At 43.1% G+C, this 101,207-nt stretch carries 90 protein-coding genes and 1 tRNA gene (1 of these 91 only partly in view); 38 read left to right on the top strand and 53 right to left on the bottom strand.

The window, feature by feature from the left end; all coding sequences use genetic code 11:
• The 5 genes from AC19MV_RS10415 to hemC all read right to left on the bottom strand — a co-directional run.
• A partial coding sequence (locus tag AC19MV_RS10415) for a beta strand repeat-containing protein (RefSeq protein ID WP_498307445.1) occupies positions 1–4,429 on the bottom strand: 4,429 nt, incomplete at its 3' end.
• 345 nt (positions 4,430–4,774) lie between these two features.
• Positions 4,775–5,944 (bottom strand): heme biosynthesis HemY N-terminal domain-containing protein, encoded by a 1,170-nt coding sequence (locus AC19MV_RS10410; protein ID WP_498307444.1) that lies wholly within the window; start codon positions 5,942–5,944, stop codon positions 4,775–4,777.
• Complete coding sequence (locus AC19MV_RS10405; protein ID WP_498307442.1) at positions 5,941–7,182, bottom strand: uroporphyrinogen-III C-methyltransferase; 1,242 nt, start codon at positions 7,180–7,182, stop codon at positions 5,941–5,943. Before AC19MV_RS10405 ends, AC19MV_RS10410 begins: the two co-directional genes overlap by 4 nt.
• 75 nt (positions 7,183–7,257) lie before the next feature.
• Positions 7,258–7,986: a uroporphyrinogen-III synthase gene (locus AC19MV_RS10400; protein ID WP_498307440.1), complete on the bottom strand. Its 729-nt coding sequence runs from the start codon at positions 7,984–7,986 to the stop codon at positions 7,258–7,260.
• A gap of 25 nt (positions 7,987–8,011) precedes the next feature.
• Positions 8,012–8,941, bottom strand: a complete 930-nt coding sequence (gene hemC, locus AC19MV_RS10395) for a hydroxymethylbilane synthase (RefSeq protein WP_432404502.1) — start codon at positions 8,939–8,941, stop codon at positions 8,012–8,014.
• 283 nt (positions 8,942–9,224) lie between these two features.
• Here hemC and AC19MV_RS10390 point away from each other — a divergent pair, with 283 nt between their 5' ends.
• A complete protein-coding gene (locus AC19MV_RS10390) occupies positions 9,225–11,687 on the top strand; it encodes a class I adenylate cyclase (protein WP_498307438.1) in 2,463 nt (820 codons plus the stop codon).
• A 74-nt stretch (positions 11,688–11,761) separates the two neighbouring features.
• Here AC19MV_RS10390 and cyaY read toward each other — a convergent pair whose 3' ends face one another.
• Positions 11,762–12,097, bottom strand: a complete 336-nt coding sequence (gene cyaY / locus AC19MV_RS10385; protein ID WP_432404508.1) for an iron donor protein CyaY — start codon at positions 12,095–12,097, stop codon at positions 11,762–11,764.
• Between the two features lie 79 nt (positions 12,098–12,176).
• Between cyaY and lptM the strand changes: the two genes are divergently transcribed.
• From lptM to AC19MV_RS10355, 6 genes are all read left to right on the top strand, one after another.
• On the top strand, positions 12,177–12,359 hold the full coding sequence (lptM, locus tag AC19MV_RS10380; protein ID WP_498307436.1) for an LPS translocon maturation chaperone LptM: 183 nt from the start codon (positions 12,177–12,179) through the stop codon (positions 12,357–12,359).
• A gap of 20 nt (positions 12,360–12,379) precedes the next feature.
• Positions 12,380–13,624 carry a diaminopimelate decarboxylase gene (lysA, locus tag AC19MV_RS10375; protein WP_498297815.1) on the top strand — a complete coding sequence of 415 codons (1,245 nt, stop codon included), beginning with the start codon at positions 12,380–12,382 and terminating at the stop codon, positions 13,622–13,624.
• Positions 13,625–13,665: 41 nt separating this feature from the next.
• Positions 13,666–14,493, top strand: a complete 828-nt coding sequence (gene dapF, locus AC19MV_RS10370; protein WP_432404518.1) for a diaminopimelate epimerase — start codon at positions 13,666–13,668, stop codon at positions 14,491–14,493.
• A 107-nt stretch (positions 14,494–14,600) separates the two neighbouring features.
• Positions 14,601–15,230 carry a DUF484 family protein gene (locus AC19MV_RS10365; protein WP_498307449.1) on the top strand — a complete coding sequence of 210 codons (630 nt, stop codon included), beginning with the start codon at positions 14,601–14,603 and terminating at the stop codon, positions 15,228–15,230.
• A 15-nt stretch (positions 15,231–15,245) separates the two neighbouring features.
• Positions 15,246–16,145 (top strand): tyrosine recombinase XerC, encoded by a 900-nt coding sequence (gene xerC / locus AC19MV_RS10360; protein WP_498307434.1) that lies wholly within the window; start codon positions 15,246–15,248, stop codon positions 16,143–16,145.
• Complete coding sequence (locus AC19MV_RS10355) at positions 16,145–16,885, top strand: HAD-IA family hydrolase (protein WP_498307432.1); 741 nt, start codon at positions 16,145–16,147, stop codon at positions 16,883–16,885. The genes xerC and AC19MV_RS10355 overlap by 1 nt, the downstream gene beginning before the upstream one ends.
• 83 nt (positions 16,886–16,968) lie before the next feature.
• On the opposite strand, the gene AC19MV_RS10350 is transcribed toward AC19MV_RS10355, so the two are convergent.
• From AC19MV_RS10350 to AC19MV_RS10325, 6 genes are all read right to left on the bottom strand, one after another.
• The gene (locus AC19MV_RS10350; protein ID WP_498307431.1) at positions 16,969–17,502 is read right to left on the bottom strand and encodes an AlbA family DNA-binding domain-containing protein; all 534 of its coding nucleotides are present in this window, start codon (positions 17,500–17,502) and stop codon (positions 16,969–16,971) included.
• 219 nt (positions 17,503–17,721) lie between these two features.
• Positions 17,722–18,234 carry a hemerythrin domain-containing protein gene (locus tag AC19MV_RS10345; RefSeq protein ID WP_498307430.1) on the bottom strand — a complete coding sequence of 171 codons (513 nt, stop codon included), beginning with the start codon at positions 18,232–18,234 and terminating at the stop codon, positions 17,722–17,724.
• Between the two features lie 104 nt (positions 18,235–18,338).
• Entirely contained in the window at positions 18,339–19,427 is a 1,089-nt protein-coding gene (locus AC19MV_RS10340; RefSeq protein ID WP_498307448.1) for a Kelch repeat-containing protein, read from the bottom strand.
• 172 nt (positions 19,428–19,599) lie between these two features.
• On the bottom strand, positions 19,600–19,938 hold the full coding sequence (locus tag AC19MV_RS10335) for a CC0125/CC1285 family lipoprotein (protein WP_498307428.1): 339 nt from the start codon (positions 19,936–19,938) through the stop codon (positions 19,600–19,602).
• An 8-nt stretch (positions 19,939–19,946) separates the two neighbouring features.
• Entirely contained in the window at positions 19,947–20,726 is a 780-nt protein-coding gene (locus tag AC19MV_RS10330) for an anti-sigma factor family protein (RefSeq protein ID WP_498307426.1), read from the bottom strand.
• A complete protein-coding gene (locus AC19MV_RS10325; protein WP_498307424.1) occupies positions 20,723–21,211 on the bottom strand; it encodes an RNA polymerase sigma factor in 489 nt (162 codons plus the stop codon). The genes AC19MV_RS10330 and AC19MV_RS10325 overlap by 4 nt, the downstream gene beginning before the upstream one ends.
• 142 nt (positions 21,212–21,353) lie before the next feature.
• Between AC19MV_RS10325 and AC19MV_RS10320 the strand changes: the two genes are divergently transcribed.
• Complete coding sequence (locus tag AC19MV_RS10320) at positions 21,354–22,754, top strand: S8 family serine peptidase (protein WP_498307422.1); 1,401 nt, start codon at positions 21,354–21,356, stop codon at positions 22,752–22,754.
• On the opposite strand, the gene AC19MV_RS10315 is transcribed toward AC19MV_RS10320, so the two are convergent.
• The 5 genes from AC19MV_RS10315 to prmA form a co-directional block, all read right to left on the bottom strand.
• Positions 22,737–23,669, bottom strand: coding sequence for a surface lipoprotein assembly modifier (locus AC19MV_RS10315; RefSeq protein WP_498307420.1), 933 nt, complete (start codon positions 23,667–23,669; stop codon positions 22,737–22,739). The genes AC19MV_RS10320 and AC19MV_RS10315 overlap by 18 nt on opposite strands.
• Positions 23,670–23,743: 74 nt before the next feature.
• Positions 23,744–24,721, bottom strand: coding sequence for a hypothetical protein (locus tag AC19MV_RS10310; protein ID WP_498307418.1), 978 nt, complete (start codon positions 24,719–24,721; stop codon positions 23,744–23,746).
• A 233-nt stretch (positions 24,722–24,954) separates the two neighbouring features.
• The gene (fis, locus tag AC19MV_RS10305) at positions 24,955–25,260 is read right to left on the bottom strand and encodes a DNA-binding transcriptional regulator Fis (protein ID WP_011494902.1); all 306 of its coding nucleotides are present in this window, start codon (positions 25,258–25,260) and stop codon (positions 24,955–24,957) included.
• A 23-nt stretch (positions 25,261–25,283) separates the two neighbouring features.
• Positions 25,284–26,246 carry a tRNA dihydrouridine synthase DusB gene (gene dusB, locus AC19MV_RS10300; protein ID WP_432404719.1) on the bottom strand — a complete coding sequence of 321 codons (963 nt, stop codon included), beginning with the start codon at positions 26,244–26,246 and terminating at the stop codon, positions 25,284–25,286.
• Positions 26,247–26,543: 297 nt separating this feature from the next.
• Positions 26,544–27,425, bottom strand: coding sequence for a 50S ribosomal protein L11 methyltransferase (gene prmA, locus AC19MV_RS10295; protein WP_432404565.1), 882 nt, complete (start codon positions 27,423–27,425; stop codon positions 26,544–26,546).
• Between the two features lie 389 nt (positions 27,426–27,814).
• Here prmA and AC19MV_RS10290 point away from each other — a divergent pair, with 389 nt between their 5' ends.
• The 4 genes from AC19MV_RS10290 (at position 27,815) to AC19MV_RS10275 (ending at position 32,181) form a co-directional block, all read left to right on the top strand.
• On the top strand, positions 27,815–28,558 hold the full coding sequence (locus AC19MV_RS10290; protein WP_498307416.1) for a fumarate reductase cytochrome b subunit: 744 nt from the start codon (positions 27,815–27,817) through the stop codon (positions 28,556–28,558).
• A 12-nt stretch (positions 28,559–28,570) separates the two neighbouring features.
• Positions 28,571–30,565, top strand: coding sequence for a fumarate reductase flavoprotein subunit (locus AC19MV_RS10285; RefSeq protein WP_498307414.1), 1,995 nt, complete (start codon positions 28,571–28,573; stop codon positions 30,563–30,565).
• Positions 30,562–31,302: a fumarate reductase iron-sulfur subunit gene (locus AC19MV_RS10280; RefSeq protein ID WP_498307412.1), complete on the top strand. Its 741-nt coding sequence runs from the start codon at positions 30,562–30,564 to the stop codon at positions 31,300–31,302. Before AC19MV_RS10285 ends, AC19MV_RS10280 begins: the two co-directional genes overlap by 4 nt.
• A gap of 177 nt (positions 31,303–31,479) precedes the next feature.
• Positions 31,480–32,181, top strand: coding sequence for a hypothetical protein (locus tag AC19MV_RS10275; protein ID WP_432404576.1), 702 nt, complete (start codon positions 31,480–31,482; stop codon positions 32,179–32,181).
• A 187-nt stretch (positions 32,182–32,368) separates the two neighbouring features.
• Here AC19MV_RS10275 and rho read toward each other — a convergent pair whose 3' ends face one another.
• Together rho and trxA are read right to left on the bottom strand one after the other, a co-directional pair.
• Entirely contained in the window at positions 32,369–33,631 is a 1,263-nt protein-coding gene (gene rho / locus AC19MV_RS10270; protein ID WP_432404579.1) for a transcription termination factor Rho, read from the bottom strand.
• 224 nt (positions 33,632–33,855) lie between these two features.
• The gene (gene trxA, locus AC19MV_RS10265) at positions 33,856–34,182 is read right to left on the bottom strand and encodes a thioredoxin TrxA (RefSeq protein WP_432404582.1); all 327 of its coding nucleotides are present in this window, start codon (positions 34,180–34,182) and stop codon (positions 33,856–33,858) included.
• A gap of 153 nt (positions 34,183–34,335) precedes the next feature.
• Here trxA and rhlB point away from each other — a divergent pair, with 153 nt between their 5' ends.
• Complete coding sequence (rhlB, locus tag AC19MV_RS10260; protein ID WP_498297847.1) at positions 34,336–35,640, top strand: ATP-dependent RNA helicase RhlB; 1,305 nt, start codon at positions 34,336–34,338, stop codon at positions 35,638–35,640.
• A 3-nt stretch (positions 35,641–35,643) separates the two neighbouring features.
• Positions 35,644–36,576, top strand: coding sequence for a Ppx/GppA phosphatase family protein (locus AC19MV_RS10255; RefSeq protein WP_498297849.1), 933 nt, complete (start codon positions 35,644–35,646; stop codon positions 36,574–36,576).
• Positions 36,577–36,696: 120 nt separating this feature from the next.
• On the opposite strand, the gene AC19MV_RS10250 is transcribed toward AC19MV_RS10255, so the two are convergent.
• The 13 genes from AC19MV_RS10250 to rraA all read right to left on the bottom strand — a co-directional run bounded on the left by AC19MV_RS10250 (position 36,697) and on the right by rraA (position 48,258).
• Complete coding sequence (locus tag AC19MV_RS10250; protein ID WP_498307410.1) at positions 36,697–37,248, bottom strand: thioredoxin family protein; 552 nt, start codon at positions 37,246–37,248, stop codon at positions 36,697–36,699.
• A 180-nt stretch (positions 37,249–37,428) separates the two neighbouring features.
• Complete coding sequence (hemB, locus tag AC19MV_RS10245; protein ID WP_432404594.1) at positions 37,429–38,439, bottom strand: porphobilinogen synthase; 1,011 nt, start codon at positions 38,437–38,439, stop codon at positions 37,429–37,431.
• A gap of 14 nt (positions 38,440–38,453) precedes the next feature.
• The gene (locus tag AC19MV_RS10240) at positions 38,454–40,379 is read right to left on the bottom strand and encodes a sensor domain-containing diguanylate cyclase (protein WP_498307408.1); all 1,926 of its coding nucleotides are present in this window, start codon (positions 40,377–40,379) and stop codon (positions 38,454–38,456) included.
• The gene (locus tag AC19MV_RS10235) at positions 40,379–41,194 is read right to left on the bottom strand and encodes a TatD family hydrolase (RefSeq protein ID WP_498307406.1); all 816 of its coding nucleotides are present in this window, start codon (positions 41,192–41,194) and stop codon (positions 40,379–40,381) included. The genes AC19MV_RS10240 and AC19MV_RS10235 overlap by 1 nt, the downstream gene beginning before the upstream one ends.
• 19 nt (positions 41,195–41,213) lie before the next feature.
• Positions 41,214–41,753, bottom strand: a complete 540-nt coding sequence (locus tag AC19MV_RS10230) for a hypothetical protein (RefSeq protein WP_498307404.1) — start codon at positions 41,751–41,753, stop codon at positions 41,214–41,216.
• A gap of 56 nt (positions 41,754–41,809) precedes the next feature.
• The gene (gene tatC, locus AC19MV_RS10225) at positions 41,810–42,562 is read right to left on the bottom strand and encodes a twin-arginine translocase subunit TatC (RefSeq protein ID WP_432404603.1); all 753 of its coding nucleotides are present in this window, start codon (positions 42,560–42,562) and stop codon (positions 41,810–41,812) included.
• 3 nt (positions 42,563–42,565) lie between these two features.
• Positions 42,566–42,979, bottom strand: a complete 414-nt coding sequence (gene tatB, locus AC19MV_RS10220; RefSeq protein ID WP_498307402.1) for a Sec-independent protein translocase protein TatB — start codon at positions 42,977–42,979, stop codon at positions 42,566–42,568.
• 6 nt (positions 42,980–42,985) lie between these two features.
• The gene (tatA, locus tag AC19MV_RS10215) at positions 42,986–43,231 is read right to left on the bottom strand and encodes a Sec-independent protein translocase subunit TatA (RefSeq protein ID WP_432404611.1); all 246 of its coding nucleotides are present in this window, start codon (positions 43,229–43,231) and stop codon (positions 42,986–42,988) included.
• A gap of 110 nt (positions 43,232–43,341) precedes the next feature.
• Complete coding sequence (ubiB, locus tag AC19MV_RS10210) at positions 43,342–44,991, bottom strand: ubiquinone biosynthesis regulatory protein kinase UbiB (RefSeq protein ID WP_432404615.1); 1,650 nt, start codon at positions 44,989–44,991, stop codon at positions 43,342–43,344.
• Entirely contained in the window at positions 44,988–45,608 is a 621-nt protein-coding gene (locus tag AC19MV_RS10205; protein ID WP_498307400.1) for a ubiquinone biosynthesis accessory factor UbiJ, read from the bottom strand. The genes ubiB and AC19MV_RS10205 overlap by 4 nt, the downstream gene beginning before the upstream one ends.
• Positions 45,608–46,363, bottom strand: coding sequence for a bifunctional demethylmenaquinone methyltransferase/2-methoxy-6-polyprenyl-1,4-benzoquinol methylase UbiE (gene ubiE / locus AC19MV_RS10200; RefSeq protein WP_498307398.1), 756 nt, complete (start codon positions 46,361–46,363; stop codon positions 45,608–45,610). The genes AC19MV_RS10205 and ubiE overlap by 1 nt, the downstream gene beginning before the upstream one ends.
• A 269-nt stretch (positions 46,364–46,632) precedes the next feature.
• Positions 46,633–47,661 carry a formimidoylglutamase gene (locus AC19MV_RS10195; RefSeq protein WP_498307396.1) on the bottom strand — a complete coding sequence of 343 codons (1,029 nt, stop codon included), beginning with the start codon at positions 47,659–47,661 and terminating at the stop codon, positions 46,633–46,635.
• A gap of 111 nt (positions 47,662–47,772) precedes the next feature.
• Entirely contained in the window at positions 47,773–48,258 is a 486-nt protein-coding gene (gene rraA, locus AC19MV_RS10190; RefSeq protein WP_188957327.1) for a ribonuclease E activity regulator RraA, read from the bottom strand.
• A gap of 383 nt (positions 48,259–48,641) precedes the next feature.
• Between rraA and AC19MV_RS10185 the strand changes: the two genes are divergently transcribed.
• The 3 genes from AC19MV_RS10185 to AC19MV_RS10175 all read left to right on the top strand — a co-directional run bounded on the left by AC19MV_RS10185 (position 48,642) and on the right by AC19MV_RS10175 (position 50,828).
• Positions 48,642–48,890, top strand: a complete 249-nt coding sequence (locus AC19MV_RS10185) for a YgjV family protein (protein ID WP_498307394.1) — start codon at positions 48,642–48,644, stop codon at positions 48,888–48,890.
• A 304-nt stretch (positions 48,891–49,194) separates the two neighbouring features.
• A complete protein-coding gene (locus tag AC19MV_RS10180; RefSeq protein WP_498307393.1) occupies positions 49,195–49,710 on the top strand; it encodes a phosphatase PAP2 family protein in 516 nt (171 codons plus the stop codon).
• 68 nt (positions 49,711–49,778) lie between these two features.
• Positions 49,779–50,828, top strand: coding sequence for an MJ1255/VC2487 family glycosyltransferase (locus AC19MV_RS10175; protein ID WP_498307391.1), 1,050 nt, complete (start codon positions 49,779–49,781; stop codon positions 50,826–50,828).
• A gap of 80 nt (positions 50,829–50,908) precedes the next feature.
• Here AC19MV_RS10175 and rsd read toward each other — a convergent pair whose 3' ends face one another.
• Complete coding sequence (gene rsd / locus AC19MV_RS10170) at positions 50,909–51,376, bottom strand: sigma D regulator (RefSeq protein ID WP_432404639.1); 468 nt, start codon at positions 51,374–51,376, stop codon at positions 50,909–50,911.
• A gap of 453 nt (positions 51,377–51,829) precedes the next feature.
• On the opposite strand from rsd, the gene hemE reads away from it, so the two are divergent.
• Positions 51,830–52,894 (top strand): uroporphyrinogen decarboxylase, encoded by a 1,065-nt coding sequence (hemE, locus tag AC19MV_RS10165; protein WP_432404642.1) that lies wholly within the window; start codon positions 51,830–51,832, stop codon positions 52,892–52,894.
• Positions 52,895–53,658: 764 nt separating this feature from the next.
• Positions 53,659–54,579 (top strand): hypothetical protein, encoded by a 921-nt coding sequence (locus AC19MV_RS10160; protein ID WP_498307389.1) that lies wholly within the window; start codon positions 53,659–53,661, stop codon positions 54,577–54,579.
• A gap of 441 nt (positions 54,580–55,020) precedes the next feature.
• On the opposite strand, the gene AC19MV_RS10155 is transcribed toward AC19MV_RS10160, so the two are convergent.
• From AC19MV_RS10155 to AC19MV_RS10140, 4 genes are all read right to left on the bottom strand, one after another.
• A complete protein-coding gene (locus tag AC19MV_RS10155; RefSeq protein ID WP_498307388.1) occupies positions 55,021–56,478 on the bottom strand; it encodes a sensor histidine kinase in 1,458 nt (485 codons plus the stop codon).
• The gene (locus AC19MV_RS10150; protein ID WP_432404655.1) at positions 56,478–57,212 is read right to left on the bottom strand and encodes a response regulator transcription factor; all 735 of its coding nucleotides are present in this window, start codon (positions 57,210–57,212) and stop codon (positions 56,478–56,480) included. Before AC19MV_RS10150 ends, AC19MV_RS10155 begins: the two co-directional genes overlap by 1 nt.
• Positions 57,213–57,322: 110 nt before the next feature.
• On the bottom strand, positions 57,323–58,042 hold the full coding sequence (locus tag AC19MV_RS10145) for a spondin domain-containing protein (RefSeq protein ID WP_498307386.1): 720 nt from the start codon (positions 58,040–58,042) through the stop codon (positions 57,323–57,325).
• Between the two features lie 11 nt (positions 58,043–58,053).
• Positions 58,054–58,755: a spondin domain-containing protein gene (locus tag AC19MV_RS10140; protein WP_432404662.1), complete on the bottom strand. Its 702-nt coding sequence runs from the start codon at positions 58,753–58,755 to the stop codon at positions 58,054–58,056.
• A 144-nt stretch (positions 58,756–58,899) separates the two neighbouring features.
• Here AC19MV_RS10140 and AC19MV_RS10135 point away from each other — a divergent pair, with 144 nt between their 5' ends.
• Together AC19MV_RS10135 and AC19MV_RS10130 are read left to right on the top strand one after the other, a co-directional pair.
• Positions 58,900–59,451 carry a GNAT family N-acetyltransferase gene (locus AC19MV_RS10135; RefSeq protein ID WP_498307385.1) on the top strand — a complete coding sequence of 184 codons (552 nt, stop codon included), beginning with the start codon at positions 58,900–58,902 and terminating at the stop codon, positions 59,449–59,451.
• A gap of 40 nt (positions 59,452–59,491) precedes the next feature.
• Positions 59,492–60,832: an NAD(P)/FAD-dependent oxidoreductase gene (locus AC19MV_RS10130; protein ID WP_498307383.1), complete on the top strand. Its 1,341-nt coding sequence runs from the start codon at positions 59,492–59,494 to the stop codon at positions 60,830–60,832.
• Between the two features lie 34 nt (positions 60,833–60,866).
• Here AC19MV_RS10130 and nhaC read toward each other — a convergent pair whose 3' ends face one another.
• From nhaC to purH, 4 genes are all read right to left on the bottom strand, one after another.
• Positions 60,867–62,366: a Na+/H+ antiporter NhaC gene (nhaC, locus tag AC19MV_RS10125; protein WP_498307381.1), complete on the bottom strand. Its 1,500-nt coding sequence runs from the start codon at positions 62,364–62,366 to the stop codon at positions 60,867–60,869.
• Positions 62,367–62,738: 372 nt separating this feature from the next.
• Positions 62,739–62,963: a hypothetical protein gene (locus tag AC19MV_RS10120; protein ID WP_498307379.1), complete on the bottom strand. Its 225-nt coding sequence runs from the start codon at positions 62,961–62,963 to the stop codon at positions 62,739–62,741.
• A 351-nt stretch (positions 62,964–63,314) separates the two neighbouring features.
• Complete coding sequence (gene purD / locus AC19MV_RS10115) at positions 63,315–64,616, bottom strand: phosphoribosylamine--glycine ligase (RefSeq protein ID WP_498307378.1); 1,302 nt, start codon at positions 64,614–64,616, stop codon at positions 63,315–63,317.
• A gap of 84 nt (positions 64,617–64,700) precedes the next feature.
• Entirely contained in the window at positions 64,701–66,290 is a 1,590-nt protein-coding gene (gene purH, locus AC19MV_RS10110) for a bifunctional phosphoribosylaminoimidazolecarboxamide formyltransferase/IMP cyclohydrolase (RefSeq protein WP_498307376.1), read from the bottom strand.
• A gap of 318 nt (positions 66,291–66,608) precedes the next feature.
• Here purH and zntR point away from each other — a divergent pair, with 318 nt between their 5' ends.
• The 3 genes from zntR (at position 66,609) to AC19MV_RS10095 (ending at position 71,100) form a co-directional block, all read left to right on the top strand.
• Positions 66,609–67,070, top strand: coding sequence for a Zn(2+)-responsive transcriptional regulator (gene zntR, locus AC19MV_RS10105; RefSeq protein ID WP_432404685.1), 462 nt, complete (start codon positions 66,609–66,611; stop codon positions 67,068–67,070).
• A gap of 2 nt (positions 67,071–67,072) precedes the next feature.
• Positions 67,073–68,653, top strand: coding sequence for an SO_0444 family Cu/Zn efflux transporter (locus tag AC19MV_RS10100; protein ID WP_498307375.1), 1,581 nt, complete (start codon positions 67,073–67,075; stop codon positions 68,651–68,653).
• Positions 68,654–69,078: 425 nt separating this feature from the next.
• On the top strand, positions 69,079–71,100 hold the full coding sequence (locus tag AC19MV_RS10095; RefSeq protein ID WP_498307373.1) for a multiheme c-type cytochrome: 2,022 nt from the start codon (positions 69,079–69,081) through the stop codon (positions 71,098–71,100).
• A gap of 274 nt (positions 71,101–71,374) precedes the next feature.
• On the opposite strand, the gene AC19MV_RS10090 is transcribed toward AC19MV_RS10095, so the two are convergent.
• Positions 71,375–71,497 (bottom strand): hypothetical protein, encoded by a 123-nt coding sequence (locus tag AC19MV_RS10090; RefSeq protein ID WP_432404692.1) that lies wholly within the window; start codon positions 71,495–71,497, stop codon positions 71,375–71,377.
• A 242-nt stretch (positions 71,498–71,739) separates the two neighbouring features.
• Entirely contained in the window at positions 71,740–72,675 is a 936-nt protein-coding gene (locus AC19MV_RS10085) for a LysR family transcriptional regulator (RefSeq protein ID WP_432404695.1), read from the bottom strand.
• A gap of 96 nt (positions 72,676–72,771) precedes the next feature.
• Between AC19MV_RS10085 and AC19MV_RS10080 the strand changes: the two genes are divergently transcribed.
• The 4 genes from AC19MV_RS10080 (at position 72,772) to AC19MV_RS10065 (ending at position 76,416) form a co-directional block, all read left to right on the top strand.
• Positions 72,772–73,866 (top strand): HlyD family secretion protein, encoded by a 1,095-nt coding sequence (locus AC19MV_RS10080; RefSeq protein ID WP_498307371.1) that lies wholly within the window; start codon positions 72,772–72,774, stop codon positions 73,864–73,866.
• A 1-nt stretch (position 73,867) separates the two neighbouring features.
• On the top strand, positions 73,868–75,484 hold the full coding sequence (locus AC19MV_RS10075) for a DHA2 family efflux MFS transporter permease subunit (protein ID WP_498307369.1): 1,617 nt from the start codon (positions 73,868–73,870) through the stop codon (positions 75,482–75,484).
• A gap of 136 nt (positions 75,485–75,620) precedes the next feature.
• Positions 75,621–76,082, top strand: coding sequence for a GNAT family N-acetyltransferase (locus AC19MV_RS10070; RefSeq protein WP_498307367.1), 462 nt, complete (start codon positions 75,621–75,623; stop codon positions 76,080–76,082).
• A gap of 16 nt (positions 76,083–76,098) precedes the next feature.
• The gene (locus AC19MV_RS10065; protein ID WP_432404707.1) at positions 76,099–76,416 is read left to right on the top strand and encodes a putative quinol monooxygenase; all 318 of its coding nucleotides are present in this window, start codon (positions 76,099–76,101) and stop codon (positions 76,414–76,416) included.
• A 131-nt stretch (positions 76,417–76,547) separates the two neighbouring features.
• On the opposite strand, the gene AC19MV_RS10060 is transcribed toward AC19MV_RS10065, so the two are convergent.
• Positions 76,548–77,588: a porin gene (locus AC19MV_RS10060; RefSeq protein ID WP_498307365.1), complete on the bottom strand. Its 1,041-nt coding sequence runs from the start codon at positions 77,586–77,588 to the stop codon at positions 76,548–76,550.
• A 526-nt stretch (positions 77,589–78,114) separates the two neighbouring features.
• Between AC19MV_RS10060 and tcdA the strand changes: the two genes are divergently transcribed.
• Positions 78,115–78,912, top strand: a complete 798-nt coding sequence (gene tcdA / locus AC19MV_RS10055) for a tRNA cyclic N6-threonylcarbamoyladenosine(37) synthase TcdA (RefSeq protein WP_498307363.1) — start codon at positions 78,115–78,117, stop codon at positions 78,910–78,912.
• A 556-nt stretch (positions 78,913–79,468) separates the two neighbouring features.
• Positions 79,469–80,080 carry a superinfection exclusion B family protein gene (locus AC19MV_RS10050; RefSeq protein WP_432402846.1) on the top strand — a complete coding sequence of 204 codons (612 nt, stop codon included), beginning with the start codon at positions 79,469–79,471 and terminating at the stop codon, positions 80,078–80,080.
• A 119-nt stretch (positions 80,081–80,199) separates the two neighbouring features.
• Here AC19MV_RS10050 and AC19MV_RS10045 read toward each other — a convergent pair whose 3' ends face one another.
• Entirely contained in the window at positions 80,200–80,331 is a 132-nt protein-coding gene (locus AC19MV_RS10045; RefSeq protein ID WP_188957269.1) for a DUF3149 domain-containing protein, read from the bottom strand.
• Between the two features lie 351 nt (positions 80,332–80,682).
• Here AC19MV_RS10045 and AC19MV_RS10040 point away from each other — a divergent pair.
• Positions 80,683–80,767: transfer RNA gene (locus tag AC19MV_RS10040), tRNA-Leu, on the top strand.
• Positions 80,768–80,916: 149 nt separating this feature from the next.
• Here the strand turns inward: AC19MV_RS10040 and AC19MV_RS10035 are convergent.
• From AC19MV_RS10035 to AC19MV_RS10005, 7 genes are all read right to left on the bottom strand, one after another.
• Complete coding sequence (locus AC19MV_RS10035; RefSeq protein WP_498307362.1) at positions 80,917–82,209, bottom strand: OsmC family protein; 1,293 nt, start codon at positions 82,207–82,209, stop codon at positions 80,917–80,919.
• A 93-nt stretch (positions 82,210–82,302) separates the two neighbouring features.
• Entirely contained in the window at positions 82,303–83,277 is a 975-nt protein-coding gene (locus AC19MV_RS10030; protein WP_498307360.1) for a helix-turn-helix domain-containing protein, read from the bottom strand.
• 426 nt (positions 83,278–83,703) lie between these two features.
• Positions 83,704–87,327: a S8 family serine peptidase gene (locus AC19MV_RS10025; protein ID WP_498307358.1), complete on the bottom strand. Its 3,624-nt coding sequence runs from the start codon at positions 87,325–87,327 to the stop codon at positions 83,704–83,706.
• 230 nt (positions 87,328–87,557) lie between these two features.
• Positions 87,558–88,019, bottom strand: coding sequence for a transcriptional regulator AsnC (asnC, locus tag AC19MV_RS10020; protein WP_160056051.1), 462 nt, complete (start codon positions 88,017–88,019; stop codon positions 87,558–87,560).
• 111 nt (positions 88,020–88,130) lie between these two features.
• Positions 88,131–88,808 (bottom strand): bifunctional tRNA pseudouridine(32) synthase/23S rRNA pseudouridine(746) synthase RluA, encoded by a 678-nt coding sequence (gene rluA, locus AC19MV_RS10015; protein WP_498307356.1) that lies wholly within the window; start codon positions 88,806–88,808, stop codon positions 88,131–88,133.
• 131 nt (positions 88,809–88,939) lie between these two features.
• Positions 88,940–89,230 carry a hypothetical protein gene (locus AC19MV_RS10010; RefSeq protein ID WP_432402856.1) on the bottom strand — a complete coding sequence of 97 codons (291 nt, stop codon included), beginning with the start codon at positions 89,228–89,230 and terminating at the stop codon, positions 88,940–88,942.
• Between the two features lie 14 nt (positions 89,231–89,244).
• Positions 89,245–89,664: a hypothetical protein gene (locus tag AC19MV_RS10005; protein WP_432402858.1), complete on the bottom strand. Its 420-nt coding sequence runs from the start codon at positions 89,662–89,664 to the stop codon at positions 89,245–89,247.
• Between the two features lie 319 nt (positions 89,665–89,983).
• Here AC19MV_RS10005 and AC19MV_RS10000 point away from each other — a divergent pair, with 319 nt between their 5' ends.
• Positions 89,984–90,973, top strand: coding sequence for a 2-hydroxyacid dehydrogenase (locus AC19MV_RS10000; protein ID WP_498307355.1), 990 nt, complete (start codon positions 89,984–89,986; stop codon positions 90,971–90,973).
• A gap of 54 nt (positions 90,974–91,027) precedes the next feature.
• Positions 91,028–91,765 carry a dienelactone hydrolase family protein gene (locus AC19MV_RS09995; RefSeq protein ID WP_498307353.1) on the top strand — a complete coding sequence of 246 codons (738 nt, stop codon included), beginning with the start codon at positions 91,028–91,030 and terminating at the stop codon, positions 91,763–91,765.
• Positions 91,766–91,839: 74 nt separating this feature from the next.
• Here the strand turns inward: AC19MV_RS09995 and AC19MV_RS09990 are convergent, their stop codons facing one another.
• On the bottom strand, positions 91,840–92,379 hold the full coding sequence (locus AC19MV_RS09990) for a mechanosensitive ion channel domain-containing protein (protein ID WP_498297938.1): 540 nt from the start codon (positions 92,377–92,379) through the stop codon (positions 91,840–91,842).
• 151 nt (positions 92,380–92,530) lie between these two features.
• Here AC19MV_RS09990 and AC19MV_RS09985 point away from each other — a divergent pair, with 151 nt between their 5' ends.
• The 5 genes from AC19MV_RS09985 to AC19MV_RS09965 all read left to right on the top strand — a co-directional run.
• Positions 92,531–93,274: a spermidine synthase gene (locus AC19MV_RS09985; protein ID WP_498307351.1), complete on the top strand. Its 744-nt coding sequence runs from the start codon at positions 92,531–92,533 to the stop codon at positions 93,272–93,274.
• A 240-nt stretch (positions 93,275–93,514) separates the two neighbouring features.
• The gene (gene ahpC, locus AC19MV_RS09980) at positions 93,515–94,084 is read left to right on the top strand and encodes an alkyl hydroperoxide reductase subunit C (protein WP_432402868.1); all 570 of its coding nucleotides are present in this window, start codon (positions 93,515–93,517) and stop codon (positions 94,082–94,084) included.
• 111 nt (positions 94,085–94,195) lie between these two features.
• A complete protein-coding gene (gene ahpF, locus AC19MV_RS09975) occupies positions 94,196–95,761 on the top strand; it encodes an alkyl hydroperoxide reductase subunit F (protein WP_498307349.1) in 1,566 nt (521 codons plus the stop codon).
• Positions 95,762–96,190: 429 nt separating this feature from the next.
• The gene (locus AC19MV_RS09970; RefSeq protein ID WP_498307348.1) at positions 96,191–97,792 is read left to right on the top strand and encodes a methyl-accepting chemotaxis protein; all 1,602 of its coding nucleotides are present in this window, start codon (positions 96,191–96,193) and stop codon (positions 97,790–97,792) included.
• Positions 97,793–98,098: 306 nt separating this feature from the next.
• Positions 98,099–101,207 carry the 5' portion of an ATP-binding protein gene (locus tag AC19MV_RS09965; protein WP_498307346.1) on the top strand. 605 nt of this gene lie beyond the right edge of the window, so only the first 3,109 of its 3,714 coding nucleotides appear in the window; the start codon lies at positions 98,099–98,101; its stop codon lies off the right edge, out of view.

Here is a 101,207-nt window from a genome sequence, read left to right as displayed (position 1 = left end):
CGGTTGCGCCTGCCGTGACAGGGACTTCAACATCAAAGCCATTATCCAGCATGTCCTGGGTAACAGGGCCGTTAAACAATTCAGTGCCGTTGCCGTCGGTGACAATCAAGGTGTCGCCCACTTGGGTACCCGTCGCTAAGGTCACGGTTGCGGTGACGGTGCCGTCAGTACCAATTTCATCGCTGTTAAAGATACCGTCAGTGCCCATGCCGCTAAATTCTACAGTCGGTGCAGGCGCCATGGTGGCATCAACAGGTTGTGTGTCGGTTGCGGTTGCAGATGGGTTACCGGCGATATCAATCACCTGTGCGGTGACATCAACATCGGTTGCGCCTGCGGTCACAGGGACTTCAACATCAAAGCCATTATCCAGCATGTCTTGAGTGACAGGGCCATTAAACAATTCAGTGCCATTGCCGTCGGTGACAATCAAGGTGTCGCCCACTTGGGTACCGGTCGCTAAGGTGACGGTTGCGGTGACGGTGCCGTCGCTGCCGATCTCATCGCTGTTAAAGATACCGTCAGTGCCCATGCCGCTAAATTCTACAAGCGGTGCAGGAGCCATGGTGGCATCAACAGGTTGTGTGTCGGTTGCGGTTGCAGATGGGTTACCGGCGATATCAATCACCTGTGCGGTGACATCAACATCGGTTGCGCCTGCAGTCACAGGGACTTCAACATCAAAGCCATTATCCAGCATGTCTTGAGTGACAGGGCCATTAAACAATTCAGTGCCATTGCCGTCGGTGACAATCAAGGTGTCGCCCACTTGCGTACCGGTCGCTAAGGTGACGGTTGCGGTGACGGTGCCGTCGCTGCCGATCTCATCGCTGTTAAAGATACCGTCAGTGCCCATGCCGCTAAATTCTACAAGCGGTGCAGGAGCCATGGTGGCATCAACAGGTTGTGTGTCGGTTGCGGTTGCAGATGGGTTACCGGCGATATCAATCACCTGTGCGGTGACATCAACATCGGTTGCGCCTGCGGTCACAGGGACTTCAACATCAAAGCCATTATCCAGCATGTCCTGAGTAACAGGGCCGTTAAACAATTCAGTGCCGTTGCCGTCGGTGACAATCAAGGTGTCGCCCACTTGCGTGCCGGTCGCTAAGGTCACGGTTGCGGTGACGGTGCCATCGCTACCAATTTCGCTGGCGTTATAAATCCCGTCGCTGCCCATGCCGCTGAACTCAACGCTAGGTGCAGGTGCGGCAACATTATCAACAGGTTGTGTGTCGGTTGCGGTTGCAGACGGGTTACCGGCAGCGTCAGTGACTTGAGCCGTGACGTTTACTTCTGTTGCGCCAGCAGTCACAGGCACTTCAACAGCGTAACCATTGGTTAGCATCGCTTGCGTCACGGTGACCGTCGCTAATACGTTTCCACTGCCATCGGTCACGACGAGAGTGTCGCCGATCTGGGTGCCAGTCGCTAACGTGACAGTTGCGGTCACGGTGCCGTCAGCACCAATTTCGCTGGCGTTATAAATCCCGTCGCTGCCCATGCCGCTGAACTCTACAAGCGGTGCTGGTGACGTTATGTCAACAATTCCATCATCAGTATCAGTGGCAGAATTACCAGCAGGATCTGTAACTTCAGCAACGACTGTATAGTCGCCTTCAGCTAGCGGATCTCTTACGTCAACCTCATAGGTTCCATCTGGCTGAACCGTTGTTGTTATCGTTTGTTCGTTACCTTCACTATCCGTAATAATTAACGTAACAGTACTGCCAACAGGTGCGTCAGTCGTACCAGTAATAGTTGGTGTTGTGTCAGTTGTGAGAGCTGGTGCATCAACGGTAATAACTGGTGGCGTGGTATCTAAAATTGCAGAGTCGCTTCCTTCAGGTGATGTATTACCAGTAGAATCAACGATTACAGCAACAACTTCAATTTCTTCACCTTCACCAGGAGCAGGTAAATCGAGATTTACACTCCCTGTATCAATATCTTCTTGTGTTAATACAATTTCAATGCCATTGACAATAAGGGTATCACCGGCTTGAGCACCGGTGTTGTCCAAGCCGATAGTAACGTTTATTTCTGTCGCGCCATTGAGTTCTTCATTACTAATAAAACCATCATCATTAGTATCTGTATTAATAATAACGGTAGGAGCGCCGTCAGCAACTGGCGTGACTTCAATGGTTAACGTAGCAGTAATACCAGTATTGGTGGTGTAAGTGATCACTGGTACGCTGCCGTTCCAGTTTTCATTTGGTGTGAAGGTATAAGAACCGTCAGCGTTTAACACGAGCACACCATTTTCTAGGGTAACTTCGGTGCCAGCATCATAGCTTTGGCCGTTAACTTCGAAGCTCACAACACTTAAATCTGAATCGACATCGCTGTCATTATCTAACACGTTACCGGTGGCAACGGTATCTTCAACAATGGTATTGCTGTCATTAACTAATACTGACGCATCATCAAGCGGCGTGACTTCAATGGTTAATGTCGCGGTAATACCAGTGTTGGTGGTGTAAGTGATCACCGGTACGCTGCCGTTCCAGTTTTCATTTGGTGTGAAGGTGTATGAACCGTCAGCGTTTAACACGATCACGCCATTTTCTAAGGTGACTTCGGTGCCAGCATCATAGCTTTGGCCGTTAACTTCGAAGCTCACAACGCTTAAATCTGAATCGACATCGCTGTCATTATCTAACACGTTACCGGTGGCAACGGTATCTTCAACAATGGTATTGCTGTCATTAACTAATACTGACGCATCATCAAGCGGCGTGACTTCAATGGTTAATGTCGCGGTAATACCGGTATTTGTGGTGTAAGTGATCACCGGTACGCTGCCGTTCCAGTTTTCATTTGGTGTAAAGGTGTATGAACCGTCAGCGTTTAACACGATCACGCCATTTTCTAAGGTAACTTCAGTACCAGCATCATAGCTTTGGCCGTTAACTTCGAAGCTCACAACACTTAAATCTGAATCGACATCGCTGTCGTTATCTAACACGTTACCGGTGGCAACGGTATCTTCAACAATGGTATTGCTGTCATTAACTAATACTGACGCATCATCAAGCGGCGTGACTTCAATGGTTAATGTCGCGGTAATACCGGTATTTGTGGTGTAAGTGATCACCGGTACGCTGCCGTTCCAGTTTTCATTTGGTGTAAAGGTGTATGAACCGTCAGCGTTTAACACGATCACGCCATTTTCTAAGGTAACTTCAGTACCAGCATCATAGCTTTGGCCGTTAACTTCGAAGCTCACAACACTTAAATCTGAATCGACATCGCTGTCGTTATCTAACACGTTACCGGTGGCAACGGTATCTTCAACAATGGTATTGCTGTCATTAACTAATACTGACGCATCATCAAGCGGCGTGACTTCAATGGTTAACGTAGCAGTGATACCAGTATTGGTGGTGTAAGTGATCACTGGTACGCTGCCGTTCCAGTTTTCATTTGGTGTGAAGGTGTATGAACCGTCAGCGTTTAACACGAGCACGCCATTTTCTAGGGTAACTTCGGTGCCAGCATCATAGCTTTGGCCGTTAACTTCGAAGCTCACTACGCTTAAATCTGAATCGACATCGCTGTCGTTATCTAACACGTTACCGGTGGCAACGGTATCTTCAACAATGGTATTGCTGTCATTTACTAACACTGACGCATCATCAAGCGGCGTGACTTCAATGGTTAATGTCGCGGTAATACCTGTGTTGGTGGTGTAAGTGATCACAGGAACAGTGCCGTTCCAGTTTTCATTTGGCGTGAAGGTATAAGAACCATCAGCATTTAACACGAGTACACCATTTTCGAGGGTAACTTCAGTGCCTGCTGGATAGATTTCGCCGTTAACTTCGAAGCTCACTACGCTCAATGCTGAATCAGCATCAGTGTCATTACTTAATACATTACCTGAAGCTATTTGGTCTTCGCCAACCGTGATTGAATCGTTGACTAAAATTGATGGGGAATCGTTTTCGCCTAAACCTTCTTCCTGAATTACAGCTGTTGGGGCAGCCGCTTGTCCAGTTGTATCATAACCATTGTCAGCAAGTGTTTCGCTTCCATCACGTGATACTGCAACATAGCCAAAATCACCCTGGTTGGCAGTTGGGGCGCCAGCAGCGGTTTCAGGTAGTTCTGTTGTTGGATCTTCGCCTGAAGCGATAAGATCTTGTAGCGCTTCAATTTCATCTAAAGCTGTTTGATCTAAAACCTGATCCTCTGCGTTAAGAGCATTGGTAATCGTTTCATCTGTAGGCATATCTTCACTATTGAAAATAGTGCCATCATCAAAAGTAATGACGAAGTTTATGCTTTCGTCACTAGTCACTGTCGCTCCGGTTGGCACTATTTGGCCTAACTGAAGCTCAGTTGTTTGGTTATTGATGGTCATGACTACTTTGCCTTCAGAGGCAGAAAGTATCCCGTTTTGTGATGTTTTAATCGATTCCATTTGAAGCTCCCAACAGCTTTGATATTCAGGTAATTAATACGTAAGTATGCGTGATCTTGGTCAAAGTATTATGAATTTTAAATTAAAAATAATTTAACCGTAATCTAACAATTCTACCATGAATTAGGTATGTGGTCAATTTTTTGACGTCACGGTATGATTGCGTAACTAGTTGATTATTAGTTTATTAAATAGATATTTGTAATGATTAATATTGTAGAGTTTATCAGGGGTTAATGCTTTTACACGGTAAACGTCTTATCGGCACACATGAAATTTTCTGAATAAAAAACCCGCAAGGTAGCGGGTTTGATAACTATCTCGAAGTAAATTCATACTAAAGCATTACATAGAGATTGCTGCTTTACGGTAGCTTTGTGCTGCAGGAGTGTTTTCGCCTAATTGCTCTTGGATTTTTGCTAGTGCTAACCAGGCTTGATGTGACGGTGCAATTCTGCATACGTTTTGCCAATGGATTTTGGCTTGTTTAGCATCACGCTGTTGCATGGCCAGTTTTGCTAAGCACGTTTGATAGTCGGCATCATTCTCATGAGTGCTTTCAAGACGCTCGAGCAACTTACGTATTTCGCTATCATCTGCGCTGACTAAATCTGGCAAGGCGTTAAATAAGAGTGAGGTGGGCTGAGCTTTAAGTTGTTTGCTCAGTAGTTTTAAGGCTTTATCTTGGTGTTTAAATAGATTTAAACCATGAGCATAAGCCACTATCAATTCATCCTGTTTACGCTCAGCTTTACTTAACCAGTGCCAGCATTTTTCCAATTCAGCCTCAGAATCTTGGGCTGCATTGGTTAATAAAATTGCATTGGTTTGTGTCGCTAATCCTAGTTGCTCGCTATCGTTCAGTATTTTACGTTTCGCCACAATAGGGAGCAGTAGTTTAAGTGCTTGCCAGTCTTGTTGTTGTTGATACAAATCCACTGCTAGCCTTAAAACTGGGGCGTTACTTTTGCTGGTTGGGCTGAGCCTATCAACTATAGTTCTGGCTTTAACTAGCTCACCTTGCTTAATAAAATAGCGTGCACGAGAGGTCTCTACCGCCGTTTTGGCAATAGGATTTTTCTCTGCTTGAGTTAAGTAGTGGTCGCGCGCTGTGGTTTTACCTTGATAGTGCGCCGCTCGAGCGGCAGCAAACAAGTTTAATAACGGTATTTCACCTTGCTGGGCACCTTTAGCCATTGCTGTTTCTGCTGCTGGCCAATCTTCTTCTGCGATAGCTAAAGCGCCAATAAGGGTCTGTTTTTTAGCCGTTTTTTGTCGCCATTTAGCGGGTAGGTAACGACTGCTTAAAATAATATTAAGCAGTAATACTAATAACCATTCCACTAATTGCAGTGCAAAATAAAAGAAAATTAACCCCACAACAGCGGCAACTAAACTGGTTTCAATTTGATATTCGCCAATCGCAATATAGACATAACCGCTTTGGCCAATAATGAGTGGGCTTACACATAATCCAATTAAGATAAGCAACACATACACTAAGGTTTTAATCATTGTGCAAGTTCCTCCACTGGCATGATTTCACCGTAGGTAACTAGCTGTTGAAGTAACGGTGATGCCTGGAATTTATTAAGAGTGATTTTCTCAACCTTTACTCTTGCAAGCTTCTCTAATGCTGCAACTGTTTCCTTGGTTTTTGCATCTGTTAAATCAAAATATTGCTGTAACCATTTGTCAGCTAATGCAATAGATTGCTGATAATTAACGTGGTCAAATCGGTATAAAGACAGTTGTGCTTGAAGTAATTTATTACGGATGTTTTCCACTAAATACCACTGTTGTTCAGGGGATAAAAGTGGCTCTAAATCTGTGGTTCGTTTACGGATAGTGACAAAGCCGTCCGTTAAATCATGCCAAGTGCGCGCAAGGTTTTGTTGCCAATCGTCTATTGAATCTGTCATTGGCGGAGTCTCTGAGTTTTCTTGGAAATTCTCATTAACTCGGTTTAACGGCAGTAACGTTAAGCCATTAATCACAGTGTCTAATTCGAAAATAGTATTGGTAATGTCGGTGGTTTTTAATGATTTTACTTTGTTAATGTCATCGGCAAGGGCTTTACGTAAGACCGTTAACGCTGGGTCTTTCATGGCACTAATACGTTCATCTGCAGACTGTAATAGGGCCATAGCGGTTTGCGGATCGTTTTCTAACCACAATTTTCTGCCGGCCATGCGCACTAGGTATTCAGCTTCAGAGGCCATCCAATGATTAGGGCTTCGCTGGGCGATAACTGCTACTCGCTCTTGTAATAATTTATTTGATTGCTGAAGTTCAGCAAGCTTTGCATAAGCTTTAGTGTCATTAAGTTGTTGTTGCTCTAATGTCGAGAAGCGTTTGTTGCTTGTCATCTCAACTTGCTGTACTTCATACTTTAATGATTGATTTTGTTTAGCTTGTTCAGTAATCGTTTGCCCTAACTGAACTTGGCCACTGTCTTGTTTATCGAGTTGCAGATAAATCCAATAACAAGCCGCGATAGCTGCAATGCCAGTAATTAAACTCAATAATACGCCAAGCCTTATCCACCAAGAGCTGGCTTTGGTTTTACGGCGTTGATTGTTCATTTGGGTATCGTTATTCTGAGCGTTTTTAGTTTTTTTGTTAGTTGACGATGGATTGGGGGTATTGTCTTTTTTGGCCACAGCCGGCTTTTCAACAGGGCTTGGTGTTGGAGAAATGACTTTCTCGTCCTGGTTTGCTGGCGAATTTGGATCTTTTTTATTGTTTTCCATGAACAGTCCTTGAAAGCAAAAATACAACCAATAAAAGCAATATTAATTAATGCATGTCGATGCTACATAACAATATCATAACAAATTTAAGCCCAAGCTCGTAAGTGTTGCTTGAGTATTTGCTCCATTTGCATTGGTAATATGGCTTAATCCCATTGCTTTTGCTTGCATTTCGACACGATTACTAGGGACTATGATATGACATGCGCGTAGCCATGCAAATGATTCTTTTGGTACAAGGTCGACTAAGTTGGATAATATTTCACCGCTAGTGACCACAATGGTATCAATACCAAATGATTTCCATTGCTGGCAAATGTCATGTCCATTAAGCGCGGGTGTGATGCGTTGATACACTTGCCAGTAGTCAACTTGGGCACCGCGTGCGGTTAGTTGCTCGGCCAATTCCTCTCGGCCACCGACGCCACGTACAATAACGAAGGTTTGATTTTCGACATTTTGCAGTTGCGGTAAAGACAATAACCCTTCGCTGTTTTGGCTTGTATCGGGTGAGGTATAGGCATGAATGTTAAACTGCGCAAGGCTGTCTGCGGTCGCTTGGCCTACAGCAAAGTAATGGCAGTGTTGTGGAAATTGTTGTTGTAGTTTTTGTGCGGCAAAATCGACTGCATTGGTACTAATAAACAGTAAGTTGTCGGTATGTTTTAAGCTTGAGGAGTCGAGTTGCTCAGTGGTTTCGGCAACCGCTAAAAGGGGAGTAACAAAGTAAGCAACACCGCTAAGCGAGAGTTGCTCCTCCATTGCTTGATTGCGCCCGAGCGGGCGCGTTAGCAAGACTTTCATCGTCTGTTATCTTGATGAGCAAAAATTAGCTGGCATAAACAGCATCTAAAATGGTTTTAGCGCCGCGACTTAATAAGTCATCTGCCAAAGCTTGGCCCAAACTGACCGCATCAGTTTTAAGACCCGACACTGTGCCAGTAATAATTTGGCTGCCATCAGGGTTACCCACTAATCCGCGTAGGGTTAACTTGTCACCTTCAATTTCAGCAAAAGCGCCAATAGGTACCTGGCATCCGCCTTCTAAGCGGGTGTTCATCGCGCGCTCGGCAAGCACTCGGTAGCGAGTTTCTAAGTGTTCAAGTGGGGCTAATAGCGCCTTAACACGTGCGTCATCAGTACGACATTCAATACCGACTGCACCTTGGCCATTTGCTGGTAATGATTCTTCAGCAGAAATAAAGCTCGCAATACGGTCATTAAGTTTTAAACGAATAAGCCCAGCAGCAGCAAGAATAATGGCATCATAATCGCCACTGTCGAGTTTGGCTAAGCGCGTACCTACATTGCCACGCAAGTCTTTAATGACTAAATCTGGGCGTGCAGCACGAATTTGGCATTGACGGCGTAAACTTGATGTTCCGACTACAGCACCTTGTGGCAATTCGCTGATTGTTTTGTAGCTATTTGAAACAAATGCATCGCGAGGGTCTTCACGTTCACAAATCACTTGTAAACCCAAACCATCTGGGAAGTCTACCGGCACGTCTTTCATCGAATGCACCGCAATATCGGCACGGTTTTCTAGCATAGCGACTTCAAGTTCTTTAACAAACAAGCCTTTGCCACCCACTTTAGCCAATGGCGTATCTAAAATAACATCGCCTTTTGTGCTCATAGGTAGCAGCTCAACCCGCAAACCAGGGTGAATACGTTCTAGCTCAGCTTGCACAAATTCTGCTTGCCACATAGCCAGTGGACTTTTACGTGTTGCAATACGAATTACATTTTCAGACATAGTAGTAGATCCAAGTCAGATAGCCTTAGTTAAGCTAATGCTATCATTGCCCACGCTTTGATGTAACAAATCGATGCTAATTGTTTGAAGTCTGTAGCGCTTATTTACCTTGTTTACATGCATTTAGTGCGAGACAAATTGACACTTAACGTTACAACGATCACAGTTTTGGTAAAATTGTGATGTTCAATCTACTGTAGTTAGTGATAAATTCGAATTATCAAAATTAAAATTGTTAACTCGCAATGTATACATTTAACGTACAGTTATAAGGAAGTAAGCTTTGACTATCGTCACAGCATGTCATCAACAGGAATTAGCACAGCAATTAAATCGTATTCGAGTGGCTCGAGTGCTCAGTGTGCTGCCTCAAATGCAACAAGCATTATTTCATCTCATTCCATTGATGTTGCAAGTTAATCATCCTGATTTGCCTGGCATACTTAACCCTAAAACACCTTGCGGTATCGATTTTTTCTCATTACCAAATCACACTATTGAAGCTTGTCATGCAATGTCATTGGACGTTCCTGCTGTTATTGAGGCGCACTCAACGGCTTTTGAAGGTGTTTACGCCATGGGCAGTACGGCTAGTTTTGGCCAAAACCCCAAGAGTGATATTGATGTGTGGCTGGTGCATAAAAGTCATCTTACACATGCTCAACTCGCTCTGCTTAATGATAAAAATAAATTGCTGACAGACTGGTTTGCTGGTTTTGATTTTGAGGTCAACTTTTACCTTGTTCATCCGATGCAATTTCGTGACTCTAGTGCATTTGAAAGTAGCCAATCATTAGGTTTGGAACACAGTGGCACCAGCCAGCATTGGTTATTGCTAGAAGAGTTTTATCGCTCACATATTTGTTTAGCAGGTAAAACCGTTGCGTGGTGGCCAAGTGCCACCCAACAAATAACCGAGCAATATCCGCATTTACTTTATTTAGGTGATATTAACTCTCTCCCTGCAGCAGAATATTTTGGTGCATCATTATGGCAGTTATATAAAGGCTTAAATAAACCACACAAAGCATTATTAAAGGTTTTGTTATTAGAAACCTACGCGTCGGAATATCCCAACACCACGCTTATTACTCAGCAACTTTGGCAGCTGTGCGAGCAGCAAAACTTTAGCTGCGATAACGATGCTTACTTATTGCTCTATTATCGCATTGAACGTTATTTACTGACTCAAGAGGACGACAATCGTTTAGAGATTGTTAGGCGGTGTTTTTACCTTAAATCTGGGGTCATGCTGTCACAGCAACCCATCTCAGAAGAGCGTGATTGGCGCATTAATAAAATGCGTCATTTAGTCAGCCAGTGGGGCTGGAGTCCAGGCCTTATTGCCACGTTAGATAGCAGCCCTTATTGGCATTCAGGGCAATTAAAATGGTTTAACCAGCAATTAAGCGAATTATTATTAACGAGTTATAAAAACCTGTTGCAGTTTGCCTCTAAGCAGGCCTTAAGCGACCGTATGCGGGTTGAAGAACTGGGTTTACTTGCGCGTAAGTTGCACTCATCGTTTAGTGATGATGACCATATTTTACAGCCACTTAATCGGTTATGGAGCTTATCGACTGCAGAGAAGGTGTTGGTGGTACGTTATTGTGATGCCGCTTCGCGTTTTTACTTATATCGTCAAGCTCAAACCCAAAGTTTAGAGTCGTTAACTGATGCTCGAGCGTCTTTTGTTGGTACCAATGCTAACCAAGTGATCCATGAAGCTGACAATGTTTGTAGCCTTGTAGCTTGGTCTGTTTTGAACGGGCTTGCCACGCTAGATACCCAATGGGCTCAAGTCGGCAGAGGTTCTCACCGTGCTAATAAATTGGCGTATTTGAGTCATAAATTAATCCCGATGTTAAATAATGTGCCTATGGTGTCTAAGCGGCATTTATGTGAGCCATGGTTTTATCAAAAAATTATATTTGTGGTGAATGTTGATGATGACCCAACCGTAAAATGGCAGGGACAAGAATTGATGTTCGATTACATCGACTTGAATGTCTTGTCATTTGGGCGTGATAAAATCAACATGCTGTCTTCTGTTGCTGTGGTGTGTTTAAACAGCTGGGGAGAGTGGCAATGCCACCGTTTTAATGGCGATACTGCATTATTGGAAGCTATCTCGTTTGTGATTTTAGGCCTAAAACGCTCAGATGATAAAGTCGATTTGTCTGTAATAAGTTGCTCTGCAAAACTAAAGCAGCCAATATTTAACCAGCTTAAAGTCTTGTTGTTACGTTGCTATGGCTTGATGAAAAAGGTGAGCCAAACAAGCACGTTAATGCACCAAATCACCATTGGTGAACACAGATATGGGATGTACTTTAATTCATTGGGCATGATGTATCGTAAAATTGATACTGCAGTAAAAAAAGATCTGGTTGAAAACTTGGTCTTGGCAAGGCCTGAGCTCATCGATGACCCATACGCCAGCGTACCTTCGATTATTCAACAGTTTGTTGCCACAGGTGCTAAGCAATATTTTTTGCGTGAACGTAATGACATACTCGATGTGTTTATCGTTGATGAGAATAACCAACTAACACAACTGCAATATCCGCATACAAGCATGAAAGAGTTTGTCGGTAAAGAAAGTCACTTATATGTGTTTAACGAGAAAAAACAGCGTTTACCGGTATTTAATATGCCACAGTTTTTTAAACTGACTCGCATAGAAGGTGAGTTGCAGGTATTACCGTTTGGATTGTCTGATGACGAAATGGGCTCAGCTTTTTAGGTGTGATTAACGTTGCTGATGCTGATGAAAAATATATGGGCTCAGTGTAAGTGCTAAGCCCATTTATTGGATTTTTAAGACTTAATATCTAACTCAATACCACTTTGCTTTTTGATGGCATCAATCACAAAGGGCATAAACTCTAGGCCGTTACGAGTGTCTAACCATTTACCATCAGTGTAATTGAAGTGGAAACCGCCAAACTTTGTCGCAATCCAAATCTCATGAAGCGGCTCTTGTTTGTTGATCACTATCTGTGAGCCATCTTCAAATGCCAGTTGTAACACGTTACCGCTCGCATCAATATCGACATCGGCATCTTGGTCGTCAATTGCTCGTTCGACTGCGTTGTCAATCTCGCCAAACATTTCATCTGCTAATCGATGAAACTCAGTATCTGTCATAGTCATGCATTTCTGTCCTTTGCTTTCTGCGTTATGAATGCGATTATAAGACCATTATTCACTAGATGCACAGATGTTGAGAAAAATGAGACTGCTTTTATTTATTATGCTTGCTAGCCTATTCGTAACCGCATGTGGTCAAAAAGGGGTTTTATACAAAACACCGGAGCCTGTGGCCAACAAAGTTGCTTCGCAATCCGTAAGCACCAATGTGCTTGATAAAGCAGGAACGACTGAACAACAACCCTCAATCTCACAACAAGAATAGCTTTTATAAGGACCTGCATTTTGGATTACTTTTCATATCAAAATGATGCTTTATTCGCCGAAGAATGCGATGTAGCACAGCTAGCAAAGAAACATGGCACCCCGTTATATATTTATTCTCGCGCCACGTTAGAGCGCCATTGGCATGCATTTAACAATGCAGTAGCCGATCATCCTCATCTTATTTGCTACGCAGTAAAGGCTAATTCAAATTTAGCAGTATTAAATGTGCTGGCTCGTTTAGGCAGTGGTTTTGATATTGTGTCTGGTGGTGAGCTGTCTCGCGTATTGCAAGCTGGCGGCGATCCTAAAAAAGTGGTGTTTTCTGGTGTGGGTAAAACCGTTGCCGAAATGGAGCAAGCGCTGCAATTGGGCATTTATTGTTTTAACGTTGAGTCTAGCGCGGAGCTTGAACAGCTTAATGCCGTCGCTGAGCGTTTAGGTAAAGTCGCGCCAGTGTCGCTGCGGATTAACCCAGACGTTGATGCTGGCACGCATCCTTACATTTCAACAGGTCTTAAAGAAAACAAATTCGGTATCGCGATGGAAGAAGCCGAAACCGTGTTTGCCCGTGCAGCGTCACTCGCGCACTTGCAGGTAAAAGGGGTCGATTGCCATATTGGTTCTCAGCTAACCGAAATTAAGCCGTTTTTAGATGCTATGGACCGCATGCTGGCGTTAATCGATCGTTTAGCGAGTCAAGGTATTGTAATTGAACACTTCGACGTTGGTGGCGGCTTAGGTGTTACTTATAACAGCGAAACGCCTCCACATCCAGACGCTTATGCTGCGGCTTTGCTTGAACGTTTAGACGGTCGTTCGTTGAAGTTAATTTTTGAGCCTGGACGTGCCATTGCTGCTAACGCAGGTATTTTTGTTACTCAAGTGCTGTATTTGAAAGAAAACAGCGACAAACGTTTTGCAATTGTTGATGGCGCCATGAACGATCTTATTCGCCCATCACTTTACAGTGCTTGGCAAAATATTATTCCTGTACAACAAACAGATGCAGACAAGTTTGCTTATGATATTGTAGGGCCAGTATGTGAAACCGGTGATTTTTTAGGTAAAGACAGGCAGTTAGCGGTAAAAGCGGGTGATTTATTAGCCGTCCGTTCAAGTGGGGCTTATGGCTTTGCGATGTCATCTAATTATAATTCACGCCCACGAGTGGCCGAAATTATGGTTGATGGCGCTAAAGATGTGGTGGTACGTCAACGTGAAACCTTAGAGCAACTTTGGCAAGGCGAACACCTACTTCCGTAAATTCACTTGTTGTCGGTATAACGTTTTATAAGGAAACTTTCGTGATCCATTTCACCAAAATGCATGGGCTAGGTAACGATTTTATGGTCGTTGATGGCGTAACACAGAACGTGTTTTTTTCGCCTGAGCAAATTCGACGTCTTGCCGATCGTAATTTTGGGATTGGTTTTGATCAATTGTTATTGGTTGAGCCGCCTTATGATCCGGATCTCGATTTTCATTATCGTATTTTTAATGCCGACGGCAGCGAAGTTGAGCAGTGTGGTAACGGTGCCCGCTGCTTTGCTCGGTTTGTGCGAAACAAAGGCTTGACCCAAAAAAATAAAATTCGCGTGAGCACCAGTTCGGGCAAAATTACCTTACGTATTGAGCGAGATGGCCATATCACCGTCAATATGGGCGTGCCCGTCACTGAGCCAAGCCAAATACCCTTTAAAGCCAAAAGAAGTGAAAAAACCTATTTGTTGCAAACGCCAATGCAAACGTACTTATGTGGTGCAATTTCAATGGGTAATCCTCATTGTGTCATTGAAGTGGAAGATGTCGACGCGGTCAATGTTGACGAAATTGGTCGCAGCTTGACCCGCCATGAACGTTTTCCAAAAGGCGTCAATGTGGGCTTTATGCAAATAGTAACGCCTAGCCATATTAAATTACGCGTGTATGAGCGTGGTGCAGCAGAAACGTTAGCCTGCGGAACCGGTGCCTGTGCAGCGGCAGCGATAGGGCAATTACAAGATAAACTCGATAAGCAAGTTAGGGTAGACCTACCGGGCGGCAGTTTAGTGATAAATTGGGAAGGCGAGGGCAAACCATTATGGATGACTGGCCCCGCTGAACACGTATACGATGGGCATATTCAACTATGAGTGACATTACCTCAGAAGCAGTAACTAAAGATGACATCCATGTCGACAGCGTGAGCAGTGCCAACGCGAAAGACATTAATACTCTCGGCCATGATTTAGGTGCAGAAATGCTCAGTAACATACAGGAACTTCCTTTTGATGAAGTGCTAATCCGCGAGTATTTATTAGATAATCCTGACTTTTTTAATCGCTATCCTGAACTGCTTATCGCGATGCGTGTGCCGCATGCAGAGCGCGGCGCGGTGTCGTTGGTTGAGCGCCGTCAAGAATTACTGCGACAACGCGTGAGCGAGCTAGAAGAAGAAATTACGTCGTTGATGAAAATTGCCACTCATAATGAAAAAATATTCAATTTTAATAATGAGTTATCCTTTAAGTTGCTGGCAAGTAAAGACTTAGGCGAGCTGCGACAAGCTTTGTCTGAAGGCTTAAAAGGTGAGTTTGGTTTTAGTCATGTCAGGTTGATTACGGTGCATGATATTGATAGCGAATTAGCCAATATTTGGCGTCATCGTTTGCAAAGTGGTTATTATTTTGGCCGCTTAACTCATTCTGAATCATCGCGCTTATTTGGCCGTGAAGTTGGCTCTGTGGCCTTAACTAAGTTGTCTGATAACAACGGCCAGGTGATTTTTGCCATTGCCAGCAAAGACCCGACTCATTTCCATCCAGACATGGACTCATTGTTATTTAGCCAGCTACGCCATCTGTTAGACCATATATTACCGCAATTATAATTGAGGACTCGCGCCATGAAGCAAACCGACTGGCAGGCGGTATTTAGCCAATATTTGACTTCTGAGCGGCAGTTATCGGCATACACAGTGCGTAATTATTTATTTGAATTACGCCGTGTCACCACTCAATTGGGCGAAGATGCCGCCTTGATTAGCGTAACTCGAGAGCAGCTGCAATCTGTTATCGCAGGCTTACATCGTAAAGGGTTAAGTCCGCGCTCTTTGTCTTTGTGTTTGTCTGCGCTTAAACAGTTTTTCGACTTTTTACTCCACGAAGGTGCGGTAAAGGTTAATCCTGCCCATACGCTTAGCGCTCCTAAGCAAAACAAACCCTTGCCCAAAAATATGGATGTCGATGCGGTGAGTCATTTGTTGTCAATTGATGGCACCGACCCTTTGAGCCTGCGCGACAAAGCCATGATGGAGTTGTTTTACTCAAGCGGTTTACGTTTAGCGGAGCTCGCGAGCCTAGATTGTGCAGACATTAAGTTTGATCAAAGTGAAGTTAAAGTGACGGGTAAAGGCAGCAAGCAGCGCGTTGTGCCCATTGGCCAAGTTGCGCTATTAGCGATACAAACGTGGCTTGGATGCCGTGATCAATTACCTCTTGCAGAGGCTGGTGATGCTTTGTTTGTGAGCAGCCAAGGGAAACGTTTATCGCATCGAAGCATTCAAGCGCGTATGGCTAAATGGGGCCAAGAGCAGGCTATGTCAGTAAAAGTTCATCCGCATAAGTTGCGTCATTCGTTTGCAACCCATATGCTTGAATCAAGTCAAGATTTACGCGCAGTACAAGAGTTGTTGGGTCACGCAAACTTGTCGACCACACAAATTTATACCAGTTTAGACTTTCAACACCTTGCTAAAGTGTATGACGGCGCGCATCCAAGAGCGAAAAAAGATAGGGGAAAATAATGACATATCAACAACCAGCCGCTTCTATTACCCAGTATCAACGCCTACACCCTTTTAAAGCCATTAGTTTCGATTTAGATGACACCCTTTATAATAATCTTCCTTATGTTGTCCATGCGAGTGAACAATTATTTGAACTGATCAATCGCCGCTATCCGGCGACAACGGCGTGGAACAGCAGCCAGTGGCAACAGCTTAAGCACCATTTATTTACCTTGAAACCCGAACTTGCGCACGACACCAGTGCCGCGCGTTATGCCATGTTGCATCAGGGTTTATTGCATTTTGGTTACTCTGAAATAGACGCCAGTCAGGGTGCACAAGTGGGCATGGATTGTTTTCATCATCATCGCAGTGACTTTACTATCGCGCCTGAGGTGTTGGCCGTGTTGCAAACACTCGGGCAACACTATCCGTTAATTGGGATCACCAATGGCAATGTAGATGCCAAGCGCATTGGCTTACATGATGTGATGCAATTTGTACTGCACCCAGGCAACGGCATTAAAATGAAACCGCACAGTGATATGTTTACGTTAGCTTGCAAGCAGCTTGCGATTACACCAGCACAATTGCTGCATATAGGCGATCATCCATCGTCGGATGTTGCAGGGGCTAAAATGGCGGGGTGTCAGAGTGTTTGGCTTAACCCATGTATGCAACAACGACACAAAAAAGCGCAAACGGTGTTACCGCATGTTGAAATTAATCAATTAGATTTACTGCTTCAGTTACTCTAATTTACTGCTTGAATGACTTTAGTTTGCTGATTAAACAACCTTAATTTACGCTTGTTAGAGCGTTAATCGGCGGGGCAAGTGAGTCACTTGTCGAGGCTGGTTTTGTTGTTTGGCGGGCGCTGGCTTAAGGTTATTTCTGCTTTGAGACTCATTTGTTCAACTTGCTCACGGCTGGCATGCATATCGGCATCGCCTACGCGGAAATACGTGCCGCAGTAGGGATCGGTGCCAACATAAATGGGTCTGAGTTTTACATCAACACTCGGCACGTGAATTCGGATGAGTTTTTTTGCCAAGATTTCAATTATTTGCACATCGGTTGGCGCTAAAATGTTGTGACTGATTTTTTTAGGGTCATTTAGAATGGTCCAAATTTCACTCAACATTGGCATAGGATTCACTATCCCTTCGATAGTAAATTGCCCTTGTTGTTCTTTCACGCCTAAAATGATCTCCCCGCCCAACGTGTTAGCAAAAGCACTGTAGCTTTCCCACATGCCTTCGGGCAGTTTACCGTTGCCATCACGGCCGCCGGCTAATTTAAATTCTACCTGCGCAGACTCTTGTAAGTTGGCAATATCGTCTAAGGCAAATGTTGGGTAATGGTGAGGCGACATAATGACTCCCTTGTTGCGATACTACGTGTTAATAATATTACTTTAAGAAGTTTCGTTAAAAAAAGGAAGTAAATCCGCAAGGGAGAGCACGGAGTTACTTCTTAAAATATACCGTTGGGGCTCGGTATAAAGCGGATAAAAAATACGATGAGCAGATTTGTTAAGCCACACTAGGCCACAACAGTGACCTCATTGTCTACTTTGATTAATGGCACAAGATTATATAGCCAGTGCTTTTGGGAAAAGCAGCGTATTCTCAACATCAATATGATTTTGTAAATCGGCATCAAACTCTGCCAATGTGCGATAACAGGTTTGCCACGTATTACATGCACCGGCAGGTGGCGTGTAATTATTCGTTAGACTTCTGATGGTATGTAATATCTGGTCGGCATTATCGTGCTCATGCAGCATCATATTAATGGGATTGCTAATGTGACCAAAACAGCCATGAGCAGGTTCGCCTAAGCTGAGTGATTTTATGGCTGGAAATAAAATGCGTTCTTCTTTCATTAAGTGTGGCATTAATTCGGCAATAAGTGCGTTAACAGCTTGTGCCAATGGCTTGATTTCGCTGTGATCATTCCCATGTGCTCTAACCATTTTTTCAGTATATTCGGCTAATAGTGGCGCCGTGTCGCGGATGTACTGATGGTGAGTCGCTTCAATATAATCAATTAAATCGATTAGCGATAACTGCTGTAATGCGGGTGACGCGTGTTCAGTTAACATCGTTTTTCCAAAGGTGCACATAAATTACATGTATATTATGTGCATCTTTAGAAATGCTCAAATGTTAAAGTCAAAGTTGCTAGCTAACTCACATAAGCACGTTATTAATCGACAGCGCAGGTTTCATTGGCATTGAGTGTAGTAGTTAATACGTGGTTACTCACATTTTGCTTTGCAAGCATACCGCCAACCCGCAGCAAAGTATTTTGCCAACAGAGTAACCCGCGATGATCCATACTCGGTTGCGATAAGGCTTGTGGCGTTAGCCATTGCTTACTGACGAGGTCAAAACGATATTGTTGACCACTTGGTTCACTCGGCTGACCGTTATAACCAATACCTGAATAATTGTACGGGTTATCACTGCCCCCTAAAAAGACTATTTGACCGCCTTTTGGCGTCATAATACCAGTTGCTGCCATTCGGTAATGTGCTGTTGGCGCATGTGATTGGGTTTCGGTTTGCTTCGCAACTGATGAGTAGTGCGGCAATAATTGCCAATCAATGCGTAAGTAATTTGCAGAGCTGATCTCCCCAAATAAACACACTGGTGATGCCTGGTAGCTACGACGTGCATTGATATTAGGCTGCACTTTGACCCCATCACACAGCACTAACTGATTACCGACTATGCCTACCGCTTGGCCAAACACCGCAGGTGCAGGGATTGGACTGGCTTGTGCCCACGTGTTGGTTTGGGTGTCATACACTTGGACTAAATTGACGTTACCGTCGTTGTGCCAGCCGCCAAACAGATAAATATAGCGTTGCTGGTATGTGGCAGCAGTGGTGTCATCTACAGCCACAGGCATGTCAGCAATACGTTGATAGCTGTTGGTACTGATCGAGTATTGATAGTTGTCTTCAGTGCTTATTTCATCATGATTTTCTGCAACAGTATAACCGCCAAATACATATGCATGCTCTTTTATGCCCACTGCAATAGCCGCTAAGCGACCAGAAAGCGGCGCCACATGCGGTACCGCTTTTATCGATTGCCATTGAGGATTGGTATTATCGATGGCTAATGCCCAGGCGAGATTATGTACATCTTGATAATCTTTATCTTTTCCTAGACCCATAAAGCTCAGTAAATACGTTTGTTTATTAGCATGCACCATGGCGACTGCGTTATTACTCACCGCCTGTGGTAAAGGTGCCAGTTGAGCGGCAGATATTGATGGCGTTACCATCGCCCCAGCTATTAAGCCTGCCATTATACTGGCCAAGCTTGAGCGCTTACAGATTGATTGAAATCGAGAAGAGGTAAGCTTGATTAAGCGTTGCATGGGTTAAATCCTTTATTGATGGAGAGTAACGGGTGTATTGATTAACGTCTGTTACTCTATGCGCTACGTATTCAATTTACGGCTTAATGCCTTTGCCCATACGTATTTCGATACTTTGTCTGTAAGGTGGTTTTTTATTGTCGGCATCATTCTGTTCAACAACAATATACCAATCAAAACCCCGTTGTTCAGTTAACTTCGACGCCTGAATGAAGGCATAAGTATTTAAGTTGGCTTTATTTTGACTGAGAATACTCAGCATATAATAATTGTCAGTAATTTTTCGCTCAAGATACTGATACCCATCTGCTTGGTTGTATTGCTGCGTGGTTGTGTTATTGGCACAACCATTGAGTAACGAGGTCGCGGCTAGCGTAATTAATAACCCAACGGTTAACTTGATGGTATTCAGCATTGTTACTCTCACTTGGCCAGTTGTTGCAGTGCTTGTTGCTCTTGAATCAGCGTGAGTGGCGCATCGGCAATAAGTTTATCTAGCACTTCATCAAGTGCCGAACCACCGCTTGCGGTTTGATATTGGGCCTGATGATCAGGATTGACTTTATATTCTACACTGGCGATTTGTTGCCATTGCCCCTGTTGCTCACAGGCTATGGTACTGCTTTGCTGGGCATGATCTTTCACAGCATATTGGCGGCACAATTGACCTTGTAGGTTGTAAAAACTGAGCTGAATGGTCATCACGCTGTCGTCATCGAGCATGGTTTCAATACCACTTGGCAGGTGGTTAAGTGGCTCGCTAATGTCGTCAGGTAATAATGAGTTATTTTGAGCGGCAAGGTCAGTTTGGCTTGGCGAGTCGATTTGATAGACGCCATACCCTGCAATAAGCGCTATTACGGCAACGGCTGCGGCATATTGTTGAACGTGTTGTTGCGCTTTACGCCACCAAGGAAACTCGAGTACGTTGTCTGTCACTTGATTGTCTGCCACAGAGTTGTCTATCACAGGATGGGTAGCATTAGGCTCTGCAGCGGCGAGTAATGCTTGAGTCGCAGCCGGAATAGGCTGTTGGTCAATGGCCTGATAATGCTCTTGCACCATAGCATCAACCATTGCCAGTTCGGCAAGTCGCTCTGCAATATCTTCATTATCGACAAGTGCCATTCTAACCTGTTCCATTTCATGCTCAGGTAATTCGGCATCTAAAAAAGCTGATAAGGTTTCATCGCTTAGGTTCATGCCATGCTCCCGTTGGGTTGTTTAAAAAAGCTCACCATATTGGCCCTTGCTCTGGCGAGTCGGCTCATAATGGTACCGGTTGGAATGGCTAAAATATCTGCCGCTTCGCTGTAACTCATGCCTTGTACCGCAATTAACGATAGCACTTCACGTTGTTCATCCGATAAGCTGTTCATGGCCTGATTAACTTCACCCAGGGTAATGTCGTTAATGATATCGGCTTCGCCGTCGCTGTAGTTTTCAGCTTGTAATTCTGGCTTGGTAGTGGCCAATGTGCGTACTTTTTGGGATCGATAGTCATCAATCCATTGATTGCGGCATATTTTAAAGGCCCATTTTACCAGTGGTACATCTTCTGGCGGTGGCGACTTTAGGATCCGCAGTAGCGTGTTTTGTACTAAGTCGTCAGCATCGGGAATCGAGCCCGTTAACGAGTAGGCAAAGCGTCTTAATGCTGGCAGCAATGTGGTTAATTCTGTCTTCATGTTTTAAGTTAGCCTTAACGTGGTACTTATAGGGATAACGAGTCAATAGATTATTTATTCCAGTGGAGAGGGAATTTTTTATTGTTGTCAGACGTTTTAATGTTACACACTATACGGCAAGCTAGGTAAATCAATGAGAGTAATGAAAAAATATAAACTGACATTATTAGGCTTAGCCTTTGTGCCTTGGGTGGCTACAGCCCAGCTATTACCTATTACTCAGTTACCTGACACCATTGTGGATCACCTTGATCGCAGCGTAAATCGTAATGCTGAGCGCCTACAAGAATTAAAACAACAACGCTTGATTGAGCAGCAATTGCAAAAAACACTCGCGATTAAAGCCCAGCTATTAGACCCGCTACTGCAATTACCTAGCGTGCTACCCATATTAGATACCCGTAAACAGCTAGTGTGGAATGAGGTTGAAGTTGAACTTGGGCAACGCGCGGTTGAGCGTGAATGGCTATTACTGTTATCAGAAAATCAATGGCAGCAAGTGCTCGAGGTTGTGCCAGCGCTAAGTCAGTACGTACAAACCCGTAAAAGCCTAGACAGTCTTGATTTACAACTGATTAAGCTTAAAGTACCTGATTCGTTAGACAATAAACACATGTTGCGCCAACAATTACCTGAGTTGCTCGCGCCATATTTAAGCCGTAACTTTATTTACCAGCCACAAACTCAGGCTATTGAAGTGTCAATTGCGGCCCCACAAGCCGTGATAGAAGAAGCAGCAGATAGCAACATGCCTGCAGCCATGTGCGAATTACCTATTTCGTTGGGTATGATCGATACTGCTATTAACCCCAAACACAGCGCTTGGCCGAATCTGACTGAGCGTTTTGCCTTAATTCAACAACACTTTTTACCTGCCGATATCGCCACTTCATACAGCCATGGCACCGCCGTAGCAGGTGTTTTGGCTGGTATAAACGATGGGTTGAGCCCATTATTGCCATCACTCACCTTGTACAGTGCAGGCGCTTTTTATGCGCAAAATGAATATCAGCAAGGCGCCACACTCGAGAGTATTCTGCAGGCGTTAAATTGGTTGGTCGCGCAAAATAATCGGGTGGTTAATATGAGCCTAACTGGGCCAGATAACCCAGTATTAAGCGAAGTGGTCACTCGATTAGTCGCGAAGGAGATTATTTTAGTCGCTGCAGCGGGAAACGGTGGTCCAGCGGCTGCACCTTTGTATCCCGCCGCTTATGATGGCGTGATAGCGGTAACTGCAGTGGATGATGCAAAAAAGCTATATCGTTGGGCTAATCAAGGTGAGTACATCGACTTTGCGGCCACAGGGGTTAAGGTATTGACCACTCGCGCCGATGGCAGTGTTGGGCGCGAAAGCGGTACGTCTATGGCAACACCTGTAGTGAGTGCAAAAGTAGCGTGTTTATTGGCTTTGGCGCCAGAATTAACTCTGGCGCAGGTTGTGCAGCAGTTACAACAACAAGCGCAAGATTTGGGCGTATCAGGTAAAGATAGTCAATATGGCTATGGTTTATTAACTCGCCCTTTAAAAGCTGGCCTGTAGCATCAGCCCTGCTCGGGTTTCATCGTAATCTGCTGTGCTTAAGGTGGATTGAAAATCACCATATTCGATAGAGGTCAGCACAGCCCAATGCTGACCCAAATTCACTTCCCATTTGGCATCATACTGCTGGTGTACATCATCTCGGCGGCTGCCATCATCTTGAGTTTGATAATCTCGTTGGCTCAGTTTCGCGCCAAACTGGATTTTTTGTTGTATTTGCCATAACGAAAACTGATTAGATATGCGGGCATTTAATCCCGTCGCGGTGTAACTAAACTCAGTGGCATTCGTATCTTCATCTTCATAGGTCGCACCCACTGAGATAAAGCGCTGTCCTTGGTTAAAAAACCAAAATGAGTCCAGCGTTGCCGTATAGCTTTTTGCATCTCGTGCTTCAATTTGATCAAACTGCTTGTCTGCATGCATTATGCTTGGGCGTAAAAACCAGCTGTCAGATAAGCTGTGCATGGTGTAGATGCTGAATTGAATTAAGCTTAAAAAGTCGCTGCCATCTAAATCAGCCTGGGCATGATACACATTAGCACCTATGGTGGTTGTGGTTAATGCATAGCTCACATCTGCAAAGGCTAACTGCAGGCGTGAATCATAATCGCTGGCCGTTTGATAGCTTTTATCATTGATACTGTAACCACTGTCTATGCGTAAGTTGTCACTCACTTGCCAACCTAAGTCGAGTTGAGCATCAAACACGACCGCAGTGTCTGACTCGCCACTCGCCTGCTCAAGCTCACTAATGTTAACGTTAGACTGATATTCCATTCCCGCTTTGGCTTTACCACTAAATGACCAGGCATCGGCATGTTCGTTTGCTGATACGTTTACCCATAATAATGGGCTTGCACTGGTTAGTACGATAGCCGTTGAAAGCGCAGTGTTACGATTGAATAAGGCCATAATGTGAGATCCTAAAGTCAACAGGGAAGATAAGCCGGCAATATTGCCGGCATAAACGAGGTAGGATTAAGCGCTTATAAACCGCTGGTTAATCGAATTGTATTTTGGATTGTATTATTCACTTCAGCACTTACGGTTTGACTCACGGCTTGGGTCACTTGTTCACGTGCATTTTGTTGAACTAACTCACTCGCACTTGCCTGTAATTGCTGCTGAACAGCGGTTAAGGCACTGGCATTGACGGCGGCAGAGGTGGCTTGTGACACTGCTGCAGTCGTTGATGCTGACACGGCGTTGCTGGTGGTCTCAAGCGTATTGGCTGTCATGCTGTTTTGCAGCTGTGCAGCACTGTTAGCGGCTGCTGTAGTTGTTAACTCTGTGGCGCCATTAACTGCGTTATCTAGCGCAAGCTCAGTTGAGTTAGCCGTCGTTAGCGCACTGTTTACTGAGCTGGCGCTCAATTCAGCCGATGTATCAGCAGTTGTGGCAATCGCGCTAGACGCAGATGCTAACGTTTGTGTCGCTGCCATTTCTGCTGTAGCCGAAGTTTGACCGCTAAGCTCAGTAGCAAGTGTCACCGCGCCGTTAGTTAAGCCGCTAAGTTGTGAACTGGCAATTTGAGATACCGAATCGACATTAGCTATTGTGGTATCAACGGTTGAGTTGATTGATGAATTGACTGCCATTAGCGTTTCCGTCGGTATGGAGAGTGTTAATTCGCCGTTAGCTGATGTTGATGATTCAGCCGTCATTGAGTCAGCGTCATTGGTTTCGCTCGTTTCTGCTGTGTCAGTGTCATTAGCCGCGGTTTGCTCTGCGCCCATATCTGTGGTGCTTTCACTGGGGGTATCTGAGGTTGCGGTATCATTAGATGCTGCAGCTTGATTACTATTTTGAAGATTAGCGCTAGCACTTAATTGTGTTAATTGACCTTGGCTAAATTGCACATCAGCTTGTGCAGACGTTGAGGTTGAAACTGACATTTCAGCACTCATGGCCATTGTTGAAAAACAGGCTAGTGCGATTAAAGTAGGTTTGAATAATGTGTTCATTGTAGTTCCCTCGTTGTTGTCGTGATTGACACAGTGATAACGAGACAACGACAGATTCTATTCCATTTATTTCTAAAAAAATTGAAAATAAATGAAATCAATCACAAAATTTAACCTTAAGCTATTGTAAGTTAATTGATTATTTAAAATTTGATTCTGTAGATAATTAAAAACAAAACGGGCTTATCATTGCTGATAAGCCCGTTTCATTACAATCACTTAGACGTTAAGTCTTAGTTCATGCCGTATTTCTTTAATTTCTTACGTAAAGTACCACGGTTGATACCTAACATATTAGCAGCGCGCGTTTGGTTGCCACGAGTGTGTTGCATAATGATGTCTAGTAAAGGAGCTTCAACTTCGCTCAATACCATTTCATATACTTCAGAAGCTTCCTGACCGTCTAACTGAGAGAAGAAGTTAGTTACGGCACGTTTAACTGCGTCACGTAATAACTGCGGCTTGATAGTGCCGTTTGCTGTTTCGATTTTGCCTACGGTAAGCTGGTGAACTTCTGTGTTAGTTGTCTGATCAAACATTCTATTCTGCTCTTTATTAAATTCTAAACTAATTCATCAAAATAACATTCCACTAAGGAATGTTGCTGGGCAGCGGTTTCAAGCCGATTGAAGTCAGCACGAAATTGGCGCTGTTCCTCATGGTTTAGGTACCACCCGACGTGCTTTCTAGCAAATCGGACACCTTTGTATTCGCCATATAAGTCATAAAGTTTGTTAAGGTGTTCAAGCATCACTGCGCGTTGCTCGTCCGCCTTAATTGGCGCTAACTTTTTACCTGTTTCCAGATAATGTAGGATTTCTTTAAAAATCCAGGGCCTTCCTTGTGCACCTCTTCCTATCATCAGGGCATCGGCGCCGGTGTAGTCAAGCACAAACTTGGCTTTTTCCGGAGTGTCGATGTCCCCATTGGCGACAACAGGAATTGAGACATTCTGTTTGATTGCTTTAATCGTGTCGTACTCGGCAAAACCTTTGTACATGCATTGTCTTGTGCGGCCGTGAACAGCTAACGAAACAATGCCACTTTGTTCGGCAATCTTGGCTATTTCAACACCATTACGATGTTCAGGTTCCCAACCTGTTCGAATCTTTAACGTTACTGGCACATCAACAGCTGATACCACGGCTTGTAAAATCTCTTTTACTAAATCGGGGCTTTGCATGAGTGCTGAGCCAGCAAACTTTTTATTCACTTTCTTGGCGGGGCAGCCCATATTGATGTCAATGATGTGCGCGCCTTGTTCAACGTTGAACCGTGCGGCATTGGCCATTAACTCAGGATCTGCACCTGCTATTTGTACGGAGCGAACACCTTCTTCACCAGAATGCATCATGCGCTGGCGGCTTTTATCGCTGTCCCAAACTTCAGGATTTGATGAAAGCATTTCTGATACTGCTAAGGCAGCGCCATAGCGTAAACAGAGATTTCGAAAGGCCTGATCGGTGACACCTGCCATTGGTGCCACAATCAGCTGATTAGACAGTTGATACGGGCCAATTTGCATTGCGAACTTCACCTTGCTCTTCAAAGGGGCGCTATAGTAGCCCTTTTTGACGGTCATGAAAAGGTCAATAAATGACCTGAATGCAACTTTTTTGCTTGACTTTTATTGGCTGTCACATCTTTGACTAATAATTGGCATTTTTACATGGTGTTTGAGGGCTGGTGCGAGCTGTAGGTCAACTTTTTTATTGACGCTGGGAGTTTTGAGGGTTGTTAATAAGCTGTAAAAAAATATTCAGTGGGTTATTTTGGTGATAAAACAACCCACTGTTAGCTTAATGTTGAGGCGAGTTCGGTATTATTTACGTATACCGCTGAGTCGACTCCAGTCTTCTTTATGGCAAGCTGGATCCATATCAAACCATTGGCTGTAAAAGTCTGATACATCTTGCGCTTGTTCTTGTAATAAACCCGATAAAGCCAGTTTACCACCGGTTTTGACTTTTTCGGCTATCAGCGGTGCGAGCTCTTTTAATGGACCCGCTAAAATGTTGGCGACCAGTACATCGGCTTGTAAGTTAGCGGGTTGGTCTTCTGGTAAATATAACGCTAATTGATCGACAACGTCATTTCGTTCAGCATTTGCGGTTGAGGCATCAATGGCTTGGTAGTCAATATCAACACCGGTCACTTTTTTAGCACCCAGTTTGATGGCCGCAATAGCTAAAATACCTGAACCACAACCAAAATCGATCACTTCTTTGTTGGTTAAGTCGAGACTGTCTAACCACTCTAAACATAACGCAGTAGTTGGGTGGGTACCCGTACCAAAGGCAAGACCGGGATCAAGAATAACGTTAACGGCTGTTGGATCTGGTATTTCACGCCAGCTTGGACATATCCACAAGCGTTGGCCAAATTTAATAGGGTGGAAGCTGTCCATCCATTCACGTACCCAGTCTTTCTCTTCAACTTGCTCAATTTTATGGGTAAATCCTTTACCTAAAAATGGCATCGTTTCTAAAAATTCGATAGTCGGTGCTAAATCTGTTTCTGCATCAAACAAAGCGATTAAGATGGTGTCCTGCCATAACGGAGTCTCACCCAATTTAGGCTCAAAAATAGGCTCGTCTTGGCCATCTTCATAAGTAATGGAAACTGAACCGTGATCCATTAATAAGTCACCAAGCATGTCTGCGTGGTCGCGATGGGTGTGAATGCGCAATTGGATCCAAGCCATGGAATGTTCCTAATCGATAAAATTAATACAAGTATTGTTGGGCGCCATTATACCCAAACCGCCTACATTTGTGCGTTTTCGTCGACACTTTATCGTGCTTATTTGTAAAACTTGCCCTGTGGGAGTTTTACCGTGTTCCCTGATTTTTAAATCAAGGGCGTTGTTACGCTAATTTATAAGGTGTCTACATTACCGCGCCTAGTATTAAAAACACGCTGAAGCTTTGAAACATGCATCTTCAAGTTGATTGGGTATATGTGATCGGCTTCTAACAAACCAGTAAATATAGGTGAGCGCAGTCACGGATTGTTTTGTGCTCAGTGCAGTTGTTGCCGAACTCTTGCTATGGTCAATGTCTCTCATTGTGTCAGCACAGGATGTAATAATTTATGGCCGCGAACCCTTTGCCAGCAAAAGCTGTCTTGAGTAGCACTAATGTAAAAGGATTTAGTCATCCTATTTGGGCTGCTAGGGCAGATAGATTACAAAGTGCGACTGGCGTATTGCTAGGACTTTTTATAATTATGCATCTGCACTTTGAGTCGAGTATTTTATTCGGCAAGGAGGCATTTTATCAGGTTGCACAGTTTCTTGAAGGCGGTGTTTTCAGCGAAACCGGCCATGGATTTCCTATCCTGACACAAATATTTTCCGCATTTATGCTGCTGATTGTGATTGTTCATGCAGTATTTGCTTTACGGCGCTTTCCTACACAAATTGGCCAGTGGCGAGCCCTGCGCCAACAGATGCAGTTTCTACCTCATGAAGATACTAAGATTTGGTTTTGGCAAATGGTCAGTGGTTTTTTACTGTTTTTTTTAGTGCCAGTTCACCTTTTTGCAATGATGACGAATCCTGAAATTGGCCCACACTTATCGGCTGAACGCGTCGTGCATCAAAATGTGTGGATGTTATATGTACTGCTATTACCTGCTGTTACCGTACATGCCATTTTTGGTTTATATCGCGTATCGATTAAATGGGGATTAACAACCCAACGCTTTGCGTTATTAAAGTTAGCGAAAGTGCTTTTGGCGTATTTAATGGTGCTGGGCGTAGCAAGTTTAGTGGCATATATCATTATTGGTCGCTCATTGAGCTTACCTGTGGTGCCTTTTGTACCTGGTTTGTAATAAGGATATGTTGTGAAAATTATATATACCGATTCCTTAGTCGTTGGGGCAGGACTTGCAGGACTTAGGGTTGCTATAGCATCTAAAGAACGCGGTCTCGACACTATTGTATTATCACTTATTCCGGCTAAACGCTCTCACTCAGTGGCGGCTCAAGGTGGTATGCAAGCCAGTTTAGCCAATACCGTTAGCGGTATGGGCGACAATGAAGATGTGCATTTTCAAGACACCGTAAAAGGCTCTGACTGGGGCTGCGACCAGCAGGTGGCAAGAATGTTTACGCATTGTGCGCCTAAAGCCGTACGCGAGTTAGCGCATTGGGGCGTGCCATGGAGCCGTGTCACCGAAGGTGATCGTGAGGTCATTGTTAACGCAAAAAAAGTCACCTTAACCGAGGCAAAAGAGGCTCACGGGTTAATTAATGCCCGTGATTTTGGCGGTACTCAAAAGTGGCGAACGTGCTACACAGCCGATGGCACAGGGCATTCATTATTATATGCCGTCGATAATCGCGCTATTTCTATGGGCATTCCGGTCCATGAACGTATGGAAGCCTTGAAAATTATCCATGATGGTAAGCGTTGTCATGGTGTGATTGCTCGCTGTTTAATTACCGGTGAAATACGTGCATATGTGGCTAAGTCGACAACCATAGCGACAGGGGGATATGGTCGCATTTATGAAGTGTCGACCAATGCCATTATTTGCGAAGGGATTGGCCAAGCATTGGCGCTGGAAACGGGCGTGGCCACATTAGGCAATATGGAAGCGGTACAGTTTCACCCAACAGCTATTGTCCCAGTAGGGATTTTAACCACAGAAGGATGTCGAGGTGATGGGGGAGTATTGCGTGATAAAGACGGTCACCGCTTTATGCCTGACTACGAGCCCGATAAAAAAGAGTTGGCATCACGCGACGTAGTCTCACGACGTATGACTGAACATATGCGTAAAGGCAAAGGCGTGAATAGTCCTTACGGTCCGCATTTATGGCTCGATATTACTTTGTTAGGGCAAAAGCACATTGATACCAATTTGCGTGAAGTCAAAGAGATTTGTCAGCACTTTTTAGGCATTGACCCGGTAACAGAGTGGATCCCTGTGAGGCCCACACAGCATTACTCTATGGGCGGCATTCGCACTAAGCATAATGGCGAAAGCCCGCAGTTAGCAGGACTCTTTAGTGTCGGTGAAGCCGCGTGTTGGGATATGCACGGCTTTAATCGCTTAGGCGGTAATTCTTTAGCCGAGGCCGTGGTTGGCGGGATGATCATTGGTCAATATGTTGCTGACTTTTGTGAACAAACTACTTTGAGTATTGATACTCAATTAATTGAAGGTTTTGGCCAACAAATTGAGGCAGAAATAAACCAATTAATCGACGGCAATGGCACTGAAAAAGCCATTACTTTGAAGCAACAAATGCAAAAGATAATGATGGATTATGTGGGGATCTTCCGCAATGGCACTCAACTGGAGCAAGCGGTAAAAGAGCTTAGCGAATTATTGCTGCGCTCACGAAACATTGGCTTAACGTGTAAGAAACGTCATGCAAACCCCGAACTAGTTGATGCATTAAGAGTAAAGAGAATGCTCAAAGTGGCCTTAACTGTGGCGAGTGGTGCTAATGCCCGTACAGAAAGCCGTGGCGCGCATTCACGCGAAGATTTTCCTGAGCGAAATGATAAAGACTGGCTTAATAGAACCTTGAGTTCTTGGCCAGATGATGCAGCATTAAAGCCGACACTCACTTATGAAGCAATCGATGTCATGAGCATGGAGTTACCACCAGGCTACCGAGGCTACGGTACCAATAATGCCATTGCTCACCCAGATACCCAAAAGCGCCAACAACAAATTGAACAAATACTGGCAGGGCTTACTGAGCCACACGATCGCCATGCAAAACAAGCTGCGTTGATGTCATATGAACTTCCCGAGCAATTTATGCCTGCTAATCAAAGGCTGTTTGATAACGTTGATGTTAAAGGAGAACAAGCCAAATGAGCCAAGCCCGTGAATTGACGTTTTCGATTTTTCGTTACGATCCGCAAGACCCTAACGATAAACCGCAAATGGTCCGTTATGTCATTACCGAAACCCCTGGCATGACAGTCTTTATTGCATTAAATCAATTACGCGATAAGCAAGACCCATCGCTGCAATTTGATTTTGTTTGTCGTGCGGGTATTTGTGGTAGTTGCGCCATGGTCATTAATGGTAAGCCAACGTTGGCTTGTCGCACGCTGACAGCCAATTTCCCTACTGCAGAAATTCGGTTAATGCCATTACCTGGGTTTGAGCTAATTGGCGACTTATCGGTTAATACCGGTAAGTTTATGCGTGAATTAGCAGAACGTTTACAGTTATGGTTACAGCCAAGCGATACCGACATGGACATTCATCGCATTGAAGCGCCTATGGCGCCAGAAGAAGCCGCGAAGCTTTATGAGCTTGAGCGCTGCGTTGAATGCGGTGTGTGTGTGTCGGCGTGTGCAACTAAGCAAATGCGTGATACGTTTGTGGGTGCTGTAGGGTTGATGAAAATAGCCCGTTTTGAGTTAGACAGCCGTGACAGTCGCAGTAGTGAAGATTTTTATCATGTGATTGGTAATCAAGACGGCGTGTTTGGTTGTATGACGTTACTGGGCTGCCAAGATGCTTGCCCTAAAGATTTACCTCATATGCAGCAAATTGCTTACCTTCGCCGAAAAATGACCATCAGCGTGACTAATTTAGAATAGAATTAATGGATATTAATCCAGGCTAATATTTTTTATGACCAATAAAATAGCCGTTTACTGAGTTTGTAAATTCAGTAAGCGGCTATTTTCATTTTAGGGCGTTATACAGTATTGTTGGCTTGTAGATTCTAATCTGCAATGATTCGCGACATATAGCGATAAAAAAGGAGTTTAACAATGCAAGCTCAGTTTACTGTTCAAATCGGTTCATTTCATAAAATTAGCAAAATCCCTAACGCCTGGTCAAATGATGATTATTTACATCTTATGGCATTAATGGGCCTTGATGATGGCTTAGAAGGCATGGATTCTGCTGAGTTGCGAGAAATGTGCATGATGTCGCTTAATGACTTGGGCGACGTCGAAGCCGCGAAGATTGTGTTGAGTCATTTGTTTATTGACGACGTTACCGAAGGCAAAATAGACCAACTTGCAAATGACATGGTTGGCGACAGAATGTGGGAAGAGTATTCTGATTGTCTGTTCCATGAACGCTTTTTCAGTGCTTACGCCTTATTGCGTGAAGCCTTTAATGGTGTGTTTGCCCAGCCTACAGGGGTTGAGTTTAGCGTTAACATTACCGCTAAAGATGCCGATGATTTAACCCTGTTCGATGAATCGTTGCATGCCGCAATGGTGCGACTATTATCTGCAGGCTTAAGTCCTGATGCCTTAATGCACCGTTTGTACGAAGATCAAATTAAAGGCACCCATTTTCCTGAGTCAGAAGGGATTTTATGGCAACTTGAGCTTGTAGCAAGTGAAGGTTTATCGCGCCAATATAAAATGGTCAGCTCGGCATTTTGGTTTGAGCAATTTGCCAATGTTGAACAGTTTGATGCTAATAGCCATGCCGACACTGTTGATGAAGATGAATAGATTCAATATTAGCGTTCGCTGAATAATAAATTATTGCTTTTAGCTAACGGTGTTTTATACCATTGCACGTTAATAAATGATCTGAGTAGCCACTTATTAATGCGCATTGGTATTACCATAAAAAGCACAAAAAAATGCCGCTAATTTAGCGGCATTTTTTTACGATTGTTTTGCGTACAAGTTAATATTACTTGGCGCGCTTCATCGCAGTAAAGAATTCTTCATTGGTTTTGGTCATAGCCAATTTATCAATTAAGAATTCCATTGCAGAAACTTCATCCATTGGATGGAGGATTTTACGTAAAATCCACATTTTCTGAAGTTCTTCAGTTGTTGTCAGCTTCTCTTCACGACGAGTTCCAGAGCGGTTAAAATCAATCGCTGGGAATACACGCTTTTCAGCAGCTTTACGAGAAAGGTGTAACTCTTGGTTACCAGTACCTTTAAATTCTTCGTAAATCACTTCATCCATTTTCGAGCCAGTATCAACTAACGCGGTAGCGATAATGGTTAAGCTGCCACCGTGTTCAATGTTACGTGCAGCACCAAAGAAACGCTTCGGACGGTGCAGGGCGTTAGCATCAACACCACCGGTTAATACTTTACCCGACGATGGGATTACGGTGTTGTATGCACGTGCCAAACGAGTGATAGAGTCTAGCAAAATCACTACGTCTTTTTTGTGCTCAACTAAGCGTTTAGCTTTTTCGATAACCATCTCAGCAACTTGAACGTGACGGCTTGCTGGTTCATCAAAGGTAGAAGCAATAACTTCACCTTTAACCATGCGCTGCATTTCGGTTACTTCTTCAGGACGCTCATCGATAAGCAATACCATCAACACCACATCTGGGTTGTTGTAAGTAATACTTTGGGCAATGCTTTGCAGTAATAATGTTTTACCCGCTTTAGGCGGAGCAACAATCAAACCACGCTGACCTTTACCGATAGGAGAACACAGATCAAGTATACGAGAGGTGATGTCTTCTGTTGAACCGTTACCGCGTTCCATGCGAAGACGTTCTTCGGCATGTAATGGCGTTAAGTTTTCAAACAGGATTTTATTTCGAGAGCTTTCTGGCTTATCAAAGTTAACTTCACTGACTTTTAACAGTGCAAAGTATCTTTCGCCTTCTTTAGGCGGTCTGATTTTACCAAAAATACTGTCACCAGTACGCATGTTAAAGCGACGAATTTGACTTGGAGAAACATAAATATCGTCAGGACCCGCAAGGTATGAGCCATCTGAACTTCTTAAAAATCCAAATCCGTCTTGGAGGATTTCTAATACACCGCCACCGAAGATGTCTTCTCCGCTTTTAGCGTGAGCTTTCAAAATTGAGAAGATGATATCTTGCTTACGAGTACGAGCCATGTTTTCCAGCTTCATGCTTTCAGCAAGCGAAACTAGATCCGAAATGGGCGTGTCTTTTAATTCTGTTAAATTCATGTATGGGAGTCTTGTATTGCGCGACGAAGCTTACCGCAATCAATCAGTAAGGTTGAAAAGAAAATTTATGATTGATAAACGAGAAGAAGTTAATTGAAAAAAATCTGATGAATAAATTAGCACTTTATAGATGGGGCGTCCAGAAATTTAGGTCTAATTTGATCTAAAAACGGCACAAATTGTTTAAAAGTTGTGCCGTTTAACATTTTTAGCTTACTTGATGCTTAGATCTGAGCGTCAATAAACTCTTTTAATTGTGTCTTAGAAAGCGCGCCAACCTTAGTTGCTACTAATTCGCCGCCTTTAAACATAAGCAATGTAGGAATACCACGTACGCCGTACTTCGCTGGTGAAACGTTATTTTGGTCAACGTTTAATTTAGCCACAACCAACTTGCCAGCATACTCTTCAGCAACGTCGTTTAAGATTGGGGCAATCATTTTACAAGGACCACACCACTCAGCCCAGAAGTCTACTAAAATCGGTGTTTCAGACTTTAGTACGTCGTTTTCAAAGCTGTCATCGCTTAGGTATACAATTTTATCGCTCATGTTGTTCTCCAGATTTGGTTCCATTGCTAGTTTATTAATGGCTTACCATGTATATTGGGTCTGTTAAATAGCTTTTCAAGAGACCGTTTTAATAATGTAGCTATTTCAAACGATCGAATCTTTTTTTGCAACCCCTACAGGTATGCTTGTGCTATGAGCCAAACACATTTATCGACCCAAAAATTCGCCGACTTCCTTTTAAAGCCCGAAGTACTCGCGGCATTAAATGAAAACGGGTTTGAGTTTTGCACGCCAATTCAGGCGTTATCTTTACCGATTTTACTGAAAGCAAAAGACATCGCCGGACAAGCCCAAACCGGTACCGGTAAAACCATGGCGTTTTTAGTTGCCACGTTTAACCATTTGCTTACCGTTGCAGCGCCAGAGGGCCGCAAAGCAACCGAACCACGCGCTATTATCATGGCGCCAACCCGTGAGTTGGCAATACAAATCGCCAAAGATGCTAATTTACTTGCTAAACATACAGGCCTTAAAGTCGGTATTGTTTACGGTGGTGAAAGCTACGAAACACAGCGAGAAGTACTAGACAAAGGTGTTGATATTTTAATCGGCACCACCGGGCGTATTATTGATTATGTTCGTCAAGGTGTGATCAGTTTAAATCACATTCAAGCGGTTGTGCTTGATGAAGCTGACCGCATGTTCGACTTAGGCTTTATTAAAGACATTCGCTTTTTATTCCGCAGAATGCCTGATGCTCAGTCACGATTAAATATGTTGTTTTCTGCCACTTTGTCAATGAAAGTGCAGGAATTAGCTTATGATCACATGAACGATCCGGAAAAAGTTGAAATCGAACCGTTAGAAAAAACCTCTAAGAATATTAAAGAGGAAATTTTCTACCCGTCGATGGAAGACAAAATGCGCTTACTGTTAAGCCTAATTGAAGAGGACTGGCCAGACAAAGCTATCGTGTTTTCGAACACGAAACACAGCTGTGAAAAGCTATGGTCTTATTTAGAAGGTGATGGTCATCGTGTCGGTTTGTTAACTGGCGATGTACCGCAAAAGAAACGAATTCGTATTCTTGAGCAATTTACTACTGGTGATTTAGATATTTTAGTCGCAACAGATGTTGCTGCTCGCGGATTACATATCTCTGATGTGTCACACGTGTATAACTATGATTTACCTGATGATTGTGAAGATTATGTGCATCGTATTGGCCGTACTGGCCGCGCGGGTAAAACTGGTGTATCAATCAGTTTTGCGTGTGAAGAATACGCGCTAAACTTACCCGCTATTGAAACTTATATAAACCATTCAATTCCGGTGTCAAACTACGATCAAGATGGATTACTGGATGATATTCCTGCGCCAGTGCGTATCCATCGCAAACATCCTACATCACGTACCCGTGATGGTGGTGCAAGCAAAGGCGCACATCGTAGCGGTGGCGCTAGCCGTCCGCCACGTCCTAGGACTCGCAGACCATAGTCAATGCCATTGTCAAACGTATCTCAACCTTATGCGGCGATAACATTAGGCTCGAACAGTTTTAATATGTTGGTGGCTAATACAGTAGGTAATAAACCTACTGTTATCGCTAAATATAAACGTAAAGTCCGCCTTGCAGAAGGCATAGGCGACGATGGCATATTGTCTGAAGACGTTATTTTGCGTGGTTTAGATTGTTTGTCTATGTTTGCCTCAATGCTTAAACAGCACCATATTGCGACTGAAAATGTTGCGGTATTTGCAACTGCAACATTGCGGGTGATCAGTAACGCCGATGAGTTTCATCGACGCGCATTGCCGATTTTACAGCATGAAATTGAAGTGATTTCGGGCTTGCGAGAAGCTGAATTGATCTATCAAGGCATGGTCGCTACGACACAAGGTGACGGTCGTCGCTTAGTGATTGATATTGGCGGAGCTAGCACAGAGTTTATTATTGGTGATGGCTGTAACGTTCTGTTTAAAACCAGTGTGCCCATGGGGTGTGTGTTATTTAATCAACGTTTTTTTACTCAGTATCCTTTACAACATATCGATTTTACTCAAGCGATTGAATATGTCGGCACGATGTTAGCCGAATATCGAGAACAACTATTAACCCTTGGTTGGCAGAATGTTCTTGGTGCATCTGGTGCGGTGCAATCTGTGGTGTCGGTGTTACAACATCGACAATGCGCTGAAATTATCACTGTCGATATTTTAAACGGCTTTCGTGATGATATTTTGTCACAACAGGATGCAAGCTTGAGTGGTATTACGGGATTAACTGCAGAGCAGGCACCGACTTTTGCGGCTGGTGTAGCGATTCTTATCGCTTTATTTGAATGCTTATCGATTGAAAGCTTATACCTTGCTGGCGGCGCGTTACGTGAGGGTGTATTACAACTTTTGGCCGATCGCATTGCCAATGCTTAGTAAATAAGCTTTTGTATATACCGCATAAAAATAGGTCGCCTAGGCGACCTATTTTTTTATTTAAATGTTTACATCATTAAGATCATCATTAAGATCATCATTAAACAAATTGCATTGAGATTATTTTAGGATCTCGACAAGATCAGCCTCTAAAGTGGCTTTTGGACGCTCAACAATACGGCCTAATTCATTGCCTTGTTGCTTAACAATAAAGGTTGGGATACGGCTAAATGCATACTTAGCGGCTAATCCTTCAGGGTCTTGTTTAGCCCGGTCAACGCCAATGTACTCCACTTGAATATTAGGATTACCAGCGGCTTCAAGTACTCGCATAAAATGCGGCGTTTCACGGTGGCAGTCAGGGCACCAAGTGCCGATAATCACCACAATTTGGGTGGGTACATCAATCGCGCTAAGTACAGCAACAGCTTGCGCATCAACTTGATAATTAGCAAAGCCATCAGCGTAGCCTGGTAATGTGCTGGTGAGCGTTTGTGGTTCAATTACGCCGGTTAAAATCACTTCTTGTTTCTCCTCGCTGCATGTCGCAATAAAGCCTTGCTGCTCTTCTTCAAATCCGCATCCAGAATTAGCCGATACGGTCATTGGTAACATTTGAACACTGAAAAAGAGTGCGGTAGTGGCCAATAATGTTTTAACGTTATTGTGCATGATAATGCCTCGCTTAAGAAGGGAATACTAAGAAATATGCTTGTGTGTATTCAATCATGCTAATAAGGATCTGTTAAGGCTAAGATGATTTTGATGCTAAGTAGATCACTAAAAAATAAAGCCAATCATAAGGTGATTGGCTTTATTTTTAATAATGGCAACTAAATTGAACAATTGATACTAATTGTGTTCTTTTAGCCATTGCGCTGCACGTTTAGCAAAGTAAGTTAAAATACCGTCGGCACCAGCACGTTTAAAGCAAAGTAGTGACTCCATTACAATGGCTTTTTCTGCTAACCAACCGTTTTGGATTGCTGCCATGTGCATGGCATATTCACCACTGACTTGATAAGCAAATGTTGGCACAGCAAGTTCTGTTTTGACACGGCGTACAATGTCTAAATAAGGCATGCCGGGCTTTACCATTACCATGTCAGCCCCTTCTTGGATATCTAGAGCGACTTCATGCAATGCTTCATCACTATTGGCAGGGTCCATTTGATAGCTATGTTTATTGCCACCTTTTAAGTTGCCTGCTGAGCCGACTGCATCACGGAAAGGTCCGTAGTAGCTTGAAGAGTATTTAGCTGAATAAGCCATTATTTGGGTGTTCACAAACCCCTTTTCTTCTAATGCTTGGCGGATAGCACCAATACGGCCGTCCATCATATCTGATGGTGCAACAATGTCGGCGCCAGCTTCTGCGTGAGATAAGGCTTGCTTAACTAATATTTCAGTCGTGATGTCGTTAAGGATATAACCGGTATCATCGATAATGCCATCTTGGCCATGGGTGGTGAATGGGTCTAACGCGACGTCAGTCATAATCCCTAGCTGTGGGAAAGCTTGTTTTAGTTCGCGAACGGCACGTTGAACTAAGCCATCTGGATTGTATGACTCTTCGGCTAATAAGCTTTTCTTGTCGACTGGCGTTACGGGAAATAAAGCAATGAGTGGAATCCCTAACTCAACTAATTCAGCGGCTTCTTTTAATAATAAATCAATCGAGTAGCGCTCAACACCTGGCATAGAGGCGACTTTTTCTGAGCGCTGAAACCCTTCTAGTACAAACATCGGGTATATCAGATCATTGACCGTTAGTGTGTTTTCAGACATCAAACGACGACTAAAGTCATGTTTACGCATGCGGCGCATTCTGCGCTGTGGGAAGGCACTAGTAATAATATTCAATTTCGACTCCTGGGTTAAATCTGGTCTGCTTTGAGTGCGTAATAGCACACTTTATTTCTGCCACTGCGTTTAGCTTGATACAGTGCTTTATCTGCTTGTTCAAGTAATAACAATGGATGCTCATCACTGTCGATTATGTCGGCACTAACACCAATACTGACGGTTAATGGGATATGTTGACCGTTATGAGTAATGTCTTGTTCACTGATTGCTTGGCGAATTTGCTCGGCAACTAATAGTGCTCCTTCGCTATCAGTGCTAGGTAGAATGATAGCAAACTCTTCACCGCCAAAACGTGATACGAGATCGGTTGGCCGTTTTAAAAATTCAGTCAGTGTGTGGGCTATCATTTTGATTGAGTAGTCACCAGTAAGGTGACCATATTGATCGTTAATATTTTTAAATTTATCGATATCAATCATTAATAATGCCATCGGGGTTTGTTGTCTACGGCTAATACGGCCTTCTGCGATTAAGCGGCGATCAAATGCACTACGATTTTTTACACCGGTGAGACTGTCGATGGTGTTTTGCTCAGTCAGTTTTTGATTCACTTCATGCAGTTCACGCAAGGTAACCTCTAATTCTAGAGTGCGTTCTTGAACCATCTGTTCAAGTTTTTCACTGTTCTCCGCTTCCGCCTGCAATGCTTCTTCACGGACTTCTCGGATCCGTTGTGCTTGTTCGAGTGTTTGTTGCTGAATTTTAAACTTAGCTTTGCGTTCATCGCTGTAACGTAATGCGAGTACCGCTGCCATAGTGAAGACCTCAAACATCAGGCCTATCATGGTGGGTATTTGCGGCGCGATATCCAGTTTGATCATACCAACATATAACAGTCCAGTAAGAATGCAGCCTATTAATAAAGCCAGACGGCCTAAAGCATATAAAGTGGCATTACGTTGGCCTACAAAAGCTTGAATGAGCGAGAATGTGACGAGAATGGTACTCACGGTTAATACAACAAACACCATAATATAAAGTGCCGAGCTGTAATTAATAAAGGGCATTATTACCGCTAAAGAAAACGAGATAACAGCCATGACCCGGCAAATCCGCAGCATCTTTAAGTTGTGATATTTGAGCTGTAATGCTTTTTCAGTAAACATTAATGAGAATCCCAACGTTAGCGGGATAATCATGGTGAATATGTACTGCTGCATAATGGGCCATTGCGGCCATAAATAGCGAAATGACACGCCGTATATACTTGCTGTGAGTATGGTGAGTCCAACAACATAACCACAGTAGTAGCTATAATTGTATGATTTAGAGGCTATTGCAATAAACAAACTAAATAAGCTAATGGCGATTAACAAGCCTATTTGCAGGCCAATATATAAATTTTTGGTTTCTGTTAATTGAGTTAAGTCGTTCGAAGACCATAGAACAAGCGGCAAGTTAATGCTGCCAAGGCTGTCAATTTTGATATAAAACTTGTGAGTATCACCGGGCTGTAATTCAATAGGATATAAAAAAATATTACTCAAAAGGGGGCGCTGTTTAAACGGTAATGAGTCACCCATTTGTTGTGCACTAACAAGCTCACCATTAATAAAGTGGTATATGACCACGCTGTCAAGGAGTGGGTTGTCTAGAGCAATAATTCGTGAGAGATAATCGTCTGGGTTGTATATGCTGAATGTGGCCCAATAATTTTCTACGCCAATACGCTGCGGCTGATCCTCTTCAAATTTCTTCCATGTACTTTCAGGTTGCTCTAACAGCTTAGTCAATTGACTGATATTTTTGCTTTTATTGATGTAAATCCAATCTTGTAAATCAATTTTAGTAATAGAATCTGAGGTCAGCCGGAGTGGAACAGTTTGTAAGGTATTGGCCCAACTGAGTTGGCTTACAAGGAGCAAGCAGAGCCCTAAAAACAGACTGAAACAGTATGTTAGTTTTGATGATAAACCCGCAAAGTTAAGGATGTTCATCAGTCCTCAATCCTGTGCTGAGTAATAGGTAACCCAAAAAAATCACAGCTGTTTTGAAAGCAATATTGCGCCAGTTCAGTTTCAGGTTGCTGGCGGAGTTGTGCCATAACTTGAACAATATAGGGTAAATATTGCGGTAAGTTTTTGCTAGATTTTGGCTTAGGGCGCATGCTGCGAGGTAATAAATATGGACTATCAGTTTCAGCCATAATGCGGTTATTAGGGATAAGCGGCACTAACTGTGCGAGCTCTTGTCCACGGCGCTCATCACATATCCACCCCGTTATACCAATGTATAAATCGGCGGCTAAACAAGCTTCTAGTTCATCTTGAGTGCCTGTAAAACAATGAAGTAAGCCTTTAGGTAAGGCGCTTCTATATTCATTTACAATGGCAATAAAGTCTTGATGAGCATCGCGGCAGTGCATTAATACCGGCATATTAAGCTCGCAGGCCAAAGCTAACTGCGCGGAAAATGCTTGTCTTTGGGCCTGTCTCGGCGAAAAGTCACGGTTATAGTCAAGGCCGCATTCACCTATGGCAACAACACTCGGCTGTAAGGCCAATTGTTTCAGTTTATCGCAGCTTTGTGCGTTCCAGCTCGATGCTTGATGAGGGTGGACACCCGCAGTGCTAAACAGTTGCAGTGGGTATTGTTGACTAACCGCGCTGGCTTCAGCGCTTTCATCTAAATCGCTACCAATAACAATTAACGGCGAAACATGGTGTTTCGCCGCATCATTAATGATCGAGTCAATGTCGTGTTTTAACCTTTCGCTGAGCAGGTTAACCGCGATGTCGATATATTGAGTCATAGGAAGTGAATAGCCTGGGCTATTTTAGTCGTTTAACTCGGGTCGTGGCATTTCGATCATCACTGCCCATTAAAAATGAGTTTAACGCACCCTTTTCAATAAATAATTTAGCACCCTTTTTAACTTTAAAGCGTTCAGCGCTTGTTTGTTTCCAAATCTGCCCGTTATCAAAGGTAATTATTAACTTGTTAAAAGGTCCTTTATTTACTTCAGAAGCAATAAAATAAAGGCGATCAACTTCATCTTCAATAACTCTTTTATGTAAACCAAAATCTTCTACTCTAAGTTCTTGTTCCACTTTGATTGTTGTAATGGGTGACGCTGGAGTTGTTTTAGTTACAACAGGTGCTTGTACTATTTCTGTTGCTTCAACCGCTGTTGGCGTTATTTGGCGTTGGGTGCTTGGTTTTACATTGGCCGCGAGTTGGTCATAACAACTTAAGCGTTCAGCATTATTGGATTTGACAGCACAAACCGACAGTTTATCGACGAGTTGAGTATTGGCTTGTGCATTAACTGACATCAATAAGATACCAGTGGCAATTAAACATAAACGCATTGTTTCTTCCTTATTATTTGTCTAGCAAAAAAATGGCCAATTAAGGCCATTTTTATTTAGCTATCAGCGTGCTCGTTCTCTGGCACGTCATCTTCTTCTTTTTTACTGTAAAAACGTGCAGCAATCAAGCCACCTTCAAACAATAACAGCATTGGTATCGCTAGCATAGTCTGAGAAATAATATCGGGTGGTGTTAACAACATACCAATCACAAACGCACCAACCACAATATAAGGACGTTTTTGACGCAGTTCATCTGGTGTCGTGACGCCAGCCCAACATAATAGAACTACGGCTACTGGAATTTCAAAGGCTAAACCAAAGGCAAAAAATAACTTCAGAATAAAGCTTAAGTAACTGCTGATATCCGTTGCGACTTGCACACCTTCAGGAGCAACACTGGTGAAGAAACCAAATACAACCGGAAACACAATGTAATAAGCAAATGCGATACCCAAATAAAATAGCAAGGTGCTACTCGTCAGTAGTGGAATCACTAAACGCTTTTCATGCTTATATAATCCCGGTGCTACAAATGACCAAATTTGATATAGCACATAAGGAATCGCAATAAAAAATGCGAGTACTAATGTCAGTTTAAAAGGCGCAAAAAACGGTGCCGCTACGTCTGTTGCAATCATGCTGCCCGTTTCAGGCAATGAACGCATTAACGGTAGTGCGATATAGTGATAAATATCATTTGCCCAATACACAATCGTAATGAATACGAGTAACACACTGCCAATGGCTTTGAGCAATTTGTTGCGTAATTCAAGCAAATGGCTGATAAGCGGTTGCTGTTGTGACATGAATTATCCGTTTGATTTAGGAAGTGAACTGTTTTCGGATGTTTTTTCGGCTGCTTTTTCCGTTGTTGTGTTCGATGCCGCTGGTGTTTCGGTGGCCGATGCAACAGGTGAAACATCTTCGACCTTATAAGGTCTATTGACTGATTCTGCAGCTTGTTTTAACTGTTCTATCGACTCTTTTAATTCAGGCGATAAATTGGCTAAGCCTTTGCTCTCTGCTTTTTTTAAGTCAGAGTGTAGTTGCTCAATTTTTAGTTCTTGTTCGAGTTCATCTTTAACAGAGTTAGCCATACGCTTTAGGGCGCGGATCCAACCTGTCACTGAACGTACCGCAACCGGTAGTCTTTCGGGGCCGAGTACCACAAGCCCCAAAACACCAATCAGCAGCAGCTCCATAAAGCCGATACCGTCAAACATAATAAATTACGCCTGTTTATCTTTAGATTCAGGTTGCTTTTCAGCGGCCTGTTGCGAAGTCGCTGCTGTCTGGTCTGTTTCGAGATCTTTGTCTTCTATCGATTTCTTTTCGTCTTCTGGAGACATGGCATTTTTAAAGCCTTTAACTGCTCCACCTAAATCACCGCCCAATGAGCGTAATTTTTTAGTACCAAATAATAAAATGACAATTAACGCAACGATTAGAAGCTGCCAAATACTGATGCCGCCCATGAAGATTATCCTCTTTAAATAAAAAATGGTTTTTGTAAAACGTTATCTTAGGAGTACACAATACCATCCAATTCTTTAAGTATTATGACTGTCTAATAAATTAGTGCTAGCTAAAATTTACGATTCTTTGGCCTAGATCGCCATCCAACTGCCCAAATTAATACACCGACACCAATGCAGGTGTATGCAGGCCATAGTGTAGCGTTTTGAGATAATAAAATTGTGCCACAGATCAACAATATTGCAGATGTGATCAGCAGGTAATTACTCTTGTGGGATTTTTGTTGATAGCGCAGATACTTATCTAACATCTGTTGTTGGGTGCCGAGTAATTTACGTCCCAGTTTTAAGTTGTCGTAAATCAGCTCTGGGAACTCAGGTAATTTGTCTGCCCAAAATGGCGCATTAGACTTTACTTTGTTGAACATGGCTTTAGGGCCAACTTGTTCAGACATCCAATTTTCAAGAAACGGTTTGGCTGTTTGCCATAAGTCGAGTTGCGGGTATAACTGACGACCTAACCCTTCGATGTAAAGAAGGGTTTTTTCCAGTAATACCAGTTGTGGTTGCACTACGATGTCAAAATGACGTGCGGTGCGAAACAGTTCCAGCAATACATGGCCAAATGAAATCTCGTCTAATGGCTTATTAAACATCGGCTCACACACTACTTTTACGGCCTGTTCAAAGGCAATGATATCGGTGTGTTCAGATACCCAGCCAGACTCAATATACAGCTGTGCGATGCGATGATAGTCACGATTGAAAAAGGCTAAAAAATTCTCCGCAAGATAGCGTTTATCGACTTCCGTTAGCGTGCCCATAATCCCGCAGTCTAAGCCGATATAAAATGGGTCGTCAGGGTGTTCACGGCTGATAAAAATGTTACCAGGGTGCATGTCGGCATGGAAAAAGTTATCGCGAAAAACTTGGGTGAAAAACAGCTCTACACCACGTTCTGCCAATAATTTAAAGTTAGTGCCTTGAGCTCGTAGCGCTTCGGTGTCGGATACTGGAATACCGTAAATCCGCTCCATGACCATTAAGCGCTCGTAGCTGTGTTCTTCGTAAACAAAAGGCACATAAAGTGCATTTGAATCGATAAAGTTATTACGCAGTTTTATCGCATTAAGGGCTTCAAGTTTAAGGTTGAGCTCGCCTAAAATCGTGGTTTGGTAATCTTCAATAACTTCAGCAGGGCGAAGGCGATTGCCTTCACCGAGTATTGCCTCAAGCAGATTGGCGGTTTGAGTCATCAATTGCAAATCCGCTAAGATTTGCTGTTCCACATTAGGGCGCAGCACCTTGAGTACCACGTCTTTACCGTTGGATTTTAAAATGGCGGTGTGCACTTGCGAGATAGACGCTGATGCTAACGGGGTATCATCAAAATCATCAAAATAGGTGTCGATAGGCGCGCCAAGCTCGGCTTCTATTGCCTCTCGAGCCAAGGCCGAATCAAACGGTGGCACTCTGTCTTGTAGCATGGCGAGTTGATAAGCCCATTCATCGTCGAGTAAATCTCGACGAGTCGATAGCATTTGTCCCAGCTTGATATAAACCGGACCTAACTCTTGCATGGCTAATTTTAAACGTTCGGCAGGGGACTTGGTTTTGTGTTTGTTACGCACCCAAAATAAGCCGTTACGTAAAATGGAAAAATACCAAGGCTTTTTGTGTCGAGGAATGAGGTCATCTAAGCCATAATGCAATATGGTTTTAATGACATGGTAACCACGCCTAATACTTGCAAATGTCATTGAATTATTTGCTCTCTTAATTTGGCTATTTTAGCTTCGATACGTTCAGTTTGGCTCACCAGCTCTTCGAGATTATCACGAAAATGCAGCATCTCAATTTTATGTGGTGCTAGGCGATACTCTTCTGTTGTCAATTGGCTGATATGCGAGCGAGTTTTGTGAATGACTTGCTTCATCTCTTGACCGAATTGCTTTATGCCAGTGACTAACTTATGAGTTGGAGCATCACCAATATAGCGTGACAAAGGTTCAGCAAAATCGAAATGAATATTGTGTAAGTAGTGGCTAAGGGTTTGTAAAAGCTGGATATCACCGTCGAGGCTGAGCTTATCTTGTTTTATCAACTCAGTTAAATTGGCCCCTTCGGTTAATTGGTAAAGAGTTGATGCATCGGCATTAACGGTCACCGCGACATCACCTTCGTAATAACTCATGACCTGAATTTGCTTGGCAAAGATGAGGTAAATAGGCCAGCTTAACTGGCTTAACTGAATGCAAATCACCTTGCCATGCAATGATTTCTGCCGGGCATAATCATCTTTAGCGTTTGGCGGTAATCGACTAAAACCGGTTTCGATAGCCGCGCACACTAACAAAGCAAACTGATTGGGTACCATTAGAACTTATAACCTTTGTGCAATGCCACAACACCATCGGTCATGTTGGTGTAGTCCACTTGTTCAAATCCAGCATCAACCATCATTTGCTTTAAGGTTTCTTGATCTGGATGCATGCGAATTGACTCTGCTAAGTATTCATAGCTGTCGGCATCTTTGGTGATTAATGCGCCCATTTTAGGTAACACCTTAAAGCTATACATGTCGTAAACTTTACGCATTAATTCATGCTTAGGCGTTGAAAATTCAAGCACTAACAGTTTGCCACCTGGCTTTAACACTCGGTGCATTGAACGCAAAGCAGCGTCTTTATCGGTGACATTACGCAAACCAAAGGCAATGGTAATAATGTCGAAGTGGTTATCTGGAAACGGCAATGCTTCAGCATTGGCTTGCACATAACTGACGTTATTCACTATGCCTTTATCGCGCTGTTTAGTACGGCCCACTTTAAGCATCGAATCGTTAATATCAGCCAGTACCACCTGGCCGCGATCGCCGACTAGATTCGAAAATTTAGCGGTTAAATCACCAGTACCACCAGCGAGATCTAATACCTTCATTCCTGGGCGTGCAGCTGCCGTTTCAATCGTGTGACGCTTCCAAAAGCGGTGAATACCAAAAGACATCACGTCATTCATAATGTCGTATTTAGCCGCGACAGAGTGAAACACATCCGCGACTAAATCAGCCTTTTTATCCGCTTCGACGGTTTTATATCCAAAATGAGTGTTCTTTGGTTCGCCCTCAGACATCGGTATATTCCTATAATGTGCGATTATTCATTGCGAGTGTAAGTAATAGCGAGTGTAAGTCATTGCGAATGATTGCTGAAACACTGTAGTGCTAGAGTGTGACAACAATCAATTAGTTGTCATGCATACACGTTCAGTGGTTCACATCATCTTAACACGCCGCAATGCTCTCGCGTCGATTAACCCTGATTAACGTCGCTATCAAAGGCTAAAAAATTGCCCTGCATTAGAGCATAAAATTAGCCTTTAATGAATAGCTTCAGGGGATTCTAATTCAAGCGGGCTAGTCGCCCTTGAATATAAGCGTAAATTAACTCACTAAGGCCTTGGCCAACATCTCGATAACCCGCGATTTGCCCCGAGTGATGGCATGCTGGTGCAGCTTCAGCAAAATGCACATAACTGCATGGGCAATGTTTGGCGATATAGTGGATATAATGGCAGGCATCGAGTAGCGGAATACCGGCAAATGTGGCGGCGCTGCTAGGCATATTGGCAATCGCGTCAACATCGAGTTCTAATGCTACCGGTAATTGAGTTTGATTTAACCCTTTGGCAATGTGTTTTAACGCTGTTTCGAGTGGCAGCTCACGGCGTACCCAAATTTGTTGAAAACTATGCCATGTGGCACCAAAAAGGCTTAATTGCTCAAGTGTTGCTTCGGTGTTTTTCAGTTCATGCAATCCTAAAATATGATAGTGGTCTAGCGCGCCGCTTGCGGCTGCATAACTAAAGCCGTTACCGCTATGGCGTCCTTCTCGCGGTCTGAAATCACTGTGAGGGTCTAGATTTACCGCTGCAACCGGTAAGCCGTTATAGGCTTTGGTGGCCATTAATAAACCATATGCATTGTTGTGACCGCCGCCAATCACTATGGGTTCTAATCCGGCTTGCAATATATGGGTTGCAGCTTCGATAACTAAGTTATCTAGCTCAACAGTGGCTTGGCGAAGCTCATCAATACTGGCTGTTGATTCTGGTGAAGAGACGAGGCTAATCTGTCCGAGGATGACGCATTCATTTCCGTCTAAAAACCGATTAGATTGCAGATTAACAAATTGGCTGACACTCGCATTAAAGGCATCGTTTGCGCCACCTCGGCCTAGATTAGCCCGAGGACCAACATCTTCGGCTATTGCAAGAATGGCAAAGCGGGCGCCGTGCGATGCAGCATGTTGTGCATTTTGCTCAAGCGATAGATCAGCGTTAGCCAGTAACACTCGTTGACCTAATTTAGTCTCATTGGCTCTGGTATTGAGCAATTCCTGACAATGTTGTTCAGTAAATGCAGTAAACATAATGTGCCTCACTGTAAAATAACCATAAAAAAACCAGCATAGCTGGTTTTTAAAGTAGTTGTCGGCCAGCTAAAACAAAGTGTTTAGCAACGACTTGATAGCCGTTAGGTATTATTCAATATCTAAAGGTTCTGGAGATAAAATCACGCCAGTATTATCAGCATAGATATGGTCACCAGGTAAGAACGTCACACCGCCAAAGTTAACCGGAATTTCAACTTCACCTACACCGTTACCTTCTGCGCCAACAGGAATAGATGCAATGGCTTGAATACCAATATCAAGTTCTTCAAGTGCGTCAACATCGCGCACAGAACCATAAATAATAATGCCTTCCCAGTTGTTTGCTACAGCAAGCTCAGCAATTCTACCGTCTAGCAGTGCACGTCTTAATGATCCACCGCCGTCAACTAACAGTACTTTGCCTTCGCCATCTTCTTCTAAAGCGTCAGCAATCAGGCCGTTATCTTCAAAACATTTAATGGTACTGATTGAGCCACCGAAAGAGCTGCAACCACCGTAGTTACTGAACATTGGTTCTACGACATCAACTACATCAATATACATGTCGCAAAGTTCTGAGGTGTTGTATTCCATATTTAACTCCTGTTAGGCAGCAAGGGGAATTGCTGGGTCAAGCAAAGATAAATGAATTATATGAGCTTTTTACGAAAATAAAAGCCTTATCAATCACGCGATTGTTGTAAATCAACATTTTGTGTAAATGCTTGAAATGAGCTGATTAACCTAAATACAGAACAAGGATCAATTTTGGAAGTAATTTTCTTTCAATTTGAACCAATTAGTCGATATATGTTGATTTAGGTCATCCTAATACGTTTTTTAATTACATTTCTGCTCAACATTTTGTTAGCATATTACGTAGATTATTAATGTTAGTTTAAATTTTTTGCTAGCTTTAGGGGCACGGATCCCCCGTTACGCTTACGGAAGGCAGAGAGCCTGAAATTGAGGTTCTTATGGAAAATATCGATTTGATTGAAGTCTTAGGGTATGCAGCATCAGTTATGGTTGCGATTTCTTTGATGATGAAAGACATCGTCTTTTTAAGATGTTTAAATTTTCTTGGTTGTTCTTTCTTTGTTGCTTACGGGTATTCAATCGAAGCGTGGCCAGTGGCGGGCATGAATGCCTTCGTTGCCTGTATTAACATTTATCACTTAGCTAAAATTTACCGCAATAAGCAGTTGCAAACTCAAACTGTCTAGATTGCTGTTTAGCGAAGTGAGTCGCACTAACTTAAGTCGCACTAACTAAGTCAGACTAAGTCGATAATAAAACCTCTCAAGCTTATGTTTGAGAGGTTTTTTGTTTTAATCACCTCATTCAAAGCCATTGTTAATATGGATCACGATTTACCGTTCACTATTTCACTGTCATAAATTCACTGTCATAAAACTTTAGGCTAACTGTCACCTCGCATTCATTGCGGCTCTTTATTATTTGACTTATTAACAAATAAATAACCTTGCTCGGGTTGAAGATGTCCCAGCGTTTGGCATGGAGTCAAGCATGAAGATAAGTATCAGTGAGTTAGATAAATATTGGTTTTATTGGATAATGCAATTTAGTCGAGACAATCAATTAAGCCAGGCGGCTAAGCGAGTGTCGGCAACTGGCGATGGTCAGTACTATGTTTACTGTTCTGTCGCATTATTATTTTTTCATCCTCATGGTCAACCATTTTTCAATTTAGTGCTCGGCAGTTTTATTGTCGAATTTCCGCTGTATTTATTGCTAAAAAATAGCATTCGACGTCATCGTCCCTGTCATGCATTGGCCAATTTTGATTCATGTTTTGAACCGTCAGACAAATTCAGCTTACCGTCTGGGCACACAGCGGGAGCATTTGTGTTCGCGAGTGTGGTGAATGTGATTTTTCCATCGCTAGCACCTATTGCCTTTGCTTGGGCGTGTTTTGTGGGGGCATCACGAATTGGCCTTGGCGTGCATTATCCGTTAGATATTATTGCTGGTGCAGGACTAGGAATGGGCTCGGTGATGCTGGTTGAGCAATTAATGTTGTAACTGAATATGGATATTAAGTGCTGTTTTACAGCACCTATTCACTCAACCACAGAGGATATTAAGGCGATATGAAAATTTTGTACGGGGTTCAAGGCACGGGGAATGGTCATATTAGTCGTGCGCGAGTGATGGCTAAAGCCCTTGGCCAGCATAATATTGATGTCGATTTTTTATTTTCAGGTCGCCCGTCTGAGCAGTACTTTGATATGCAATGTTTTGGCGATTACCAAACACGTAACGGCATGACATTCATGACTGAGAATGGTCGGGTTAATGTGTCTAAAACCGCCAAGCAAAATCTAGTGACTAATATTTTTTCTGAAATTAAGCAATTAGAGTTAACGGGTTATGACCTGGTATTAAATGACTTTGAACCTGTTACTGCTTGGGCTGCACGTCAGCAAAATGTGCCGTCGATTGCCATTAGTCATCAAGCTGCATTGCAGTACGATGTACCGAAGCAAGGCACAAATTGGTTTAATGAACTGCTCCTAAACCGTTTTGCGCCAGTGGATATTTCACTTGGCTGTCATTGGCATCATTTTGGCTTTCCTATATTACCGCCTTTTGTTGAGGTGTCTGCGAGTTGTGGCGATCATAGCCACCAAATATTAGTGTATTTACCGTTTGAGGATCCCGACCTGATTGCCGAGTTTTTAGCACCGTTCGACCAGTATCAATTTTTTGTTTATCACAGCACTAAACCGCTAAAAGGTATTGGGGCGCATATTCATTGGCATGGTTTTAACCGAGAAGGGTTTAAGCAACATATGTCGCAATGTGGTGGTGTGATTGGTAATGCAGGCTTTGAATTAGCCAGTGAGGCGATGACGTTAGGTAAAAAGCTGCTGGTTAAACCATTGATGGGGCAGTTTGAGCAACTCGCTAATGTCGCAGCACTGCAATTATTGGCCGCTGCCGAGAGTATGGAAAGTTTAGATTCTGTAATATTAAAGCGCTGGCTTAAATCGTCGTCGCCTAAGCCCATTGCGTATCCGCAAGTGGGTAACGCGTTAGTTGATTGGTTAAAAAAGGGCGATTGGCATCAGCCTGAAATACTCTGCCAAAACTTGTGGTCGCAAGTTGAATTGCCCGAAAACTGGCATAAAAAACAATAGACTCTTCTCGACAGAGAGCAAAAAAATGTGAATATTAGCACTTTTTATCTAGGCTAAATAAGGCGGCTGCGTCATGTTGATTACGAGTGGCGGTTGTGTAGCACTTCTAATAGCTGATCTTCTAACTCGAAACGTGATTCCAGGGCTTGAGCCAATTTCGATAGATCGGTGTCTAACTGATACAAGATGTTTTCGTCGGCGGCTTCGGTGTATTTATCGTTAAAGTCCAAGGCTGTATCGGTACTGTCACTAATTAGCGGCAATAAACCTTTAGCTGTATCTGTGCTTGACTCGCCAAATTTCTCACAAGCTTTTACTACGTTGTTGTAAACCTCAAAGTGGCCTTCAGACACATAGTCGACTAACTGATCGCAAAAGTCTTTAACTTGTTCAAGGCTTGGTAGCGACTTTTCTGTCCGAGAATAGGGTGCGAGACCTGCAACAATAAAATACTGGATCAATAATTTTCTGCGGTGATTAAGCCACTGATCGATTAATTTGTTGGCGCCGCCCCAGCGTTTTTCTGCTTTTTCTAATTTTGTTAGCATGTGTTTTCTCTAATCAGCAACCTTTATATAACACCTAATGTATTGGACAAAGTGTATTGTGATCAACTGTTTTATTTATATTTTCAGGACCAACCAGCTAGAGGTGGTGAATATAGAGGGCGGGGGAGGATAGAGAATAAAAAACCCCGTGATGGTAAGCCATCACGGGGTAACGAAGTTTTCAAAGGCTCGATTTATCGGGCTTCTTGATTGTTCTTGCTAGCGCACACTTTTTATACCAAACGACTCACTGTGGCGCAACGTTTAATCCAATAATTTGCGATTTATGCGTCAGTATTGTGTGTTTTGTGAGCAGGGAAGTGGATATGTTAAAAAAATAGTCATCAGATTTAGGAATAGCTCACATATCTCTTGCATGGGTGGTTACATTAATCGCGTAAGTGCTAAACTACCGCCCAGCAGAAATCATAACAGTCTAGGAAGAAAGCCCACATGGCAGAATTAAAGAATGATCGTTATTTACGTGCGTTGCTAAAGCAGCCAGTTGATGTCACTCCTGTATGGATGATGCGCCAAGCAGGCCGTTATTTACCAGAATACAAAGCCACTCGAGCGCAGGCAGGCGACTTTATGTCTTTGTGCCGCAATGCTGAATTGGCTTGTGAAGTAACGTTACAACCGTTACGTCGTTATGATTTAGATGCTGCGATTTTATTCTCAGATATTTTGACGGTACCCGATGCGATGGGTCTTGGATTGTATTTTGAAGAGGGCGAAGGTCCACGTTTTCAACGTCCAACAGATACGATAGACGCCATCAAAAAGCTTTGCATCCCAGATCCAGAAGACGAATTAGGTTACGTAATGCGTGCAGTGAGCACCATTCGTCGTGAACTTAATGGCGCAGTACCGTTAATTGGCTTCTCAGGTTCACCTTGGACATTAGCCACTTATATGGTTGAAGGCGGTTCAAGTAAAACGTTTGAAAAAATTAAACGTATGGCATATGCAGAACCTGCAGCACTACACATGTTACTAGACAAGTTGGCCGACTCAGTTGTGTTATACCTTAACGCTCAGGTGGCTAACGGCGCACAATCGTTAATGATTTTCGATTCATGGGGCGGTGCATTATCGCATCACGCTTACCGAGAATTCTCATTACGTTACATGCAAAAAATTGTTGATGGCTTAACCCGTTTTGCCGATGGCCGTAAAGTGCCAGTGACCTTGTTCACTAAAGGTGGCGGATTATGGTTAGAGTCTATGGCTGAAACCGGTTGTGATGCACTTGGTTTAGATTGGACTGTTGATATTGGTGATGCTCGTCGTCGTGTAGGTCATAAAGTAGCATTACAAGGCAACATGGACCCATCAATGTTGTATGCATCGCCTGAGCGTATTCATCAAGAAGTGGATCAAATTCTTGCAAGCTACGGTGAAGGTACCGGCCATGTATTTAACTTAGGCCATGGTATTCACCAACATGTTGACCCTGAACATGCTGGTGCATTTATCAATTCGGTGCATGAGTTATCGGGTAAATACCACAAGTAATTGAGTGGTATGAGCTAACAAAAGCGAACCTTCGGGTTCGCTTTTTTGTTGCTCGTTTTTTGTTTTTTAAATTTGAGCGGTTAATTTTTCTATTTTACGTCTTTCCGGTAATGCTTGTGAGCCGGAATCCAACTGTTTTTAATTATTTATGCTTTATTATATCGGTTTTATGGCCTGCGGCCACAAGGTCGTGGCGCTTCGCCCACACAAGACCAAGAGGAAACCAACGGCTGTTCCCTCTTGGAACTCCCAGCCGCCCCGCAACATTTTCAAACTGCGAAAAGTCGCCATGGGGATTTATCCAGCTTTTGACTTCATATTTAACCGTCTTAGGCCTTATTCGAAAATGCTAACGCTTCCGATGGTACATCCTGTACCGCGAAAGCTAGCTCGCCATCCATGGCTAGCTCACGCTATTTTCTTCAACGGCCCTAAATGTATTTAATCCTGAAACCGGAAAATACTTCACGTCTTTTAAATGATTTAAATTATTTACAATATAATCAGTAGAATAAAGTTGGTTTAAGATACAAGTGTCATTCTAGATTCACCAAGCAGTTTCTGAGTTAAAAACCACTTCCGTCAAAACATGAAATACTATAACATCATATTTTAAGTGATAATTATTGATCAAACTGAAATTTTTACAACTCAAATGCTATATGTAGTTTGTGCTTTGTAAATCAGGCGAAGTTATGGAAATTAAAACGAGTTGTTAATCATTACTCTTTTAAATCAAAGGAATAAATTAGATATGGACGCTTATGAGAGTTAAGAAAATATTGGCATCATGGTTTGAAAATAAACATGTGAGATTATGTTCAGACTTAGTAATACTTATTGCCTCTGGATATTTAATGATAAAGAAATCAATTGGTTTCTCTGTATCAGGATGGCTTTTACAAAATGCTTTTCATCAACCTTTAGTTAATTTTTATGTATATATTTCAGCAGTAATCTTAGTTATCGCAATTATCATTAAAATATTCATACTTTATTTTGATAATTTTCCAGCGCATAACCATGCTTTTGTGGAACCAGATGAGATTTCCGATTGTTTACATAGAATGAATAGTGAAATATGCAATCATCTCGATAAATGCTCTAATACTCAACCTGCTAGTATAAAATTCCTTTATGAACAGCATGGATATAAAGTGAATCTAGCTCTTATTGTCGAGTCTTTAGCTGAACACATTAGGAAGTCTTCTAATAGCCTAAAAATAAAGAAAAAAGATTTATTTGTTTCACTGTATTTATATAATGATATCACTGGGTGTTTGGAATATATATTACATTTTGATCCCAAAAGAGATTTGGTTGAGACAAAGATTATTGATTTGAATTCAGATAAATATGAGCAATATGAAAGTGTTAAGTGTATTAGGTCAAAAAAATCGAATGCTTATGTCCTAAGCGGTAAAGCTAATTATGCTAAAGGAGCTTCTAAGAGACATAAGTCAATACAGCATTATTTGGGTTGTAAATTAACATCAGAGAAAAAAATCTATGGTTTTCTGAATATTGAATTTCATCACAATCAGCTATTTTTTGATGAAGGAGAAATGCAAGATTTCATGGAGGAGCATATTTATCCATTTAAGCTATTATTAGAATATCAATTTTTAAAGAAAGATTTTTTTGATAGCCTTAAAAATTTTGATGATAATTGGAGGGCAGCATGAAAGATTCCACTTTTAGTTCCAACTCCAAATTGTTTTCTGACATCGAGTCAGTAAAACGCAGTATTCGTGAAGATATACATAACCAGTGTAGAAATATTTCTAGTAGTCCATCAGTAGAAACAAAGAAAGAAAAGAAAGAAATGCAAACCAAAATACATCATAGAGTCCCATGATGTTTTTTATTGGATTTTCACTTGTAGAAAGCCATGATGCTAAATCGAAGAGAGTCGAATGACAGGTGCAGATGAGTCAGCGAGTATCCAAAACAGGGATGTTTTGGTTAAGCCCACATGGAGGTGCTTGCGGCGTCTCGCTGAATTATCTGCACGATAGCATGCTGCAGGCAATTAGTTATCATGACGCCTAATGATAGATAAACCTTAATCAGTACCAATTTTAGATATGAAGAAATCGTTATTCATTTGCGATTCAAAAATGAGATTAACTTTGCGTCACCAACTCTATCTTAAACTCACTTCCTACCCCTGGTTGGCTGTCGATTTCAATTTTGCACTTTAATAACCCCAATAACTGCCTGACGATGGCGAGTCCGACGCCGAGTTGTGGCAGGCTTTGATTAGGTTCAAAAGATAGCGTGGTCATCGACAATTGTTTGAGGGCGTCGACTTCATGTTTGTGCATGCCTGCGCCGGTGTCGCGCACGGTTAACCATTGCTGGTTATTGTGGAGTACATTGATGATTTGAATCTTGCCGCCGGCGGGAGTGTAGCGCAGCGCGTTGTCTACTAAGTTGTTGAGTATGCGGCGCATTAAGGTTGGGTCGGTATAAATTTGGCTTGTATGGTTGATGTCAAAATCTAGCTGAACCCCGAGTTTTTTAGCCCGTGGAGTAAAAGTTTGTTCAATCTCGCTAAGCAATTCACTTAAGTTGACTTGTTGTAATTGCGCATCGATTTGACCATTTTCTAATGCGGCTAATTCTAATAGCTGTGCCAATAACTGTTGTAAGGTTTGGCCTGAGTTGGCAGCATATTGGATCAATGCCTCGTCGCGCTCATTTTCAGGCAAAATAAGCCAGGTGTCGATATAGCCTAACAGTGCAGTAAGCGGCGTTTTTAAGTCATGCGACAGGTGCAATAAAAAGTCATGTTTAGCTTGTTGTTGGCGTTTAACCTGCTGTTGTTGCAGTTGGATTTCTTGCAGTAAATGATTGATATGATGACTTAGCTGGCTTATTTCTAAACTGCCGCGATAACGCTGCGGTAGCATCAGGTCATCTGACATAGGTTTATCTTTTAGCTCGGTTAAATCCTGGGCTAATTTTTGAATTGGGCGGGTAAAGTAGCGTAATAATATGACAAACAACACGAGAGCAAACAGTATCCAAAATCCGATAGTGGCGCCCCATATTTTTGGCTGGTTTTCGGCATTAATCAGTGCTTGCCAGCTGTCGTAATCTTCGCCACCAATAATCACGTACAAATAGCCGCTGTGAAGTCCGTCTGCGTTAATTAATTTACTCACCGAAAATATCTTTTGGGTGTCTTCACTACGCGGATCCGTGCCAAGCACAGGCAGGTTTTCGCCGGTTAAAAACTGCTGAATAATATTGGTATCAACGCGGTGAGTTTTGATTTTTTCATCTTTGGCATCATAGGCAATCACTTGGCCATTTGGATCTAGAGTGTAAATTTCAAAACTTGGGCCTAACAGCATAAAGTCATGAAAGGCTTCTTTAAGCGCTGCATCAGAGGTGATGCCTTGCGACAGCAAAGGATTGATGTGGGCCATGTGTTCAGCCAATTCTCGATGCAGTGATTGTTGTATTTGGTTGCGGCTAAACTCATGGTTGAGTTGCAACCATTGCCATAAAGCGACAAATAACAATAATGCAATGAGTGTAGCGGTTAGAAATAGTCGGTTAAATAGGCGATTCATTAGTGGGTTTGCACCTCTGGTGGTGAAAATTTATAGCCTACGCCCCATACGGTTTTCACTAAGTCATGTTCGGGTGAACACTGCGACAATTTATTGCGTAATCGATTGATATGACTATTAACTGTGTGTTCGTAACCGTCATAGTTGTATCCCCACACAGCTTCGAGTAATTGCATTCGGCTGAAAACTTGTAGCGGATGTTTGGCTAAAAATAGCAGTAAATCAAACTCGCGGGCGGTGAGGGTGAGCGCTTTGTTAAATGCGGTGACTTCGCGGGTGCTGGAGTTAATGGTAACGCTATTAAATTCAATTTGTTGAGTTTGCTCTTGATGGGCTTTACCGCGTCTTAGTAAGGCTTTTACACGGGCGCGCAGTTCTAATACGCTAAAAGGTTTCACCAGATAATCATCGGCTCCGGCCTCAAGGCCTAATACGACATCTGCTTCTGAGTCTTTGGCGGTTAACAGCATCAGCGGCACTTCCTTACCTGCTTGGCGTAATTGCTCACACAACATTATGCCATCACCATCGGGGAGCATGCGATCCATCAATATGAGGTCGAGTTTTTTATGCTCGATAATGTGCATGGCTTGCTTCAAGGTAGTGGCGTGATCGACGCTGTAATTGAGTGCTTTGAGGTTAAGTATGATTAATTTAGCCAGGTCTTGTTCGTCTTCAACTAGCAAAATATGTTGCGGACAAACATGGCCATTATGTTTAGCGGTTCCATTCATGGTGACTTCCTCAAAGCAAATCCAGTAATTGCATTAATACTTAGACCTGCTTTGAGGAGAATAAATTTCAACCGGGTTAATATTTATTCAGTCGACACGAGCGATTAAGCTTATTCAGTCCGCATAATAGTGACGGCTAACACGGGGTTATCAAAACGATGTGATGCATCCAGTACCGAATCGGCTAAGCCGTCGTACATTGAAATAACACCTGGATGAATATGGACAAAGTCGACATCATCACGCGCAGCATTAAAGCCTTCGCCGCCATCAGCGGGTCCTGGCATAGTGCCTTTGGCTTCGCTGTTGGCTTCAGTGCCTGCATCATAAGCCATAAACTTCATCGCGGTTGTAGCATCAACTTGCATACCTGCAATGGCATAACTGTTAATGCCAGTAAAGGCATCGTTAGTGTTAACCAGCATGGTCGCTAAGCTAATACTCGCCACATCGGCTTCATCTAAGGTCAAGGTTAGGGTTTCTGACATACCAGGCATTAATAAGCCTGTGCCGTTAACGCTGCTATTGATCACGCCTAGCGCGGCTATATCGGCAGTATCACCACCTTCAGCCATTTTTTCTATCGCTTCGCTGGCCATTTCACCGGCGTTCCATAACATGGCATCGCTAGCATGAGCGGCTAAAATCACCGGCGACATGGGTTGATTAGCGGTTAAGTTAGTCACTGTCACCGTGAAGGTTTGCATCACAGGTGCTGGCGGAGTCTCATCAACGGTATCGTTGTCGTCATTACCACATGCTGTTAATAGGGTGGCCGCTGCCAGCATGGCGAGTAAACTGGGCTTTAATGTAAAGTCAGTGAGTTTCATGGGCTACCTCCTTATTTTACTGTCACCACAACTTTGGCTACAGGGTTCAACCAGCGATGTACGCGACTGTCTAGGTCACTCATGCCACCAGCAGGGTCCATGTCACCTAAAACGCCTGGATGGGTATGTACATTACTGTTTTCAGAATTGTCCATTACACCCGTACCATTGGCTCCGCCGTCACCACCAGGAGCTGCAGGGATGCCCGGTACGCCTGACATGCCGCCACCATTAATGATTTCATCATTGGCTTCGGTGCCAGCATCATAAGCATTTACGTACATAGTATAAGTGCCCGCTTCTGTTGGTATTTCCCAACCATCTAGTCCAACAAAAGCATCGTTAGTAGGTAACACCATCGCAACAATCGATAGATGGGTATTATCGCCAGTATCCAGCATCACTTCGCTCACGCTTGCACCGGCGGCCAGTAATCCCATTGCTGGGTTGGCTGATGTTACGCCCGCATTACCGGTAACAGCAGCATCTAAATCGGCAATGTCACCACCTTCAGCCATTTTCTGCAATGCTGCAGAGGCTTCGGTACCTACTTGAAACAGATGGCTGTCAGCGTCGTGAGCAGCGATCAAAAGAGGGGTGAAGTGATTTCCGTGAGTTAAATTGGTCACGCTAACTTCAATATCCGCTGCCAAAGTTGGAAGACTAAATAATCCAGCAGCCATAAGACTTGCAGTCACTAATGTACGTTTCATAACCGAGCTCCTTTTGTTTAATTGCATCCAGTATGCGGCAGGAGTTTCACCAGGTTATTGCCAAATTATCACAAAAGTTTAACATCGTAGCTGGCTATATTGGCGTGTGCTAAAGTGTGCTGAAACAGACAAGAATATAAGATTATGATTAGAGAACTTACCCACGCTGACTTTGATGCAGTGATAGCCCTAGGCGAAATTGTTCACGGCAGTGGTTATATGGACATTGCTGAACTCACGGCGATTTATCACAAAAGCATTAAACACGGTATTAACGCCAATTTTGTCGCAATTGAAAACGATCAGCTAATTGGTTTTCGATTAACCTATGCTGCAGGGCAGTGGCCGCAAGATCAGTGGTGCACGGTAGATAAGTGGGGCGTTGCATTTGAGGATGTGTGTTATTTCAAATCGAACACTATTGCAGAATCTGCTCGTGGAAAAGGCCTCGGCGGACTGTTATTAGCAGCCTCTAAAACGGCAGTGATTGCCCAAGGTGCTAAAGCGGGAGTGAGCCATTTGTGGCAACAAAGCCCCAACAATGCAGCAGTGCGCTATTTTACGAAAGCGGGCGGGCAGTTAATTGCCGAACATCCTCAGCGCTGGCATCAACGTTACATGGGGGAAGAGTATATGTGCGTTATTTGCGATCACGACTGCCACTGTGTCGCCTGTGAAATGCTGTTAGTTTTTTAGTCGGGTTTACTCATTTTAATATAATAAGAAGAAGCGCAATATGTACGATCCATTGGTTAACGCTCATCCTAACAATCAACCTTTTGCGCCCAGCTATTGGGCGACGACACAAGCATTAGGCGACCCCACTGCTGCATTATCTGGCCACCAGCAAGTTGATGTGGCTATTATTGGCGGCGGCTATACCGGGCTGTTAACTGCGTATTATTTGGCAAGTGAGTTTAATATTGACTGCCATGTGTTGGAGGCCAATCAAGTCGGGTTTGGTGCCAGCGCCCGTAATGCTGGGTTTGTGTTAAAAGGCTCAGGCCGGTTAGGGTATGCCGCCATGACTCAACGTTGGGATTTAGCCACCACCAAAGGCATTTATGATGAGTTTACCCAGGCTGTCGCGCGCGTCGATGGCTTAATTAAACAACACAATATTGCCTGTGAGCCGCAAGAAGCCGGTTATTTAAAAGTGGCCCATAATCCCAAAGCACTGGTCACATTGCAAAATGCGGCTCAGTATATCCAACAACACCTAACAGATAGCCAAGATAGCGGCGCTGAGTTTATCACTAGCCACGATTTTAGAACCCAGTATTTAGACCATCATCAAGCCTATGGTGCTTTACGCTTAAAAGACGGTTTTGGTCTTAATCCGCTTAAATTATTACTCGGTTATAAGGACATGGTACAAGCCCAAGGCGTGACGATTTCTGAGCAATCTTGCGTATTAGATTGGATTGAAGAGGGTGGTAAGCATCGTTTAATCACCGCCAACGGTGAGTTGATTGCCAATAAAGTGATTATGGCGGGCAATGCCTACACGCCAAAGCGCTTTAATCAGCGAATAGATGACAAGTTTTTACCGATATTAAGCAATGTGATTGTTACCGAGCCGCTCACCCCTCAAGAGCTGACACAGGCTGGTTTGCATACACATCAAGTCACTATGGACACGCGTATTTTAAAATACTACTACCGCTTACTGCCAGATAACCGCTTACTGTTTGGTGGCCGTGGTGCTGTGTGGGGCAAAGATGCGGCAAACCCAGTGTATGGGGAGCGCTTAAAAATGGCGCTTAATAAATGTTTTCCGAGCTTATCAAGCAAAGCGATAGCCTATAACTGGACCGGCTGGATTGCCGCAGCGATGGACGATATGCCTCATGTCTATAGTAAAGGTGGCATAGGGTACAGCTTAGGATATTGCGGTGCGGGCGTGTCGTTTAGCAGTCAAGCAGCGTATCGATTAGCACAAAGTATAGCGGGTGAAACGTTGCCTAACCTGCCTTTATATCAACAACCGTTACCACCATTCCCCTTCACCCAAGCAAGACGCCTTGGGCAATGGGGTTATTATCATTATGGTTGGTTAAAAGACCGCTTTGGTTAATCGGCCATTTCTAGGTTAATAGACGACGTCTTAGTTAGCCGACGACTTCGCCAGTGCTGATTTTAGTTTCGTCTAATGGTTCGATTTTGAAATTAAAATAAGCATAAGTGGCACTCACAAATGGACACACCAAGTTAAAGAAGGCATAGGGCAGGTAGGCAATGGTTGCTACGCCTAAGGTACTGGCCATAAAGGCGCCACAGGTGTTCCAGGGTACCAATGGGCTGGTGACTGTTGCAGAGTCTTCTAATGAGCGACTCAAATTAACCGCGGCTAATTTACGGCGAGTGTATTCAACCTTCAACATTCGCCCTGGCAGTACAATAGCAATATATTGGTCGGCGGTAATGATGTTAGCGCCAATACACACCCCAATGGTGGTAATGATGAGGCTTGTGGTGCCGGTCACTACGGTAAGAATGCTTTCTAAAATACGGTTAAGTAAACCGGTGACTTCCATCACGCCGCCAAATGCCATGGCGCACAAAATTAACCACACAGTGGTGACCATGCTGCTCATGCCGCCTCGGCTTAATAGGCTGTCTAATACTTCATCACCCGTGTTGGCCACATAACCGTCAAACATGGCAATCCATAAGCCTTTTACCAGTGCAACTACCGGTACTAGTGTATCGTCGTGCACAAAAGCGATAACGTTATCAAACTGAAATAGTGCCGCACATGCAGCGCCGGCTAATGTGCCTAATATTACTGTGGGAAATGCAGGCATTCTTCTGTTAGCTAAATACAACACCACTAATAAAGGAATGAGTAAATGCAGCCCAGGGCTGTAGGTTTTATCTAATAGCGCCAGAGTGTCGGTAAGTTGGTTTTCAATCGGGGTGGCATCTGCGGTTAAGCCTAAAAAAGTAAAGCCGATAAGGGCAATAATAATGCTCGGTACAGTGGTCCAGGTCATGTGGCGAATATGGCTGAAAATATCGGTGCCAGCCACTGCTGGCGCCAGGTTGGTGGTGTCAGACATAGGTGACATTTTATCGCCAAAATAAGCACCACTGATAATAGCACCGGCAGTAATGTTCACATCTAAACCCATGGCAGATGATATGCCCACTAACGCGATCCCGAGGGTACCGGCAACAGTCCAGGAGCTGCCGATACTTAACGCCACTACTGCGCACAATAGACAACAAGCGGTATAAAAATAATCGGGATTAAGGATTTGCATGCCATAGTAAATCATCGTTGGCACAGTGCCTGCTAAAATCCAGGTACCAATGAGTGAGCCCACGCTGAACAAAATTAATAGCGCGCCTGTGGCAACCCCGATACTTTTTACAATTCCGCGCTCCATTTGGTTCCAGCTGTAGCCATTCTTATAACCAATGATCATTGCTATACATGCCGCTAACACTAATGCGATTTGGTTGGCGCCAGATGAGCTGTCGGATGAAAATAAATATACCGCAGCACCCAGCATAATAATGAGTGCAAATACGGGAATAAGCGCATCGAGTAACGTGGGCTGTTTATGGTTCGATGGCGATGGTTTTGAAGGCTCAGCTTGAGACATACGATTTCCTTTATAATTATTATTTTGACCAATATCTCATTCGTGTGAGCTGGCTTAATGATTTTTTAATAACTTGGTAACGAATTTGTAACAGGCCACATCCTGACAAAAAAAGGCCAATAAGTCGAATATTGTTATCGTGAACCAATGATTTGAATGAACAGTATTAAGTGATGCGGTGGGGTGTTGTGCTTGCTTAGTTACTTGGCTTGGTTAAATATGCTGATATTGATTGGTCGCTCGCATAAATATCCGCTAAGGATATATGGTGGGACCAGTGATACCCTTGCTAGAATATCTCACTTTACTCAGTCGGATGAGCTAAATGAGTGCGCGATATGAGTGTTCGATATGAGTGTTCGATATGAGTAGTTACTTGGGGTGATTAAGGTGGTTAACGATGGCACTTTCAGCATCCGCTTTGTTGGCTTTACTTTTCACAGGGCTGATATTAGTCATGGCACTGTGGCCTGTCATATCTTCGGCAATATGTAACCAATCTGGATGCCAATAAAAAGTGGCCCCTGCTAATGTATTCCAGCCATGTACGCCTGATTTTTCCCCTTTGTAGATAAGGTCTTCGATAGAATATGACATTGTGTACTCCAAGCATTATTAATAAAGTTACTCGCGTTTAGTCATCGGATAGATAACCGCTTAACCAATTCGCTTTATATTAGAATGCACCTCATACAACACGATCTTAGTGATCTAGATCACATAAAACAGGGTTTATAAGCAAAGTGAATAGAAGTTAATCTTTTGCGGTAATTAAAATACTAATCTTGGGGATCAGTCTTGGCAGAGGCATTAAGCTTAATCATTAAATGGATTGAGTGCTTATTTTACTCACATGATATGAAAGAAAATTTATGGCTATAAAAATAAAAATCCCTGCGATGTTACCATCTCAGGGAGTGTTTTATGTTAACAAGATAAGCGAATGATTTACGCTTTAGCTTGTTCACGTGCAATGGCGCGGTAAGCGATATCGGTACGGAAATAAACGTCATCCCAATGGATGGCATCCACTAAACCGTAAGCGGCCTGTTGGGCTTCGGTTACCGTGTTACCTAAGGCGGTAGCGCATAATACACGGCCGCCGTTAGTCACCACATGGCCGTCTTTCATCTCGGTGCCGGCATGGAACACTTTGCCGTGTACATCGCCAAGCGTTAAGCCGTTAATCACATCGCCTTTATTGTAAGCGTCTGGATAACCGCCAGCGGCCATAACCACACCGACTGCTGCGCGTGAGTCGAACTCTGCGGTGACTTTGTTCAATTCACCACGAGTGGCTGCTAGGCAAAGCTCAACGATGTCAGACTGTAAACGCATCATAATCGGTTGGGTTTCTGGGTCGCCAAAGCGGCAGTTGTATTCAAGCACTTTAGCGCTGCCATCTGGTGCAATCATCAGGCCTGCGTATAAAAAACCAGTGTAAACATTGCCTTCAGCAGCCATGCCATCAACCGTTGGGCGAATAACGTGGGCAATAGTCCAATCATGTACCGCTTGTGTTACTACCGGGGCAGGTGAATAGGCACCCATGCCGCCCGTGTTAGGGCCGTAATCGCCGTTGTCACGTGCTTTATGGTCTTGGCTGGTGGCCATTGCGAGAATGTTTTTGCCGTCTACCATCACGATAAAGCTGGCCTCTTCGCCTTTTAAAAATTCTTCAATCACCACGCGTGAACCGGCATCACCAAACTTATTACCTGCAAGCATATCGTCAATGGCAGCATCAGCTTCAACTTGATTGGCTGCGATAATCACGCCTTTCCCCGCGGCTAAACCGTCGGCTTTAATCACGACAGGGAAACCTGTTTTTGCGGTCAATGTTGCCGCATAAACTTTAGCGGGTGCAATCTCAGTGAAGTTTGAGTAGTCAGCCGTTGGAATGTTGTGACGGGCTAAAAAATCTTTAGTGAACGCTTTTGACGATTCAAGCTGTGCCGCGCCTTTTGTAGGGCCAAAAATCGCTAAGCCTGCAGCATTAAAAGCATCAACTACGCCTAGTGATAATGGCACTTCTGGGCCGACGATGGTAATTTCGATGGCGTTATCTTTGGCAAAGGCGACAAGTGCGTCAATTTGTTCAACATCAATAGCGACGTTTTCTAACTTAGGTTCTAAAGACGTACCAGCATTACCGGGGGCGACAAACACTTTTGTTACTTGTGCTGACAGAGCCGCTTTCCAGGCTAAAGCATGTTCACGACCGCCGCCACCAATTATAAGTACCTGCATCTTATTCACCTTTTAATAAATTAAATAATATGATTCTTTAAACGAAAAAAGCAGCCAAACAAGGCTGCTTATTTCTAATGTTGCTTAGTGGCGGAAGTGACGCATGCCAGTAAATACCATGGCCATACCGTGCTCATCTGCCGCGGCGATGATTTCTTCATCGCGAATAGAACCACCCGGTTGGATGATGCAGCTAATACCCGCTGCTGCTGCTGCGTCGATACCGTCGCGGAATGGGAAGAAAGCGTCAGATGCCATCACTGAGTTTTCAACCACTAGACCTTCATCCGCTGCTTTAATACCCGCTATTTTCGCTGAATATACACGGCTCATTTGGCCTGCACCGACACCGATTGTCATGCCATCTTTGGCGTAAACAATGGCGTTAGATTTTACAAACTTAGCCACTTTCCAGCAGAACATTAAATCTTTTAGTTCTTCTGCAGTTGGTTGACGCTTAGACACCACTTTAACGTCTTCTAAATTCACCATGCCTTGATCGCGATCTTGCACTAACAAGCCACCATTCACGCGCTTGTAATCAAGTGTTGTGGTTTGAGTGTTCCACTCACCACACTCAAGTAAACGCACATTCACTTTAGCAGCAACGATATCTCGTGCTGCCTGACTGACTTTAGGGGCAATAATCACTTCAACAAACTGACGGTCAACAATGGCCTGAGCCGTTTGCGCGTCTAACTCCTGGTTGAATGCAATAATGCCGCCAAATGCTGATGTTGGGTCGGTTTTAAAAGCGCGGTCATAGGCTTCTAATAAGTTAGCGCCTAGTGCCACACCGCAAGGATTAGCGTGTTTAACGATAACGCATGCAGGGCCTTCAAACTCTTTAACGCATTCTAGCGCTGAGTCAGTGTCGGCGATGTTGTTGTAAGACAAAGCTTTACCTTGTAGCTGAATCGCACTGGCCACTGAAGCTTCATCAATTTGCGTATCAACATAAAACGCCGCTTTTTGGTGGCTGTTTTCACCGTAACGTAAATCTTGTTTTTTAACGAATTGAGAATTAAAAGTACGTGGGAATGTAGAATCGTCATGACATTCGTCGTTACTGTGTGCTGGCACCATAGTACCGAAGTAGTTGGCGATCATTCCGTCGTAAGCAGCGGTGTGCTCAAATGCGGCAATGGCAAGGTCAAAACGAGTTTCTAGCGTAGTGCTGCCATTGTTGGCTTGCATCTCAGCAATCACGCGAGCGTAGTCTTTTGCGTTAACCACAATGGTGGTGTCTTTGTGGTTTTTGGCGGTTGAGCGCACCATGGTTGGGCCGCCAATGTCGATGTTCTCAACAGCGTCGGCTAAGGTACAACCTGGCTTAGCCACAGTTTCAGCAAATGGGTATAAGTTAACAGCCACTAAATCGATAGGGTTAATGGCGTTTTGTTCCATTACCACTTCGTCAATGCCGCGACGGGCTAAAATACCGCCGTGAATTTTTGGATGCAGCGTTTTAACACGACCATCCATAATTTCTGGGTGACCTGTGTAGTCAGAAACTTCAATTACCGGGATGTTGTTGTCTGCAAGTAGCTTTGCAGTACCGCCCGTAGATAAGAGTTCAACACCTTGTGCATGCAGCGCTTGTGCAAACTCAAGGATTCCAGTTTTATCTGATACGCTTAATAGCGCGCGACGAATTGGTCTGACATTATTCATGTAGGTACAGGGTCCACTAGTTTGATTTTAAGGATCTTTCGTAAAGCAGAATTGCTTCAAGTCTGCTTTACCAAAGTCCCTCATGATGTTGCGATAACACCACTAGATACTGTCTTACGATTAGGCGGGCGTATTTTATCGCAAAGTGTATGTATTGGGTGTTTTTTCTGTGTGATTTCACAATATTGAAATAAGAACAAAGATAATCAAAAATAATCCATAATAAACCCTTGACCTTGGATTAAACTCCAAGGTTTATACTTAAGCTAATTTCAGAGACTTTTTAGCTGAATACACTTTCTGAGTTGAGGTTTAATCATGTACCGAATAGGCGAACTTTCTGCCTTGTACGACATCAAGGCTGACACTTTACGGTTTTACGAAAAACACGGGTTGCTGTCTCCTTCGAGCCGCTCTGATTCAGGCTACAGATTATATAACCATGACGATTCTGACAGATTAAAGTTTATTCTTCGCGCCAAAGCGGTGGGTTTTTCGCTTAATGACATTGCAGATTTATTGTCTATAGAAGTGGATAAATCTAATCGAGCCTGTGCTGAAGTCAAAGGTTTGGTTGACACTAAGCTTGAGCAGGTTGAAGCTAAGTTAGCGGAGTTACAACATTTTGCAACGTCGTTAAAGAGTTTATCGAACACCTGTTGCGGCGGCCCAGATAGCGCGGAGCATTGCTCGATACTCGAAGCGTTAGAATCGTCTGACCAACATATTATTGCTAAAAAAGAACAGCATCATTTTGCTCATTCAGGTCATAAGGACTAAGTATGTTATTGACCAATTTTATTCATTTATTTTTAGAGTCCGCCCCATGGCTATTGTTGGGGTTAGTGTTAGCGGGTTTGCTAAAAGTGTTTGTGCCTATGGCGTGGATGCAAAAGCAACTCGGTGGCCATGGGATTAAAACAGTATTTAAGGCGGCATTATTAGGTGCGCCATTACCTTTGTGTTCTTGTGGGGTTATTCCTGCTGCGGTTGGTTTACGTCGCGCCGGAGCTTCAAAAGCGGCTACCACGTCGTTTTTAGTGTCAACACCAGAAACCGGCGTCGACTCAATTACCGTATCTTACGTGTTACTCGGGCCATTTATGGCCATAGTGCGTCCCATTGCAGCTATTACTAGTGCGATTGTTGCAGGGCTATTAGTGGGCCGCGATGACGATGATGGAGTGCCTGCAACAGCTAAGGCTCAATCTGACAGCAGTGCAACGGCTAAAGTTGAATCATCTTGCTGTGCAAGTAAGAAGGCCAATATATCAAGTTCTTCTCAAGCGGCTTCAATTACCCACGAAAGCAATGCTGACACAGTGCAGTATGCTGCTGTGAAAATGACGGCCGTTAAAGCTGAGTCTGTATTAAGCCCTATGGCTTCAGGCAAAATGTTGAGTGCTGAACAAGCGCCAAAGCAAAGTAGTTGTTGTGCGAGTAAGGCGGACAAATCATCTCAGGCGGTTGATACTCAGGTAGTTGATGCAAATGCTGCACAGTCTCAATCATCAAAGTCTCAATCATCACAATCAGCATCATCACAGTCATGTTGCGGCGCAAACTCTGAAGCTATGAGCCCTAACGCAATGGCTCCTATCGCTGTAGAGCCTAAAGCCGTGGCGGTTAAATCCAGTTGTTGCAGTAGTCAAGCTGAGCCGAAAGTTGAAGTAGCAAGCAGTTGTTGTGCGCCCAAGTCAGCTTCAGCGAGCCAAGATGTCGCAGTTAGCAGTGAAGAAGCCAGCTGCTGTGCATCAACTCAGGACATGGCAACCGAGCTTAAACAAAACAGTGTATTTAGTCGTGTATTATCGGGCTTACATTATGCCGCGACTGATTTAGTGAGAGACACTACCTTGTGGTTATTGGTCGGGCTATTTTTTGCTGCATTAGTGCAGACCTATGTACCCGCAGACTTTTTAGTGAAGTGGGGCGACGGCATTTTAGCCATGTTAGTGATGGTGTTAGTGTCTATCCCTATGTATATCTGCGCTACGGCTTCAACACCGATTGCGGCTGGATTACTGTTAGCGGGTGTATCTCCTGGTGCGGTATTGGTGTTTATGATGGCAGGTCCAGCAACTAATATCGCAACACTCGGTGTTGTCACTAAAGAGTTAGGCAAACGTGCATTATATGGCTACCTAGGCGGCGTTATCGGTGTGGCGTTAGCATTTGGCGTGTTGGTTAATTATTTAGTGGATACCTTTGGTTTTGAGGTGATGCCACAGATAGGTGAAGAACATGCGTTATTACCACAAGGTGTGGTGGCGGTATCTGGGATTGTGTTAGCGATATTAATGGCTAAAGTGTTGTGGGATATGATCCCCAAAGGCAATAAAGACAAAATTTGTTGCTCGTAATGAGCCAATAGCGCTAAACACAAATTGTCAGTTTTTAATGAGACTTCATCAAAGCCAGTGATCATTATCACTGGCTTTTTTGGTTTTTATTAAGGCCATTTATCCGTCGATTTACTTTGTCATTTTGGTATGAATGGCTGCGTAAATGATGGGTTAAAGTGCATAATTAATGTATATCTACTCATATGTTCAACAAGTCTAAGCATATTTTATTCACGCGTTAAATCCTTAAAAATACCTTAAAAATAAGATGGTTTTTACCATAAATATGATGCACGTCATGCTTTAACATAAAATCAACATATCTGCGATTTATTTGCACAAAGAGTGTGAGTTACCTCTCCTAGCGTTTTGCGGTTCTACATTACTATTACGATTGCAAGATACCTATAAAGTGATAAGTCGTTTAAGCGACGCTGGAGTTAATGATGAAAACAATAAAAATGTGCAAAATAGCACTGCTAATCGCGATATCTATGGGCGTCATCGCCTGTGGTAGTGATGGCAAAGATGGTGTAGATGGCGCAGCTGGGCAAGTCGGAACACCTGGTTTACCTGGCGCTCCTGGTGCAGATGCAACCGCACCAACAGTCAGTGCCTCCACGATGACTAATGTGGAGTTTATTAATCATATTGTTGCAGACGGAATGGTAACCGTAGAGTTTGGTATTACTAATGAATCAGGCTACGCCATCACCGGCTTAACTGATGCGTCGGTCTACCTTGCCGCTAAAACCGAGAATGGTATGCAACGCAGCCGCGATGGTAGCGTTGGGGGTAATGCGACAGTGGGCGGTTCATCGCCAACAACAGGTGCATCGTTAACCTTACTTGATAACGGCAATTATCAATTAGTCGCGCCAATGGCTGGTGTGCAAGCTGACACAGAAGCATTAATTCGCTTGCAAGTGGGCGGCGGCGATATTGCCAAATCACCTTACATGCTTATTGCTAAACCTGAGATGATGCACACCTCAACAACAGAAACATGTTACTCATGCCACGTTGATTATGCTGCATCTGACCTTAAACATGCGGGTTATGTGGCATTAAATACCGATGGCGAAGTCGATTTTGTCGGTGGTTGTATGGTGTGTCATAACAACGTACCTCGTGATGTTGCAGCAGATGGCACCTCATTAAATACCGGTGGTTATGCGAAAAACACCATGCAAAAGCTGGGACACATCAATCACCAAAATTTTGAAAAAGACTTTGTTCCGGCTAATTGTTATACCTGTCATGCTGAGCCTGTGATGAATACCAGCCTTGCCGGTAACGGTTGTGCCGATTGTCATAACACCTCTAGCAGTTCAAGTGCTGCAAAAGTATTGAGCAACAGCAACAGTAGTGAGTTTGATGCAAGAGCATTCCACTTGAACAAAAGTGGTTTAGAAACCTTGCAAGCAATGCGCGTGAGTTACACTGCTGAAACCACCGTACCACAAAAAAATGATGCGGGTGTTTGGTGTACCACTATGTCGTTATTTGACGTGAGTAGCGGCAGCAAAACTCAGGTCAATATTGGTGCGTTATACAACAAAGATGGTGACACATCTGGTGCCACAAACGTTGTAGGTAAGCCGATTGTGTATGCGGGTGCATACTTACATGGTTATTATAACGAGTCTATTGTTGGCCGTTTTGCAGGACAAGGCAATAATGAAGTTAAAACCGATAACGCAGATGGCTCAAGAACGCATTGTTTCCCATCGCCATCAAGTGGTTTTGATCAAGCAAGTATTATGGCAACGGCGCGTATCTCATTAAGCTACCCTGGTTGGGTGCAAGATGATGGTGAAACATCAATGTCATTTACTGCCTATTCAGATGCTGTCGATCAAACTACTGGGGCCGTTGTTAAATACGAACGTCGTTTAGCTGTAACAAGTGATAGCTGCACGACTTGTCATAACAGCGAAACTAACTACCATAAAAATGGTGCTTACAACGACGGTGGCGATGATTGCGTAGCGTGTCATAACAACGGTCAAGACCGTAGCGCAGCAAACTCAGCCCCAGGCTTTGGCCCTATGGTGCACAGCATGCACTGGGGTGTTGGTAGTGCGTTATCGGGTGCTAAAACAGATGCAGATGGCAATAAAATTGCTAACTCAGCCACTGAATTAAGTGCTGTTAACTGTGTGTCTTGTCATGCTGATGGCGTTGATTTAAATGCAATACCGAATCAATATATTCGTGCTAAAGCATTTAATAATGGCGACCAAACTAAAATGGCTAGCCCAATCACTGCAAACTGTTTTGCCTGTCATAATGGTGACCAGGCTCTGAATCACATGGAGTTAAACGGTGGTGAAATCAGTGCAGAAAAAGGCTCTGGTAACGACGGAACTTGGTTTACTCAACCTACCGGCGAATCTTGTGCAACATGTCATGCTGAAGGCCGTTCATTTGGTATCGAGAAATACCACAAGTTTGAACGTTAAACAGTACTATGGCGTTAGCCTCATTAGCTAACGAAATAGCGCCATAAAATAAAGGGATCATTTGATCCCTTTTTTTGTCTCAATAATGGATGAGTTAACGATCTTTTTAACGTTTCCGCTAAGTTAAACTCGCTTTTTTGCGTATTTAAGCAATGGGCTTATTTGTTGGTCATTGAAAGAATGATACTTTTTTCTTAAATATTGAGAGGCTTAAACTGTAAAAAAAAATACCGAGCTCATGGCTCGGTATTTTTTTATCTTACAACAGGCGAGGCTATTTGCCTTTGATGACTGAAGAGCTTGGGGCTTTTTTCGCATCTTTTGCTGCACGTTTTTCTTTTAACGATAGCAAGGGTTGTTTCTTTGACTCTTTTGAATTATTACGTTCTTTGCTCATGTTATTTACTCCGTGTATGGCTCAGGGCTTTGATCACTCTGTAAAAATTTTAAACAATATATGAATCACAATATCAAGTATAAGTAATGCGAATATAGCGTTGAGATAAGCATCCTGTTGGCTAAAAGCTTAAACCGATACTAGCACCAAGTTGAGCAAAAATATCTATAACATCGATAGATTATTTAGCGCTAGAGCTAGACGACAAAAGTATAAAGATATGCCCGCAATACAATGATGTATTAACGTGACTTCACATGAATAAAGTCGGGGATCTCTAATACATTATCGCCCCAATTTTCAATGAGTGCAGCATAAAGAAATTCGATAAAAACAAGGTATTTACGTGGCATATATACCCGTTGAGGGAAACTTAATGTCACTTTAGTTTGTGCCATTGGAAAGTCTTCTAAAATCGGAGTAAGTCGCTGACTTGTAATCGCTTCTTGGGCAATAATGACGGGCACCGCTGTGATGCCAAGCCCTTCGATGGCCGCTTCTCGTGCAAAAGTGACATTATTCACTTTCAGTTGTGCTGGTGGATCAAGATCAACCCACTGCTTACCATCAAATATACGCCAACCACCATTGATGTGCGCCGATTGTAATTTTATCGCAGTGTGATCCATTAAATCTTGTGGGACTTTTGGCGTGCCATGACGTTTAAGGTAGTCGGGGCTGGCCATCAGTTGCCTACTGGCTGTCACCAGTGAGTAGCTTTGTAATTTGGGGTCATGAACCTCTGTTATTTGGAATAAAAAATCTACTCCTTCTTCAATCACATCCACTTTACGGTTAGTCAATTCTGCATCGATAGTGATGTTTGGGTAAGCGGCAAGAAAGCGCGCGAAAATACGCCCCAAAAATAATTGCCCTAATTCGATAGGGCTTATGATTTTTAAGTTGCCTTTAATGTCTTGTTGGCTGGCACTTAGTAAGTCTTCTGCACTTTGTAAATCTTGCAAAATTTTATTAATGCGATGGTAATAACTTGAACCCGCCTCGGTGAGCTTTAATGCCCGAGTGGTGCGAAATAAGAGCTGTACCCCTACATCAGCTTCTAACTCGGCAACCTTACGGCTGACTGTCGCTTTAGTGATCCCAAGGGCTTTAGCTGCGCCGGTAAAGCTGCCTTGCTCTACTACTTGCGAGAAAATCTGAACGCGATTGAGATCCATATTGTTACACCTGTGGAACAGTGGGTTGAATTTTAGCTATCTAATAAACTACACGAAACAGTAGTAAACTAGAAGGTAATAAATTAGGAGTTCAACATGTCTATAAATAAACGTTTTATCATAGTGCCAAGTCTTATTCTGGCGGTCGTTATCGCAAGCGTTTATTGGTGGTTACAAGTGCGGTTTATTGAGTCGACCGATAACGCCTACGTGGAGACCGATATTTCAAGTATCAGTGTCAAAGTACCTGGCTATATTGTGCAATCGGCGGTGAGCGATAATCAGCATGTAAATCAAGGCGATGTACTTGCACAATTAGAAGACAGTCAGTTTGTGGCGCGTGTCGCTCAAAGTCAGGCTTTGTTAGCCAGTTCGCAAGCCAATTTACAGACGTTGGCGGCGAAAGTGGATTTACAACAAGCCTTGATCAATCAAGCCAAAGCGGCTGTGGTTGCATCGCAGTCGGATCAGTTAATTGCCAAGCAGCAGTTAGCTCGATCGCAAAAACTGAAGGTGAGCAATTACAGTTCGCAAAACGATGTTGATCAGCTCCAGGCCAGTTTTGATTCGGCATCGGCACACGTTGATGAGGCGCAAGCGGCATTAGTGGCAAAGCAGCGTGAATTGTCAGTGTTTAATGCCCAGTTATTGCAAGTTCAAGCTGACGTAGATCAAGCCCAAGCGAGTGTTGAATTGGCCAATATTCAATTAGCTGATACCAAAATTACTGCGCCATTTTCAGGCATTATTGGTAAGCGTGGTGCTTTAGTGGGGCAGTACGTGCAACCTGGGCAAGCATTGTTTAGCTTAGTGCCCGACTCACAGGTATGGATAACGGCCAATTTTAAAGAAACTCAAATCGAACATATGCAACCTGGTCAGGCTGTTAAAGTTACACTCGATGCCTATCCGGATGAAGAACTTAATGGCTTTATCGACAGCTTAGCGCCTGCTTCTGGTTCTAAATTTAGTTTGTTGCCGGCTGAAAATGCTACCGGTAATTTTACTAAAATTGTGCAGCGTATTCCGGTGCGGATCCGTATTGATAACGAAAATGCGGCGATAGCCCAAACTCGTATTTTACCTGGACTGAGTGCAGTCGTTAAGGTCGACACCGAGAGTGCAACTCAAGCACATGCCACCGCTAAAGCGAACTTTAATGATTCGGCCGCTGTCACTGCAGGGCGTTAATATGAGCCAGTCAGTGACAGAGTTAGATGCTAATCAAGTCCCTAGTGATAAACCGACAGGGTATCAACGTGGCAGTTATCGCTCATGGATTGCGGTAGCAGGTGGGCTTATTGGCGCATTTATGGCGATTTTGGATATTCAAATCACCAATGCATCAATGAAAGAGATTCAAGGCAGCTTAGGTGCAACGCTAGAAGAAGGTAGTTGGATCGCGACCGCGTATTTAGTCGCCGAAATGATCGCTATTCCTTTGTCTGGCTGGCTCAGCACGGGTTTATCGACCAGACGTTATTTATTGTGGACCACGGCGGCTTTTATTGTCGCCTCAATATTGTGCTCAATGGCTTGGAACCTTGAGTCGATGATAGCCTTTCGTGCATTGCAGGGATTTTTTGGTGGCGCGCTTATTCCATTAGCGTTTCGGCTTATTCTTGAGTTTTTACCCGACAGTAAACGCGCCATGGGCATGGCATTGTTTGGCGTTACGGCGACTTTTGCTCCGTCTATTGGCCCAACACTAGGCGGTTGGTTAACAGAGCAGTTTAGTTGGCATTATCTGTTTTATATTAACGTGCCGCCGGGCATATTAGTGATGGTGATGCTGGCGTATGGGTTGGAGCGTAAACCCATTATTTGGGACAAACTTAAAAATGCAGATTACTCCGGCATTATTACAATGGCACTGGGAATGGGCTGCTTAGAGGTCGTGTTAGAAGAGGGTAATCGTAAAGATTGGTTTGGTTCTGATCTTATTCGTAACCTCGCAATCATTGCTGTGATCAATATTGGTTTGTTTATTTGGATCCAATTACGCAAACCCCAACCTTTGGTCAATATCAGGTTGCTCGGACAACGTGACTTTGCCTTGTCTACCGTGGCGTACTTTTTATTGGGCATGGCATTATTTGGTGCCATTTATTTAATCCCGTTATATCTGTCGCAAATTCATGATTACACGCCGCTCGAAATTGGTGAAGTGATCATGTGGATGGGCTTTCCGCAATTATTAGTGTTACCGCTAGTGCCTAAATTGATGCAACGTTTTGATCCTCGTTACTTAGCTGCCATTGGTTTTGCACTTTTCTCAATCAGTTATTATATGAACAGCCATATGACAATTGATTATGCTGGCGATCAAATGATTACAGCACAAATCGTCAGGGCGTTAGGGCAACCGTTTATTTTAGTGCCTATTGGTATTTTAGCGACGATGCATCTTAAAGCACATGAAAATGCCTCTGCATCGACGGTATTGAATGTGATGCGTAATCTCGGTGGCGCCTTTGGTATTGCGCTGGTGGCAACGCTAAGTGATAACTTGTCTCGTATGCATCTAGCTCATATTAAAGAAACATTGCCCGCGGTGAGTGCGCAAGCATACCAGTATATTAATGACACAACTTCGATATTACAAAGTGCTGGTTCTGATGTTGTAAGCGCCAATGCACAAGCTTATGCTTTACTGGCTAAAAGTATGACGCAACAGGCATATGTTCAAGCTTATAACGACGTATTTTTTATTATGTCTTGTCTGCTTTTTATCGCTGTCATCGCGGTGTTACTGATTCGAAAACCGCTCGAAAAAAGTGGCTCAGATCAGCCGAATGAAGTGCATTAATCATGATAGTATTATCTTATACCATTGCGCGTTAATAAGTGATGACTCAGCGAGAGTTTAAAGGAATACCCCAGAAGCTTTTGCTCTGCGTTCTCGCTATTTAAAAGGGAACAAGTACAACCGATTAAGGTGAAAAATGTCGTTAACTTGGTTAGATGTGGGCTTTACTGAATTGTCTTTAGAGCAGCTTTATGGCGTGTTACAACTGCGTGTTGATGTGTTTGTTGTGGAGCAAAATTGTCCTTATCCAGAATTAGATGGAAAAGACAAAGATGCGCATGCAAGGCATTTACTCGGCATTAATAGTCAGCAAGAAATTGTAGCTTACAGTCGTATACTTGCACCAAATGTCAGTTACCCTCAAGCCAGTATCGGCCGTGTGGCTGTGGCTAAATCAGCGCGAGGTCAAGGCGTAGCCAATCAATTAATGCAGCGTGCAATAGCCATTGCAAAACAACGCTGGCCAGATGATCATATTCAAATTGGTGCTCAAGATTATTTACGTCATTTTTATCAACAGCTTGGTTTTGTTGTTAATTCTGAAGTGTATCTTGAAGACGGAATACCACATCTTGATATGCTGCTTACTTATTCATAAATGTTAAGGAATATAAATGTCTGATTATTCAATCAATACTCAACAAATTGTTTGTGTTGCGCAGTTTGTAGCTAAAGAAGGTAAGCGTGATGCATTATTGGCAGCATTAGCGAGTTTAGTGCCTGATACTCGCCGTGAACTGGGTTGTATTCGCTATGAATTAAATGTCAGTATTGAAGATGATCGTAAAGTGGCATTTGTTGAAAAATTTGTCGATCGGGCTGCGTTTGACAAGCATTGTGCTAAAGATGCCATTGAGCACTACTTTCACAATGTGATGCCAGAGCTTGTTGAGTCGCATCATGTGGAAGTATTTAATCAAGTGATAGCGTAAGGCGCTTAAGCCGTCGTTGTGATTCGTTTTATAAGTGCTTACTAAAAAGGTGCTTACATAAAAATGCCAGTCTCATTAGACTGGCATTTTTTATCATTAAAGTTGCCTAGCTTATGCTGGCATCAAGATGATTAGAAGTCGTAACGTGCACCAACAGTGAAGATGTTATCATCTTCTAAATCTACAGTTGCAGTACCCACTTTATGGTCGCCTTCATACATTGCATAATGGCCATAAACCAGCGTTGACTTAGAAATGCGGTAGTCAGCACCAATAGTAATATTGGTTACGTCAACATCAGTGCCAGTGGCATCTTTGATGTTTTTGTAGTACTTACCAAAACCAGCATCGTCTTGACCGTATTCAGCTTTTAAGTTTACGCCGTTTAAGTCATAAGATACGTTAACGAAGAAAGAATCACCTTCTTGATCAGAAGTTTGGCTTTCAGTATTTTGGTATAAACCACCTAGTTTAAAGTCACCTAATTTAACTTGTGCCACACCACGGTATGCATCAATGCCACCAATCGTGTTATAAGCAGCTGCTACATAGTAGTTTTGAGCTTTAAGGCCTTTATCACCAATCGTTGCGCTTAACGCGTACTGGTCTTCGTACGAATCTTTGCCGTCAGCATCTGTGTAGTTGTCTTCCATTAAATACGTAGCATTTAATGTCACTAAACCACCAATGACTGGTGAGTAGTACCAAATACCGTCAGCTTTACGATCTTGTCCTGCGACCATACGGTCGATATCAGCGTTGAAGTTACCGAATAAATCGATGCCACCTTCAGACTGTTTGAATACTGTGTCATTACGACCTACAAGTACGGTACCTGCATTGGTTTTTAAACCAAGGAAAGTGTTACGTGATTTAAATGCAACCTCATCACCGCCACTGTCTTTAGTTTGAGTGGTGTTTTCTACTTGGAATTCCATTTGGTATAGAAGCTCAACACCGTCGCTGATTTTCTCGCTACCTTTAACGCCTAAGTTAGAAAAGTTATTTTCTAACACAGTACCTTCTTTACCATTTTGCGTTGTAGAGCCGTTATCAGAATTAGTTACAGCTAAATCCAAACGACCATAGAAACTTGGGCCTTCAGCAAGCGTAGCAAAAGAAACGAGTGTAAGTACTGAGGCTACCGATGCAGAGATTAAGGTCTTTTTCATCTTTCATGCTCCCTAGAACGTTATGTTCTATATTCCATTTTTCATGGTTTTAGTTAGTGAAGTCTGTTGCAGAGACTATCCTGTAACAATCTGGTGCAGATTTTTACAGATTTAGCATCGTCATAGTGTGGGCTAGATCAAATAAACTGGCCCTACCTAAAAATTTGTGCAGAAAACTGTGACAATGGCGATGATTTATCAAATTTTGTCACATTTCAGTGCAGATATACCTCTTTTGGGATGTTCCTATTTATTAATAAATAGGCTAGCGCACAACAACAAAAGCGATAATCCAGTAGTTTAGCGTATGTTAATTTAATTGTTGAATATATTAACGACTTGGATCACTAGACCTTAGTCTAGTAAGGCTGATAATTAATCAAATCAAGTGACTGCTATAAAAAGTAGCGGCATCCAAAGTAGTGCGACTCCGTCAGTTACTCGTTTATCAGCAACAAACATTTAGCTTTAGCGTGAAATCAGCTAGAATCGCCAGCGAAATTGGTCGTTAATCGAGGCGTAATCCATGTTGTCTGAATCTTATACTCATCGTTTTGCTGGCGTGGGGCGTTTATACGGTCAAGCGGCATTGACGACTTTCTCACAAGCCCATGTGGTGGTTGTCGGGATTGGCGGAGTAGGGACGTGGGTCGCCGAAGCGCTAGCGCGCAGTGGTATAGGGCAAATCACCCTCATCGATTTAGATGATATTTGTGTGACAAACACCAATCGCCAAATTCATGCGTTAACTTCTACTATTGGTCAGTCGAAAGTTGGGGTAATGGCAAAACGGATTAACGAGATCAATCCAGAGTGTATTGTTAATGAAGTCGAAGACTTTGTGACGTTAGATAACTTAGGCGAATACTTTGTTCCGGCATCGCGAGGCGGTACGATTGATTATGTGGTTGATTGCATCGATGCGGTTAAACAAAAAGCAGGCTTAATCGCCTGGTGTAAGCGTAATAAAATCCCGTTAGTGACGATTGGCGGCGCGGGTGGCCAGACTGATCCGACGTTAATTCAAGTGACCGATTTAGCTAAAACCGTCCAAGATCCTTTATTGGCTAAAGTGCGCAACATACTGCGTAAAGAATATAATTTTAGCAAAAACGTGCAACGTCGATTTGCCGTTGATGCGGTTTTTTCCACTCAGCATTTAGTCTACCCACAAGCAGACGGTAGCGTGTGTAATACCAAGGCAACTGCAGAAGGCAGTATGCGCATGGACTGTGCATCTGGATTTGGTGCAATCACTATGGTTACTGGCACCTTTGCTTTTGTGGCCGTGAGCCGAGTATTAGCTAAGTTAGCAGCAAAGTAAGCCATCGGCTTACAACGCCTAGCATTGCCCAGAATACATAGCCTTTGAATATCATTGCCAAGGCTATGTATAACTTCTATGACAAGATTGACCCTACGTCTATTAGCCTAATATTGGCGGTTGTAGCTAACCACACCCATATTGAGTTCACATCACGTTAATTGTCCTCTCCACCGTCTTTTATACTAATACGCTCTATGTGATACACCATGACTTATTGGTATCTGCCTTGTCGAGCCGTTCAGCCGCTTTTGCTCTGCGATCTCGCTATTTGAAAGGGAACAACCATGGCTACTAGCGACACCTTAATCAAAAACCGCTGGACGCATTCTGAGTGTTCACTTATTAATGCGGATTGGTATAACTGCATCGATATTTGAAAATCGTGGGTTATTTGGCTCTATTAGCATTCTAATATCGGCATATATTGAAGTGTGATTAGGGGTTTTACTATTAATAGTCAGCCACTTAAGTGTTATTACCCCCATCTAAACCTCTTGGCACCAATTTTGCTTTATTTGGGTTAAGTTCAAAAATCTGACACTGCGAGTAGGCTATGATGAAAATGAAAATCGGTTCGATGAATTTACTAAACGGCAAGCGTGTGTTCGTCAGTGTAATGGCATGGGGAGTCGTAACCTGTGCAGCTTTGCTTTTTGCCCCTAAAGATATTTTGGCGAGTCTCGCTTTAGCAAATATTGTGAGTGATTATGGTCAGTTTATTGGCTTAGGTTTAATCATAGGTGTAGCCTATTTTCTCAGTCAATTATTTGCTTTTGTGGTAGATGAGGCCATTGTTAATTTACGCCAGAAACGCACAGTTGAAACGATTGAAGCTAAGGTTAAATTATTAGACCCAGCTGAAAGAGCCTTATTGCGAGAGTTTTTCTTGCAAGGGCAGACTATTCTGACGCTGCCGCAAAATGAGCTAGCAGTGAGAAACTTAGTCAATACGAATATTCTGGAAACACTCGGTAATGAGCGTCATTACGCAATTCAGGGGCCGACAGCGGACTATAAAATTTCGATGCAGGCACGCGTTTATCTTAATCGTGATGTATTGCGTTTACCTGCTGGAGAACCCAGTGCAGAAGAGATGAGTTATCTTATTAAAACGAGGCCGCAATTTGTGAATGGTCTTGTGCAAGCAAGAAAGCATGCAGCATAAAGCACACAGCAATAAAAAAATGGGGGCTATAAAGCCCCCTAATTGTATCATTCGCAAGGAAGTGTTGAACAATTAGCAGTAAAATATTAGCAGTAAAATAACTTAGCCGATTAAGCGACTTACTTAACCGGAGCAGACTTCACAACAAACATCCACATTAGATAAGACATGATTCCGAATGTGCAAAAAATGACAATCATAGAAAGTAATCCTATTGCGTTTCCAAACATTAAATCTAACCAAAATGCCATGACTCTTATCCTCTGAATGTGAAATCATGTTTATCATAAAGTTAAAAAGTGATAACAATAATGATCTCGATCAACCTTCGTCTCCTCAGTATTAGCATTTCGTTAATTTTGCTAAATAGCTCACAAAAACAACCATAGAATATAGAATAGGTAATGCGAATGACTTTTGAGCAATCAGTTGATTTTTACACAAAAGAATCATCAAAGGGCTTGCCATTGTCAAAAGCAAAGGTATAATCGCCAACACTCAATTGTGACAATAACAATTGAATTTTGATTAGTGATGTCGTAAGTTCTGCAAAGATATTTATTTAGATGATTTTGCACAGCTTATAAAGCTCACAAGATTTTGCCTGAGTGATGAAATTGGTATACATGGGGGATTCAAAATCCCCTGCTTCACGGCGTGTCGGTTCGAGTCCGACCTCAGGTACCATTATTTGAAAGCCCTGTTCTTAATTGAACGGGGCTTTTTTATGCTTATAAATCAATGGTAAATATAAAAGCTTGTTATTTTCAGTCGCGAGAAAATAAAATAATCCTGTACTGACAACCACAATAAAGAATTAATCACAGCCAGAAAGCTCACTTCAAAAGCTTACCGTTTAAATAAATATTATTTTCCATTTCAGTAGCATTCTGGATCCCTTCACCAGCAAAGCAGGTTCGTAGTGATTGCTTGGCGTATTTTATGGCTTCTTCAGTAGCAGATTCGCTTTGTACAACGATCCTGGTTATCACGCTATCAAGTGTGCCGGTCATTGCTGGTGTCATAAAGTTTTCTTGCTGGAAGTTAAACTGGTGCTCAACTCGGAAGTCCTCGATGTTCACTCCTTGTTTCTGGAAGTACATTTTGTTCGCTGTAAGTTGGCTCATTAGGCAGAAAGAAGTACCGATCGTAAAGTAGTCCCGTGATGTAGGTGCTTTATCTTTACCTTCGTAGCCACGGCTGTCATCGGAGTAAAGATCCCATGTTGCATAGTTTTCAGTTAAAGATTTTGCTCTAACCCTATGCATATATGGCCTGTCGGTATCATGGGCTGATTCTGCAATTGCAATCTCAGGGAACACCAACGGATTTGGAAGGTGGTGCATATCCAATGCAAGATCTTGTTCTACTTCCATTGTCTGAAATGTGAGATCTGCAGTGACATTTGTAATCGGAAAGCCATTATCCAGAGAAACCGGAGTTTCAACCTTACCATGACTAGGTTTGAGGCCCGCCCAATCATCAGCATTGACTATTATGTCAGAATCAATGACGGTTTTATTGGCTAAGCCTTCGCCCACTGCCCAGGCGTTCAGTGCCATTTGTTTTAGCTCTTTGATCTTGTCCGGAGACTCATCGCTTGTGATTAGAATGTTTGAAATCACTTTGTCTGTATGACCAGACCAAGTGCTTGTCATTGTATCCTGCCATCTGAAGAATATTTTTGATTCTACTTTTACATCTTCGACATCGAGGCCTAATACCTGAATCGCTCTCTCAAGCTGAGTCAGCAGGCTTGACGCTGAGCCAACCGCATAATATGTGAGTGGGTTTGGTGCCGTTTGATCATGGCCAGAGCCACCTTCGTCACTAACAAACTCCCATGCACTAAACTCATCTTCGCCTTCAATCTTTACCATGCCTTTTTTAAGAAAAGGCGCTTTAGTATTCAAGATGTTTTGAGTCGAAGTAATAATGTTTTCTGAAATAGCACCATTTTCAGCCACCGCTTTAACTGGGGTAAAGGTTGTCGGCCGCGTATAATTATCTAGTCTGGTTTCGACTTGATATATTTTTTCGGTTTGACCCTCGTCGTTTGGCGCAGAAACTGCGTAACCAGAAGTCAATATTGCGATTAAGGTTGCGAGTGTGCTTAATTGGGTTTTCATTGTTGATACCTCATATATAACGAATTTTAGAAACGAGTATTGATAACGTCTGAGGTATATATTCGGATGTTTAGCGGGATCGGTGAAGTGACTCTATTCGGTTATTCTGGCACTTTTTTCGGTTCTAGTGAGTGATGCTGAAGAAATGTTGAATTTCTCCCGTATTTGTTTACGAAAAGCCGTTGGGCTCATGTCCGTTTCGCGTTTAAAAAAACGGCCAAAGTATGAAGAATCTTCAAAGTTCAAACGATAACCAACTTCTGCAGCTGATAGATCACTGTGGCTTAATAGTCGTTTAGCTTCTAAAATAATTTTATTACGGATTATCTGTCCCGGAGCGTATCCGGTACCGGCTTTAACAGTATCAATAAGGTGATTCGGACTCACTCCTATTCTTTGTGCATAGTCCTTGACCGAATGTTCAGTGATATAGTGTTCTGATACCAGTTGTTCAAATTGACGCAATAATGGTGATCTATCCTCTAAGTGCTTACCCATATGTTCAGTACAGTACAATCGATGAAGCTTCATAAGTAATATGTGAAGGTAAGCGCGGACGATTGACAGGCTGGAATTCACCTCCACATGGAGTTCTTCTTCTATTCCTTCCAGCATAGTTATCAGTTTAGTCTGGTTTTCTCCAATAACAGAAAGGCAGGGGTCACTTGCTACATTGTGGAAGAAAGCAAAGTCATGGGCACGGATAATATTTGAGTTCGGGAATGCTAAAAACTCTTCAGGGATCAGTAGTGCATATCCTTTTAATGGTTTGGAGAGTTGCCAAAAATGAACCTGTCCTTTGGAGAGGAAATAAAAGGATGAGTGATTAATCGGATAAGACTCAAAGTCTATAATGTGTGTCCCTTCCCCCTCGGTGATATAAAGTATTTCGTAGAAATCATGGTGGTGAGGATAGGTTGCATGACCAGACTCATTCATCAACTCAAATTTAGTTAAGGTAAAGGGCGTCTGAGAGTCAAATATAAAAAGGGGCTGACCATTTTTATATTGAACACTTTCAAGTGCATCGGTATAGGAATGCGATGATATTGGGGGCATGCTATTCATAAGTGACAAATCTCGTTAGTAGCCTCAAAAATATTATAACTTTTATTACTTAATTATCCATTTTACAGTGTTAATTTAATATCTGTACTAGGGCCTGTTTGGTTGTGATTGTTGTGTTCTTCTAATACATTTTTTCGTGATGGTAAAAAGAGTAACTCATTGATACTCAATGCCCAGACTTTTAAAACGTTTTGTGGTCATCATTATAAGTACACAATGATTGTTATTTGCTAAATTACAGATGTTTAGGTAGATTTTTAGTTCGAAATCGTCCTCAAGTTGATTAATCTTCAAACCCTAATTATGCAGATGGTTTTTTGGTTGATAAAATATTGATTCTTCGAATTTGATGCATAAAAAAACCAGCTACAAATGCAGCTGGTTTTTAAGTTAATTTGGAAAATCCAAATTATGTATTACTGATGATTAGTGCTTACGACGACGTAATGCAGCTAATGGTAGTAATAGTGCTGTTAACCAGCCCATAGAACCACCAGAAGATTTCTCTTTTTCTTTTTCTGTTACCGTTACGATCATTGAGCCTTTTTCACTCTCTAAACGGGTATCAGAAGCAGTCACTGAGAACTTGATAATGTTGTATCCTGCAGGTGCTGTAAAGCTAATTTCAGAACCACCATTTTCAAAAGTAACAGCGGTGCCGCTAGTTTGAACCCAATTGTATGTTAGGGTATCTCCATCAGCGTCAGTACCGTTTGCTTTAACAGTAATGGTACTACCTTCCTCGCCAGATACGTTGGTCGGCGCGACTATTGGCATGGTGTTGTTTATCGTTACTGAAACAGTTGCTGGTTCTGAACGATTACCCATAGTATCTAGTACAACAACTTGAGCTTCCATGGTTTCACTGGTTTGATCAATGACAGCCATGTCACTTAGGCTAACTTCACCTTTGGCATTAATTGCTAACATGCTTGAATTAGAGCTAACCACGATAAACTCAGAGACTGGGCTTGTTAACATGTCTGGATCGGTTGCCACGATTTGACCTAGAACAGTTCCTGGTGCAGCGCTTTTATCGACAGTCAGCATCAAGTCTTCAACAGTTGGAGCGACGTTACCTTCATCTGTAGTGTTTGCTACTACTGACATAGAACCATTATCAGAAAGTAGCATGTAGCCTAGTGAATTGCTGCCCACTTCGGTAACTAGCATTGCGCTTTCGCCAGGTTTTAGTTCGGTAACAGCTTCGCCTTCAGCGTCGACAATACCCGCATAAGCATCAGGTGCATCTAAGGTTAGTGTCCCTTCTGCTTCATCACCTAAACCTGTAGGCGTTGGTGCATAATCAGCTTCTTCGACACGGAAACGAACTTTAACCTTGTTACCTAAATCTGCAGCAGTTAATCCAACATCTTCAAAACAGACTTTAGTGGTTAGGAAGTTATTGCCTGTAACATGATATGCAGGTTCTAACGTACCGTTACCCGAGCCGAAAGGTACAACGAATCCATATAGTGAGCGAGGGTATGCATCATTAAACCATTGAAGGTTTACTGTTGTTGCAGTGTAATCCCATGTACCATCGTTGTCTAAGTCGTAGTCAACGTTATAACTTGCTACAAGGCCATGCACCATAGGGTCGCGCATTTGGAAGGTGTTCCATATTGCGATCTCTTCATCACACGATGCACTACCAGAAAGCTCACTAGACGCATTAATTAAGTCATGGCGAATTGCCATATTCTTAGGGCTAGTTGCCGTTAACGGAGCACTGAATGGATCTGTTATAGAAGTAGCACCCACGTTAGTCAGTGTTCTTACAATACCGTCAGCTGTCACTTCAGTTGAAACTGACGCAGCGGCAGCTGCTTTAGGCAAAATGTGATAAACGACGTGTAACGCTTGCTCATCGCCATCCATAAACTTAATTGCACCATCGTACTCAGACAAGGTCAATGCAGTTGAAGCATCTTCTGCTTCGCCATCAAGTTCATATGATGATGTTAATGTCCATTCTGGTAACTTAGTTGGATCGATTGTTACTGTTACGTCAAATGATTTGGTTTGTCCTGCAGGGATCATGACGCTAGCTGGCATTTCAAAAGAAACAGCACCAGATTCAATATCATCAGCAAAACGTTGCTCTGCCATTAATGTGTATGTTTTAGCTTCAGCTGAGAAGTTTTTCACAGAAATGGTTTTTGTCATTGATGTTGTTTCACTTAATGAAACAAGACCAAAAGCTAATGCTGCTTGCATTGAGTCTTTGTCGTATGCAACGACAGGTAAGTTGATTGATTTTTCAATATCAACCAGACCAGCACCGATATAACTGATCGGGGCTAATTCAGCATCTGGGTTTAACCCTAAAGGCTCAACAGTCACATTCAAGTTTGCGGCGTTCATCATAGTGGCTTTAATTTCAAGCGCGCTACGATTTGGCAATGCCTCTTTTACAATACTCATTGCACCAGCGGTAATCGGGCTAGAGAAAGATGTACCGCTGATTGGCGTTAACCCATCACCTAAACCTGGGTGAGCAGTCATGATTGAGGTACCAGGCGCAGTAATTTCAGGCTTTAACGTCCCCGCAATTGAAGGGCCACGTGATGTGAAGTCAGCTATAGCACCAGCAGTTGTCACTTCAACAGATGCAATAGAGAATGTAACAGCACCTTTTGCGATTTCAGCTTTTAGTGCAACACCTTCTTCTTGAGAAATCATCACAGATGGAATCGTCACAAGAGGATCAGAACCACCCATTACTGAAGCTGCACCAGCATTATTTGCAATGATGACAAATGCAGCGCCTTTAGTTTGAGCGTTAAGTACTTTTGTTGTGAAGTTACAAGCTCCACGGTCAATAATAGGGATTTGACCTGTAAAATCTATATCATCGGCAAAAGCCACACAACCATTTGTATTAGTCGTAGGCACAACCAATGTTGATGTAGAGCTATCAAACGAGTAGGTGTTAGTGGTGTTAAAACCTGCGGCAACCGCAGTTAGTTCTACACCTGCAGCTGAAGCTGTAATTTTGCCAACAGGAGTTGTTGGGTGAGTCATTGCACCAACAGATAACGCATTCGCAGAGGTACTAGGTCCGCCAACTACAAATGGGGTCGCACCGTCGTTACCTGCTGAAATCACAAGGTTTACGCCTAACTCAACCATTTCATCAATGAGCTCTTGAACTGCACCTTCTTTAGAATCACCAAAGTCGCCACCTAGTGACATATTGACAGTATCAACACGGTCAGAAATATCACCATCACCATTTGGATCCATGGCTGCTTCTAACGCGTAAAGCTGAGCAAGACCAGGACAACCCGAATCACACACTGAGTAAACGTATAATTCTACATCTGGTGCAACTCCAACAACAGAGTGGCTTACATGAGTACCGTGGTTGGTATCTACATCAATTGGATTTGGATCATTATTGATAAAGTCATAACCGCCAGCGACTTTTCCTTGTGGCCAATTTGGCATTTCAGCTTTTGCGGCTACAGCTGCTTCATAGTCGGCAATAATACCTGTGCCGCCCAATGCTGCATGAGTGTAATCTACGCCAGTATCTAAAACTGCAACTTTTTGACCTTTCCCTGAAGCAATGCCCGCTTCGATTACTGCGGTTGCGCCAATATAATCAGCACTATCAGCTACATGTAACTCGTAATCATAGATAGGCAGAATATCAGCGACGTCTGAATTTTTTAATAAGGATAATAATTGCTTTTTATCGGCTTTAACTAAAATGGAATTAACCAGCTTTGATGTTTGGCCAACCACTTCAATATCAGCATCTAAACTGTTAATGACGCTTAGTACACGTGATTGAGACTCTTGAACAGATGCAAATGCTTGTGTTGATGAAACTTTTGATAAACGAGATTGCTCTGATACTGACTGAGTGTTCAGTTTAATCATCCAAGCCGATACGGTTGATTGCTTTTCTGATTTAGTGGCTTTTAAACCGGCATATTCATCGAGAGATTGGTTAGTAGTGTTGTATTTATTAGCAGGCTCTGCAAAGCAAGCGCCAGATATAAGTGCGGCCGAGATGGCTAGGGCTAGTTTAGTCTTCACAACTTCTTCCTTGTTATTAAACATCACTCAATGAGTGGGTATCGCGGTAACACGATGATTATTAAGTGATGTAATGGATAATGCTTAATGTTTATGTGCTGCACTCTTTGATGCATCAGCAGCATTTGTAGCACACTTAATTAACAAAAGTCACACTATAACTTAATAAAAAGGTAATTAAATGTTAACGGTAGGCATGTTGTAAAAGGTTAAGGCGGAGTGAGGGCTGGTTAAGGTTTAACCGCTCTAATGATAGGGTTTTGGAGGCTAATCAATGTTTCGGTTGATTGGATCTCATCAATCGATTGAATGCGATTAATCAGTACATGCTGTAACCCGTCGATAGATTGGCACATGACCTTGACAAAAACCGAGTAATTTCCGGTGGTGTAATAGGCTTCTACTACTTCTTCTAATGCATTGAGTTTTGCTATGGCGGCAGGGTAGTCACCAGCACTTTTTAAATTAATGCCAATAAAACAGCACACATCATAGCCAAGTGCTTTTGGGTTAACGGTAATTTGTGCACCGGTAATAATGCCAGCTTGTTTCATTTTTTCAACACGGACATGGATAGTGCCAGCGCTCACACTAAAGCGTTTTGCCAGTTCAGCAAATGGCGTACGTGCATCTTCCATCAGTGCCGTAAGGATCTGGTTATCTAAATCGTCGCGTTGAAATGAGCTATCCACAGTATTGAGCCTGCTACACCATTAATTGGCCATAAATCTACGTCTTTCATTGCATAATAGCCAGTAAAATTAGTAGTGATATTAACAATGTTTAATTTTGATGTTGTTAGACTACTGATCTGCTGTGGGATCGATAAATTCAGCTGGCGATTCGAAATGTATTTGCTGCTCGGTATACGGATGGGTAATGGTTAATGCCGCTGCATGAAGCAGTAATCTTGGTGACAGGCTTTTAGCGAGTGCGTCAGCATAAAAGCCATCTCCCAGTATAGGGTGACCTAATGCCATCATATGAACCCGTAATTGGTGTGAACGGCCGGTAATAGGGGTCAATTTCACTAATGTAGATTTAGCGGCATAACTGACGACTTCAACGAGAGTGGTAGAGGGTTTACCAACCTTATGGTCCACTTTTTGTTTAGGACGATTTGGCCAATCACAAATCAACGGCAAATCAACTTGAGTGACACTTTTACTCACATGGCCTGCCACCCGTGCATAATAGGTTTTAGCGGTTTCACGATCCCGGAATTGTCTTTTAAGTTCGCGTTCTGCACTGCGACGCAGAGCAACAACAATGATTCCGGATGTGGCCATGTCGAGACGATGGACAATTTGTGCGTTAGGGTGCGCCGCTAACACGCGAGAATAAACACTGTCATGATAAATCGCTTCTCTGCCCGGTACCGACAATAACCCAGACGGTTTATCGATGACGATAATGTCTTTATCTTCATGGAGTATGTTTAGCCAAGGCGTGGTGGGCGGGTTGTAAATAAAGTCAGCCATGATGGGTCTCGTCAATGCGCAGTGGATGGTGAGTCATAAATAAAGTCAGTTATGGCGCTCGCCAGTCAATTCGCGGCAACGATACCGTTAGACCTCAAGATACGCAAGTATTGCTTAACCATAAAAAGTGCCTAAGAAAAGGCGTGGCCGTTAACGTGCATTATGGTGAATGTCCATACGACAAACGCCAGTGGGATATGCACTAATGCGTAAAAGCATTGGTCAAGACGTTGCATGCCTTTTGACAATAAAATGAGGTATAAATGTGCGCCGATTGCAACAGGGAAGAGTAAAAACAGTGGGTATAAGGCAAAGGGGCTCGCATCGGTAAAAATCGCGTGGCTTAATATAGCCCAAATAACCATAAATCCAGTGGTCATAGGTGGAAGGGCGACGCGATATTGCTCTGGATATGGAAACATCCTGTGTCCTTTAGTTAGCCTTTAATTTCTTTACGACTTTGAATCACTTTGCGGTGCACAATTGAGTAATGACGTAACCCAGCAGGACCGTGAGATACAATAACAGATAATAGAATAATAAAGATGACTAATTCAGATTTGCACTGACTTATTTGAATAAAGAAACCTAACAAGATGATTTTTAATAAGGTTAATATGCCCTTTAGCTGGATAAGCCAACGCCAGTCGCGAATAATTTCCCAACTCATTAGCAACACCCCTGAACAAATAGCGGCGAGCCAATAGTTAAACCACAGTGATAAATCCAGATCAAACATGATGCCACCGCCACTGCCGACGACACCCACAATGTGGATAGCTCTGAGCGTTGTTTTACTGATCCGTTCAATCCAAAATCGTCCTTCAGAGACGGGCGTATTGTTATTGTTTTTCATGGGTTATTTTCATGGTTTAAAATACTTCAATAATAACAAGCTGCGCTAATATAAACAGTGATACACGCGCCAGTTTTGCAGTTTACTTGTGATGATATCCTTGATTAATTAAGCGTTATTATTGGTTTGGCGCTGGCCAAATAGTCGCATAATGTTGAGACAATACTCGATAACGTCTCAATGTCAGTTTGATCACAATTTGGTGTTTATCCAATGTGATATTGGCGACAACACTCCTGAATTCACATACAATTAACGTCTATCTTGATTAAGCTTCAGGCTTAATTATGCCATCGACGAACGGTAAATTTGGATACTTATGAGAATTGGATTTTTTAGCGCGAAGCCTTACGACATTGTTCATTTTAATCGTACTAATAAGCAGTTTAATGTTGATATCGAATACTTTGATTACCGACTTTGCATGCAAAACGTCAAGTTGGCCGAAGGTTACGAAGTAGTCTGTGCATTCGTTAATGACTCGCTATGTGAAGAAGTGCTAGTGGAATTAGCCAAAGGCGGAACAAAAATTATTGCCATGCGTTGCGCAGGGTTTAACAATGTCGATTTAATTGCCGCTGAGCGTTTAGGTATGCAAGTTGTTAATGTGCCCGCTTATTCCCCGGAGTCAGTTGCAGAGCATTCGGTCGCATTAATGTTGACCTTAAATCGCAAAATTCATAAAGCTTATCAACGTACGCGTGATGCTAATTTTGCCTTATCGGGTTTAGTGGGCTTTAACATGTTTGGCAAAACGGTTGGGGTCATTGGCACCGGTAAAATTGGCGTGGCGACCATTAAAATCCTACTCGGTTTTGGCTGTAAGGTCATTGCATACGATCCTTATCCAAATCAAGCCGTCATTGACCTTGGGATTGAGTATGTCGATTTAGACACACTATACCCTCAATGCGACATCATTAGTTTGCATTGCCCACTGACAAAAGATAATCATCACTTACTGAATCAAACCACGTTTAATAAAATGAAACCTGGTGTTATGGTCATTAACACCAGCCGTGGTGGCTTACTTAATGCATTTGATGCGATGGAAGCGCTTAAACACGGTCATATAGGCTCGCTCGGGCTTGATGTTTATGAAAATGAAAAAGGGCTTTTCTTCGAAGATAAATCAAGTGAGATTATTCAGGATGATGTCTTCCGTCGTTTATCTGCCTGTCACAATGTTATTTTTACCGGCCACCAAGCTTTTTTAACCGACGAAGCACTGAATGCTATCGCTTCTACTACACTGACTAACGTGACCAAACTGATGTCAGGTCAGGTGTGTGGCAACGAGTTGTTTTAAAAAAACGAAGTCAGTAACGGCAAGCCGCTTTTTGATAAGTCACAATGGAAGAATATGATTACAAAAACTGAAGTACACGACATTGCAACGCCAACAGGCGTAATGCGTACCACCTTGTATCGTCCCGATATCAAAGGTCAATTCGCAACGATAATTTTTTACTCAGAAATATTCCAACAAACTGCGCCTATTGCACGCTCAGCAGCGATGCTTGCAGGTCATGGCTTTGTTGTTTTAGTACCAGAAGTGTTTCATGAGTTAAATCCAATTGGCACAGTATTGGCTTATGATGAAGCGGGTAAAGATAAAGGCAATGCAGACAAATGGGCCAAACCATTAGAGCATCATGACAGTGACACCTGTGCCTTAGTTGATTTTGCTCGGGCACAGTCATTTTGCAGCGATAAAGTGGGCGCAATAGGCGTGTGTATTGGTGGTCACTTAGCTTACCGCACCGCACTTAATCCTGATATTAGTGGTGCATTTTGTTTATACCCAACCGACATTCATTCAAACACATTACCTTGCCAAGAAGGTAATGACTCACTCAGTCGCACTGGTGATATAAAAGGCGAGTTAGTGATGGTGTTTGGTAAGCAAGACCCGCATGTGAGTAAAGAAGGGCGAAAGCTTATTTACCAAAAGCTTGAACAGGTAAATGCAAACTTTACCTGGCTAGAGGTGAATGCCCAACATGCCTTTATGCGTGATGAAGGCGAGCGTTACGATGCCGCATTAGCGTTACAAATGTACTTGCAAGCCGTGGCATTTTTTCATCGCGTACTGAATTAATAGGCTTAACGGGTATCATTAAAAGGCGCATTAGCGCCTTTTATCATTTATGTCGGTCAACCTACTGCGATGGGTTATTTACGCTTTGGGATTACCCGTCTTGTTGGTGACGTTTTTTTCGCAGATTGTTCATTCGTGAGCTTAACCACGCCTTTTTGCAGCAATAGACTGTTTGGGTAAGTCATCACATCACCCGACTCACGCTTAATCAGAATGTGAAACAGTGATATTTCAACGATCACACCCGACATATCTTCATCTTTTTCAACAATTCGAATGCGATCGCCAATACGATACGGAAAGGCAAAAAATATCAACACGCCGGCAGTGATGTTGCTAAGAATCGACCATTGTGCAAATAACGCCACACCTAATACCGCAAAAGCCGACGACACAAACAGTGATACGTCTTGATAGCCTAAACCTAGCGATACCGTCATGAATGACACTGTAACGAAAAACATAAAATAAGAAATTAACCGAGTCACTAAGCGACTTCGCACTTCATTGACTTGTTTTTTATCGGCTTGCAGCCTGATCCATTTACTGACCTGGCGTTGAGCAAAAAAGAATATTGCCAGATATAAAATACACATCAACAACTGGTTAAACATGGTGGTTTCCTGTTTGATTAATCCAACAATCTAAATCACGCCGTTTGGCATTAAAACCACAATGGGCTCGGACTAGCGCCCCATAGTTGGGGTACAATACGGTTTTGTTGTTGGCTGAACATAAAGCCAAACCTCCCCCGCAGAGTGAAGTATGTCCGAGTATAAAGTATTGCATGTCGACAGTGATAGTTTTGGTGATTTTTGTGTGCTCGATGATGGTGATTATAGAGTGCTATCATTTGGCGATAATGACGAGCAAAGCAAAATGGACAAAGCGGAGCCTCATGTACCACAACACACTTATGTGCAAGCCATGTTGTCGGTATTGTTATTTACTCAGCCCAAAAGTGTGATTATTTTAGGTTTAGGCGGCGGAGCTCTCGTGCACTCGCTTCGGCATGTCGACGCGGCGATTAAAATTACCGCTGTCGAATTACGCGAGCGAGTCATTGATGTGGCAAAACGTTTTTTTCAGTTACCGTTGAGTAAAAAGCTTACGTTGATCCATCAAGACGCTAATCTCTTTTTAGCGCAAGCCGAACATAAAAAAGTCGATGTGATTTTTGCCGATATATACAGTAATAAAGGCGTAGATAAGCAGCAGTTAACAGATGTGTTTATTGGCCAAACTAAGCAGTTGTTAAAAGCCGATGGCTTTTTAGTGCTTAATTGTTGGAAAGAGCACAGCCGTGATACTCAATTACGCGACACGCTTTATCACCATTTTACTCACGTTTATGCCTGCTTAACCGGCGGTGGTAACTGGGTTGTTTATGCGACTAATGGCAGTAATCACTTTGGCATGGCTAACAATAAGCAAGCATTACAAAGCTTATCGCAAAAGCTTGATACCAATATCAGTCGGGTATTAACCCGGTTTGGTGCCTGGGAATAGTCTTAACGAATTAATCTAATGCTTAAGTGCATCATCGTAAATGATAATTATGCATTCGTTTTTACCGATGAAGAAAAAGGTTCAATATAAAAAACCGATTAAGGCGATAGCTTTTATCCGTTATACTTAATTCATCTCCATCGCTATTATGATTCACATCAGATGACGAGCACATGTTCATCATCTCCGACACCATAAGGTATCGGGTTAACGTAAATCTTAATTCCAATGGAGCATGACATGACACAATCTATCATCAACAGCACAATCAAGCCATTCAAAGCAACTGCATTTCATAACGGTGCATTCGTTGAAGTGACCGAGCAAGACTTATTAGGTAAGTGGTCTGTAGTCTTTTTCTACCCAGCTGACTTCACGTTTGTATGTCCTACAGAGTTAGGCGACATGGCTGACCATTACGAAAAATTACAAGCAATGGGCGTAGAAGTTTACTCAGTATCAACTGACACTCACTTTACTCACAAAGCGTGGCATTCAAGTTCAGACACTATCGGTAAAATTACCTACCCAATGATTGGTGACCCAACAGGCACAATTACTCGCAACTTTGGTGTGATGATTGAAGAAGACGGTTTAGCACTTCGTGGTACTTTTGTTATCAACCCAGAAGGCCAAGTAAAAGTAGCTGAAATTCATGACCTAGGTATTGGCCGTAGCGCTTCTGAACTCGTTCGTAAAATTCAAGCTGCACAATATGTAGCAACTCACGATGGTGAAGTATGTCCAGCTAAATGGCAGCCAGGTGAAGAAACATTAGCACCTTCAATTGACCTAGTCGGTAAAATCTAACCGCTAAGTTCACCCTTAGGTTAGTAATATCATCTCCAGTTGGTCGGTGCTCCCCCGGCGCCGACTAACACTCTCCACTTTTTCGAACTTTCCCCATTTTTAGGAGTTGTTATGTTAGATGCGAATGTAAAAAATCAACTGAAAACCTATCTGCAAAACCTCAAGCGCCCAGTTGAACTTGTCGTATCTGCAGATGACTCAAAAAAAGCAAACGAACTAATCAGTTTAGCCATAGATATTGTCGATTCATCTGATTTAGTCTCAGTGACGTATCAGCAAGGTAAGCGCACACCAAGCATGAGTGTGATTAACCCACAAAACGCAAGCAACATTAGCTTTGCTGGTTTACCAATGGGTCATGAATTTACTTCACTTGTGTTGGCGTTATTACACAGCGGCGGGCATCCGATTAAGCTGGATGCGGATATCATTGAACAGATCCGCCAATTACCTGGTGAGTTCCATTTTGAAACCTATATTTCGTTAAGTTGCCAAACTTGTCCTGAAGTGATTCAGGCATTGAACATGATGGCAGCAATTAACCCCAATATTACCAACGTGATGATTGACGGTGCACTTTTCCAAGAAGAAGTGACAGACCGCAATATCATGTCAGTACCCTCAGTCTTTTTAAACGGCGAAGCTTTCTCTGTCGGTGCCATTAGCGTTGTTGAAGTACTGAATAAATTAGACAAAAATGCAGCAGGCAGACAAGCAGCGCAATTAAATCAAAAATCAGCATTCGATATGCTGGTTGTCGGTGGCGGCCCAGCAGGCGCTGCAGCAGCTATATACTCTGCTCGTAAAGGCTTAATCACCGGTATTGTTGCCGATAAATTTGGCGGCCAAGTGGCTGAAACGGTTGGTATTGAAAACTTTATTTCTGTGTCTAAAACAGAAGGCCCTAAATTGGTTGCCAATTTAGAAGCCCACGTTAAAGATTATAACGTCGATATTATGCAAAACCAGCGCGCATTGAGCCTAGCCAAAAACGGCCTGTTTGATGTCACGTTAGAAAGCGGCGCAACCTTAAGCAGTAAAACGATAATATTAGCCACAGGTGCACGTTGGAGAGAAATGAACGTCCCTGGTGAGCAAGAGTATCGCGGTAAAGGCGTAGCGTATTGCCCACATTGTGACGGCCCATTATTTAAAGGCAAACGTGTCGCGGTTATCGGCGGCGGTAACTCAGGTATTGAAGCCGCTATCGATTTAGCCAATATTGTTGAGCATGTTACCGTACTTGAGTTTGACAGTAAGTTACGTGCCGATGAAGTGCTGCAGCGTAAAGCTAAATCTATGGGCAATATCACCATTATTACTCAAGCTCAAACCACAGAAGTCAAAGGTGATGGTACCCGCGTAACCAGTTTGATCTACACAGATCGTGCAACAGGTGAGAGCAACACAGTTACATTAGCAGGTATCTTTGTGCAAATTGGCCTGGTGCCAAACACAGAGTGGTTAAAAGGTGTGGTCGATATGACACCTCGCGGCGAAATTATTGTTGATGAGCGTGGCCAAACTTCAATCCCGGGTGTATTTGCTGCAGGTGATGTAACCAATACCCCTTTTAAGCAAATCATTATTGCGATGGGCAGTGGCGCAACAGCATCTCTTGGCGCGTTTGATTACTTAATCAGACACTCAGAAGAAACAGATGTAAAAGCAGCGTAATCAATACGTTTCCTTTACCGTATAAAAAAGAGTCAGCTTAGCTGGCTCTTTTTGTTTGTACCATTGATGATACTTATCGATATCACGGACACCATAGCCATTGTGTCGGATAAAAAACAAGCAAAAAAGATAACTGCATTAGATAAACTTCAAGTATATTCAAGCTAGGCCGATACTGAGTTACAAGTCTGATTTTGAAGTAATAATCAATTTCATTATTGGTAAATTAATAACCATAAAAAGTATTGCTATAGTTAAGCTTATAAATACCGTTGTGCATTGTCCGATGTGCACGATATCTCGTCAGGGATTAAACCCGGTGACACTCTTCGCAATAGTGCAGTTGGCGTTGTTTAATTGGCAACGTCAAGTCTAATTTCCGTATATTGAAGAACGCTTTGGGGGCGAAATATGAGTTGGTTTAGTAACATGTCAATTTTTAAAAAAGTAGGGCTGATATTTGTTTTGTCAGTGATTATTTTTGCTGTCAACCTGGCGATCAGTACGGTTGCGATTAACAAAAATCGTGACACCTTGTCGTTCATGGAAACCAAAGTCGCGCAGCGAGTGGAGCTGGCAAATCAAAACGTGATTTATGTGCAGCGTTTAGATGAGTTATACACACAGGCGGTGTCTTTTGCTGATGAAGACCTACTCGAAAACGCCAATAAAACCTTTATATCTCTTAAAAATAACCTGACTAATTTGTCTGCTTCCGACACACAAGCGTCGGTGATGTTGGGACAATTATCTCAACAGTTAAATGAATATAACAACATGACGTTGTCTTTAGCCCAAGGTATGCTCGATGGCACCATCGATATGGCCGACGTTGGGCAAATCAGTCAGAAAAAAGCCAAAGTGTTTGAATCGTTAACTAAGGGTATTAATACTTACAAAGCCGACAAAGTTGATGAGTTTAGTTTGACCATAAAAGAAGCTAGCGATCGCTCTGAACAAAGTTTGTACCTTACCTTAAGCATTGGTCTTGCCTTACTGGTGTTAATGGCCTTAGCAACAAATTCAATCGCTAAAGCCATTAGTGGCTCTGCTGGTGATGTGGCTAAATCATTAGGTGAACTCGCCGACGGCAAAGGTAATTTACGTCACCAATTAACCGTTGCGGGTACCGATGAACTGGGTCAAGTGTCGAGTAATTTTAATCGTTTTTTACGTTTATTGGCAGAGTCTATTGAGCGCGTTGTTAATGTCACCAGCCCACTGTTAGACAGTGCCTCATCACTAAAAGAGCGCATGACAGTTGCGACTAAGGCGACGAAAAAACAAAGTCAGGATGCTAAAACGGTTCATATGTCGATGGAAGAGATGCGCCATTCGGTCAATGATATTTCCCATAGCGCCCAGCAAGCCGCAGAAGCCGCTCAAGTAGCAGAACAAGAAGCAACAGAAGGTTTGGCTGTTGTGCAGCGTACCGTGAGAATTTCTCAAGAGTTAAACTCAGGCATTGAGCTGGCATCTAATTCAATCAATGAGTTAGCAAAAGACACTGAAAGTGTCGGGTCTATCTTAAATGTGATTACTTCTATTGCAGAGCAAACTAACTTATTGGCGTTAAATGCAGCTATTGAAGCGGCACGTGCAGGTGAACACGGTCGTGGTTTTGCTGTAGTAGCCGATGAAGTGCGCGCGTTGGCATCTAAAACCGCTGATGCAACCAAAGAAATTCGCGGAGTGTTAGATAAGCTCAAAGTCGCGGCGGAGTCGTCTGTGAGTACCATGAATGTGGCCATCACTAAGTCGTCTGAGAATGAACGTTTTGCTAAAGATACCGGTGAAGCGCTGAGTTCCATTCAGTCCAAAATTGTCAGCATCAACAGCATGAATACGCATATTGCCTCTGCAACAGAGCAGCAGTCCCATGTGGCCGCGCAAGTGGCAAACAATGTGGTTGAAATGAATGCCTCATTTGAGCAAACCTTAGGGATCTTGGCAGAAGTGCAGGGCATTTCTCAAGGGCTAGACGGATTTGCTAACGAGCTTAATAACGCGACATCGCAATTTAAGTTATAAATGTAAGTTGTAAAGGTCAGCTATTTATTAATCATCGCAAAGTAAGCCGCAACATCAACGCAGAGCAAACGCTCTGCGTTTTTATTTGTGTTATGCAAGCCTCTAATTGAGCACTATCACAGCAATTGTGTGTAATTGCGCTAATGTAAGCGTCACTTTTTTCTGAAATAGCGTATTATCACGGCAAAAATTGCCTCAAGACGATGTTTGATTTACTTTAATCGTCTTGAATGAATTGATGTTAGTTATTCAGCGTTATTTTGCTTATTTTTCACTGTAATGTGAGCTGTTTGGAAAAGGATTATCATGCCAAGCTTGATTAGAATCGTATTAATTAATACTCACCTGCCAGGTGTGGTCGAATTACTCTTAAAAGGCCATACCAACATTTGTGGTACCAACGCGTCTGGTAAAACAACCCTACAGCGCCTAGTGCCAGTGTTTTATGGTGAATACCCAAGTCGCGTAGTGCCGTCAACCCGTGACAGTTTTGAACGTTGGTATTTACCGCACGATTCTAGCTACATTATTTATGAATACCAAAAAGATGACGGCTTACTGTATCAAGCTGTATTAGCGTCAGCTGGTGACGGTAAAGGGGTTAATTACCGCTTTATTGCATGTGGTTTTGAACTTGAGAATTACATTAAATCCCGCAATGGCGACACCATCATTTGCCATTCGATGGCCGAACTTGGTCGTGAAGTTAAACGTGAAGGCATCGCGCACACTAACTTACTCAATACTCGCGAATTCCGCGCCATTATTCAAAACGATCGCAGTTTACTCAATACGGGCAGTAACCGAAACGAGTTACGTACTTATGCACGTCAGTTCTCGCTATGCGATGGCGAACACAGCCTGCGCCATATTGAAAAACTGGCTAAAGCCGTGCATTCAAAAGAAGGTAAAATGGAAACGGTCAAATCAATGATCGCCGCTATTTTAGAAGAAGATGGAGTCAATCCACCCACTTCACGCCTTAATCCTCAGCGCGTTGAAACCTGGATCCGTGAGAGCCAGCTCGTACAAGGTTTTGAGCAAATTCGCCCAGAATACGACAAACTTGAACAAGAGTTTAACCAATTACTGAGCGCTGAATTACGTTTAGCCAGCTTATCTCGCGGCTACCGTGGTGATGAAACTCTAGAAGCTGGGCGTCAAGACCGTAATCAAACCTTAGGTAAAGAACTCAATCTTAAACTGCGTTTACTCGACGATGAGTGGAAAGATGTCCGTGATGAGCTCAACCAAGAATTGTCAGCTGCAAAAGGCGATGTCGGCAAATTTGAATATGAGTTAGATGCGATTGAAGATCAGCATGCCGCTTTTTTAGATGCCGACATTGAGCAGGCTAAAGCCGATTTAGACAATCTGCCTAATTGGCGTAGCGACGTTGAAAATCTTAACGAGCGCCACAAATTACAAACTGAAAAACACCAAGACATTGAAGCGGCTTTTAATGCGCGTCGCAGTAAAATTGCCGAGCAGCTTCACCGTGAACTGGAGTCGTTACACACCGAACAAGACACTCAACGTGAAGCGCGTGATAAACAGCGTGAGCTGGCCAATGACGATTTAGGCAAACTTGAGCAACAATGGCGTGAGCAAACTGACGCCGGTAAAGCCAAATTTAGTGAGCACGAGTATCAACTTAAATTGCAAGCCGCTGAGCTTAAGCATCAAGTGGATGGCGTGACGTACACCGAAGATGAAAAAATGCGTTTGGCTATATTTGATGAACGCATCAGCCTCGCCGACGAAGAACAAGAAACCTGTAATGCCAAGGTTGAGCGTTTAACTACCGAGGAGCGTAAGCAGCGAGCCAAACGTGACCAAGCCAACGAAGCGCTGCGCATTGCCAGTATTCGGGTGAGCGAGCGCGAAAATACCAAAGAAGAATTGCATCACATGCTGTTCCCACAGTCGCATACGCTGTTGGAGTTTTTACGCAAAGAAGCCCAAGGTTGGGAGCAATCATTTGGTAAAGTGATCGCGCCAGAGTTATTGCATCGCAGTGATTTACACCCAAGTTTAACCAAAGACAATAGCGACAGTTTATTTGGCGTCCACCTAGATCTTAACGCCATTGACGTGCCTGAATACGCCGCAACAGAGCAAGATTTGCGTATCCGTTTTGCTAAAGCCGAAGAAGCCCTGCAAAGCGCCCAAGAAATACATGCTGAAGCTGAAGATCAGCTGGTGGTGATGAACAGCGCACTGGATGCCATTACCCGTGAGCTAACATTTGCCCGTACCGCCTATAAAAATAGCCGTGAAGATTTACGCCGACTCTTTGATGAAAAGCGCAGCGAGCAACAAAAGATCAATCAAGCCGTCGCCGATCGCAAAACTGAATCGGGTAAGCGTTTGGTGCAACTTGATAATGAGTTAAAGCAGTTGCATAACCAACATCTTGAATGGTTAGCCGAACAGAAAGACCAGGCGTTAGAAGCACGCATGGACAAAAATGCTTACTGGCAAGAAGTCGTAGGTGCTATCGACAATCAACTTGGGCAGATTAAAGCCAATATTGAACAGCGCCGTGCTAATGCCAAAACAGAGCAAAAAGCCTGTGAAACCTGGTACAAAAATGAGCTGAAATCTCGCGGTGTCGATGAAGGCACTATTTTAGCGCTTAAAAAGCAAATTCGTGAGCTTGAAGCGCAAATAAGCCAGGCAGAACAACGTCGTAGTGACGTGTTACGTTATGACGATTGGTACCAACATACCTGGTTAGTGCGTAAGCCAAAGCTGCAAGCACAGCTCGCCGATGTGAAACGTGCCGCGCTCGAGCTTGAGCAACAATTAACGGCTAAAACCGCGGAAATTAAGCAACGCCGCAACAGCTTAGAAACCGAACGTAAAGCCTGTGATGCCGCCCAGGTTGAAGCATCTGAAAACCTCACTAAACTGCGCGCGGTAATGCGTAAGTTGGCAGAATTGAAGTTGCCGGCCAATAACGACGAAGCCATGGGTAGCATTGGCGAACGTTTACGCCAAGGCGAAGATTTATTGCTAAAGCGTGATTATTTAATGGGCTCAGTAAAGCAATATGTTGAGCACTTTGACTCTGTGATTGCCAGCAAATCGGGCTCAAGTTTGGCCGAGTTCTGGGAGCGCGCGCGTGACGAGTCTAGCTTTGTTAATGATAAAGGTATTCGCCTACTCGATTACCGTAAATTAGTGCCACAGCTAGAGCAGTTACTCAATGTGATGGTGCCGCAATCGTTAATGGCGATTCGCGAGCAAGGGCGTATTTTTGGTATCGATTTAACCGCATTTTACGACGTATTAACCGACATCGACCGCCGAATTGCCAGCCAAAGTGCCCGCATTACCCGTGAAGTGGGTGAAGAGTTATTCCTCGATGGTGTATCGGAATCTGCAGTACGGATTCGCTCACGCATCAGTG

The sequence above is a fragment of the Shewanella sp. MF05913 genome (assembly GCF_059758095.1).
Note: the sequence above shows the minus strand (reverse complement) of the source record. Positions and strands in the feature narration are given on the sequence as shown.

What these genes read in the sequence shown, in the direction of transcription:
- AC19MV_RS10410 (WP_498307444.1), bottom strand. Translation starts at nt 5,944, where the DNA reads ATGATTAAAACCTTAGTGTATGTGTTGCTTATCTTAATTGGATTATGT.
- AC19MV_RS10405 (WP_498307442.1), bottom strand. Translation starts at nt 7,182, where the DNA reads ATGGAAAACAATAAAAAAGATCCAAATTCGCCAGCAAACCAGGACGAG.
- AC19MV_RS10400 (WP_498307440.1), bottom strand. Translation starts at nt 7,986, where the DNA reads ATGAAAGTCTTGCTAACGCGCCCGCTCGGGCGCAATCAAGCAATGGAG.
- hemC (WP_432404502.1), bottom strand. Translation starts at nt 8,941, where the DNA reads ATGTCTGAAAATGTAATTCGTATTGCAACACGTAAAAGTCCACTGGCT.
- cyaY (WP_432404508.1), bottom strand. Translation starts at nt 12,097, where the DNA reads ATGACTATGACAGATACTGAGTTTCATCGATTAGCAGATGAAATGTTT.
- lptM (WP_498307436.1), top strand. Translation starts at nt 12,177, where the DNA reads ATGAGACTGCTTTTATTTATTATGCTTGCTAGCCTATTCGTAACCGCA.
- AC19MV_RS10365 (WP_498307449.1), top strand. Translation starts at nt 14,601, where the DNA reads ATGCTCAGTAACATACAGGAACTTCCTTTTGATGAAGTGCTAATCCGC.
- xerC (WP_498307434.1), top strand. Translation starts at nt 15,246, where the DNA reads ATGAAGCAAACCGACTGGCAGGCGGTATTTAGCCAATATTTGACTTCT.
- AC19MV_RS10355 (WP_498307432.1), top strand. Translation starts at nt 16,145, where the DNA reads ATGACATATCAACAACCAGCCGCTTCTATTACCCAGTATCAACGCCTA.
- AC19MV_RS10350 (WP_498307431.1), bottom strand. Translation starts at nt 17,502, where the DNA reads ATGTCGCCTCACCATTACCCAACATTTGCCTTAGACGATATTGCCAAC.
- AC19MV_RS10345 (WP_498307430.1), bottom strand. Translation starts at nt 18,234, where the DNA reads ATGTTAACTGAACACGCGTCACCCGCATTACAGCAGTTATCGCTAATC.
- AC19MV_RS10340 (WP_498307448.1), bottom strand. Translation starts at nt 19,427, where the DNA reads ATGGTAACGCCATCAATATCTGCCGCTCAACTGGCACCTTTACCACAG.
- AC19MV_RS10335 (WP_498307428.1), bottom strand. Translation starts at nt 19,938, where the DNA reads ATGCTGAATACCATCAAGTTAACCGTTGGGTTATTAATTACGCTAGCC.
- AC19MV_RS10330 (WP_498307426.1), bottom strand. Translation starts at nt 20,726, where the DNA reads ATGAACCTAAGCGATGAAACCTTATCAGCTTTTTTAGATGCCGAATTA.
- AC19MV_RS10325 (WP_498307424.1), bottom strand. Translation starts at nt 21,211, where the DNA reads ATGAAGACAGAATTAACCACATTGCTGCCAGCATTAAGACGCTTTGCC.
- AC19MV_RS10320 (WP_498307422.1), top strand. Translation starts at nt 21,354, where the DNA reads ATGAAAAAATATAAACTGACATTATTAGGCTTAGCCTTTGTGCCTTGG.
- AC19MV_RS10315 (WP_498307420.1), bottom strand. Translation starts at nt 23,669, where the DNA reads ATGGCCTTATTCAATCGTAACACTGCGCTTTCAACGGCTATCGTACTA.
- AC19MV_RS10310 (WP_498307418.1), bottom strand. Translation starts at nt 24,721, where the DNA reads ATGAACACATTATTCAAACCTACTTTAATCGCACTAGCCTGTTTTTCA.
- fis (WP_011494902.1), bottom strand. Translation starts at nt 25,260, where the DNA reads ATGTTTGATCAGACAACTAACACAGAAGTTCACCAGCTTACCGTAGGC.
- dusB (WP_432404719.1), bottom strand. Translation starts at nt 26,246, where the DNA reads ATGCAAATTGGCCCGTATCAACTGTCTAATCAGCTGATTGTGGCACCA.
- prmA (WP_432404565.1), bottom strand. Translation starts at nt 27,425, where the DNA reads ATGGCTTGGATCCAATTGCGCATTCACACCCATCGCGACCACGCAGAC.
- AC19MV_RS10290 (WP_498307416.1), top strand. Translation starts at nt 27,815, where the DNA reads ATGGCCGCGAACCCTTTGCCAGCAAAAGCTGTCTTGAGTAGCACTAAT.
- AC19MV_RS10280 (WP_498307412.1), top strand. Translation starts at nt 30,562, where the DNA reads ATGAGCCAAGCCCGTGAATTGACGTTTTCGATTTTTCGTTACGATCCG.
- AC19MV_RS10275 (WP_432404576.1), top strand. Translation starts at nt 31,480, where the DNA reads ATGCAAGCTCAGTTTACTGTTCAAATCGGTTCATTTCATAAAATTAGC.
- rho (WP_432404579.1), bottom strand. Translation starts at nt 33,631, where the DNA reads ATGAATTTAACAGAATTAAAAGACACGCCCATTTCGGATCTAGTTTCG.
- trxA (WP_432404582.1), bottom strand. Translation starts at nt 34,182, where the DNA reads ATGAGCGATAAAATTGTATACCTAAGCGATGACAGCTTTGAAAACGAC.
- rhlB (WP_498297847.1), top strand. Translation starts at nt 34,336, where the DNA reads ATGAGCCAAACACATTTATCGACCCAAAAATTCGCCGACTTCCTTTTA.
- AC19MV_RS10255 (WP_498297849.1), top strand. Translation starts at nt 35,644, where the DNA reads ATGCCATTGTCAAACGTATCTCAACCTTATGCGGCGATAACATTAGGC.
- AC19MV_RS10250 (WP_498307410.1), bottom strand. Translation starts at nt 37,248, where the DNA reads ATGCACAATAACGTTAAAACATTATTGGCCACTACCGCACTCTTTTTC.
- AC19MV_RS10240 (WP_498307408.1), bottom strand. Translation starts at nt 40,379, where the DNA reads ATGAACATCCTTAACTTTGCGGGTTTATCATCAAAACTAACATACTGT.
- AC19MV_RS10235 (WP_498307406.1), bottom strand. Translation starts at nt 41,194, where the DNA reads ATGACTCAATATATCGACATCGCGGTTAACCTGCTCAGCGAAAGGTTA.
- AC19MV_RS10230 (WP_498307404.1), bottom strand. Translation starts at nt 41,753, where the DNA reads ATGCGTTTATGTTTAATTGCCACTGGTATCTTATTGATGTCAGTTAAT.
- tatC (WP_432404603.1), bottom strand. Translation starts at nt 42,562, where the DNA reads ATGTCACAACAGCAACCGCTTATCAGCCATTTGCTTGAATTACGCAAC.
- tatB (WP_498307402.1), bottom strand. Translation starts at nt 42,979, where the DNA reads ATGTTTGACGGTATCGGCTTTATGGAGCTGCTGCTGATTGGTGTTTTG.
- tatA (WP_432404611.1), bottom strand. Translation starts at nt 43,231, where the DNA reads ATGGGCGGCATCAGTATTTGGCAGCTTCTAATCGTTGCGTTAATTGTC.
- ubiB (WP_432404615.1), bottom strand. Translation starts at nt 44,991, where the DNA reads ATGACATTTGCAAGTATTAGGCGTGGTTACCATGTCATTAAAACCATA.
- AC19MV_RS10205 (WP_498307400.1), bottom strand. Translation starts at nt 45,608, where the DNA reads ATGGTACCCAATCAGTTTGCTTTGTTAGTGTGCGCGGCTATCGAAACC.
- ubiE (WP_498307398.1), bottom strand. Translation starts at nt 46,363, where the DNA reads ATGTCTGAGGGCGAACCAAAGAACACTCATTTTGGATATAAAACCGTC.
- AC19MV_RS10195 (WP_498307396.1), bottom strand. Translation starts at nt 47,661, where the DNA reads ATGTTTACTGCATTTACTGAACAACATTGTCAGGAATTGCTCAATACC.
- rraA (WP_188957327.1), bottom strand. Translation starts at nt 48,258, where the DNA reads ATGGAATACAACACCTCAGAACTTTGCGACATGTATATTGATGTAGTT.
- AC19MV_RS10185 (WP_498307394.1), top strand. Translation starts at nt 48,642, where the DNA reads ATGGAAAATATCGATTTGATTGAAGTCTTAGGGTATGCAGCATCAGTT.
- AC19MV_RS10180 (WP_498307393.1), top strand. Translation starts at nt 49,195, where the DNA reads ATGAAGATAAGTATCAGTGAGTTAGATAAATATTGGTTTTATTGGATA.
- AC19MV_RS10175 (WP_498307391.1), top strand. Translation starts at nt 49,779, where the DNA reads ATGAAAATTTTGTACGGGGTTCAAGGCACGGGGAATGGTCATATTAGT.
- rsd (WP_432404639.1), bottom strand. Translation starts at nt 51,376, where the DNA reads ATGCTAACAAAATTAGAAAAAGCAGAAAAACGCTGGGGCGGCGCCAAC.
- hemE (WP_432404642.1), top strand. Translation starts at nt 51,830, where the DNA reads ATGGCAGAATTAAAGAATGATCGTTATTTACGTGCGTTGCTAAAGCAG.
- AC19MV_RS10160 (WP_498307389.1), top strand. Translation starts at nt 53,659, where the DNA reads ATGAGAGTTAAGAAAATATTGGCATCATGGTTTGAAAATAAACATGTG.
- AC19MV_RS10155 (WP_498307388.1), bottom strand. Translation starts at nt 56,478, where the DNA reads ATGAATCGCCTATTTAACCGACTATTTCTAACCGCTACACTCATTGCA.
- AC19MV_RS10150 (WP_432404655.1), bottom strand. Translation starts at nt 57,212, where the DNA reads ATGAATGGAACCGCTAAACATAATGGCCATGTTTGTCCGCAACATATT.
- AC19MV_RS10145 (WP_498307386.1), bottom strand. Translation starts at nt 58,042, where the DNA reads ATGAAACTCACTGACTTTACATTAAAGCCCAGTTTACTCGCCATGCTG.
- AC19MV_RS10140 (WP_432404662.1), bottom strand. Translation starts at nt 58,755, where the DNA reads ATGAAACGTACATTAGTGACTGCAAGTCTTATGGCTGCTGGATTATTT.
- AC19MV_RS10135 (WP_498307385.1), top strand. Translation starts at nt 58,900, where the DNA reads ATGATTAGAGAACTTACCCACGCTGACTTTGATGCAGTGATAGCCCTA.
- AC19MV_RS10130 (WP_498307383.1), top strand. Translation starts at nt 59,492, where the DNA reads ATGTACGATCCATTGGTTAACGCTCATCCTAACAATCAACCTTTTGCG.
- nhaC (WP_498307381.1), bottom strand. Translation starts at nt 62,366, where the DNA reads ATGTCTCAAGCTGAGCCTTCAAAACCATCGCCATCGAACCATAAACAG.
- AC19MV_RS10120 (WP_498307379.1), bottom strand. Translation starts at nt 62,963, where the DNA reads ATGTCATATTCTATCGAAGACCTTATCTACAAAGGGGAAAAATCAGGC.
- purD (WP_498307378.1), bottom strand. Translation starts at nt 64,616, where the DNA reads ATGCAGGTACTTATAATTGGTGGCGGCGGTCGTGAACATGCTTTAGCC.
- purH (WP_498307376.1), bottom strand. Translation starts at nt 66,290, where the DNA reads ATGAATAATGTCAGACCAATTCGTCGCGCGCTATTAAGCGTATCAGAT.
- zntR (WP_432404685.1), top strand. Translation starts at nt 66,609, where the DNA reads ATGTACCGAATAGGCGAACTTTCTGCCTTGTACGACATCAAGGCTGAC.
- AC19MV_RS10100 (WP_498307375.1), top strand. Translation starts at nt 67,073, where the DNA reads ATGTTATTGACCAATTTTATTCATTTATTTTTAGAGTCCGCCCCATGG.
- AC19MV_RS10095 (WP_498307373.1), top strand. Translation starts at nt 69,079, where the DNA reads ATGATGAAAACAATAAAAATGTGCAAAATAGCACTGCTAATCGCGATA.
- AC19MV_RS10090 (WP_432404692.1), bottom strand. Translation starts at nt 71,497, where the DNA reads ATGAGCAAAGAACGTAATAATTCAAAAGAGTCAAAGAAACAACCCTTG.
- AC19MV_RS10085 (WP_432404695.1), bottom strand. Translation starts at nt 72,675, where the DNA reads ATGGATCTCAATCGCGTTCAGATTTTCTCGCAAGTAGTAGAGCAAGGC.
- AC19MV_RS10080 (WP_498307371.1), top strand. Translation starts at nt 72,772, where the DNA reads ATGTCTATAAATAAACGTTTTATCATAGTGCCAAGTCTTATTCTGGCG.
- AC19MV_RS10075 (WP_498307369.1), top strand. Translation starts at nt 73,868, where the DNA reads ATGAGCCAGTCAGTGACAGAGTTAGATGCTAATCAAGTCCCTAGTGAT.
- AC19MV_RS10070 (WP_498307367.1), top strand. Translation starts at nt 75,621, where the DNA reads ATGTCGTTAACTTGGTTAGATGTGGGCTTTACTGAATTGTCTTTAGAG.
- AC19MV_RS10065 (WP_432404707.1), top strand. Translation starts at nt 76,099, where the DNA reads ATGTCTGATTATTCAATCAATACTCAACAAATTGTTTGTGTTGCGCAG.
- AC19MV_RS10060 (WP_498307365.1), bottom strand. Translation starts at nt 77,588, where the DNA reads ATGAAAAAGACCTTAATCTCTGCATCGGTAGCCTCAGTACTTACACTC.
- tcdA (WP_498307363.1), top strand. Translation starts at nt 78,115, where the DNA reads ATGTTGTCTGAATCTTATACTCATCGTTTTGCTGGCGTGGGGCGTTTA.
- AC19MV_RS10050 (WP_432402846.1), top strand. Translation starts at nt 79,469, where the DNA reads ATGATGAAAATGAAAATCGGTTCGATGAATTTACTAAACGGCAAGCGT.
- AC19MV_RS10045 (WP_188957269.1), bottom strand. Translation starts at nt 80,331, where the DNA reads ATGGCATTTTGGTTAGATTTAATGTTTGGAAACGCAATAGGATTACTT.
- AC19MV_RS10035 (WP_498307362.1), bottom strand. Translation starts at nt 82,209, where the DNA reads ATGAAAACCCAATTAAGCACACTCGCAACCTTAATCGCAATATTGACT.
- AC19MV_RS10030 (WP_498307360.1), bottom strand. Translation starts at nt 83,277, where the DNA reads ATGAATAGCATGCCCCCAATATCATCGCATTCCTATACCGATGCACTT.
- rluA (WP_498307356.1), bottom strand. Translation starts at nt 88,808, where the DNA reads ATGGCTGACTTTATTTACAACCCGCCCACCACGCCTTGGCTAAACATA.
- AC19MV_RS10010 (WP_432402856.1), bottom strand. Translation starts at nt 89,230, where the DNA reads ATGTTTCCATATCCAGAGCAATATCGCGTCGCCCTTCCACCTATGACC.
- AC19MV_RS10005 (WP_432402858.1), bottom strand. Translation starts at nt 89,664, where the DNA reads ATGAAAAACAATAACAATACGCCCGTCTCTGAAGGACGATTTTGGATT.
- AC19MV_RS10000 (WP_498307355.1), top strand. Translation starts at nt 89,984, where the DNA reads ATGAGAATTGGATTTTTTAGCGCGAAGCCTTACGACATTGTTCATTTT.
- AC19MV_RS09995 (WP_498307353.1), top strand. Translation starts at nt 91,028, where the DNA reads ATGATTACAAAAACTGAAGTACACGACATTGCAACGCCAACAGGCGTA.
- AC19MV_RS09990 (WP_498297938.1), bottom strand. Translation starts at nt 92,379, where the DNA reads ATGTTTAACCAGTTGTTGATGTGTATTTTATATCTGGCAATATTCTTT.
- AC19MV_RS09985 (WP_498307351.1), top strand. Translation starts at nt 92,531, where the DNA reads ATGTCCGAGTATAAAGTATTGCATGTCGACAGTGATAGTTTTGGTGAT.
- ahpC (WP_432402868.1), top strand. Translation starts at nt 93,515, where the DNA reads ATGACACAATCTATCATCAACAGCACAATCAAGCCATTCAAAGCAACT.
- ahpF (WP_498307349.1), top strand. Translation starts at nt 94,196, where the DNA reads ATGTTAGATGCGAATGTAAAAAATCAACTGAAAACCTATCTGCAAAAC.
- AC19MV_RS09970 (WP_498307348.1), top strand. Translation starts at nt 96,191, where the DNA reads ATGTCAATTTTTAAAAAAGTAGGGCTGATATTTGTTTTGTCAGTGATT.